This is a genomic window from Cellulomonas chitinilytica (assembly GCF_016862675.1).
GTDB classification, from domain to species: domain Bacteria; phylum Actinomycetota; class Actinomycetes; order Actinomycetales; family Cellulomonadaceae; genus Cellulomonas; species Cellulomonas chitinilytica.
On record NZ_BONK01000002.1, the window covers coordinates 1 to 110,874 of the forward strand.

Genomic DNA, 110,874 nt, shown 5'->3' on the forward strand with positions numbered 1-110,874 from the left:
CGGGCGGCTCGCCGTTGACGGCGAGCCGCCCGCTTCGTCTATCCCCCGCAGCCGTGGCAGACGGTCGCGGCCTGAGCAGGAGAGGTACTCACGCATGGCTGACTACTCGCTTCCGGACCTGCCCTACGACTACGCGGCTCTCGAGCCGCACATCTCGGGGCGGATCATGGAGCTGCACCATGACAAGCACCACGCCGCCTACGTGACGGGCGCCAACACCGCCCTCGAGAAGCTCGCGGCCGCCCGTGAGGCCGACGACTTCGCCGCGGTGAACCTGCACGAGAAGAACCTGGCGTTCAACCTGGGCGGTCACGTCAACCACTCCGTCTTCTGGCAGAACCTCTCCCCCGAGGGCGGCGACCGCCCGACGGGCGAGCTGGCGGCCGCGATCGACGAGTTCTTCGGCTCGTTCGAGGCCTTCCAGAAGCACTTCGCCGCGAACGCGCTCGGCATCCAGGGCTCCGGCTGGTCCATCCTCGCGTGGGACTCGATCGGCTCGAAGCTGGTCGTCGTGCAGCTCTACGACCAGCAGAGCAACATCGCGCTGGGCCTGGTCCCGGTCGTGGTCCTCGACATGTGGGAGCACGCGTTCTACCTCGACTACGTCAACGTCAAGGCGGACTACGTCAAGGCGTGGTGGAACATCGTGAGCTGGACGGACGCCGCCGCGCGGTTCGACCGGGCCCGCACCCAGACGTCGGGTCTCATCGTCCCGTCGCTCTGAGTCGTCACACGACACCGCCGGAGGGCCGTCCGCACGTGCGGGCGGCCCTCCGCGCATTCACCGGAGGTGGTGGCCGTGCCGTCCGCGTACGCCCGCACCGAGCGTGAGCGCCGGTTCCTGTGCGCCGCTCCCCCACCCACCGCCGACGTGGTCCGGCGCCGGCTGATCGTCGACCGCTACCTGGACGGCACGCGGTTGCGGCTGCGCCGGGTCGAGGAGCTCGACGCGTCGGGTCCTCCTGTGCACAAGCTCACGCAGAAGCTGCCGGGTGTGCCCTGGGGCGAGCTGACGACGATCTACGTCTCGGAGCACGAGTTCGCGCTGCTGAGCGAGCTGCCGGCCGCGACGCTCGTGAAGGAGCGGTCGGTCGTTCCTCCACTGGGGTACGACGTGTGTTCCTCGGCGCTCTCGACGGGCTCGTCCTCGCCGAGGCGCTGTTCCCCGACGACGCGTCGGCCGCCGCCTACCGACCGCCCGTGGGCCTGTGCGAGGTCACGGACGACGTCCGATTCTCCGGGTGGGGTGCTCGTCCGCAACGGCCCTCGGGACATCCTGGAGACGGCGCAGGAGGTCTTGCGCGGCCACGGGCTCCACAGCGACCCCAGGGACGACTGAGGGGCTGTCAGACGCGTGTGGCGTCCGACAGCCCCTCAGGGCGATGCGTCAGTGGGCGTGCTGCCCGCGGGAGAACTCGAACACCCAGCCGACGAGGGCGATGACACCGAGCGCGAGACCGATGTACGACAGCCAGAACCCGACGGCCATGCCCGCGAAGACGATGGCGGCGGCGACGCCGATGACCAGCGGCCACCAGCTCCACGGGCTGTAGACGCCCTGGTCGCCGGCGCCCTGCTCGATCTCGCCGAGCTCGTCGTCCTCGGGACGCGGGTCGATGCGACGCGACAGGAGCGCGAAGTACGCGCCGATCATCCCGACGAGACCGCCGACGAGCGGGATACCGATCATCCCGACCGGCTCACCGCCGCTCCACCAGGCGTAGATCAGGCCCACGGGGACGAAGAAGAGCACCCCGTACAGGAAGAGCTTGGTCTCGAGCCTCACCGGTCGTTCTCCTCGTCGGGCTGGTCGGCGGGACGGTCCTCCACGATGGTCGCGGTGGACTGCTCGGGCTCGGCGGTACCGGTGGCGACACGGTCGGCGGCGGCAGTGGTCTCACCGCGCCGGTCGGCCTCCCAGTCGAGGAGCCCGGTGTTCGGCTCGACGTGGTCCATCGCCGCGACCTCCGGGTGGTGCAGGTCGAACGCAGGCCGCTCGGAGCGGATGCGGGGCAGCGACGTGAAATTGTGCCGCGGCGGCGGGCAGCTGGTCGCCCACTCGAGCGAGGCGCCGTAGCCCCACGGGTCGTCGACCGTCACGAGCGGGGCGTTGCGCCACGTCGTGTAGACGTTCCACAGGAACGGCAGCGTGGACGAGGCGAGGATGAACGCGCCCACGGTGGACACCTGGTTCATCCACGTGAAGCCGTCGTCGGGCGAGTAGTCCGCGTACCGACGGGGCATGCCCTTGACGCCCAGCCAGTGCTGGATGAGGAACGTGGTGTGGAACCCGATGAACAGCAGCCAGAAGTGGATCTTGCCGAGCCGCTCGTCGAGCATCCGGCCCGTCATCTTGGGCCACCAGAAGTAGAAGCCCGCGAACATCGCGAACACGACCGTGCCGAACACGACGTAGTGGAAGTGCGCCACCACGAAGTACGAGTCGGACAGGTGGAAGTCGAGCGTCGGGCTGGACAGGATGATGCCCGTCAGACCGCCGAACAGGAACGTGACGAGGAACCCGATCGTCCACAGCATCGGCGTGTCGAACGTGAGCTTGCCGCGCCACATCGTGCCGATCCAGTTGAAGAACTTCACACCGGTCGGGACCGCGATGAGCATCGTCATGAACGAGAAGAACGGCAGCAGCACCGACCCGGTGACGTACATGTGGTGCGCCCACACGGTCACGGACAGGGCGGCGATCGCGATCGTGGCGTAGACGAGGCCCTTGTAGCCGAAGATCGGCTTGCGGCTGAAGACGGGCAGGATCTCGGTCACGATGCCGAAGAACGGCAGCGCGATGATGTAGACCTCGGGGTGCCCGAAGAACCAGAACAGGTGCTGCCAGAGGATGGCGCCGCCGTTGTCCGGGTTGAACACCTGCGCGCCGAGGCGGCGGTCGGCGCCGAGCGCGAACAGCGCAGCGGCCAGCGGCGGGAACGCCATGAGGACCAGCAGCGACGTCACCAGGGTGTTCCAGGTGAAGATCGGCATCCGGAACATCGTCATGCCGGGGGCGCGCATGGTGACGATCGTGGTGATGAAGTTGACCGCACCGAGGATCGTGCCGAAACCGGCGAGCGCGAGCCCGAACACCCACAGGTCGCCGCCGAGACCGGGCGAGTACACGGTGTCGGAGAGCGGGGCGTAGGCGAACCAGCCGAACGACGCGGCACCCTGCGGCGTGAAGAAGCCGGCGCCGGCGATCGTGCCGCCGAAGAAGAAGAACCAGTACGCGACCATGTTGAGCCGCGGGAACGCCACGTCGGGCGCACCGATCTGCAGCGGCATGATCACGTTCGCGAACCCGGCGAACAGCGGCGTCGCGAACAGCAGCAGCATGATCGTGCCGTGCATCGTGAACGCCTGGTTGTACTGCTCACGGGACTGGAACACGTCCATCCCGGGGGCGAACAGCTCGGCGCGGATCAGCAGCGCGAGGATGCCGCCGATCGCGAACCAGACGAACGACGTGATCAGGTAGAGGTACCCGATCGTCTTGTGGTCGGTCGAGGTGATCCACTTGATCACCGTGCGACCCAGCGTCTGGCGCGAGGGCGCCAGGCCGGGGATGTGCTCCGCGACGGCGGCCATCAGTTCTCACCTTCCTGCGGGACCTCGGCCAGGTCCTGCTGGCGGCTGTACTCGAGACCGAGCGCCCCCTCCTGGCCCTTGTCCTTGAGCTCCTGGATGTGCTTGTCGTAGTCGTCACGGCTCACGACGTTGACGTTGAACAGCATCGACGAGTGGTACTCGCCGCAGAGCTCGGCGCACTTGCCCTCGTACAGGCCGATCTCGGTCGGCGTGACCTGGAAGGTGTTCGTCTTGCCCGGGATGATGTCCATCTTGTAGAGGAACGACGGCACCCAGAACGAGTGGATGACGTCCCGCGAGTCCAGCGTGAACTCGACCTTCTCGTCGACCGGGAGCCACAGCGTCACCTGGTCGCGGAGCACGCCGGTGCCGGCGGAGCCGACGTCCTGCGCGTGCTGGCCGGTCTCGTACGCGTCGTCGTCGAGGTAGTTGAAGTCCCAGCTCCACTGCTTGCCGATGACCTGGACGTGGTTCTGCGCCGGCGCGGACGTGTCCTGGATCGCCGTGGTGTCCCGGTTCGTGAAGTAGAACAGGACGCCCACCATGATGATCGGCAGGATCACGTACATGACCTCGAGCGGGACGTGGTAGCGCAGCTGCACGGGCAGCGTGCTGTCGTTCTTCCGCTTCCGGTAGACCGCGACGCACCACAGGATCAGGCCCCACGTGATGAGACCGACGATCAGTGCGGCGATCCAGGACCCGACCCACAGGTTCACGATCCGGGCGGTCTGGTCGGTGACCTCAGCATCAGAGTTGCCGGGCAGCCAGCCGCGCTCGACCTCGGCGGAGCAACCGCTGAGGGCGACCGCGACGACGGCTGCGAGTCCGGCCCACTTCAGGGCCGGACGACGCGTCCGGCGGGGGGTGTCCGGGTGCACAGGGGACCTCTCACTCGCTGTCCCGTCAGCGTGCCCACCTGGTACTGGAGACACCACCCGGGACCTTCGTCCTCGACCTGAGCAGCCTAGCGTGCCGACCACCGCGTTTCGTGCGGACGACACCGGATGGCGACGCGGTGTCAGCACCGTCACACGGCGAGCACATCCGGGAGCGGCGCTCCCGGCTGCGGCAGGGCGGACTACCGTGCGGGGGTGACGCCTCAGCACGACGACCGCCCGGCCCCCGCGGGTGTGACGCACGCCACGCCGCCCGAGGCTGCTGTCCGCACGTTCCTCGACGCCGGCGGCAGGGCGCCGCTGCTCCCGCAGGCTCGCGCCGCGTACGTCGAGGCGCTCGACCAGGGCTGGGCGGACCCCCGGCGGCTGCACACAGAGGGCCGGCGGGCACGCATGCTGCTCGACGGCGCCCGCGAGGCGATCGCGTCCGTCGTCGGCGCTCGCACCGAGGACGTCGACCTGGCGCCGTCGCACACGGCCGCGCTGCACTCCGCGGTCCTCACGGCCGCCGCCGGTCGTCGCCGGACCGGGAGCCAGGTCGTGGTCAGCGCCGTCGAGCGCGCCGCGGTGCTCGCCGCCGCGGACCGGGTCGGGGCGGACGCCCGGCTGACGGTCCCGGTCGACGGGCTCGGCCGGGTCAACCTCGACGCGTTCACCACCGCCGTGGCACGCCCCGGCGTCGCGCTGGCCGCGCTGCAGCACGCGAACGGCGAGGTCGGCACCCTCCAACCGGTGCCCGAGGCGTACGACGCCGCACGACGCGCGGGCGTGCCGCTGCTCGTCGACGCCGGGGCGAGCCTCGGTCACGTCGCCGTGGGACCCGAGTGGGACCTGCTCGCGGGCGACGCGGGCGACTGGGGCGGCCCGGCCGGGATCGGCGTCCTCGTCACCCGGCGTGGCGTCCGCCGCTCCCCTGACCGGCCCGACGACGAGGACCGCTGGTTCCCCGGCGGCGTGAGCGTGCCCGCCGCGCTGTCGGCCGCCGTCGCGTTGCAGGTCGCCGAGGCGAGCCGGCCGACGGACGACGTGCTCCGGCGCACGCTCGTGGACCGGGTCCGGCACCGGGTCGGCGCGGACGTGCCCGACGTCGAGGTGGTGGGCGACCCCGTCGAGCGGCTCCCCCACGTCGTGACGTTCTCCTGCTTGTACGTCGACGGCGAGGCGCTCGTCGGCGGCCTCGACGCGCTCGGGTTCGCCGTCGGGTCGGGCTCGGCGTGCACGTCGAGCGCGCTCGAGCCGAGCCACGTGCTGGCCGCGATGGGCGTGCTCACGCACGGCAACGTGCGGCTCGGCCTCCCCCGGGGCGTCACGGCGCAGGACGTCGACCGCTTCCTCGTGGCGCTGCCGGCAGTCGTCGGGCAGGTGCGGGACGCGTTCGGGGTGGCGGGCCTGTGACGGCGCCGGCGGGCGGGGCGCACGGCGGCCCGGTCGTCGTCGACGCCCGTGGCCTGCGGTGCCCCGCCCCCGTGATCCGCCTGGCGCGGGCCGCGCGCGACTCCCCCGCGGGCACCGAGCTCACGGTCCTCGCGACCGACCCGGCCGCGGTCCACGACGTCCCCGCGTGGGCGCGGATGCGCGGTCACGAGCTCGTCTCCTCGGCCGAGGACGACGGGGTGCACACGATCACGGTCCGGACGCGCTGACCGCGGGACGACGATGGGCCCGGCACCGAGTGACCGGTGCCGGGCCCATCGCGCTCAGGTCAGCTGAACGAGCCGCCGCACGCGCAGGCGCTGCCCGCGTTCGGGTTGTCGATCGTGAAGCCCTGCTTCTCGATCGTGTCCGCGAAGTCGATCGTGGCGCCCTCGAGGTACGGGACGCTCATGCGGTCCACGACGACCTCGACGCCGTCGTAGTCCTTGAGGGCGTCGCCGTCGAGCACGCGCTCGTCGAAGTACAGCTGGTAGATGAGGCCGGAGCAGCCGCCGGGCTGGACGGCGACGCGCAGACGCAGGTCGTCGCGGCCCTCCTGCTCGAGCAGGCTGCGCACCTTGGACGCGGCCACGTCCGTGAGCAGGACGCCGTGCGTCGCGGTCTCGGTGGTCTCGCTCATCGTCACTCCAGTTCGTCTCACGAGGGCTGCCCGACGTGACGTCGGCGCCGGGGCGCCATCCTCACGTCAACCCTGCCCAACAGCGGCGGGCGTGCAGATGTTCCCGGCCAGCGTACGACCACGCGGGCGGGATGCCCGTACCGGCGTCACCGTGACCACGTGCGTGCCACGCGCAGCGCACGCTCGTGGAGCGAGCCGACCGGGTCGGCGAGGGCGGCCTCGACGTCGGCCGGACGCTCGGCGACGGCGTAGGCGGCGGCGATCCCCGCGGCGGACAGCTCGCGCCGACCGACGAGCACCTCGCCCGCGAGCACGATCGTCGGCACCCCGTGGGCGAGCGCGCGCGACGCCACCTCCGCGGCGACCTTCCCGTGCAGCGACTGCCAGTCGAACCGCCCCTCACCAGTCACGACGACGTCGGCGGCGGCGAGGCGGGCGTCCAGCCCGGTGCGGTCCGCGACGAGGGCAGCCCCCGGCACCAGGCGGCCGCCGAGCAGGGAGAGACCGAACCCGAGGCCCCCGGCGGCTCCGGCACCCGCCGCCGACACGAGCCGTGAGGTCGCAGACGTCGGCCTGGACCCCGAGAGCAGGTCGGGCCGCAGCACGTCGGCGAGCGCGCCCGTCGCGGCGTGCGCGAAATCACCCAGGGCACGCTCGAGGTCCTGGGCCTGCTCGGGTGTGGCGCCCTTCTGCGGCGCGAACCCCGCCGACGCCCCCTGCAGGCCGAGCAGCGGGACGTCGACGTCGGTCGCGACGACGAGCTCGACGCCCGACCACCCGGCACGGACGGGCGCCAGGTCCGCGAGGTCCGTCTGCGTGATCCCGGCGAGCGCTCCCCCACCGCCGGCGAGGCGCTCGGGGAGACCGAGGGCCGCGAGCATGCCCGCGCCGGCGTCGTTCGTCGCGGAGCCACCGAGACCGACGACGACCCGCTCGGCGCCGGTCCGCCGCGCGGCGAGCAGGAGGTCGCCGACGCCGCGCGACGTGGTGCGCGTCGGGTCCCGGCGGTCGACCGGCACGAGCGGGAGCCCGACCGCGTGCGCCGACTCCACGTACACCGTGCGACCCGACGGGCCGTCGACCACCAGGAGCGCCGCCGGGACGGGATCGCCCAGCGGGCCCGCGACCGTCAGCGCGACGAGGTCGCCGCCGAGCGTCGCGCGGAGCGTGTCGACGAAGCCGGGACCACCGTCGGCGAGCGGGCACGTGCGCACGTCGTCCTCCGGTGCCGCCTCACGCCACGCCGAGGCGATCGCGTCCGCCGCCTGCGCCGCGGTGAGGCTCGAGCCGAAGCTGTCAGGGGCGATGAGCACGTGCACGCCGTGCATCGTGGCACGTCGCGCGCCGACGACCGCGGGGCGCGCTGCCGGGGCGACCGATCTCGCACCGACGCCGTTGTGCGAGGATCGACCCCGTGAGCCTGACGACTCCCACGCCCCGCACGTTCGCCGAGCCGGCCCCGTCCGCGCTGCTGCTCCTCGGACGGGGCGTCGACCTCGCATCGGAACGTGGCGTGGAGTGCGTCGGCGACCTGCCGGCGGCCAGCGACCCCGACCTCGTCGAGCGGGCACGCGCCGCGCGCGCCGCGCTGGGCGACCGGGCGTTCGTGCTCGGCCACCACTACCAGCGCGACGAGGTCATCCAGTTCGCCGACGTCACGGGCGACTCGTTCAAGCTCGCGCGCGAGGCCGCGGCCCGTCCGGAGGCCGAGTTCGTCCTCTTCTGCGGCGTGCACTTCATGGCCGAGTCGGCGGACATCCTCACGTCGGACGCGCAGCAGGTGATCCTCCCCGACCTCGCCGCGGGCTGCTCGATGGCCGACATGGCCGCGATCGACCAGGTCGAGGACGCGTGGGACGTGCTCGTCGACGCCGGGGTCGCCGAGCAGACCGTGCCCGTGACCTACATGAACTCGACGGCCGCCATCAAGGCGTTCACCGGACGGCACGGCGGGACGGTGTGCACGTCGTCGAACGCGCACGTGGCCCTGCGGTGGGCGTTCGACCAGGTCGGCGGGCTCGACGGCACCGGGAAGGTGCTGTTCATGCCCGACCAGCACCTGGGCCGCAACACCGCCGTGCGTCTGCTCGGACTGCCGCTCGAGGCGTGCGTGGTGTTCGACCCGCGCAAGCCCGGTGGTGGGTTGACCGTGCAGGAACTGCGGGACGCCCGGATGATCCTGTGGCGTGGCCACTGCTCGGTGCACGGCCGGTTCTCGCCGCGCAACGTCTCCGACATCCGCGCGGCGGTCCCGGACGTGACCGTGCTCGTGCACCCGGAGTGCCAGCACGAGGTCGTCAACGCCGCGGACATGGTGGGGTCGACGGAGTACATCATCCAGGCGCTCGACGCGGCTGCGCCCGGCTCGTCGTGGGCGATCGGCACCGAGCTCAACCTGGTGCGGCGCCTCGCGAACGCGCACCCCGACAAGCAGATCCACTACCTGGACTCGACGGTGTGCTTCTGCTCGACGATGAACCGCATCGACCTGCCGCACCTCGTCTGGGCGATGGAGTCGCTCGCCGCCGGACGGGTGGTCAACCGGATCGTCGTCGATGCCGACGACGCGCACTGGGCTCGCGTCGCCCTCGACCAGATGCTCGCGCTGCCGGGGTACTGAGGGGGTACTGGGTGAACACGGGCAGTCACCTGCGGGTCGGCCTGTTCGTCTTCGACGGCGCCGAGGAGCTCGACGTCGTCGGTCCCTACGACGTGCTGGCGTCGTGGGCCCAGCACTCGGCGCTGCACCCGGAGGTCGTGACGTTCTCGACGGACGGGGCGGGCGTGCGCTGCGCCAAGGGCCTGTGCCTGGTCCCGGACCGGAGCGCGGACGAGGTGGGCCCGCTGCACGTGCTCCTGTACCCGGGTGGTCAGGGCACGCGCGCGCTGGCGGCCGACCCGGAGCACCTCGAGTGGGTGCGGCGCATGCGTGCGACCACTCCCCTGCTCGTCTCGGTCTGCACGGGAGCGCTCGTGTACGCGGCCGCCGGCCTGCTGTCGGGCCGTCCCGCGACCACGCACTGGGCGGCGTTCGACGAGCTCGCGACGTTCGACCCGAGCGTGCTCGCGGACACCGAGGCGCGGTTCGTCGACGACGGCGACGTCATCACGTCGGCCGGCGTGTCCGCGGGCATCGACATGGCACTCCATCTCGTGGCGCGGCTCGAGTCGGTCGACATGGCCCGGGGCGTCCGGCGAGGTATCCAGTACGACCCCGCGCCGCCCGTCTGACCGAGTCTCAGGCGGACCTCAGTTACTCGTCAGTAGCATCGACGGGTGATCCGCACCCTCCAGCTCGCGCTCGCCACCTGGCGCCCTCGTCCGGCGATCCCCGGCCAGGGGCTGCTCGACCCGTCCGTCACGCGGCTGCGCGTGCACCTCGGCGACCTCGACCTGTACCGGCACGTCAACAACGGCGTGTACCTGCAGATGATGGACGTCGGCCGCAGCAACCTGCTCGCCGACCTCGGTGCGTACGGCCTGCTCGCGGACCGCGGCTGGTTCCCGGTCGTCGCCGCGTCCACCATCAAGTACCGGCGGTCCCTGACGTTCGGGCAGCGTTTCGACCTCACGTCGCGCGTGCTCGGCTGGGACGCCCGGGTCGTCTACCTCGAGCAGACCTTCACGCTGCGCGGCGAGCACGTCGCCCGCGGCGTCGTGGCGGGACGGTTCCTCGGGCGGGACGGCGAACGCGTCGCGGCGACCGACGTCGTCACGCTCCTGGCAGGCGGCGAGGCGACGAGTCCCGAGCTACCCGAGGACGTCGCCACGTGGGCACGCGCCGTGGACGTCGCCGCCCGCTGACGCCGGCAGGTCACCCCTGCGCGAGCCGCTCCAGCAGCAGCGCCTCGGCCAGCACGACCCGCTCGAGCTCGCCCAGGTCCACCGACTCGTTCGCCCCGTGCGCACGACTGTCGGGGTCCTGCACGCCGGTGACGAGGATCGCGGCGTCCGGGAACACCTCGAGCAGGTCCGCGATGAACGGGATCGAGCCTCCGATGCCGATGTCGACCGGCTCGGTGCCCCACGACCGCGCGAACGCCCAGCGCGCCGCCTGCATGGCCGTCGAGTCGAGCGGCGCCTGGAACGGCTTGCCCTGCTCGCCGTCGGTGACGGTGACCTGCGCGCCGAACGGCGCGTGCTCGACGAGGTGACGGCGGACGGCGTCCATCGCGGCCGCCGGGTCCTGACCTGGTGCGATGCGGACCGACAGCTTCGCCGTCGCACGCGGCGTCAGCGTGTTCGACGCGCTCGCCACGCGGGGCGCGTCGAGCCCGATCACGGAGATCGCGGGCCTGGTCCACAGCCGGGCCGTGAGCGGGCCGGTCCCGGCCAGCTCCACACCGTCCAGGGCGCCGGAGTCGGCGCGGAACGCGTCCTCGTCGTAGTCGACCGACGGGTCGGGTGCGCGCACGAGCCCCGCGACGGCCACGTCGCCGTGCTCGTCGTGCAGGGTGGCGACCAGCCGTGCCAGGAGCGTCGGTGCGTCGAGCAGCGGGCCGCCGAACTGGCCCGAGTGGACGGCATGGTGCAGCGCGGCGACCTCGACGGTGCAGTCCACGAGCCCCCGCAGGGACGTCGTGAGCCCGGGGACACCGACGGCCCAGTTCGCCGAGTCGGCGACCACGATGACGTCCGCCTGGAGCAGGTCGCGGTGCGCGTGCAGGAAGGCCGTGAACGTCGGCGAGCCGATCTCCTCTTCGCCCTCGACGAAGACCGTCACGCCGACGCCCAGCTCGTCACCGAGCACGCGCAGCGCCCCGAGGTGCGCGACGACCCCCGCCTTGTCGTCCGCCGAGCCTCGGCCGTAGAGCCGGCCGTCGCGCTCGGTCGGCTCGAACGGCGGCGAGACCCAGTCGGCGTCGTCGCCCGGCGGCTGGACGTCGTGGTGGGCGTAGAGCAGGACCGTCGGCGCACCCTCCGGGGCGGGCCGGCGCGCGACGACCGCGGGCGCACCGGCCCGGCCGTCGGGGGTCGACGCCGTGAGGATCCGCACGTCGTCGAGGCCGGCGCCGCGCAGCAGTTCGGCGACGGCCGTCGCGCTCGCGTCGACGTGGGCCTGGTCGAACTCGGTGTTCGAGACGCCCGGGATGCGCACCAGCGCCTCCAGGTCGGACCTCAGTGCGGGGAAGGCGTCGGCGGTGCGGGTGCGGAGGGTCTCGACGCGGTCGGCGTCGATCCCGGCAGGCGTCGGAGCGGTCACGGGCTGTCACGCTACTCGACTACCCTGACAGGGTGTTCGGACGCAGCAACGACCCGCAGGACGCGACGCCGGTGACGGCGCAGGCCACCCCGTCTCCCGACGGCAAGGGGCGCCCCACGCCCAAGCGCAAGGAGGCCGAGGCCGCGAACAAGCGTCCCCTCGTCCCCACCGACCGCAAGGCGGCGGGCAAGGCGGGCCGTCAGCAGGCCAAGGAGCAGCGCGACCGCGAGTACCGGGCGATGCAGACGGGCGACGAGCGGTTCATGCCGGCGAAGGACCGCGGGCCGCAGCGACGGTTCGTCCGCGACTGGGTGGACGCGCGGTGGAACCTGGCCGAGCTGATCCTGCCGGCCGCCGCCGTGCTGCTCGTCGTGCAGCTCACGCTGAGCAAGGCCGCGCCGCTGCTCGCCGCGCTGGCGATCCTCGTCCTGTACGTCTTCGTGCTCGCCGCGATCGTCGACGGCTGGCTCATGTGGCGGAGGCTGAAGAAGGCGTTCGCCGCGAAGTTCGGCATCGACGCGCCGCCCAAGGGCACGATGTCGTACGCGCTGATCCGCACGTTCCAGATCCGCCCGTCGCGCATGCCCAAGCCTCAGGTGAAGCACGGCCAGCGGCCCTCCTGAGCCGACATAGGGTTGAGCCCATGGTTGCTTACCGTCACCTGGGCCGATCCGGCCTCAAGATCACCGAAATCACCTACGGCAACTGGCTCACCCACGGCTCGCAGGTCGAGAACGACACCGCCAAGGCGTGCGTGCGCGCGGCGCTCGACGTCGGCATCACGAGCTTCGACACCGCCGACGTGTACGCCAACACCAAGGCGGAGAGCGTCCTCGGCGAGGCACTGAAGGGTGAGCGGCGCCAGTCGCTCGAGATCTTCACGAAGGTCTTCTGGCCCACCGGCCCCGGCGGCGCCAACGACATGGGCTTGTCCCGCAAGCACATCATGGAGTCGATCGACGGCTCTCTTCAGCGGCTCCAGACCGACTACGTGGACCTGTACCAGGCCCACCGGTGGGACCACGCGACGCCGATCGAGGAGACGATGCAGGCGTTCGCCGACATCGTGCACGCCGGCAAGGCCCACTACATCGGCGTGTCCGAGTGGACGGCGGACCAGATCCGTCAGGGGCACGCGCTCGCTCAGGAGCTGCGGATCCCGTTCGTCTCGAACCAGCCCCAGTACTCGGCGCTCTGGCGTGTCATCGAGTCCGACGTCGTCCCCACGTCGGAGGAGCTGGGCCTGTCGCAGATCGTCTGGTCGCCCGTCGCGCAGGGCGTGCTCACGGGCAAGTACCAGCCCGGTCAGCCTGCGCCGGCCGGGTCGCGCGGCACGGACCAGAAGGGCGGCGCCCGAATGATCGGGCGCTTCCTGGAGAACCGGGAGGTGCTCGAGCGCGTCCAGCGGCTCCTCCCCGTCGCCCACGAGCTGGGCCTGACGATGGCGCAGCTGGCCGTCGCCTGGGTCCTGCAGAACACGAACGTCGCGGCCGCGATCATCGGCGCGTCCCGGCCCGAGCAGGTCGCGGAGAACGTCAAGGCGTCGGGCGTCGAGATCCCGGCCGAGCTCATGGCACGGATCGACGAGGTCCTCGGCGACTCTGTCGTGACCGACCCTGCCGAGACGGCGAAGAACTCGCCCTCGCGCTGACCTGTGCGACGACGGGCCCCGGACGGTGCGTCCGGGGCCCGTCGTCGTGCCATCAGCAGGCGGCCGGTTCGGGGTCCGCCCCTGCACCGGTCGCGACCGCAGGGAGCGCGACGTGCTCGACGGGAGCCATGGACGCCGGCGCGAGCGGGAGCGGGACCGTGAGCCGCGACAGGAAGACGTGCACCAGCGGTCCGACCCCGACGGCGTAGGCGACCGTGGCCAGGCCGACGGTCCCGCCGAGCACCCAGCCGGCGGCGACGACGAGCACCTCGATGCTGGTCCTGACGAGGCGCACCGAGCGGCCGGTCCGGGCGACGAGTCCGGTCATGAGCCCGTCCCTCGGTCCGGGCCCGAGCCGCGCACCGACGTACAGGCCGGTGGCGAGCGCGTTGAGCACGATCCCGGTGGCGGCCATGACGATCCGCACGGCGAGCGGCAGCGGGTCGGGCAGGCGGTCGAGGCCCGCGAGGAACGGGTCCACCAGCAGTCCGATCACGAGGACGTTGGCCACCGTCCCGACGCCGGGGCGCTGGCGCAGCGGGATCCAGCAGGCGAGGACGACCACGCTCGTCAGGAGCGTGATCGTGCCGAACGAGAGGCCGGTGTGGCGCGAGATGCCCTGGGTGAGCACGTCCCACGGCATGTTCCCGAGGCCGGCGTGCACGAGGAGGGCCATGGACGCCGCGTAGAGGACGAGTCCGCCGAGCAGCTGGGTGCCGCGACGGACCGGGGCCGTCACGCGTGCACCTGCGTGCTGCGCTCGATCTCCACGGTGGTCCCCTCTGCCCAGTCGTGCCGCGCTGCCGGCGGCAGGCGGTGCCCCCAGCCGTCCCGGGCCACGATCCTCACCAACGCCACCACCAGTCCGATTGTGCCTGCCACTCCGAGAAGGACGAGAGTGGCCCTCATCGTCGCGTCCATACGGAGGATTCTGGTGCGCAGTGGCCTCCCCTTGCATAGCCATTTCTGAGATAGTGGCTTCATGACGGTGACCGACCTGCCCACCGACCGCCGGATGGCGGGCGCACGCCTCGCGACCGTGCTCGGCGCCTGGCAACGATCCGGCCCCGCGTACATCGCGCTCGCCGACTCGCTGCGCGCCGCGATCCTGTCGGGTGCCGTGCCGCTGAGCACCCGCCTGCCGAGCGAGCGCGAGCTCGCCGAGTCGCTCGGCGTGTCGCGGACCACCACCACCGCGACGTACGACCTGCTGCGCGACGAGGGCTACCTCGTCAGCCGCCGCGGCTCCGGCACGGTGACCACGCTGCCGACCGGACCGGGCGCCCGCGCCGAGGCCCGGACCTGGGTGGAGGCCGACGACGACGCCGCCGACCTGTCGATCGCCGCCCCGTCCGCACCCTCCGCCCTGCACGGCGCGTACCTCGCGGCGCTCGACGCCCTTCCGCGCTACCTCGCCGGCACCGGCTACGCGCCGCTCGGCCTGCCCGTGCTGCGCGGCGCGATCGCCGACTGGTACACCGCACGCGGCACACCGACGACCCCGGACCAGGTCCTCGTCACGACGGGCGCCCAGCAGGCGATCCACCTGCTCGTCGCCGCGCACGCGTCGCCGGGCGACCGGGTGGTCGTCGAGCACCCCACGTACCCGCACGCGATCGACGTCGTCCGCCGCGCCGCCGCCCGCCCGGTGCCGGTGCCGAGCGGCGCCGACGGGCTCGACGTCGACCTCCTGGAGTCCACCGTCCGGCAGGTCGCCCCCCGCCTCGTCTACCTGATCCCCGACCACCGGAACCCGACGGGCACCAGCCTCGACACCGAGCAGCGCGAGCGGGTGCGCGCGATCGCCCGGCGGCACCGCACCGTCGTCGTCGGAGACGAGGTCCTCACCGAGCTGACGCTCGACGGCGCCGCCCCCGCACCGTTCGCCGGCGACGGCCGGGCCTCCGGTCTCGTCGTGTCGATCGGGTCGGCGTCGAAGGCCTTCTGGGGAGGTCTGCGCATCGGATGGATCCGCGCCCACCCCGACCTCGTCGCGCGGCTCGCGGCCGTGCGCGGCAACGTCGACATCGCCACGGCCGTCCTCGAGCAGCTGGTCGTCACCGAGCTCCTCGCCCACGCCGGCGACCTCCTGCCGCGACGTCGCGACGTCCTGCGCGAACGACGCGACCTGCTCGTCGGCCTGCTGGGTCAGCGGCTCCCGTCCTGGCGGGTCCCCGTGCCCGCCGGTGGGCTCTCGCTCTGGGTCGACCTCGGCGCACCTGTGTCGAGCGCCCTCGCCGCGGTGTCCGTCCGGCACGGCGTGCGCCTCGTCCCCGGTCCCGCGTTCGGCGTGGACGGCAGCTTCGAACGGCACCTGCGCCTGCCGTTCAGCGAGTCGCCCGAGACCCTCACCCGTGCGGTCACGGGGCTCGCCGACGCGTGGGAGAGCCTGGGCTCGGTGACGTCCACGCCCGGTTACGCGGTGCGCGCGGTCGTGTGAGTGGTTACCGCCAGCTCAGCGCAGCACGAGCGCCGCGGTGGCCTGCTCGCCGTCGTGCACCAGCGCGACGGAGTGCACACCCTGCTGGGCGAGCGACCGCCAGTGCTCCCCCAGCCACTGCTCGGCGTCGAACTGCGTCGTGAACACGGGGCTCACCGGGCGGTCCAACGCATCGCCCGAGGCGTCCTCGAACCGCCACTCCCACTGCGGACGGACGACCATCACACGGCCGCCGAGCTGCGGACGGACGCGCGGCGGGCCGCGTCCGAGGCGAGGGCCCGGGTGATCCGTGACGCCCACGCGGGTCCCCGGTAGACGAACCCGGTGTAGCCCTGGACGAGCGTCGCGCCGACCGCCAGGTACTCCCGGGCGTCGGCCGGGGTCGACACGCCGCCGACGCCGATGATCACGGCATCCGGACCGAGCCGGCTGCGCAGCCGGGCCACGACGTCGAGCCCGCGGGCGAGGACCGGTGGACCCGACAGCCCGCCCGGACCGAGGTCGTGCGCGATCGTCGTGTTCACCGCGACGACGCCGTCGAGCCCGAGCTCGGCGGCGAGCTCCGCGACCGCGTCGACGTCCTCGTCCGAGAGGTCGGGCGCGATCTTCACGAGCAGCGGCACCGGCGGGCGCGCGATCGCGGCGGTCGCCTCGTCGGCCGCGACCCGGGTGGCCTCGAGGATCGGTCGCAGCGCGGCCACCGACTGCAGGTCCCGCAGGCCCGGCGTGTTCGGCGACGAGACGTTGACGACCAGGTAGTCCGCGTACGGGGCCAGCCGTCCCGCGCTCGTCGCGTAGTCGGCCGGTGCCTGCTCGACCGGCGTGACCTTCGTCTTGCCGATGTTCACGCCGACGACCAGCCGGCGGCCTGCCGGGGTCGCACGCAGCCGCTGCAGGCGCTGCGCGACCGCCGCCGAGCCCTCGTTGTTGAAGCCCATCCGGTTGCGCAGCGCACGCTGCTCGACCACACGCCACAGCCGCGGCGGCTCGTTGCCGGGCTGCGGCTGGGCCGTCACGGTCCCGATCTCGACGAACCCGAAGCCGAGCATCGCGAGCCCCGCGACACCGGTCGCGTTCTTGTCGAAGCCGGCGGCGACGCCGAACGGGGCGGGGAACCGGCGACCCCACACCTCGACCGCGCCGCTCGTCGGCGGCGCGAAGACCCGCCGGACGACGTCGCGCAGGACCGGGACGCGCGCGACGCCACGGATCAGAGCGAAGGCCACCTCGTGGGCCTTCTCGGGGTCCATCCGTCGGAACACGAGGTCGAACAGCAGGCGGTACACGCCTTCACCCTAGGTGCTGTGCGGCCTCGGGCGCCTCGCCGTCCGTGCGCGTCCTGCCCGTCGTCCAGAGCCACCACAGGCCGAGGAACGGCAGCACGAGCGGCACGTACCCGTAGCCCCGGCCGAACCCGGACCACACGGTCTGGTCGGGGAACTCGCCGACGTCGACCAGGGACAACGTGCCGACCACGAGCACACCGACGGTCTCGATCCCGACCGTGACCCATGCGAGGCGACGACGGTCCGTGGCCAGCGCGAACGTCGCCACCACGTAGACCACGCCCGAGGCGAGGGACAGGAGGTAGGCGACCGGGGCCTCGTCGAGCTTGGTCGACACCTGGTAGACGCCCCGGGCGGTCGCGGCGAGCGCGAGGATGCCGTAGACGGCGACGAGCAGCCGTCCCGGGCCGGTCCCGGTCGCCCGGTGCGTCGGACGCTGGTCGGTCACACGGTCCCCCAGATCTGGAGCAGTCGGTACTCGAGGAAAGCCACGGTCAGGGCCGCGACGAGAAGGACGACCGAGCTCCACCGCGTGCGCTCGGCGAACGCCCAGGCGGCCGCGAACGGCAGCACGACCGCCTGCGTGACGACGTAGCCCCAGAAGAGCCCGCCGCTGAGGCCCGCGGGCGGGTCGGTCGCCGCGAGCACGGCTGCGACCACGGCCTGCACGACGAGCACGGACTCGACCACGGCACCGCCCCACAGCTGGCGCAGGACCACCGCACGGTCGCGGACCACGAACCACGCGGCCCACCCGGCCAGGACGACGCACAGCAGCACGACGAGCAGCGCGAGGGGCACGATCACGGGACCACACCGTACCGGCGGTGCACGGGTGCACCGGCACCGACGACATACGATCGAGCGGTGACCGTGACGCTGACCTCACAGGACCCTGCCCGCCTCTCCGTCGACGCCGTGGTCGTCGCCGTCGCCCAGAAGGACGGCGCCCCGCGCGTCCTCGGCGGCGCGTGGCTGCCGAAGGACCTGCGCACCTCGATCGAGCGGGACGGCGCTGCCCTGGGTGTGACCGGCGCGGCCGACGAGGTCCGCCGGCTGCCCGGCACCGGTCTGCACGCCGCCGTCCTCGTCCTCACCGGTGTCGGTGCCGCGGAGTCCGTCTCGCCCGAGGTCCTGCGTCGCGCTGCCGGCGCGGCGACCCGCGAGCTGACCGGGACCGCGACCGTCGCGCTCGCTCTGCCCGCCGACGACCAGGACTCGCTCGCCGCCGTCGTCGAGGGCGGCCTGCTCGGCGCCTACGCGTACAACCGCTACCGCACCGACGACGCCGCCCGGGCGGCCGTCCGCGACCTGGAGGTCGTGACGTCGCTCGGCCGCACGCGCGCCGCGAAGGACGCCGTCCAGCGCGCCGAGGTCGTCGCCGCCGCGGTGCACGCCACCCGCGACCTGGTCAACGCCGCCCCCAACGACCTGTTCCCCGCGGCGTTCGCCGACGCTGCCAAGGCCGCCGTGAAGGACGCGGGCGCCAAGGGCGTCAAGGTCACGGTCCTCGACGAGAAGGCGCTGGCGGCCGGCGGCTACGGCGGGCTCGTCGGCGTGGGTCAGGGGTCGGTCCGCGGACCTCGTCTCGTGAAGGTGGCGTACGCGCCGTCCCGGCCCAAGGCGAAGGTCGCGCTCGTCGGCAAGGGGATCACGTTCGACAGCGGTGGCATCTCGATCAAGCCCGCGGCCGGCATGGAGGCGATGAAGTCCGACATGGCGGGAGCCGCCGCCGTGCTGCACACCGTGGTCGCGGCTGCTCGGCTGGAGCTGCCGGTCGCCGTGACCGGGTGGCTCTGCCTCGCCGAGAACATGCCGTCGGGGACCGCCCAGCGGCCGTCGGACGTGCTCACGATCCGCGGCGGGAAGACCGTCGAGGTCCTCAACACCGACGCCGAGGGCCGGCTCGTCATGGCCGACGGCCTCGTCGCCGCGGTCGAGGAGGGCCCCGACGTCGTCATCGACATCGCGACGCTCACGGGTGCCCAGCTGGTCGCGCTCGGCCACCGGGTCTCGGCCGTCATGGGGACCGAGGACGTGCGCGCCGAGGTCGTCGCCGCCGCCGACGCGAGCGGCGAGCAGTTCTGGCCGATGCCGCTGCCCGCCGAGCTCCGGGCGAGCCTCAAGTCGAAGGTCGCCGACATCGCGAACATCGGCGACCGGTTCGGCGGGATGCTGACGGCCGGCGTGTTCCTCCGGGAGTTCGTCGGCGACACGCCGTGGGCGCACCTCGACGTGGCGGGTCCGGCGTTCAACGAGAAGAGCGCGCACGGGTACACGCCCGTCGGCGGCACCGGGGTGGGCGTGCGGACGCTGCTCCAGCTCATCGAGTCCCGCGCAGGGGCCTGACCCCCGCGGTCGACGGCCCGGTCCCGCAGCGGCGGGGGCGGGCCGTCGTCCGTCCGGAGGCGCGTCAGACGACGCCGCGCTTGCGCAGGATCCTCTGCCGAGAGTTGTAGTCCCGCATCCGCTGCGGGTAGCCGACCCGCTGCACGTCGTACACCGGGATGTTCAGCTCCCGGGCGAGCTGCACCGCGGCCTTCTCGTCAGGGACGCGCCGCCGCGTCCACTCCCCGTCCGTGGCCACGAGCATCACCGTCATCGGGGCGGCGGTGGTGCGCGGCTCGACGTACGCCTCGACCCCGACGCGGGTCGCGACGAAGTCCGTGAGGTGCGCGACCGTCGCGTCCTTGGCGGCACGGTCGTCCGGCACGTCGGAGGAGGTGGGACGGGGTCGGCGCGAGAACAGGCCCATGCCGGACGAGGGTAGCCGCCCCGTCTGTCAGAGCCGGCGCGCCCGCCGTGCGGATCTCCGTGGCCGATGCCCCGAGCACCAGTCATGGGACGACTGTTCCGAGAGTCACACGGATCTGCAGGTCGCCGCGGTCGTTCCTGCCCGGTCGGGATGACAAGATGGTCGGCGAGCTCGAGACCACACGCCTGCGTATGAGGAGTTGCACGTGGCCGACACCGGCACCGCTTTCGACATCGTCGTCCTGGGCGCAGGGAGTGGTGGCTACGCCGCCGCCCTCCGTGCCGCACAGCTCGGCAAGACCGTGGCACTCGTCGAGGCCGACAAGGTCGGCGGCACCTGCCTGCACAACGGGTGCATCCCGACCAAGGCGCTGCTGCACGCCGCCGAGCTGGCGGACAACGCGCGCGACGGCGCCCACTTCGGCGTGAAGACCACGCTCGAGGGAATCGACATGGCCGGCGTGAACCAGTACAAGGACACCGTGATCGGAGGCCTGTACAAGGGCCTGCAGGGGCTCATCAAGTCCCGCAAGATCACCGTCATCGAGGGCTACGGCCGTCTCGTCGCGCAGAACACCGTCGAGGTCGACGGCACCCGGTACACGGGTGAGCACATCGTGCTCGCGACCGGCTCGTACGCGCGCTCGCTGCCCGGTCTGGAGATCGGCGGCCGGGTCATCACGTCCGACCAGGCGCTGCAGCTCGACTGGGTGCCGAAGTCCGCGATCATCCTCGGCGGCGGCGTCATCGGCTCCGAGTTCGCGAGCGTGTGGAAGTCGTTCGGCGCGGACGTCACGATCATCGAGGCGCTCCCCCACCTGGTGCCCAACGAGGACGTCGCGCTCTCCAAGGCTTTCGAGCGCGCGTTCCGCAAGCGCGGCATCGCGTTCAACCTCGGCGTCCGGTTCCAGGGCGTGACGCAGGACGACAACGGCGTGCACGTCACGCTCGAGGACGGCAAGACGTTCGACGCCGACGTGCTGCTCGTGGCCGTGGGCCGCGGCCCGCGCACCGGCGGCCTCGGGTACGAGGAGCAGGGCGTCACGCTGGACCGTGGCTTCGTCATCACCGACGAGCGCCTGCACACCGGCGTCGGCAACGTCTACGCCGTCGGCGACATCGTCCCGGGCCTGCAGCTCGCCCACCGCGGCTTCGCGCAGGGCATCTTCGTCGCCGAGCAGATCGCCGGGCTCAACCCCCCGGCGATCGTCGAGTCCGGCATCCCGCGCGTCACCTACTCGCACCCCGAGGTCGCCTCGGTCGGTCTCACCGAGGCCGGCGCGAAGGAGGTCCACGGCGAGGACGCCGTCGAGGTCCTCGAGTACAACCTCGCGGGCAACGGCAAGAGCAAGATCCTCGACACGGCCGGCTTCATCAAGCTCGTGCGCCAGAAGGACGGCCCCGTCGTCGGCGTGCACATGATCGGCGACCGGGTCGGCGAGCTCATCGGCGAGGGCCAGCTCATCGTGAACTGGGAGGCCTACCCGGAGGACGTCGCCTCCCTCGTCCACGCACACCCCACGCAGAACGAGGCGCTCGGCGAGGCCCACCTGGCGCTCGCCGGCAAGCCGCTGCACGCCCACAACTGACCACACGATCGAAGGAGACACGCGGTCATGTCCGACAACGTGCAGCTGCCCGCTCTCGGTGAGTCCGTCACCGAGGGCACCGTCACCCGCTGGCTGAAGAACGTGGGCGACCGCGTCGAGGTCGACGAGCCCCTGCTCGAGATCTCGACCGACAAGGTCGACACCGAGATCCCGTCGCCGTTCGCCGGCGTCGTCGAGCAGATCCTCGTCCAGGAGGACGAGACGGTCGAGGTCGGCGCGACGCTGGCCGTCATCGGCTCCGGCGAGGGTGGCGGCGACGCCTCCGCACAGGCCGAGGCCGCTCCCGCCGCGACCGAGGAGCAGGCTCCGGCCGAGGAGCCCGCCGCCGAGGCGGCGCCCGAGGCGGAGCCGGCCGAGGAGCACGAGGCACCGGCGGCCCAGCAGCCCCCCGGGGGCGGCGGCGAGGGCGACGAGGTGAGGCTCCCCGCGCTCGGCGAGTCCGTCACCGAGGGCACCGTGACGCGCTGGCTCAAGGCTGTCGGCGACAGCGTCGAGGTCGACGAGCCGCTGCTCGAGATCTCGACCGACAAGGTCGACACCGAGATCCCGTCGCCCGTCGCGGGCACCGTCCAGCAGATCCTCGTCCAGGAGGACGAGACGGTCGAGGTCGGCGCCGTCCTGGCCGTCATCGGCTCGGGGGCCGCGTCGTCGGCGCCTGCGGACGCCGCACCCGCGGAAGCCGCACCCGCGCAGCCCGCGGCCGCACCGGCCGAGGCTCCCGCTCCCGCCCCGCAGGCCGAGGCTGCGCCTGCCGCACCCGCGCCGACCCCTGCCCCGGTGCCGGCCACGCCTGCACCGGCGCCCGCACCGGCCGCCGCGCCCGCAGCAGCCGCAGCGCCGGCTCCGGCCGTCTCCGGCAGCTACCTGACCCCGCTCGTGCGCAAGCTCGCCGCGGACAAGGGCGTCGACGTCGCCACGCTCACCGGCACCGGCGTCGGCGGTCGCATCCGCAAGGAGGACGTCCTCGAGGCGGCCGCCAAGGCGGAGGCGGCGAAGGCCGCCGCCGCTGCTCCGGCGGCACCTGCCGCTGCGGCCCCGGCCGCGAAGGCGGCGTCCGTCCCGTCGGTCTCGCCGCTGCGCGGCACGACCGAGAAGGCCAGCCGCCTGCGCCAGATCATCGCCGAGCGCATGGTCGAGGCCCTGCACAGCCAGGCGCAGCTCACCACGGTGGTCGAGGTCGACGTCACCAAGGTCGCTCGCCTGCGGGCGCGCGCCAAGGAGGACTTCAAGGCGCGCGAGGGTGTCAACCTCACGTTCCTGCCGTTCTTCGTGCTCGCCGCGGTCGAGGCCCTCAAGGCCTTCCCGAAGGTCAACGGCGTGCTCGAGGGCAACACGATCACGTACCACGGCCAGGAGAACGTCGGCATCGCGGTCGACACCGAGCGCGGCCTCGTCGTGCCGGTGATCCGTGACGCGGGCGACCTCAACCTCGCCGGGCTGTCGCGCAAGATCGTCGACCTCGCCGGCCGAACCCGGGGCAACAAGGTCGGCCCGGACGAGCTCAGCGGCGCGACGTTCACCGTCACGAACACGGGCTCGGGCGGCGCGATCATCGACACGCCGATCGTCCCGGGTGGGACGTCCGCGATCCTCGGCACCGGCGCGATCGTCAAGCGCCCGGTCGTCATCCAGGACGCCGACGGCGCCGAGGTCATCGCGATCCGGTCGATGTGCTACCTGTCGCTGTCGTACGACCACCGGCTGGTCGACGGCGCCGACGCGTCGCGGTACCTGTCCGCGGTCAAGGCCCGCATCGAGGAGGGCGCGTTCGAGTCCGAGGTCGGCCTCTGACGTTCCCGCACCACCCGTTCTGCCCGACGACGGCCCGGGTCCCCTTCGTGGGGACCCGGGCCGTCGCGCGTCCACGCCGTCGCGCGCCCTAGGGTGACCGCATGCACGTGGTGGTGGCCGGCTCACAGGGGTTCATCGGCGGCGCCCTCGTCCCGCACCTGCGTGCGGCGGGGCACGAGGTCCGGGTGCTGGTGCGCCGCGACCCACGGTCGTCCGACGAGGTCGGCTGGGACCCGGACCGGGGGCAGCTGGAGCCGGCGGTCCTGCGTGCGGCGGACGCGGTGGTCGACCTCGCGGGCGTGAACGCCGGGAGCCGCCCGCTGACCGCGCGTCGCAAACAGCTCGTCCTGTCGTCACGGCTGCGCACCACCGAGCTGCTGTCGACGACCCTCGCACGGCTCGACGACCGGCCGCGGATACTCCTGCAGGCGTCGGGGATCGGGGCGTACGGCGACCGCGGCGACGTCGAGCTCGACGAGCTCGAGCCTCTCGGCACGACGTTCTTCGCCGACGTCGTCCGGCAGTGGGAGGCCGCGACCGCGCCCGCACAGGACGCCGGGTCCCGGGTCGTCCTGTTGCGCACCGGCGTCGTGCTCGGGCCGCACGGCGGTGCGCTCGGGCGCCTGCTCCCGCTGCTGCGGCTCGGCCTGGGTGGCCGGCTGGGCTCGGGGCGACAGTTCTGGCCGTGGATCACGCTGGCCGACGAGGTGCGGGCGATCGGGCATCTCCTCGAGGTCGACGTGCATGGTCCGGTGAACCTCGTGGCGCGCGCGGACCGTAACTCCGACGTGATCGGCGCCCTGGCGCGCGCGATGCACCGGCCGGCCGTCGTCCCGGTGCCGGCGTTCGCGCTCCGTGCGCTGCTCGGCGACTTCTCCTCGGAGGTGCTCGGTTCGATCCGGGCGGTCCCGGCCGCGCTCGACGCCAGCGGCTTCCGGCCGCTCCATCCCGACCTCGGCGCGGCGAGCGCGTGGCTCGTCGACGCGAGCTGACCGCGCGGCGTCGTCAGCCGGGGGCGGCGGTGACGTCCCAGACCCGCCAGCCGTCGTCGGTCCACCGCAGGCCGAGCACGACCGTCCGCTCGGGCGCGGCCGGCACCTCGACCCGGCTCGCCCCGTCGGCCGACACCCGGATGTGTGTGGACATCGAGGTCGTGAGCGCGACCTGCGCGTCGAGGCCCGGTGCAGGCCGGGCACGGAGGTGGGCGTCCGCGACGTGGACCGTGAGGCCCTCGACGTGGCCGCCCGCCAGCGCTGCGACGACCCCGCTGTCGGCCGTGAAGGCGGGCCCGCCGTCGACCTCGACGCGCGTGAGGGCAGCGACCTGCGCGGACGCCACGACGCCGGCACGACGTCTGCTGAGCTCGACGGCGGCTGCCACCGGGTCGGTGCGGTCGAGCACCGGGTCGACGTCGGCGCTCGCACCGGTCGACGGTCCGTCGGCGACGGGCGCGAACCGCACGACGAGCGCGGTCCCGGCCGACGCGACGGCGAGTGCCGCCACGGCCACGAGGCCCGCGCGGACGAGGCGCCGCGGCCGCCGCTGCCGACGCCGCGGAGCGGGCGTGGAGCTGCCGCGATGGGCCGCACGGACCAGGTCCGCCGCCGCACGCGTCCCCGCGTCGGGAAGGCGTACGGCCTCGGGCTCGGCCGTCCGGTAGCACGCGTCGACGACCTGCGCGGCGAGGAGCTCCGGGAGGTGCAGCAGCGCCTCGAACGCGTCGCGGAGCGCCGGGGCGCCGCCGGCGGCCGAGGCGAGGTGCGCGTCGGGTCCGGGCATCTGGCCGAGCACGGTCGCCAGCAGGCGGCGGACGTCGCCGTCGGGCGTTCCGAGGCCGAGGACCGCGGCCCGCAGGTCGACGAGCACCGGGCGCCCGTCCGGACGGACCACGACGGTCGACGCGTCGACCGCGCCGTGCACCAGACCCGCGTCGTGCAGGGCGGCGAGCGCGTCCGCGACGGGGATCGCGACCGTCACGGCCTCCCCGTCGCCCAGCGGAGCCCGAGCGGCGCGGAGCTCGTCGAGCGTCGGGCCCTCGACGGGCTCCACGACGAGGCCGACCCGTCCGGGCGACAGCTCGACGGCATCGAGGAACCGGCACAGGTGGTCGTGGCGGAGGGCGCGCAGCCGGGCGATCCGTGCGCGCATGACGTCGTCCAGGGCGGTGGCGACGACGTGGAGCTCGACGGGCCGGTCGGAGCCGTCGTCCGGCCGGGCGGTGAACCCGGTGCCGTCGCGACCGGCGGGGCCCACCACCCGGTACCCGGCGGCGTCGAGCGCCGTCGCGACGTCTCCGGGCACGAGGAAGCGGTCCATGACCGCCATCGAAGCCGGTCGGGCGAGACGACGTCGCCGCTCGTCCACAGGTCAGAGATGCACGACGGCGCCCGCCGGCGGATCAGAGCCGGACGACCCGGCCCTCCGCGGCGGACGTGCGTGCGCCGTCCAGGACCCGTGCGGTGCGGACGGCGTCGGCGGGGTCGACGGGCGGTGGACCGCCGTCGACGACCCAGCGCACGACCTCCCGGTACACGTCGTGGTGGCCCCCGGTGGGCATCGGCACCGGCTCGCGTTCCGCGCCGCGCACGAGCCAGCCCTCGTGGACCGGCTCTCCGGGTCGGCGCCCCTCCTCGTACGCGTCGTCGAGGGCGGAGAACGGCGTCGGCTCACCCTCGAAGCTCGTCACGAGGTACGCGGCCTGCGACCCGAGCACGCGGGTGCGTGGGCCGGGGGCTCCGGTGAGCGCCCCCGCCTGGAGGTGGCTGATGACGCCCTGTCCGTCGTCGGAGGCGTGCACGAGCGCGAGGAACACGTCGTCCACGGCGGGCGTTGTGCGTGCGGCGAGCTCGGCGTACACGGACGTGACGGGACCGAAGAGCTGCACCGCCGAGTCGACGAGGTGGGCGCCGAGGTCGAGCAGCAGGCCGCCGGCCTCGGGGTCGTTCTCCTTCCAGCGGTCCTGGGGCTGCGGCCGGAACCGTTCCCAGCGCCGCTCGAACCGGTGCACCCGGCCGAGCGCGCCGGTCTCGAGCAGGTGGCGCAGCGCGAGCTGCTCGGTGTCCCACCGGCGGTTCTGGAACACCGTGAGCCGGCCGCCGGCCCGCACGGACGCGTCGACGAGACGTTCCGCGTCGGCCGTGGTGGTCGCGAGCGGCTTGTCGACGATGACGTGCACCCCGGCCTCGAGCGCCGCCAGCACGTGGGCGACGTGCTCGCCGGTGGGGCTGGCGACGACGACGAGGTCCAGCTCGCTCGCGTGCTCGAGCAGCGCCGGGACGTCGGGCACGACGACAGCACCCGGCCAGTCGCTCTCGACCTGTGCGGCCCTGCTGCGCGTGACGACGTGCGTCACGCGCTGCCCCGACTCGCGCAGCAGCCGGGCGTGGATACCGCGCCCTGCTCCCCCGTACCCGACCAGACCGACGCGCAGCGACTCCATGCCGCCCACTCTAGGGAGTGCGTCGGGCGAGCCTGCTGGGCCACCACGTGCGGCGGTCCAGCTCGTGCACGAGGGCCGGCACGAGGAGCGAACGCACGACGAGCGTGTCGAGCAGCACGCCGAACGCCACGATGAACGCGATCTGTGCGAGGAACAGCAACGGTATGACCCCCAGCGCGGCGAACGTGGTCGCCAGCACGACCCCGGCCGAGGTGATGACGCCGCCCGTCACCGCCAGCCCACGGACCACGCCCGCTCGCGTGCCGAGCCGGATCGACTCCTCCCGGACCCGCGTCATCAGGAAGATCGAGTAGTCGACGCCGAGCGCCACGAGGAACACGAAGGCGTACAGCGGCACGACGGGATCGGCGCCGGGGAAGCCGAGCACGTGCGTGAACACGAGCGCGGAGACGCCGAGCGCGGCGGCGAACGACAGCACGTTCGCGACGAGCAGCAGCGCGGCCGCCATGACGGACCGCAGCAGCAGCATGAGGATGACGCCGATCACGAGGAGCACCACGGGCACGATGACCGTGAGGTCGCGCTCGGACGCCCGCTGCGTGTCGAGCGCCTCGGCCGCCGCGCCACCGACGAGCGCGTCGGGTGCGACCTCGTGGACTGCGTCCCGGACGTCGTCGACGGTCCCGACGGCCTCCTGCGAGTCGGACGGCGCGTCCGTCGTCACGTCGAGGCGGATGCGGCCGTCGACGACCTTGGCGGGCGCGTCCGTCGGGGCCCCGGGGGCCCCGTCGGCTCCGGTGAACGGGACGACGGCGGCGACCCCGTCGACCGAGCGCACCACGTCCGTGACCTCGTCGGCGTCGGCCTGGTCGACGACGACGACCACCGGCTGCACCCCGCCCGCGGGGAAGTGCTCGGTGAGGACCTCTTCTCCGGCGACCGCGTCGACGGGCGTGAGGAACACGTCGGCCTGGCTGGTCCCGCGGGCGTCGAGCATCGGCAGCAGCGCGGCGCACCCGCACAGGACGAGCGCCGTGACGACCCAGACGGGTCGGGCGTGCCGGCCGACGAAGGCGGCGAGGCGCCCCCACACGCCGTCGGGCACGGTCGTGGCGGACGCACCGGGCTCGTCCGCCACGGGCTGCGGCGACCGGGGCCAGAAGAAGGCGCGCGACCGGCGACCGGCGACGAGCAGCAGCGCGGGCAGGAACGTGAGGACCGCCAGGAACGCGGAGGTGATGCCGATGGCGGCGACCGGTCCCAGGCTGCGGTTGGAGGACAGGTCGGAGAGCAGCAGGCACAGCACGCCCGCGACGACCGTGCCCGCGCTGGCCGCGATCGGCTCCAGGCACGCCCGCCACGCCCGTCCCATGGCAGCGGCGGGCGACTCGACGTGCCGCAGCTCCTCGCGGTACCGGGCGACGAGGAGGAGCGCGTAGTCGACGGACGCGCCCACCACGAGGATCGACAGGATGCCCTGCGCCTGGCCGTTGAGCGTGAGCGCGTCGTGCAGCGCGAGCTGGTAGACGACGAGCCCGGCGAGGCACAGCGCGAACACGGCGGTGAGGATCACGAGGAACGGCAGGAACGGCGACCGGTAGACGACGACGAGGATGAGCAGCACCGCACCGAGCGCGACGAGCAGCAGCACGCCGTCGATGCCGCCGAACGCGGTGACGAGGTCGGCGACGAACCCGGCGGGGCCGGTGACCCAGGCCTGGAGGCCGGTCGCGCCCGCCCCGGTGGCGGTGGCACCGAGGTCGTCGGCCAGGGAGCCGCGCAGCGTGTCGACGAAGGCGACGGCGGCGCGCTGGTCGTCGCCGACGAGCCCGTTCGCCGTGTCGGCGTCGAGCGAGAACGCGACGAGCAGCGCCTCGCCGTCGTCGGACGGGATCACGGCGGGCTGCCCGACGAGGTACGCCTCCCAGGTCCCCGTCGATCCCGCGGGCAGGGCGGTCCCGGGCACGTCCTGCGCCCATCCCTGCACGGCGGCGACCTGCTCGGGGGTGACTGCCGAGCCGTCCGCGGGCTGCAGCACGACGAGCGCGGGTAGCGTCTGCGTGTCGACGAAGCCCCTGCTCGCGGCGGCGGCACGGGTGGACTCGGCGGACGACGGCAGGAACGCGGCGGCGTCGTTCGTCTGGACCTGCGACAGCTTCCCCTGCGCCATCCCCCCGGCGGAGGCGATGCCGAACCAGACGAGCAGGACGACGGCGACGAGCACGGACCGGACGACGGGTCGATTGCTCAGCATGCTGAGTATCTTGCTGTCGAGCGGTCAGATCAGCAAACGGAGAGGACGGACGGTGGAGCACCCCGAGGTCCCGGCAGCACCGGCGTCGCCCGACCCCACCTCGACCGACCCCGCCCAGTGGCCGGTCGGCCGGCTGCTGTCCGCGGCCGCGCGCCGCGTCGAGCGCGACTGGGACGCCCACCTCGCCGGCTGGGACCTCAGCCACGCGAGCCAGCCCGCGCTCGTCCACCTCGCCCGGTCCCCGCTGTCGCAGCGGGAGCTCGCGGCGCGGTGCGGGGTGACCGAGCAGACGATGAGCAAGGTGGTCGGGCGCCTCGAGCGCACCGGCTACGTCACCCGCGCACCTCATCCGGACGACCGACGCCGCCACGTCCTCAGCATCACCGGGACCGGTCGGCAGGCCCTCGTCGCGGCCTCCGACCGCATGGCCGCCGACGCCCTCGTCACGCGGGGCCTCACCCCGGAGCAGGTCGTGCACCTGCGCGCGCTCCTCGCGGTCGTCGCTCGGCCGGACGTCTCCTCCGGGTTAGCCTGACCCGCATGCGGTTCGACGAGCTCGACCTCGGCACCCGGCACCTGCCCTACGAGCCGACCTGGCAGCTGCAGCGCGAGGTCCACGCGGCCGTCGCCGCCGGCGAGCAGGAGGACACCGTCCTGCTCTGCGAGCACGAGAGCGTGTACACGGCGGGACGTCGGACCGCGAAGTGGGACCGTCCCGTCGACGACACCCCGGTCGTCGACGTCGACCGCGGCGGACGCATCACCTGGCACGGACCCGGTCAGCTCGTCGGCTACCCGATCGTGCGGCTCGCGGCGCCGATCGACGTCGTGCGCTACGTCCGCGCCCTCGAGGAGGCGATCATCCGCACGTGCGCAGACCTCGGCCTTCAGGCCGAGCGCGTCGAGGGCCGCAGCGGCGTCTGGTTCGCGGCCGACGAGCCCGGCGACCCGCGGGCCCGGCGCGCGCGCAAGGTCGCGGCGATCGGCGTGCGGGTGTCCCGGGCCGTCACGATGCACGGGTTCGCGCTCAACTGCGACCCGGACCTGACGGCGTTCGACCGGATCGTGCCGTGCGGGATCGACGACGCCGACGTCACGTCCCTGACGGCCGAGACGGGTCGGCACGTGACGATCGCGGAGGTCACGCCCCTGGTGCGCGGCCACCTCGCCGACGTCCTCGCACCGCTCCTCGCGGCCGGGGACGCCGCGCTCGTCTGACCGGCTCGTGCCCGACCCGGCGCCCGTCAGACGGTCGCCGCCGGCCGCGCGAGCTCCTCCGCCACCGAGACGGCCCACGTCCGTACCTCGTCGAAGTCCCGGAAGTCGCCGACCGGCGCGCTCGTCAGCGCGACCAGCGCGCGCTCGCTCAGGTCGAGTCCCGCACGTTCGAGCCGCCCGACGAAGCACTTCGGGTCCTCCGCGCCCGCGTGCCGCGCGACGACGTCCACGTCGTCCGGCACCGTGGGCGGCATCGGCGGGTCGCCCACGGGCCCCGACCAGAACAGCCACACCGGCATCGACCGCAGGTGGGCACCCTGCCGCTCGACGAGGTCCCGGAGGGCCACCGCCAGCCGGCCGACATAGACCGCCGAGCCGAGCACGACCGCGTCGTAGTCGGCCACGTGCTCGACCTCGTCCGGGTCGATCTCCTCGACCGTGTGCCCCGCGCCGCGCAGCACCGCGGCCACCTCGGCACCGATCTCGCGCGTCGCCCCGTGTCGCGACGCCACCGTCACCAGCACGCGCATCGTCGTCCCCCTCCTTCGTGCTCGATCACCCCACGCTTCTCCCCCGACGGGCACTGCGCACGGGACCGAGGTCCCGGGTCTGTGACGTGCGACTCTCGGACCTCGACGCGGCGGACGCCGGGTTACGCTGACCGACGTGACGATCGCTCCCGAGGGCCGGCGGATGCTCCGCGTCGAGGCACGCAACGCCGAGACGCCGATCGAGAAGAAGCCGGAGTGGATCCGCACGCGCGCGACCATGGGCCCCGAATACTCGGAGCTCAAGGGCCTCGTGAAGCGTGAGGGTCTGCACACCGTGTGCGAAGAGGCCGGCTGCCCCAACATCTTCGAGTGCTGGGAGGACCGCGAGGCGACGTTCCTCATCGGCGGCGACCAGTGCACCCGGCGGTGCGACTTCTGCCAGATCGACACCGGCAAGCCCGCCGACTTCGACGCCGACGAGCCGCGACGCGTCGCCGCCTCCGTCCAGGCGATGGGCCTGAAGTACGCGACGGTCACGGGTGTCGCCCGGGACGACCTGCCCGACGGCGGCGCGTGGCTCTACGCAGAGACGGTCCGCCAGATCCACGACGTGAACCCGGGCACCGGCGTCGAGCTGCTCATCCCCGACTTCAACGCGACCCCCGAGCTGCTCGACGAGGTCTTCTCGTCGCGGCCGGAGGTCCTCGCGCACAACCTCGAGACGGTCCCCCGGATCTTCAAGACGATCCGGCCGGGCTTCCGCTACGACCGCTCGCTGTCCGTGCTCACCCGCGCCCGCGAGCAGGGTCTCGTCACCAAGTCGAACCTCATCCTCGGCATGGGCGAGACGATCGACGAGGCGAAGTCCGCCCTCGCCGACCTCGTCGAGGCCGGCTGCGACCTCGTGACGATCACGCAGTACCTGCGGCCGTCCGTCCGGCACCACCCCGTGTCCCGCTGGGTGCGCCCCGAGGAGTTCGTCGAGCTGTCGGCCGAGGCCGAGCGGCTCGGGTTCCTCGGCGTGATGTCCGGGCCGCTCGTGCGCTCGTCGTACCGTGCCGGCCGCCTGTGGGGCCAGGCGATGCGCCGCCGTGGCCTGCCGATCCCCGACGCGCTCGCGCACCTCGGCGAGCCGACCACGTCCCGCCAGGAGGCGGCCAGCCTCCTGGCGCGCTGACGCGGCCTCCGCACTCGGTAGACTTCCGGCTCATGGCCCGTGACTCGTCCACGTCCGCCGGTGCGCCCGCCGGCAAGGTGAAGAAGACCCGCTGGTACCACCAGGTGTGGCAGGCGTACCAGATGACCCGCCGGAACGACCCGGCGGTCACGTGGATCGTGCTCGCGGCCTTCTTCGGCATCGTCGTGGTGGGCCTCGTCATCGGCCTCCTCGTGGGCCACTGGCTGTACGTGCTGCTGCTCAGCCTCCCGTTCGCCGTCCTGGGTGCGCTGTTCCTCCTGGCCCGCCGGGCCGAGACGGCCGCGTACACGCAGATCGAGGGCCAGCCCGGTGCGTCGCGCGCCGCGCTCGGCACCATCCGGCGCGGCTGGTCGTTCGCCGACGAGCCCGTCGCGGTCGACCCCCGCACGCAGGACCTCGTGTTCCGCGGCGTGGGCCGCCCGGGCGTCGTGCTCATCGGCGAAGGACCCGCGCCGCGCATCGGCCGGCTGCTCGAGCAGGAGCGCAAGCGCACCGCCCGCGTCATCTCCGGCGCCCCCATCACGCTGATCCAGGTCGGCGACGGCGAGGGTCAGGTGTCCCTGCGCAAGCTCCCCCGCGCCGTGCAGAAGCTCAAGCCCCAGCTGACCAAGCAGGAGGTCGCGGAGGTCAACAAGCGGCTCACCGCGCTCGGCGGGGTCCGGCTGCCGGTGCCGAAGGGTGTCGACCCGATGCGCGCCCGCCCCGACCGCAAGGGCATGCGCGGCCGCTGACCCCGCCCCCCTTCACCCGCTACGGTGGCCGACGACACGACACCGACCGGCATGGGGGCACGAGGTGGCGGACGACCGCTGGAACCACAACACGCACTACCACCGGCTCGCGCTGCGCTGGGCGCCGACGGCGCGCTCGGCGCTGGACGTCGGGTGCGGTGAAGGCCACCTGACGCGCGAGCTGCACGCGGCGGGAACGCCTCGGGTCACAGGAGTCGACGCCGACCCCGCCCAGGTGGACCGGGCGCGCGACGAGGCACGCGGGCTGGGCGTCGGGGAGCCCGCGCTGCGGTACGTGGTGGGCGACGTGCTGGACACCCCGTCCGGCGAGCAGTTCGACCTCGTCACCTGCTACGCCACGTTGCACCACCTCGACCTCGAGGCCGGTCTGCGGCGCCTCCGGGAGCTCACCGCGACGGGCGGGCACCTGGTCGTCGTCGGGCTCGCCGGCGTCCGGACGCCGTCCGACGTGGCCCTGAGCGCCGCCGCGGTCCCCGTGGCGGCGGTCGTCGACCGGACCCGCGGGGTCTGGGACCACGGCGCGCCGATGGTCGATCCGGCCCACGGGTACGGCGACGTGCGCCGGGTCGCGCGCGACGTGCTGCCTGGGGTGCGCTGGCGGCGGCACCTCTACTGGCGGTACAGCCTCGTGTGGACGGCGCCCCGCGGGTGAGCCCGGGCGCCGAGGCGTCAGCGGCGCACGATCGCGGTACCGGCGACCCGGTCGTGCAGGCCGCGGCCGTCGCCGTCCCACACCACCGCCGGCACCACCAGGCAGAGCAGCGCGGTGCGCACGAGCGCAGCCAGGAGGTGCGGCGGCACCACGGGGGCGTCGGCGGCGGGCGGCAGCACGACGCGGCGGACGTGGAGGCCGAGGATCCGGTGCCCCAGCGTGTTCCCGACGGTGCCGACGAGCAGCACGTTCTCCAGCGCGAAGACGCCCAGCGTCGCCATCGGCTCGCCACGCGACAGGAAGAAGCCGGACGCGCCCGCCGCCGGGAAGAACGCCGCCGCGATCGCCAGGCACGCGACCCAGTCGATCGCCAGCGCGGCGACGCGCCGCCCCAGCCGGGCGAGGGACCCCGGGCCGTCGGGCGGCAGCCCGAGCCGAGCCCCGCGATGTGTGCGGCCGCTCGACGGCGCCTCGCCCTCGAGCCACGACCCCATCTCGTCCCGTGATGTCACGCCACCAGGGTAGGTCGCCGCCGCGACCCGGACGTCCGCCCAGGAGTTCGCACGATCGTTACACCACCCACGTCCCCGTAACACCACGGAAACAATCGGTACACGGCAGAGAAACCGAGCCGTCCTAGCGTCGCCTGTGCCCGCCCCAGGGCAACCCCAACCGAGGAGCAGCGGATGTTCAGCAAGCCAGAGGAAGTCCTGGCCTTCATCAAGAGTGATGACGTCAAGTTCGTCGACGTGCGGTTCTGTGACCTGCCCGGCGTGATGCAGCACTTCAACGTCCCGGCCTACTCCCTGGACCTGAGCTTCTTCACCGAGGGCCAGATGTTCGACGGGTCCTCGATCCGCGGCTTCCAGGCGATCCACGAGTCGGACATGAAGCTGATCCCGGACATCAGCACCGCGTACGTCGACCCCTTCCGGGTCGAGAAGACGCTCAACATCAACTTCCACATCGTCGACCCGTACACCGACGAGCCCTACAGCCGCGACCCGCGTCAGGTCGCCGCGAAGGCTGAGGCGTACCTGCGGTCGACCGGCATCGCGGACACGGCGTTCTTCGCCCCCGAGGCCGAGTTCTACATCTTCGACGACGTCCGCTTCGAGACGAAGCAGAACGCGTCGTACTACTACATCGACTCCATCGAGGCCGCCTGGAACACCGGCCGCGTCGAGGAGGGTGGCAACCTCGGCCACAAGACGCCCTACAAGGGTGGCTACTTCCCCGTGCCGCCGGTGGACCACTTCGCCGACCTGCGCGACCAGATCTCGCTGCAGCTCGACGCCCTCGGCCTCGAGGTCGAGCGCGCGCACCACGAGGTCGGCACCGCCGGCCAGGCGGAGATCAACTACCGCTTCGACACGCTCGCCAAGTCGGCCGACAAGGTGCAGCTGTTCAAGTACGTCGTGAAGAACGTCGCCCACCAGGCCGGCAAGACCGCGACGTTCATGCCGAAGCCGCTCTTCGGCGACAACGGCTCGGGCATGCACGTGCACCAGTCGCTCTGGAAGAACGGCGAGCCACTGTTCTTCGACGAGAAGGGCTACGGCGGCCTGTCCGACCTGGCGCGCTGGTACATCGGCGGCCTGCTCAAGCACGCCCCGTCGCTGCTCGCCTTCACGAACCCGACAGTGAACTCCTACCACCGCCTGGTCCCGGGCTTCGAGGCCCCCGTCAACCTGGTCTACTCGGCCCGCAACCGCTCCGCGTGCATCCGCATCCCGGTCACCGGTTCGAACCCGAAGGCCAAGCGCATCGAGTTCCGCGTGCCGGACCCGTCGTCGAACCCGTACCTCGCGTTCGCGGCCATGCTCATGGCCGGCCTCGACGGCATCCAGAACCGCATCGAGCCGCCGGAGCCGGTCGACAAGGACCTCTACGAGCTGCCCCCCGAGGAGCACGCCCTCATCCAGCAGGTCCCGGGCTCCCTGTCCGAGGTGCTCGACAACCTCGAGGCCGACCACGACTTCCTCACCGCGGGGAACGTCTTCACGCCGGACCTCATCGCCACGTGGATCGACTACAAGCGCTCCGCCGAGGTCGACCCGATCCGTCTGCGGCCCCACCCGCACGAGTTCGAGCTCTACTTCGACGTCTGATCGTCCCGGCCCCTGGCTGCTCCCAGGGGCCGTGGACCTGCAGTGACGGCAGCCCAGTCCCCTCGTGGGGGCTGGGCTGCTGTCGTGTTGCGGGATCGGTGCGGGTGGGCTGAGCACGACGGCCGACGCAGTCACGACATGTGGGTCGTGCTGACGGCGGGACAGGTTCTGGCCAGGTTCGCCTTGGGTCCTGACGCGAGCTGTCGATGGGGTGCGATGCGTGGCCGCGCTCTCTTCGCGGGTCCACGCGTCTCCTCACCCCGGATCGGGGTGGCACCGTCGATCAAGGAGGGACACCTCATGCCGAGGATCACGCCCACGAAGCGGCCTGTCGTCCACGCCGCCGCTGCTGCGGCGGTCATCGGCCTGACGGCTGGCGTCCTCGCCGGCTGCTCCAGCCCGGACGACAGGACGCCCGAGGCGGAGCCCGCTGCGTCTGCGGCACCGGTCACCGCATCCGCACCTGCTGTGGTCGAAGCTGGTGCACCGGTGACGGCCGACCAGCCGCTGCCCGAGTACACCAAGGCGTACGAGCTCGCCGACGGCACGTCCGTCGCCGTCGTCAAGGACCAGCCGCTGCCGGCGCCCGTCCTCGCCGAGGTCCAGGCGCAGGTCCAGGCGGCAATGTCGACGGCACTCGCCGCAGGCTCGGACGAGTCGATCTGGGCGCAGACCCACGACGCCAGCAAGCAGCTCAGCGGCCGCGTCGGGAGTGCGACCGGCAAGAGGGTGCTGATCGTCTACCCCGCCGTCGGCATGCTGGAAGGCGAGAACGTGGAGAACAACCATCGCGTCTGGATTCCGCGCGACGTCCCCGGCGGCGGCTCGAACACCCAGCAGGGGGCCGTCGACGCCGCGAATGCGTACGTCGCCTCTCAGGCCGACCCCGACGAGTGGGTGGTCATCGTCGCCTCAGAGTGATTCGCTCCGAGCCCCCGACGGGTACGTCGTGCTGTGCAGTTCTGCTCGCAGCCGATGCACACGCCGTGCATCCGGGGTCCACCCTCCACAGCCGCTGGAGCCGGCCACGGCGGCCGCCCCGGTGGCCGTGCCGCACGGTCGAGCGCCCGGCGGGGCCGGTCGGGGGAACTTGGCGCCTCGGAGCACCGGCGGCGGCCGGAACGCGGTGGGTGTGTCCGAGGGGCCCGCTACTGTCACGGCCGTGCCGATGACGTGGACCGCCGAGCAGGTGCTCGCGCTTGCGCCGGATGCCGCGTCGGTCGCCGCGGGCCGCAAGCTCGCCGCACCCGGCCCATGGACCCAGACGGGCGCCAGCGACTCCCCGGCCGCGGTGTGGGGTCTGGCCGCAGGGTCCGGGAAGAACCCGTACGTCACCGTGGTCGACCTCGCAGGTCCGGCGTTCTCGTGCTCGTGCCCGTCGCGCAAGTTCCCGTGCAAGCACGCGCTCGGACTGCTCCTGCTGTGGTCGGCGGGGGCCGTCCCTGGGGCCTCCGAGCCTGCTGAGTTCGCGGCGACGTGGCTGGAGTCTCGCGCGGCCCGGGCGGAGAAGGCGGCGTCCCCGGCGAGGACGACGGACCCGGCCGCCGCAGCGCAGCGTGCCGAGCGGCGTGCGGACCGGGTGGCCGGCGGTGTCGCCGACCTGAGGCGGTGGCTGCGCGACCAGGTGGCCGCGGGGCTGGCCGGGGCCGACCGTGCGGGGTACCGGCCGTACGAGCAGGTCGCTGCACGCCTCGTCGACGCGCAGGCCCCCGGCCTGGCCGACGTCGTCCGCCGGCTGCCGTCGGTCGCCGCCTCCGGGGAGGGCTGGGCCGGACGCCTGCTCGACGAGCTCGCGATGCTGCACGTCCTGCTCGAGGCGCACGAGCGGGTCGACGACCTGACGCCCGAGCTGGCCGCGGTGGTGCGACGTCACGTCGGGTACCCGACGAAGGCGGAGGACGTCCTCGCGACCCCGGCCGTCCGGGACACGTGGGTGGTGCTCGCCCAGTCCGACAGCCTCGAGGGGAGGCTGGCCGTGCGCCGCGTCCACCTGCACGGTCGGGCCACCGCCCGGAACCTTGCCGTGGTGTCCTTCGCTCCCGCGAACCAACCGCTGGACACGTCGCTGCTGGTCGGGTCGGAGCTCGACGCGGACGTGCACACCTACCCCGGCGACCCGCTGCGCGCCCTCGTCGGTACCCGGCACGCCGACCCGGTCCCCGCCACGACGCCTCCCGCCGCCGTGGAGTTGGGCGAGCTCGCGCGGGTGTGGTCGGCTGCGCTCGAGGTGGACCCGTGGGCGTTCGCGGTCCCGGTGGTGACGGGCCCGGTGACGGTGGGGACGGACGGCGGCCGGTGGTGGCTGACCGACGGTGCCGTGACCGTCCCCGTCGCCGCGGGCGCCCAGCCGTGGAGCCTGCTGGTCGCGTCCGGCGGCGACCCGGTCGTCCTGGTGGCCGACCAGACCCCCACGGGTCTGGCCCCGCGGGCCGCCTGGACGAGCGACGGGCTGGTGCGGCTGTGAGCGCCGACCTGACCACGGCCGCCCTGCTGGGCACCGACCGCAACCCCGGCCCCCACCCCGTGGGTGACGAGCTGCTGGCTGCGGCCCTGAGCCGGCTCCCCGCCCGCGAGGATCCTGCGACCGCGCTGCTCGACGTGGCCGCGCTCGCCGCCGTCGCCCGGCGCGCCTCCACGTCCGGCACCGAGGCCGGGACGGTCCGTGCGCCGGCCCCGACGGAGACCCGACAGCTGTGCGCTCCCGCAGCCGCGGCCCGGTTGCGTGGTCTGCTCGCCGCCGGCAAGGAGTCGTGGGACCTGCTCGAGCTGTGGCTGGCCACCGCCGCAGGCAACGGCCTGCGGGTTCCCCCCGGAGTGCTCGTGCCCCTCCTGGACGCGGCTGCGGCGGCCGGCGACCGGGACGGGCTCCGCACCGCCGCGCTGGCGGTCTCAGGCGAGCGTGGCCGGTGGATCACCCCGCAGAACCCCGCCTGGCACGGGCTGGTCGCCGCCCCGCGGCCGGGGGTCGACGCGATCGTCACCGACGACGACCCGACCTGGGTGCACGGGACCGCGGACGAGCGGGCGGCATGGCTGAGTGCCGCCCGGTCCCTGGACCCCGCGGGCGCTCGGTCGCTCGTCGCGGGCGCCTGGGCGAAGGCGAACGCGAACGAGCGTGCCACGTTCGCGCGTGCGCTGGAGGTGGGGGTGACCCCGGACGACGAGGAGCTCCTGGCCTCGGCGCTGAGCGACCGGTCGGTGGCGGTGCGGACGGCAGCCGTCCGGACGCTCGCGCACCTGCCGTCGTCGGCGTTCGTCCGGCACTGCACCGACCGAGCACTCGCGTGCGTGACCGTCTCCCGCACGCTGCTGCGTGAGCACCTGGTGATGGAGCTTCCCGAGCCGGAGAAGGGCGACCCGTTCGCGGCGCCGTACTCCAGCCCGAAGGCGGTGGCGGTGACCCAGATGCTCGGGCTCCCCGCGGGCGTGGGTGCGAAGGCCGACCTGCTGACCAGGCTCGTCGAGGTGGTCCCCCTGTCCGCGTGGACGGCGCACCTCGGCAAGGAGCCGCGCACTCTGGTGCAGCTGGCGATCGCGGCGAACGCCCGCCCGCTCCTGCAGGGGTGGGCGGTCGCGACGGAGCGGGAGCACGACGCGGCCTGGGCGCACGCCCTGCTGGTCCTCGTGGGGGCGAGGTCGATCTCGGCCGACCTGGCACGGATCCTGCCTCCTGAGGCGCAGCTCGACGTCTTCCGCGCGACGGTGAGCGCTGCCCCCGCCGGGTACGAGGGACATCCGGCGGTGGCCGCGTACCTCGCGCAGCTGCCGGCCCCGTGGACGGACGACCTCACCGCGCAGGTCGCCACGTGGGTCGGGGGCCAGCCTTCCGAGAAGTCGTGGACCCCCATCCACACCAGCGAGCAGCTGGGCCTGGCCGCACCCCCGACGGCGCGGTCCGAGTCCGTGATCCGGGCGGCCGCCGCTCGGGCCGCCGAGAACGTCTCTCGGGCCCTGACCCGGGCGGCCGACGCCGTCCACCAACGCCGCACGATCATCGAGGAGCTCACGTGACCGACACCGCCGACCTGCTGCGCCCGCACGCCGAGCAGGCGTTCGCGCACGAGCTCGCCGCCCTGGCCGCGGCCGACGACAGGCCGCGACCGCCGGCGTGGCACCTGTCCCCGTGGGCGGTCGTCACGTACCTGCTCGGTGGGGCGCTGGCCGACGGCACCGTCATCTCGCCGAAGTACGTCGGACCGCGCCGTCTCGTCGAGGTCGCTGTCGCCACCCTCGCGACCGACCGGGCGCTGCTGCTGCTCGGCGTGCCGGGCACGGCCAAGACGTGGGTGTCCGAGCACCTCGCAGCAGCGGTCTGCGGGCGGTCGACCCTCGTCGTGCAGGGCACGTCCGGGACCGGGGAGGACGCCATCCGGTACGGGTGGAACTACGCCCGTCTCCTGGCGGAGGGCCCGACGCAGGCCGCGGTGGTCCCGTCGCCGGTGATGACCGCGATGCGGGAGGCGTCGATCGCCCGCGTCGAGGAGCTGACCCGCATCCCGTCGGACGTGCAGGACGCGCTGATCACGATCCTGTCGGAGAAGTCGCTCCCGGTTCCCGAGCTCGGCACCGAGGTCCAGGCCGCGAAGGGGTTCAACGTCATCGCGACCGCGAACGACCGCGACCGCGGCGTCAACGAGCTGTCGTCCGCGCTGCGGCGCCGGTTCAACACCGTCGTCCTGCCGCTGCCGGCGACGGCCGCGGAGGAGATCGACATCGTGACGCGCCGCGTCGCACAGCTCGGCAAGGCGCTCGAGCTGCCGCCGGTGCCCGCGGCCGCCGAGGAGATCGCTCGGGTCGTGACCGTCTTCCGTGAGCTGCGCTCCGGCCGCACGGAGGACGGGCGCACCGCGGTGAAGTCGCCGTCCGGCACCATGTCGACCGCCGAGGCCATCTCCGTCGTCACGAACGGCCTCGCACTTGCGGCGCACTTCGGCGACGGGGTCCTGCGGTCCTCGGACGTGGCGGCCGGCATCCTCGGCGCCGTCGTGAAGGACCCGTCGTCGGACACCGTCGCGTGGACCGAGTACCTCGAGGCGGTGGTCCGGGAACGGCGCGACTGGGCGGACTTCTACCGTGCGTGCCGTGAGGTCACCGCATGACGGACCTCTCCCCCGTCCCGTCGGCGACAGCCGCGGCGCCGCGGGTCGAGGTCATGGGCGTGCGCCACCACGGCCCCGGATCCGCCCGGGCGGTCGCGCGCGCCCTGGACGAGCTGGAGCCCGACGTGGTGCTCGTCGAGGGTCCGGCGGACTGCGACCACCTGATCGAGTTCCTGACCGGGGCCCGGCTGACCCCGCCGGTCGCGCTGCTGGCCGCGGTGGCCGACGACCCGGGCACGTCCGCGTTCTGGCCGTTCGCGTCCTTCTCGCCGGAGTGGCAGGCCCTGAGGTGGGCCACGGAGCGTGGGGTTCCGGCGCGGTTCATCGACCTGCCTGCGGGCGTCACGCTCGCCGCCCGGCCCGCTGCCGTCGTGCCGGTCGAGGACGAGGACGACGAGCAGGACGACGGGCCGACGTCCCCCGCGGGCGTGCGACACGACCCGATCGCCGCGCTCGCGGCCGCCGGCGGGTACGACGACCCGGAGCGCTGGTGGGAGGACGTCGTCGAGTCCCGCACCGAGCACCCGACCCCGTTCAGCTCCATCACCGCGGCGATGGTCGAGCTGCGCGCCGCCGCCCCTGAGCTGGACGCGCACGAGGCCCGCCGCGAGGCGCACATGCGCCAGCAGGTCCGCGCCGCCCTGAAGGCCGGGCATCAGCGGGTCGCGGTCGTCTGCGGCGCGTGGCACGCCCCCGCCCTCAGCGGCAAGCTCCCGCCGGCGACCGGCGACGCGAAGCTGCTGGCCGGGATGCCCAGGAAGAAGGTCACCCTGACGTGGGTGCCGTGGACCGCGTCGCGGCTCGCGCGGGCGGCGGGGTACGGCGCGGGCATCACGTCCCCGGGCTGGTACGAGCACCTGTTCACCACGCAGGACGACGTCATCGCGTCCTGGCTCGTGCAGGTCGGTGCCGCCCTGCGGGACAAGGACCTCCCGGTGTCCTCGGCGCACGTCATCGAGGCGGTCCGTCTGGCCGACGCCCTCGCGACCGTCCGGGGCCGCCACGTCGCCGGTCTCGCCGAGGTCACCGAGGCGACCCGGGCCGTGCTGTGCGACGGGGACGACAGCCTCGTCCAGCACGTCACCGCGCAGCTCGTCGTGGGCGAGCGCCTCGGGGAGGTCGCCGCGGACGTGCCGACCGTCCCCCTGGACGCCGACCTGCGCGCGACCGCCAAGCGGCTGCGGCTCGCCTTCTCCGCGGCACCCAAGGCGCTCGACCTGGACCTGCGGCGCGACACCGACCTCGTCCGGTCCCGGCTGCTGCACCGCCTGACCCTGCTCGGCATCGGGTGGGGCGATCTCGACGCGGCCCGGTCCCGCAGCACCGGGACGTTCCGTGAGGCGTGGACGCTGCTGTGGCGGCCCGAGCTGTCGGTCGCGGTCGTCGAGGCGGCGCAGTGGGGAACGACCGTGCAGTCCGCTGCGACCGCCCGGTGCATCGAGCGGGCCGCGACCGGCGACCTGAGCGAGCTCACCGCGCTCCTGGAGGTCGCGCTCCTGGCCGACCTGCCCGCGGCCGCCAGCCCCTTGCTCACCCGGGTCGACGAGCAGGCCGCGCACGACGGCGACATCGCCCGTCTGATGGCGGCTCTCCCGCCGCTGGTGCGCGCTCACCGGTACTCCGACGTGCGCGGGACCTCGACGGCCGAGCTCGCCCGCGTCACGGACTCGCTGGTGGTCCGCATCTGCGCCGGGCTCCCTGCCGCGGTCACGGGGATCGACGACGACGCCGCCACCGTCATGCGCGGCCACGTCGACGCCACGCACGCGGCGGTCCGGCTGCGGGCCGACGACGACGGCACGCGCACCTGGCACGCGACGCTGCGCGCCCTCGCGGACCGGCCCGACATCTCCGGTGCGCTCACCGGCCGCGCGACCCGGCTGCTGCTCGATGCCGGAGAGCTCGACGTGGCGGACGTGCGTGCGCGTGTGGGGGTGCACCTGTCGTACGGCACCCCGGCTCGCGCGCAGGCGGCCTGGGTCGACGGATTCCTGGCCGGCGGCGGCCTGCTGCTCGCGCACGACCGCGCGCTGCTGGCGGTCGTGGACGACTGGGTGGCGACCCTGCCCGCCGCCGCTTTCACCGACGTCCTGCCGATGCTGCGGCGCACCTTCGGCGCGATGCCGCCGGCGGAGCGCCGCAACGTCGGCGACGCCGCCAGAGCGCTGACGACGGGCACGATCACCGGTGCGGGAGCCGCGCCGCCCGGGACCGTGCTCGACCCTGATCTGGTCGCCGGTCCGGTGCGGACCGTGGCGCTGCTGCTGGGAGCGAGGCTGTGAGCGAGGACGTGAGCGAGGACGTGGAGGTCCGGACCGAGCGCGTCGACGAGACGACCCGGCTGCGGCGGTGGCGGCTCCTGCTCGGCGACGCGGGTGGCGTCGACGCGTCGCTCGGCAAGGACGAGGCGGCGATGGACGGCGCTCTTGCCGCGCTGTACGACGCCGACGGGCGCGGCGACGGCAACGGCACCGGGTCGTCCGGTCAGCGGTCCGCCGGCCTCGGCGGCTCCGCTCCCCGGGTCGCGAAGTGGCTCGGGGACATCCGCACGTACTTCCCGACCTCGGTCGTCGAAGTCATGCAGCGCGACGCCGTCGACCGGCTCGGGCTCCGGCGGCTGCTGCTCGAACCCGAGCTGCTCGCGTCCGTGCAGCCGGACGTGTCGCTCGTGTCGACGCTCATCTCCCTGAACCGGCAGCTTCCGGAGCAGACCCGCGCCACCGCACGGCAGGTCGTCGCGACGGTGGTCAAGGAGATCGAGAGGCGCATCGCGGCCGCGACGAAGTCGGCGGTCACGGGGGCGCTGCGCCGGGACCGCACCCACCGTCCGAGGCCGGGCGACATCGACTGGGACGCGACGATCCGTGCCAACCTGCGTCACTACCTGCCCGAGTACCGCACGGTGGTCCCGGCGAGGCTCGTGGGCCGTTCCCGCGCGCACCAGGTCGTCGCCCGCGACGTCGTGCTGGCCATCGACCAGTCGGGATCCATGGCCGAGTCCGTCGTGTACGCGTCGGTGTTCGGTGCGGTGCTGGCGTCGATGCGGGCCCTGCGCACGTCGTTGGTGGTGTTCGACACCGCTGTCGTGGACCTGACCGACAAGCTGTCCGACCCGGTGGACGTCCTGTTCGGCACGCAGCTCGGCGGCGGCACGGACATCAACGGGGCCATCGCGTACGCCCAGAGCCTGGTCCGGCGGCCCGCGGACACGCTGTTCGTGCTCATCTCGGACCTGTACGAGGGCGGTGTCCGGGACGAGATGCTGCGGCGGGTCGCGTCCATGCAGGCGTCCGGGGTGCAGGTCGTCGTGCTGCTCGCGCTGTCGGACTCGGGGGCCCCGTCGTACGACCGGGAGAACGCCGCCGCGCTGGCGGCTCTCGGTGTGCCCGCGTTCGCGTGCACGCCCGACCGGTTCCCCGAGCTGCTTGCCGTCGCGCTCGCGAAGGGTGATGTCGCGGGGTGGGCCGCCAAGCTCGGCTGACCTGTGATCGTTCTCAGGCCGCGCGAGGACTGCTGAGGCCGCGTTGCCGCCTGTACACGCACCCTTTCGCCATGCCCGAGCACGGTCTACTGTGAGCGTGCACAGGGTCGGCGCGTCGATCCACCCGCATCCGTTCGGCATCGCCGGAGCATGACGCCTCCGGCCGGGGGCCAGTCCCCCGCGCTCCGCCCTGCCCCACCCCAGGACGACAATCAAGGGAGATTGCCGTGAACGCACGCACACGCATCACCGCCATGGGGATCGCCGCCGCCCTGCTCGCGGCACCGGGCGCGGTCCTCGCCGCCGCCCCGCCGGCCCTGGCCGCGAACAGCCTCACGATGCTCGGCGCGGACGTGTCGAGCCTGCAGCGCAGCCTCGACCTCGGCGTGAAGTACTACGACGCCGGCGGGGCCCAGAAGAACCCGCTCGACATCCTCAAGGGCGCCGGCATGAACTACGTGCGCCTGCGGGTCTGGAACAACCCGGCGTCCGGCTACAACAACGCCACCAAGGTGTACGCGTACGCCAAGGAGGTGAAGTCGCGCGGCATGAAGCTCCTGGTGGACCTGCACTACTCCGACACGTGGGCCGACCCGGGCAAGCAGTACAAGCCCGCGGCGTGGTCGAGCCACACGATCACGCAGCTCCAGAAGGACGTCTACGACTACACGTACTCCGTCTGCACGACCCTCAAGGCGCAGGGGACGACGCCGGACAGCATCCAGATCGGCAACGAGATCAACGTCGGGATGCTGTGGAACGAGGGCAAGGTCGCCAACAACAGCTTCACCAACCTCGGCCTGCTGCTGAAGTCCGGCTACAACGCGGTCAAGGCGTGCAGCCCGTCGACGCAGGTCATCATCCACACGGCGAACTCCGACAGCGTCGACCACCTCGCGTGGTTCTACGACGGCATCACGGCCCAGGGCGTGAAGTGGGACATCACCGGGCTGTCGTACTACTGCTTCTGGCACGGCAACCTGAACGCCCTGTACTCGGCCGTGTCGACCGCCAGGAGCCGCTACGGCAGGCCCGTCGCCGTGGTCGAGACCGCGTACCCGTTCACGACCGCGAACGCGGACTCGCAGGCGAACAGCGGCAGCGGCACCTGTGAGGGGTTCGACAACAGCTGGAACAGCCAGGCGACGATGTTCCAGTACGTCCAGAACACCGTCCGGAACGCGGGCGGCGTCGGCGTCTTCTACTGGGAGCCGACCTGGACCGCCGTGAAGGGCAACGGCTGGGACCCCGCCAACATGAACGGCACGGGCGACGGGTGGGACAACATGGCCGTCTTCGACTGGACCGGCCGCGTCAACCCCGGGATCCGCTGGACCCCCTGACGTCGGCCCACCGGCACCCCCGTCGCGCTGGTGGCGGGGGTGCCGCCCTACTCGTCCATGGTCGAGCCGTCGGTCGGCGGCTCCTCGGTCGCGGTCGGCGCGGGTGCCTCGGCCGCGGCGATGGCCGCCTCGAACGCCGCGACCGTCGCGGCGTCCACGGCGCCGGTCGGCGGGACGCCGAGGTCCGTCTGGAATTGCACGAGCGCGGCGGTCAGCGCGTCGGTCCACTGCCCGTCGACGGGCCCGTCCCAGTAGCCGGCGAGCTTCAGGGTCTGCTGCAGGGCGGCGGTCGAGGTGAGCGTGGCCTCGGTCTGGCTGGCCCCCTGGGCCGCGAGGTCCGCCTGCAGGGCGGCGTCCGTGGCCTTGTCCACGGTGCCCGTGACCGGCAGGCCGTGCGTCGCCTGGAGGTCCTGGACGGCCAGCACCGTCCCGGGCCCGTAGATCCCGTCGACGGGCAGCGTGTAGAAGCCGGCGGCGGCGAGCGACTGCTGCAGGGCGGTCGTGTACGCGCGGGCCGCCTCCTGGGCCGCGATCCGCTGCTCGTCGTCGAGGCACCCCGCCTGCACGACGAGCTGCATCCACGCCATCTCGAGGGCGACGACGGCGGCGTTGAACTGCTGCGACGCCTGAGCGAGCGGGGTGTCGTCGGTGATGCCCTGCTGGGTCGCGGTGAAGTCCGCGTCCGCCTGCGTGACCCGGTTGACGGCGTCCGCGGGGGCGAGCGGCGTCGGCTCGGCGCTCGGCGTCTCCGCGGGCTCGACGGGCTGCCCGGAGGCGGACGCCTCGAGCGCCGCGAGCGCCGCGTGCGCGTCCGCGAGCGCGTTCTCGGCGTCGGCGACGTCCTGCCGGGCTCGTTGCGCGCTCTGGCCCGCGGCGAGCGCGTCCTCACGTGGCTCACGCAGGTCCGCACCGGCGGTCACGACGTCGCCGACGGTCGGCGCCTCGGCGGTGAGGACGTCGCCGTAGCGGTCGAGGGCCTTCACGTAGTCGACGGACCCGGTGCAGAACGCATCGGTCGCCTGCTGCGCCTCGTCCGTGGCCGCCGCGAGATCCTTCTCCTTGGCCGCGACCTGCGCTTGCGCGCGTTCCAGGTCCGTCGTCGCGTCGTCGTCACCGGCGGTGCACCCGCCTGCCACGAGCGCGACCCCCAGGAGCACCGTCGTCGACCGCGCCCACCGACGCGCACGACCGGTCCGGAACGAGCCCACGCCGACCTCCGAAGAAACGCCCTGCACCCCAGGTGTGACCGGTCGGTCCGACCTTGTCCCTGCGCCGGTGCCGCCGCAAGCCGGGACGCGCACGGCCGTCTGTCTGGGTGCGTCCTGTGCGTCCGCCATGAGACCTGCACGCGGCGCCACACAACGTGCACGGGACCCCCTCGGAACCGCGGGTGCACCCGGCCTGCCGCTGCCTACGGTCGCCCCATGAGCGATCACGAGGCCCCGCCGCCGGCATCTTCGAGCAGGTCAGGTGCGATGCCGGCGTTCGCCGCAGGTCCGTCACCGGCGCCCGCGTACGCCGCCCCGGCCCGCCCGGTGACGGTGCCGCGCCCGCCCACGACGGTCGATCGGATGCTGCGCTCGTTTTGGGCCGCCGGGCGTCGCGCCGCCCCGGTGCCCACGCTCGCGGTCTGCGTCGCCGTGGGCGTGGTCGGTGGCGCGGTGCTGGTCGGGCGGCCGCCGGGGATCGGGGCGGCCGTGGTCGGGATGCTGGTGTGCGCCGCGGCCGTGCCGGTCGTGGTGCGCCGGCGACGGTTCGGCGACCTCGCGCTGCTCGTGCTCGGCGCCGCCCTGCTCGCCGTCGTCGCGGTCCGCACCGCCGGCTGGGTCGTGGCGCTCTGCGTGGTCGCCGCCTGCTGGGTCGCGGTCGTGGCGACGGCGTCCGCGAGGACCGCGCCGTCGGCGGTGCTCGCCCCGGTCACCGCCGCCCTCGGCGCCGTCCGGGCGGTGCCCTGGGTGCGCCACGGTGCCGGGGCCGCGCTCGGCGGTCGTCGCCACGAGGCGGTCACGGTCCTGCGCAGCGCGGCGATCACCGTCGGGCTGCTGGTCGTCTTCGGGGCCCTGTTCGCCAGCGCCGACCGCGTGTTCGCGAGCCTCGTCCCGCAGGTGCACGTCGACAGGCTGCCCGGCCAGGTGCTGGTCGGGGCGCTCGTCACGCTCGGGGCCGTGACCGCGGCCCACCTGGCGATCGCTCCTCCCGTCTGGTCCCGCGCACGGCTGCCGCAGGCTCCGGCGGCACGCCGGGTCGAGTGGCTCGTCCCCATCGTCGCGCTGGACGCGCTCGTGGTGACGTTCGTCGCGGTGCAGGCGGTGGCCCTGCTCGGCGACCCCGAGCGTGCCCTGCCGTCGGGCGTCACGTACGCCGAGTACGCCCGGCAGGGGTTCGCGCAGCTCGTCGTCGCGACCGCGCTGACGCTGGTCGTGGTCGGGGTCGCCGCCAGGCGTGCACCCCGCACCGACGCCCGCGACCGGCTGGTCGTGCGGGTGGCGCTCGGGGTGCTCTGCGTCGCGACGCTCGGGGTCGTCGCGTCGGCGCTGCGCCGACTCGACCTGTACGTCGACGTCTTCGGGCTGACCCGGCTCCGGCTGCTCGTCGCCGTCGCGGAGCTCGTGATGGGGGCGGTCCTCGTGCTGGTCCTGGTCGCGGGAGCCCGCGGGTCGGGCCGGTGGTTCCCGCGCGCCGCCGTGTGGGTCGTGGCGAGCGCCGTGCTGGGTCTGGCGATCGCGAACCCGGACGCCGTCATCGTGCGGCACAACCTCGAGACGCAGACGTCGTCGACGATCGACCTGCTGTACCTGCAGGGGCTCTCGGACGACGCGGCCCCGGTGATCGACCGGCTCGAGGAGCCCATGCGGTCCTGCCTGCTGTACCGGCGGGGCGAGCAGGCGGACGACGACCCGCTCAGCTGGGCGTGGGGGCGTCAGCTCGCACGGGACCTCGTCCCCACGGTGCCGACGCCGTCGTGGTGCCCGACGCCGGGCGAGGTCTGGTGACGGGTCCGGCTGCCCGTGTCACGGCACCCCGAGCCGTTCCAGCAGCAGCGCGTGCAGACGGGCGTCGGCGAGCGGACGGAAGTGGCCGGGGGTCTCCAGGACCACGTCGACGCCGCCGTCGAGCGAGCTGCTCGCGGGGATGTGCGGGTCCCAGAAGGAGAACGCCGACGTGATCCGGTGGTTCACGGCCAGCTCGGCGCGCAGCGCGACGATCGTCGCGTCGGTCGGCTTGAACGCGCGCACGGCCGCGGCGGGGAACCACCGGGCGTACACCGACCCGGCGAAGGGCGTGTTGACCGCGACCATCGACGCGACCCGGCCGTCCGGGTCCTCGCGCAGCATCGCGAGCTTGCCGATCAGCCCACCCTTGCTGTGCGCGACGAGGACGACGTCGCGCAGGTCGTGGTCGACGAGGTAGCGACCCAGCAGCGCCGCCTGCTCGGGGATGGGCCGGTGGTTGATCCCGAGCTCGGGCAGCACGTGGATCCGTACCCCGTGGTCGTGCAGCACGGTCGCGAGCGGCAGGAGGAACTGCCACGGCTCGTACACGCCCGGCACGAGGACGACGGGCGGTCCGGCCGGCCGCTCGGGCGACCTCAGGGCGTCCGCGCCGGTCCGGGTCGTCACCCCGGCGGCCTGCCACCGCAGCACGAACGCGTAGTCGCGCGCGAGCCACCACGCGCGCTGCACCAGCCGTCGACGGTCCGGCCCTGCGTCGGCGCGTCGTGGCTGCTCGGCCGGCTCGACGTCCACGCGCCCGTCAGGCGGCCGAAGCCCTGTCGTCGGCCAGCGGTGGCCGGGCGAGGAGCGAGACGAGCAGGAGCACCACGACCGCGACGATCGCGACACCCAGCACGTAGCCGGGGGTCAGCGGAGTGCCGAGCACGAGCGCGAGCGCGGCACCGATCGCCACGACGACCCGCACCAGCACGCGCTGCTCGCCCAGCCACTCGCCGACCGGCCCGGTCGTGACGCCGCGACGCTCCCCCGCGCCGCGCAGCCACGCCGCCGACCGTGCGGACGCCGACCGCAGCGCGACCGCGGAGTCGCTCCGGCCGGACACGAACGCCACAGCCGCCACGACGACGCCGATCACGAACGCCGAACGCAGCGAGATCCTGAGCAGCGACACGACCTGGTCGTAGACGACGACGGCCGCGTCGGGTCGTTGCACTTCGGGTGGCAGCGAGTTCGCGTACACGGACCGGCCGACCGTCAGCACCAGCCCGAGCACGAGCATCGCGCCGGCGAGCGTGAGCCCCGCGACGACCAGCGCCCGCGACCTGTTCTGCGAGAGCATCACGCCGCCGGCGAGCAGCGCGACGACGATCCACGGCAGCCACGTGCCGAGGACGTCGAGCGCCCGGTAGGCGTTCTGGAGCCGGACCAGGTCGGAGCTCTGCGCGAGCGGGAAGGTCGCGTTGATCGTCGGGATGCGGTCGACGATCGTGAACCCCGCGTTCGACAGCGCCGTCTTGACCTGCTCGATGACGGGTGTGAGGTCCACGGTCAGGGTGCCCTGCGAGTCGATGCTCGCGATCGCGTCGGGGTCACCGCGCATCAGGGCCACGATCTGCTCGTGCGCGACCTTGTTCGCCTGCTCCCACGCGGTGGAGAACGCGTCGGACGTGACGACGCGGTCCACACCCTTGCGGATGAAGTTGGTCGCGGCGTCGACGAGCGGGCCCTGCAGCGCGAGGACGGCGGCCGACAGGCGCGGCGGCAGGCCGAGGTCCGCCACGGCACCGGTGGCCGTCTGGGCGAGGTCCTCGAGGTTCACCGCGTCGACGATCGCGGTCGTCAGCCGGTTCGTGACGGCGGACTGGATCTGCGGGTCGTCGGACAGGGGCGCCACGGTCGCGAGGTAGCGGTCGGTGTCCTCCGCGAGCCCCTTGGCCCACACCGCGACGACCGCCACGGGCGCCAGCAGGGCCGCGACGACGACGAGGACGACCGCCGCCGTTGCCCGCCCGGGCCGTCGCCGCCGTGGCGGTTCGGAGCTCACGACCGCCGGTGCGGCGGCGGCGGCGGACCTCAGGCGGGCGTTCTCGGCCTCGAGCGCCTCGAGCCGCGACCGCAGCAGCGCCACGTCGTCGACCGGGAGGGGCTGGGTGTCGCCCGCGCCCGCGATCGGCTGCGTGTCGCCCGGCCCGGGCTCGTCCGGCTCGTCGTTCCCGTTCGGCCTGCTCCGCACCGCCATGACAGCCCTCCCGACATGCCCGACACGCCCGAATCCACCGAGCATGGCAGCGTTGCTGGTCAGCGCGCGACAGATGGCGCGGTACGGTGCGAACGAGCCGACTGGTCCCAGCCCTCCGCAGGGGAGCACATGCCGCGACGCACCGACACCGGGCACTCCGGCACGGCGGTCGACGACGCCCGCCGTCCGCCGCGGTGGCTGCCCCGGGCCCTGGTCATGGGTGTCGTCGCCGTGTTCCTCGCCGCGTTCGCGTGGCGGGCGCTGTCGTTGCTCGGGAACGTCATCACGATCGTCGTCATCTCGTGGTTCATCTCGCTCGCGATGGAGCCGCTGATCCGCTGGCTCGTGGCGCACGGCCTGCGCCGGACCCGGTCGACGGGCATCGTCATGCTCACCTCCGGGATCGTGATCCTCGCGGTGATCGCGCTGTTCGGTGGCCTGTTCGTCGCCCAGGTCGCGGAGCTCGTCGAGTCCCTCCCCACGTACTACGCGCAGTTCGTCACGTGGGTCGACGCGACGTTCGACGTCGCGCTGCCCACGGCCGACGAGGCGACGGACACCCTGGCCGACAACTGGCAGTCGCTCGCACCGGGCCTGATCGGCGCGGGCGCGTCGATCATCGGCGGCCTGTTCACGCTGACGTCGGTGCTGCTCGTCACCTACTACATGGCGAGCGCGGGTCCCCGGTTCCGCGCCGCGGTGCTGCGGCTGTTCGCACCGCGACGGCAGCGGGAGCTGCTGCGGCTGTGGGAGGTCTCCCAGGAGAAGGTCGCCGACTTCATCAACTCGCGGATCGTGCTCGCGGCGCTCTCCAGCGTGTTCACGTTCGTCTTCCTGTCGATCCTGCGGATCCCGTACGCGCTGCCGCTGGCCGTCTTCACCGGCGTCGTGTCGCAGTTCGTGCCCACGATCGGCACCTACATCGCCGGCGCGGTCCCGGTGGCGGTGGCCCTCGCCGTCGACCCCGTCAAGGGACTCCTCGTGCTGGCGTTCATCATCGGCTACCAGCAGGTCGAGAACCTGATCTTCTCCCCCAAGGTGTCCGCCCGGTCGCTCGAGCTGAACCCGGCGATCTCGTTCCTCGCGGTGCTGGCCTTCGGCGCCGTGTTCGGTCCGATCGGCGCGTTCCTCGCGCTCCCGGTCGCGGCCACGATCCAGGCGGTGTCCTCGGTGTACGTCGAGCGGCACGAGCTCGTCGACTCGCCGCTGCTGCAGGAGGACGAGCAGGCGCTGCGGCGCCAGCGTGGCTGGGTGGACCTGGACGAGGAGGAGGCCGACCCGGCGGTCGCCCCGATCGTGGACCGCCCGACGGACGAGCCTCAGCCGTAGAAGACCCGCTCCACGACCGCCCGGGCGCGCCGCGCGGTGCGCAGGTAGTCCTCCTCGAGCTCCCCGGCCGACCCCGCCGGGTACCCCATGACGCGGGCGACGCCGGCGAGCGCCTGCCGGTCGTGCGGCAGGACGTCGGCGTGCGCCCCTTCCGGCCGGCCGGACCAGAGCACGTTCGCGTCCCGGACCCGCGACGCCAGCAGCCACGCGTCGGCGAGCACCCGTGCGTCGTCGGCGTCGAGCAGGCCGGCTCGCTCCGCGGCGCCGAGCGCGTCCAGCGTGCCGGTCGTGCGCAGGTCGGGCACGTCGTGCGCGTGCAGGAGCTGGAGCAGCTGCACGGTCCACTCGACGTCGGAGATCCCGCCGCGACCGAGCTTGAGGTGCCGCGCCGGGTCGACCCCGCGGGGCAGCCGCTCCGACTCGACCCGGGCCTTGATCCGCCGGACCTCGCGCACCGTCGCCGCGTCGATGCCGCCCGCCGGGTACCGCAGCGGCGCGACGAGCTCGACGAACCGGCCCGCGAGCCCGTCGTCGCCCGCGACCGGCCGGGCGCGCAGCAGCGCCTGGCTCTCCCACGGCGACGACCAGCGCGCGTAGTACTCGGCGTACGAGTCGAACGAGCGCACCAGCGGGCCGTTGCGGCCCTCGGGTCGCAGGTCCGCGTCGACCGCGAGCACCGGCTCGGGACCGACCGCCCCGAGCAGCGCACGCACCTCGGTCGCGACGGACAGCGCGAACTCCTGGGCCAGCACCGCGTCGACGCCGGGCAACGGGTCGTGCACGAACAGCACGTCCGCGTCGGACGAGTACCCGACCTCCCGACCGCCGAGACGTCCCATCGCCACGATGAGCATGCGGGTCGGGTCCTCGTCGAGCAGGCGCGCCTGCCGGGCCTCCCACAGCGCGACGCGGAGCGTGCCCGCGAGCACCACGTCGGCCGCGACCGTGAGGCTCTGCGACGCCCCGGTGCCGGTGACGACGTCGAGCACGTCGGCCGCCGCGGTGCGCGCGAGCTCGCGCCGCCGCAGCCCCCGCAGCGCGGTCACGGCCGGCACGCGCTCGTGCGCGCGGGTCAGGACCGCGTCGGCCTCGGCCGACAGGCGGGCGTGCGTGCGGGGTTCGAGCTCGCTGTCCTCCGCGAGCCACGTCACCGACTCCGGGGACCGGGTGAGCGCGTCGGCGACGTACCGCGACGTCGACAGGACCCGTGCGAGCCGTTGTGCGACCGTGCCGGAGTCGCGCAGCAGCTTGAGGTACCAGTGGGTGGTGCCGAGCTCCTCGGACAGCCGCCGGAACGCGAGGAGGCCGCCGTCCGGGTCGGGTCCGTCCGCGAACCACCCGAGCATCACCGGCAGGAGCTGCCGCTGGATCGCCGCCCGCCGGGACACCCCCTCGGTCAGCGCGGCGATGTGCCGCATCGACCCGGCGGGGTCGCGGTAGCCGATCGCGGCGAGCCGGGCGCGCGCCGCGTCCGGAGCGAGGCTGGCCTCCTCGGCGGACAGCTGGGCCGTCGCCGGCAGCAGCGGCCGGTAGAACAGCTCCTCGTGGAGGCGGCGCACGTCGCGACGCACGGTCCGCCACCGGTCGACGAGCCCGTCCGGGCCCTCGGCCCGCATGCCGATCGACCGGGCGAGCCGACGCAGGTCGGCCTCCGCCGTCGGCATCAGGTGGGTCCGGCGCATCCGGTACAGCTGGATCCGGTGCTCGAGGACGCGCAGCAGCCGGTAGCAGACCGCGAGCTGCGCGGCGTGCTCCCGGCCGACGTACCCGCCCGCCGCCAGCGCCGCGAGCGCCGTCAGGGTGCTCGAGCTGCGGATCGAGTCGTCGGCACGGCCGTGCACGAGCTGCAGCAGCTGGACGGTGAACTCGACGTCCCGCAGGCCACCGACGCCGAGCTTGAGCTGCCGGTCCGCCTCCGCTGCGGGCACGTGCTGCTCGACGCGCCGGCGCATCGCCTGCGAGTCCTCGACGAAGTGGTCGCGCTGCACCGCCGCCCACACGAACGGCTGGGTCATCGCGACGTACTCGTCACCGAGCGCGGCGTCCCCGGCGAGCGGCCGTGCCTTGAGCAGCGCCTGGAACTCCCAGGTCTTGGCCCACCGCTCGTAGTACGCCTTGTGGCTCGCGAGGGTCCGGACGAGCGGGCCGTCCTTGCCCTCGGGGCGCAGCGCGGCGTCCACGGGCCACAGGGCGGGCTCGCCCGACGACGTAGAGCACACCCGCGCGAGCCCGGCGGCCAGCCGGGCTCCGACGGCGAGCGCCTCGGACTCGTCGACGCCGTCGACCGGCTCCGCGACGTAGACGACGTCGACGTCGCTGACGTAGTTGAGCTCGCGCCCGCCGCCCTTGCCCATGCCGATCACGGCCAGGCGGACCCCCGCGCCGTGGTCGTCGAGGTCGGCGCGGGCGACGGCGAGCGCCGCCTCGAGGGCGGCACCGGCGAGGTCGGCCAGCGCGGCCGCCACGCCGGGCAGCCGCGACAGCGGGTCGCGGGACGTGAGGTCGGCCGCGGCGACGCGCAGCAACCGGGTGCGGTAGGCGCGCCGCATCGCGTCGGTGCCCTCGCGGCCGCCGTGGGCGGCGACGGGGACCGCGGCCCGGGGATCGGCCCCGACGGCGCGCAGGAGCTCGGCGCGCACGTCTGCGACGGGGACGCCGAGCGCGGGCTCGCTGTCGGCGAGGACGTGCAGGTTGGCGGGGTGGGCGACGAGCGTGTCGCCGAGGGCCACCGAGGCGCCCGCGACGGCGAGCAGCCGGGCGCGTCGCTCGTCGTCCTGCTCGAGGATCTCGCGGAGCAGGGCCTGCTCGGCCGGCGACGAGCGCACCGCGCCGGCGAGCTTCGCGAGGGTCAGCAGCGCCTGGTCCGGGTCGGCGACGTCGGCCAGCGGCGGCGCCAGGACCGCCGCGGCATCGGGCAGCACCTCGAGCAGCGCCGCGTCGGCGAGCATGCGCTCGGCGCGGGCGACGTCCGTGACCCCGGCGCGCGTGAGCCGCCCGGCCAGGCTGCCGCCACGCCCGTCGGCGGTCGCGGTGCTCATCGGGCCCCCTCCGGGCCCACGTCGGCGGCCCGCCTCACAGCACCGGCAGGAACCGCCGCAGCTCGTACGGCGTCACCTGGGCGCGGTACTCGTCCCACTCCTGCCGCTTGTTGCGCAGGAAGTAGTCGAAGACGTGCTCCCCGAGCGTCTCGGCGACGAGCTCCGACTTCTCCATCACCGCGATGGCCGACTCGAGGGACGTGGGCAGCGGCTCGATGCCGAGCGCGCGCCGCTCCGCGTCGGTGAGCTCCCACACGTCGTCCTCGGCGCCCTCGGGCAGCTCGTACCCCTCCTCGATGCCCTTGAGGCCGGCGGCGAGCATGACCGCGAAGGCCAGGTACGGGTTGGTCGCGGAGTCCACCGCGCGGTACTCGATGCGGCTCGAGTTGCCCTTGCCCGGCTTGTACATGGGGACGCGGACGAGCGCGGAGCGGTTGTTGTGGCCCCAGCAGATGTAGCTCGGCGCCTCGGCGCCGCCCCACAGGCGCTTGTACGAGTTCACGAACTGGTTGGTCACGGCCGTGACCTCGGCGGCGTGCCGCAGCAGGCCCGCGATGAACGAGCGGGCCGTCTTGGACAGCTCGAGGTGCCCGCCGGGCTCGTGGAACGCGTTGCGGTCGCCCTCGAACAGCGACAGGTGCGTGTGCATGCCGGACCCGGGCTGGTCGGACAGCGGCTTCGGCATGAAGGACGCGAACACGCCCTGCTCGAGCGCGACCTCCTTGACGACCGTGCGGAACGTCATGATGTTGTCCGCCGTGGTCAGGGCGTCGGCGTAGCGCAGGTCGATCTCGTTCTGGCCCGGGCCGGCCTCGTGGTGGGAGAACTCCACCGAGATGCCCATGGACTCGAGCATCGTGATGGCGGCGCGCCGGAAGTCGTGCGCGGTGCCGCGCGGCACGTGGTCGAAGTAGCCGCCCTGGTCGACCGGGACCAGCGGCACCGACGGGTCGGCGGGTGCCTCGAACAGGTAGAACTCGACCTCGGGGTGCGTGTAGAACGTGAACCCCTGGTCGCTCGCCTTCGACAGCGCCCGCTTGAGCACGTTGCGCGAGTCCGCGAGCGACGGCTCGCCGTCGGGCGTCAGCAGGTCGCAGAACATGCGGGCGGTGCCGTGCCGCTCGCCGCGCCAGGGCAGCACCTGGAACGTCGTGGGGTCCGGCTTGGCGATCATGTCCGCCTCGTAGACGCGGGTCAGGCCCTCGATCGCGCTGCCGTCGAACCCGATGCCCTCGGAGAACGCGGCCTCGAGCTCGGCGGGGGCGACCGCCACCGACTTCAGGATCCCGAGCACGTCGGTGAACCAGAGGCGGATGAAGCGGATGTCCCGCTCCTCGACCGTGCGGAGCACGAACTCCTGCTGCCTGTCCATGCGGCACATCCTGCCCCATCGAGGGGTCCGGACGGCGTCACGTCCGTGGATGCGTCGCGGCAGGTCGTGCGGGCGTTGACTAGGCTCGACGCCATGCCCGCACCACGCATCGCCCTGGCACAGATCGACACGTGCGTGGGGGACGTCGACGCGAACGCCGCCGCCGTGCTGGCGTGGGCGCGGCGGGCCGCCGACGAGGGCGCGGACCTGGTCGTCTTCCCGGAGATGACGGTCACGGGGTACCCGATCGAGGACCTCGCCCTGCGGGCGTCGTTCCGCCGGGGCGCCGAGGCCGCCCTGCAGCGGACCGCCGCCGAGCTGGAGGCCGCCGGGCTCGGCGAGCTCGCCGTCCTCGTCGGGACGGTCGGCGAGCGCACGCTGGCACCGACCGGCGACCAGGACGCCCCGCAGGGCGCACGCCGCCCGACGAACCAGGCCGTGCTGCTGCAGCACGGCCAGGTGCAGGCGCGCTACGACAAGCACCACCTGCCGAACTACGGCGTGTTCGACGAGTTCCGCATCTTCACGCCCGGCGACGACCTGTGCGTCGTCGACGTGCGGGGGCGGCGCGTCGGCGTCGTCGTCTGCGAGGACATCTGGCAGGACGGCGGTCCCGTCTCGCAGATGGACGAGGCCGAGGTCGAGCTGCTCGTGGTCCTCAACGGGTCGCCGTACGAGGAGGGCAAGGGGCACGTCCGCGTCGAGCTCGCGACCCGACGGGCCGGCGAGGTCCGCGCCCCCGTCGCGTACGTGAACCTCGTCGGCGGCCAGGACGACCTGGTGTTCGACGGCGGCTCGTTCGTCGTCGGCGTCGACGGCACCGTGCTGGCGAGCGCACCGCAGTTCGTCGAGCACCTGCTGCTGTGGGACCTGCCCGAGAGGGGCGCGCCACCGCAGCCCGGTGCGCTCGCCGAGCCGCTGAGCGCCGACGAGGAGGTCTACCGCGCGATCGTCCTCGGGCTGGCCGACTACGTGCGCAAGAACGGCTTCCGGTCGGTGCTGCTCGGGCTGTCGGGCGGCATCGACTCGGCGCTGACCGCGACGATCGCGGCGGACGCGGTCGGCGGCCAGAACGTGGTCGGCGTCTCGATGCCGTCGGCGTACTCCTCGGAGCACAGCAAGGACGACGCGGCGGACCTGGCCAAGCGCCTCGGCGCGGACTACCGCGTCCAGCCGATCGGGCCGATCGTCGAGGCGTTCCGCGGCGAGCTCGAGATCGAGGGCGTGACGGAGGAGAACCTGCAGGCTCGCGTCCGCGGCGTGCTGCTCATGGCGCTGTCGAACCGCGAGGGCCACCTCGTCATCGCGCCCGGCAACAAGTCGGAGCTCGCGACCGGCTACGCCACGATCTACGACGCGGGCAGCATCGGCGGGTTCGCGCCGCTCAAGGACGTCGACAAGTCGCGCGTGTGGGCGCTCGCCCGGTGGCGCAACAACGCGGCGCTCGACGGCGTGTTCGGTCCCGACGAGCTGCCGCCCATCCCCGAGTCGTCGATCACCAAGCCGCCCTCGGCGGAGCTGCGGCCCGGCCAGCTGGACCAGGACTCGCTGCCGCCGTACGCCCTGCTCGACGAGGTGCTGGACGCCTACGTCGAGAACGCCGAGGGACGGGCCGAGCTCCTCGCCCGCGGGTTCGACCCCGCCGTCGTGGACAAGGTCCTCGCCCTCGTCGACCGCGCCGAGTGGAAGCGCCGGCAGTACCCGCTCGGACCCAAGGTCACGGCGCTCGCGTTCGGGCGTGACCGCCGGCTGCCCGTCACCACCCGGTGGCGTGAGCCCTGACCTGCCGCTGACCCCGCGATCGCACCCGCACGACACCCAGGAGCACCCTCGATGAGCCAGACCCCCAAGCGCGTGCGCGTGCACCACCTGCGCGAGGCCAAGGAGCGCGGCGAGCGCCTGACCATGCTCACGGCGTACGACGCCGTGACGGCCGCGATCTTCGACGCCGCGGGCGTCGACATGCTGCTGGTCGGCGACTCGATCGGGAACACCATGCACGGGCACACGACGACGCTGCCGGTCACGGTCGACGACATGATCCCGGCGGGCCGGGCCGTCGCCCGCGCCGCGCACCGGGCGTTCGTCGTCGTCGACCTGCCGTTCGGGTCGTACGAGGCGGGCCCGACGCAGGCGCTCGAGACCGCGGTGCGGGTCATGAAGGAGACCGGTGCGGCGGCGGTGAAGTTCGAGGGCGGCAAGCGGGTCGTCCCGCAGATCAAGGCGCTGACGGACGCGGGCATCCCCGTGGTGGGCCACCTCGGGTACACGCCGCAGTCGGAGCACCTGCTCGGCGGGCCGCGCGTGCAGGGCCGGGGCGACCTGGCCGCCGAGCACCTGAGCGAGGACGCCGTCGCGATCGCCGAGGCCGGTGCCGTGGCGGTGGTGCTCGAGATGGTGCCGGCGCCCGTCGCCGAGCAGATCACCGAGATCCTCCACGTGCCGACCATCGGCATCGGCGCGGGTGCGGGCTGCGACGGGCAGGTGCTCGTGTGGGTCGACATGGCAGGCATGACCGACTGGTCGCCGCGGTTCGCGAAGCGGTTCGGCGAGGTCGGCGCGGCCCTCCGGGCGGCGGCCACGGCCTACGTCGACGAGGTGCGCGCCGGCACGTTCCCCGACGCGGACCACCAGTTCGAGAAGTGAGCCCCGGCCGGGTCGCGACCTGGGCGGCGGCCGTCGTCGTGGCAGCGGTCGGCGTGGGGCTCGCCGTGCCGTTGCTTCCCGGTGTGTTCCCGGTCGCGCAGCTCGTCGCGTTCCGGGCGGTGCTCGCCCTGGCAGGTGTCGCCGGTGCGCTCGTGCTGCTGGCGGTGCCGGCGGTGCGTCGCCGGACCGTCCCGCTGGCCGCAGCTCTCGCGCTCGGAGCCGTCGCCCAGGCCACGGTGCTCGTCGCACGGACCGTCCCGACCGCTCCCCCGGCCGCCGTCGCCGCCGCCGGGACGTCGGGCACGACCGGCGACGTCGTCGTCCTGTCGTTCAACACCCTGGACACGGTGCCCGCGGCGACGCTCGCCGACCTCGCGCTGGACGTGCACGCCGACGTCCTCGTCCTGCCCGAGACGTCACGGAGGACCGCCCTCGCCACCGCGGCCCTGCTCGGCGCGGCCGGCGAGCCGATGCAGGTGCACGAGGCCGCCGGGAGCGTCCCGTGGATCTCGGGGACCTCCCTGCTCGTCTCCCCCGAGGTCGGGAGCTACCCGGACGCCACCGACCTGCCGACCCGGCTCGGGGGTGTCGTCGCGGTCCCGGAGGACGGCACCGACCCGACGATCGTCGCGGCCCACCCGCTCGCTCCCGGTCGACGGTCGGCGATGCCGGCGTGGAGGTCGGAGACCGCCGCGGTCGCCGCCCGGTGCGCGTCCACGCCCGGCGCGATCGTCGCCGGCGACCTCAACGCGACCCTCGACCACCCCGGCCTGCAGGACCTCGGCCCGTGCGTCGACGCGGCGCGGGCCGCCGGCGAGGCGTGGCGCGGCACCTGGCCCTCGTCCGCGCCGAGCGTCCTGGCCGCCCCCATCGACCACGTCCTCGTCGACGGGCGGGCGTGGCGGGTCACCGGGTTCGAGGTGCTCGGCCGCACCGGCGGCAGCGACCACCGGCCGGTCGTCGCCCACCTCGCCCGACGCTGACCGCCTCAGCGCTGCCGGTCCTCGTCCTCCCACGCCTTGTTCCGCTCCTTCGCGATCTCGATCGCGCGAGCCGCGTCCTCCCGGGTCGGGTACGGGCCCATGAGCTTCGACGCGACGCTCTGCTTGCCCTCCTCGACCTCGTGGGTCTCGGTGTTGTACCAGTACTCCGTCGCCATGGCGGACTCCCTTCGTCGAGGCCCGCGGGCGTCCGGGTCACCCGGGCGCTCCGCACTGCTTTCCGTAGACTGCCAGGTATGTCGACCGTGCACGCGCCTAGATCCGCCCTGGTCCCGGGCACGGTGAGCCCCCGCCGCCCCGTTCCCTCGACCATCGCCCGCCCGGAGTACGTCGGGCGTCCCGGGCCGGCCCCGTGGCTGGGCAGCAACGTGCTGGACGACGGGACGGTCGAGCTGGTCAGGGTCGCGGCGCGCATCGCCGCGCAGGCCCTCGAGGTCGTCGGCAAGGCCGTCGAGCCGGGCGTCACGACCGACGCGCTCGACGCGCTCGGCCACGAGTTCATGCTCGACCACGGGGCCTACCCGTCGACGCTCGGCTACCGCGGCTTCCCGAAGTCGCTGTGCACCTCCGTCAACGAGGTCATCTGCCACGGGATCCCCGACTCGACCGTGATCGAGGACGGCGACATCGTCAACGTCGACGTCACCGCGTACATCGGCGGGGTGCACGGCGACAACAACGCCACGTTCCTCGCCGGGGACGTCGACGAGGAGTCCCGGCTGCTCGTCGAACGCACCCGGGAGGCCCTCCACCGGGCCATCAAGGCGGTCGCCCCGGGCCGCGAGATCAACGTCATCGGCCGGGTCATCGAGAAGTACGCCGCCCGGTTCGGGTACGGCGTGGTCCGCGACTACACCGGTCACGGTGTCGGTCCCGCGTTCCACACCGGGCTCGTCATCCCGCACTACGACGCGGCACCCGGGTACGACACGCTCATCGAGCCCGGCATGGTCTTCACCATCGAGCCGATGCTCAACCTCGGCACCCCCGACTGGGTCATGTGGGACGACGAGTGGACCGTCCTCACGGCCGACGGCAAGCGCAGCGCGCAGTTCGAGCACACACTGCTGGTCACCGACACCGGAGCGGAGATCCTGACACTGCCATGAGCCACGACAAGAAGAAGCACGCCCTCGCGTTCGGCATCGACATCGGCGGCAGCGGCATCAAGGGCGCACCCGTCGACCTGTCGAAGGGTGAGTTCGCGAGCGACCGCAAGCGCATCCCGACGCCGTCGCCGTCGACCCCCGACGCCGTGTCCGCGACGGTCGCCGAGGTCGTCGAGTCGTTCGACCTCGACAAGGGTGTGCCCATCGGCGTGACGTTCCCCGCGGTGATCCTGCACGGCGTCGCGCAGTCGGCCGCGAACGTCGACAAGTCGTGGATCGGCACGGACGTCGAGAAGGCCGTGCAGAAGGCGACCGGCCGCAAGGTGCTCGCGGTGAACGACGCCGACGCCGCCGGCTACGCCGAGGTCCGCTACGGCGCCGCGAAGGACGTCGACGGCGTCGTGCTCGTCGTCACGCTGGGCACCGGCATCGGGTCGGCCCTGATCGTCGACGGGCATCTCGTGCCGAACACCGAGCTCGGGCACCTCGAGATCGACGGCCATGACGCCGAGTCGCGGGCCGCCGAGTCCGTGCGGGACCGCGAGGGCCTGGACTGGGCCGGCTGGGCCGAGCGTCTGCAGCGGTACTTCACGGTCGTCGAGAACCTGTTCTGGCCGGACCTCATCGTCGTCGGCGGCGGCGTCAGCAAGCACCACAAGGAGTTCCTGCCGCTGCTCGACATCCGCACCCGCATCATCCCCGCCGAGCTGCGCAACGCCGCGGGGATCGTCGGGGCGGCCGCGCTGGCCGCGGAGGCGCACGGCTGACGGTGCCGGGGACGGTGCCGGCCCACCCGCTCGTCGAGGTCGCCGACGGGGTCCACGTCGCGACGAGCGCCGTGTACGCGACGACCTCGACGGTCGTCGTCGGCGGCGACGGCTCGTGCCTCGTCGTCGACCCCGGCGTCACGGCCCGGGAGGTCGCCGACCTGTCCGCCGCGGTGCGTGCGCACGGCTGGCGCCCGGTGGCGGTGTGGTCGACGCACGACCACTGGGACCACGCCCTCGACGGGCACGGGCTGCGTGACCTGCCCCGCTGGGCGGCGTGGGTGCAGCAGCCGGACTGGGTGGGTGCGGCCCGCGCCGCGCGCGACGGCGACGACGAGCTCGCGGCGTACGTGCGCGCCCACCCCGGCCAGCGGGGAGCCGACCTCGTCCACGCGCCCCCGATGCCGCCACCCCTGACCGACGACGCCCCTGCCCCGGGTACCGGCTGGGCGCTCCTCGACTGGGACGGCCGCGAGGTCCGCGTGCTCACGCACGCCGCGCACGCCGCGGGTCACACCGCGCTGCACGTCGCCGACGCGGCGGTGCTCCTGGCCGGCGACCTGCTCTCGGACGTCGAGATCCCGCTCCTCGACGTCGACGCCGCCGACCCGGTCGGCGACTACACCGCGACGCTGGACCGCATCGACGCGCTCGACGACGTGCGCGTCGTCGTGCCGGGGCACGGAGCGGTGGGCGACGGTCCGGAGCTGGCCCGTCGGCTCGCGGCGGACCGTCGCTACCTCGACCGCCTCGTCGAGGTCGGCGCCGGCGCGGACGACCCGCGCCTGACGGCACCGTGGCTGACCCACGCCCACCACCGGCAGGCCGCCGCGACCCGCGCCTGACGTGTGACGATGGGTCGGTGCGCTGGGTGCTGCTCGTCGTCGCCGTGGTCGTCGTCCTCGTGGCGGTCGACCGCGCGGTGGCCCGTGGCTGGTTCGACCGCCGCCGGCCCCGCCCGTACCGGCCCGCGGAGTCCTCCTCGGCGAGCGGCATGCTCGGCGACCTCGTCGAGCTGTTCCAGCCGAACCGCGTCCACCTCACCGCCGAGCAGGAACGCCAGCGCCTCGACATCCAGCACGCGGGCGACGCCGCACCGCCCGTCGACCTGGACGCCGGCACGGCCCGCGTCGACGGGCCACCACCGGTCGCGTGACCTGCGGGGACCCCCTACCGTGCCCTGCATGACGCTCGCGGTCTCGCAGGTGACGATCGACTCACGCGATCCTGAGCGGCTCGCCCGCTGGTGGGCGGACGTCCTCGGGTGGCGGCTCGTCTGGGAGCCGGTGCCCGACGACGAGGAGATCGAGATCGCCCCGGTGGACGGGTCCGCGACCAACTGGCTGTTCGTCCGGGCCCCTGACGAGAAGGCCGTGAAGAACCGCTGGCACCCCGACATCCGGCCGGGCGACGACTCGGACCAGGCGACCGAGCTGGCACGGCTCCTGACGCTCGGGGCGACGCGTGTCGACATCGGGCAGGGCGACGTGCCGTGGCACGTGCTCGCCGACCCCGAGGGCAACGAGTTCTGCCTGCTCCACCGGACCGTGTCGGAGGCGGCGGCCGCGCTGGCGGCCGAGAGCACCGCCCCGCCGGCCTGACGACGACACGCACCACGATCAGGTGCCGAAGGTTCATCCGAGGGGACATCTCGGGTTAGATGGTCCTGCTGGACCGAACGTCTGAAGCGGCGTACCGAGGCAGTGGGCCGGGGGGCCACATGAGCATCGAAGCGAGTGCACGCGCGTGGGCGCACCAGCACGGTCTGCAGAGCTCGAGGCTGGTGACGGGCGCCTACCGATGGATCTCGCTCGTGCGGTACCGCAACGCGTGGGAGGCCGACGTCCCGTTCCGCGGAGCCGTCTTCTCCATCGGCCGGGACCTGAGCCTCTATCCCGCCGTGCGCAACGGGGGCTTCGAGTCCGTCGAGATGGACGCGTTCCTCCCCCGGGTCCCGGACGACGCACTCGTGTGGGACGTCGGGGCCAACGTCGGGATCTACGCGGTCCTGCTGTCACGAGCGGCGCCGAAGGGGCGCGTCGTGGCCTTCGAGCCGGTGCCCGAGTCGCGCGCGCGCCTGTCGGCCAACCTCGAGAAGAACCACGCCGAGAACGTGACCGTCGAGCCGGTCGCCCTGTCCAACCACAGCGGGACGGCGCGGATGACCGTCCACCCGGAGGCGCACGGGTGCGACCAGATCAGCCTGTCCCCCGCGGACGACGGGGTGGAGGTGGAGACGGCCACCGGTGACCGGTTCGCCTCCCGCTACGGCGACCCGGACGTCATCAAGGTCGACATCGAGGGGCACGAGCCCGAGTTCCTCGAGGGGTGCTGGGACATGCTCGAACGGCGCAAGCCGCTGCTGATGCTCGAGGTGAACCCCACCACGTGGAGCACCCCGCAGCGCTACGCGACCTGGGCCGACACGCTCGGGCGGCTGCTCACGCTCTACAGCGAGGCCGACTGGATCGATGCGGTCTCGTCCACCCGCGTCTCGTCCGTCGCCGTGGGCGAGCTCGCACCTCACACGGCCTACACGATGATCCTGCCCGCCGTCGACGGTCGGCCCGGCCCCTCTCAGGGGCTACGCCCGCACGAGTGACTTCGGCGCGTCAGGGTCGAATTCGGACGAACCGGTCAGTAACTTGCGGGGATGACCAGCGCCGCTCTGCCCGTCCTCGGCGATCTCACGCGGGAGGACCTGATCCGGTGGCTCCCGCTGGCGGTCTCCGCCCTGACCCTCCTCGTGGCCCTCTTCGCGTGGCGTCAGTCGGCCAAGGCCGCCCGCCGCATCGCACGTCAGGCCGACGCGACCTACCGGCACGCCGACGCCACCGCCCGGCAGGCGCAGGCGTTCGACGAGCAGGTGTCGATCGCCCGGGAGGCGCTCGCCCTCGCCCGTCAGGAGGCCCAGGACGCCCGCGCCGACGCGGACCGGCTGCGCCTCGAGACCGACCACACGCGACGGATGCTCGAGGAGGCGCGTCTCGACGCCCTGGCCCCGACGATCATCGCGCGCGCCCTGCCGAGCGTCACCGACGCCGTCGGACGACCGACCCTGGAGGTCTGCCAGCTCACCGCAGGCCGGCAGGACCGGTGGCGACCCCTCGTCGGCCAGCTCCAGGTCGGCCGGGACGAGTCGTACGCGTTCCGCACCGCGCTGACGCTGTGGTTCGAGAACGTCTCCGACGCGCCCGCGCAGATCGACATCATCGACTCGGCCGGCGGCGAGCTCGAGCTGCTGCCGGGGCACCCGCTCGTCGTCCCCGCGCACGAGGCCCGCAGCATCGCCTGGGTCCGGATGTGGACGTCACGCGACCTGGACAGCGACCGGCACATCCAGGACCCCTCGTCGTGGCTGTTCGACCTCACGTTCGCGGCGAGCGACCTCGGCCTGCACGTCCGCGACACCTACGCGTTCGACGGCGACCTGCGGTTCTTCGACCGCGACGGCTCATGGCTCGTCGTCATGCCGGAACCGCCGCTGCCGTGGACGTCGGACGTCGCCTCCATGCTGCCGGGCCGCACGTACCAGCGGATGGACGTCTCGGTCTCCTGACCTGGACGAGCCAGCCTGCGACACTTGCCTGCGTGACGAAGGCCGTGGGCGAGCCCGGACGACACGCGAGTGATCGGGTGCGGTTGTCGACCTTCCGCGCGCCCGTCGTCGTCGCGTCGACGTGGATGGGTAAGCGGGTCGCACTCCTCGTGGCCGTGCTGGTCTGCGCTGCGGTCGGCGGTGGCGTCGGGTCGCTCGTCGCGCCCGTGGTCGGCCAGCCGCGAGACGCAGGGTTCTGGGCGGGCGCGACGGTCACGCTCGCGCTCTACCTGGTCGTGACGATCGGGGCATGGATCACTCGCGCTCGGTGGCTCGATCGCGTGGGACGCTTCCTGCGCTGAACGAGCCGGTCGCGGTCGCGGTCCGGCTCGTCTCGCGGCTGATGGTGCGGATGAGTCAGTCGATACGCCGGGTTCTGTCCCCGCGCTGGGTCACCCCGTGCGCGGGTGGCGGCCATCCCTCTACGACGTACGTTGCCGCACGCCTCCAGCGGCCTACCCGGGAGCTCGGGCGGGCAGCCCTCGAACGCTCCCTGTCTGGCCTTGCTCCGGGTGGGGTTTACCGAGCCGCACCGGTCACCCGGCACGCTGGTGGTCTCTTACACCACCGTTTCACCCTTACCTCCTCGGCGGACCGAGGAGGCGGTCTGTTCTCTGTGGCACTGTCCCGCGGGTCACCCCGGGTGGGTGTTACCCACCACCCTGCCCTACGGAGCCCGGACGTTCCTCGGCGGACCCGGAGGTCCGACGCGGCCGCCTGACTGACTCATCCGCGCCGCCCAGCCTAGCCGCTGGTCGCGGCTCAGACGTCCACGCGATACGGGAGCGCCAGCTCGTCGCCGGAGACCCCGCGGATGCCCCAGTTCTCGGCGGGGCTCTCGATGACGACCACCTCGAGGTCGTCGGCGGACAGGCCGAGGGCGGGCGCGACGTCGTCGAACATGGCGGCGATGAGCGCTCGGCGGGCGCGGCGGGTCCGGCCGGTGAAGCAGACGATCTCGACGACGAGGTAGGCGTCGGAGCGCGGCGCGACGAGGTCCTCGGGGTCGAGCAGGACGAACCGGTGGAACCGCTTGTCCGCCGGGAGGCCCCACGCACCGACGAGCGCGGCGTGCACGGCGTCGGACACCTCGGTACGTCGCGGCCCCCACACGTCCCGCCGACCGTAGAGCTTGACCTGCGCCATCGCCGTCCTCCGTGTCCCGATGCGTCCCCGATGCGGCCCACCCGCGCCGCGGAGCCTACAGTCGGGGCGTGCTCGTCCTGCTGCCTCCCTCCGAGGGAAAGACCCCGCCGCGCCCGTCGGGCCCGGTCCTCGATCTCGACTCCCTGTCGGCACACGGCCTGACGCCCGTGCGCGAGAAGGTCCTCGACGCGTTGCGTGAGGTCAGCGGCCGGGACGACGCCGTGCACGTCCTCGGTGTCGGCGCGAGCCTGGCCGACGAGGTCGCGCGCAACACGTCGCTGCGCGACGCACCGACGGCTCCGGCCCGACGGGTGTACACGGGCGTCCTGTACGCGGCGGCAGGTCTCGACCGGTTGACGCCCACGGGCCGTGCGCGGGCGGCGGACAGCGTGCGGATCGTGTCGGGCCTGTGGGGCGCGGTCTCGCCCGAGGACCACATCCCGGCGTACCGGCTCTCGATGGGCACGGACCTGCCGGGCATCGGCCCGTTGGCGTCGGCATGGCGTGGGCCGCTCGGCGTCGAGCTCGACGCACGCGCGGACGGCGAGCTCGTCGTGGACTGCCGCTCCTCCGCGTACCTCGCCGCGTGGCACCCGCCGCGTTCCGCGCAGTGGGTCACGGTCCGGGTCGAGCGTGAGGTCGACGGGGTGCGCTCCGTCGTGTCGCACCACGCGAAGCACACCCGGGGCGTGCTGACCCGTCATCTGCTGACGCGCCGGGGCAAGGCGCCCGTGGATGCCGCGTCGCTCGCCCGCGTCGCGGGCGAGCTGGTGGGTCACGAGCTGCTGGCCGTCGAGCTGGGGCCCGCGGGGCGCGGTGCCCGCACGCTCTCGCTCGTCGTCGCCTGACGCCGCCGATGCGGCGTCCTGTGCCGTGGTGGCTCGTCTCGGTCGTCGTGACCGTGGTGGTCGTCGCGACGGGCGCCCTGCCGGCGGACGACGCGCGGGCGCTCGCGGAACGGACCGTCCCGATCCTCGTCTTCCTCGCCGCGCTCACGGTCGTCGCCGAGATGTGTGCCGGGGCCGGCGTGTTCACCGCGGCCGCGGAGCTCGCCGCGCTGGTCGGCCGGGGACGCCGCGCGGCGCTGTGGCTGCTCGTCGTCCTGCTCGCGACCGTCAGCACCGCGGTGCTGTCGCTCGACACGACGGCGGTGCTGCTGACACCCGTCGTCATCACGCTCGCCCGGCACACCCGGACGCCTCCCCTGCCGTTCGCGCTCGCGGTCCTCGCCCTGTCGAACACGGCGTCGCTGCTGCTCCCTGTCTCGAACCTGACGAACCTGCTGGCCGACCACGTGCTGCGGGCGGCGGACGTCGGGTTCATCGGGCTCATGTGGGCACCCGCGCTGGCGGCCGTGCTGACGACGGTCGCCGTCCTCGCGGTCCGCGACCGGCACGTCCTGTCGGGCACGTACGAGGTCCACCCGGGCCGGCCGGCGCCGGACCGTCCGCTGCTGGTCGTCGCCGCGGTGGTCACGGGCGTCATGGCGGCGGCGTTCGTCGCCGGTCTGCCGGTCGCACCCACCGCGCTCGCGGCCGCCGCGATCCTCATGCTCGCGACCCGGCTGCGACGCCGCCCGTGGCCGGTCCCGCCGAGCCGGCTCGTCCCCTGGCGCACGCTGGTGGTGGTGGCGGGGCTGTTCGCGGTCGTGCAGACCGCGCACGCGCACGGGCTCGGGGCGCTCCTGGCCGACGCCGCAGGTCACGGCCACGGTGCGGCGGACCTGCTGCGTGTCGCGGGCGTCGGTGCGGCGTCGTCGAACGCCGTCAACAACCTGCCCGCGTACCTGGCGCTCGAGCCGGCGACGGGCGGCGACCCGCTGCGGATCGCGGCGCTGCTCATCGGCACCGGCGCCGGACCGCTCGTCACCCCGTGGGGGTCGCTCGCGACCGTGCTGTGGTGGCACCGCTGCCGCCAGGTGATGCTCGACGTCCCCGCCGGGACGATCGTCCGGCAGGGCCTCCTGCTCGCGCCCGTCGTCGTGGTCGCCGCCACGCTGGCCCTGGTCGCCGCGCACTGACAGGTCAGGTGTGCGAGGACCAGCCCTCGCTCGGCGCACCCGCCACCGCGATCTCGTCGCGCCGGTCCGAGAACAGCCGGACGATGCTCACCGAGGCGGGTGCGACGCGCAGCTGGCTCCACGACGACGGCTGGGCACCCATCGTCACGCCCAGCGCGGCGCGGATCGACACCGCGTGGCTCACGACGACCACCGTGCGGTCACCACCCGCGGCTCGCAGCTCGTCGAGGCCGCGGCGCAGCCGCACCCCGACCTCCGCGATGGACTCCCCACCGGGTGGCCGCACGTCCGCCTGGGTGTGCCACGGCTCCAGCTGGCCGGGCCAGCGCTCCTCGATCTCCTCGGCCGTCAGCCCTTGCCACTCGCCGAAGTTCGCCTCCTGGAACACCGCGTCCGTACGCACGGGCAGCGAGAGGCGCTCGCCGATGATCCGGCCGGTCTGCTGCGTGCGCACCATCGGCGAGGCGATGACCTCGCTCGGGTACGGGATGTCGCCCCACACGTCGCGGCCGATCCGGTCGACGAGGTCGGCCGCCGCGTGGGCCTGCCGGACGCCGTGGTCGTTGAGCGGCGGACCGGGTTCGCCCGACCCCGAGTAGCCACGGGACACCGTCATGGTCGTCTCGCCGTGGCGCACCAGCACGACCGTGACGGGCTGCTCCTCGTCGAAGCGCACGCCCGCGCCCGACGGCCGCGGTGCCCGTCCGGGTGCCGCGGCGCCCGTCCGAGCGGCGTCACGCGGCTCCCCCGCCCCGAGCTCCGTCGCGTCGGTCACGATCGCAGTCTTCTGGTCCATCGCGAGGTTCGCCAGCCGGTCGGCGGCGGCGTTCTGCGCGCGCGGCACCCACGTCCAGACGACCGTCGCGGGGTCGACGATCGCGCGGACCTGGTCGGCGAGCCGGCGCATGGCCTCGTGCTTGATGCGCCACGTGCCGCGCATCTGCTCGACGACGAGCTGCGAGTCCATCCGCACCTCGAGGCGCGCGTCCGGGTCGATGGCGAGCGCCGCACGCAGCCCCGCGACGAGCCCGGTGTACTCGGCGACGTTGTTCGTCGTCACGCCGAGGTAGTCGGCGCGCTCGGCCAGCACCGCCCCCGAGTCGCCGTCCAGCACGACCGCGCCGTACCCGGCCGGTCCCGGGTTCCCCCGCGACCCGCCGTCCGCCTCGACGACCAGCCGGCGCGCCATCGTTAGACCTGGGCGGGCTCGGGCAGCCGCACGAGGATCCGTCCGCACTCCTCGCAGCGGACGACCTGGTCCTCGGCCTTGCCGCGGATCGCGTCGAGGTCCAGCGGGTTCAGCTCGAGCCGGCAGCCCTCGCAGCGCCGACCACGCAGCGCCGCCGCACCGACGCCACCGAGCTGCCCGCGCAGCTTCTCGTACAGGGCGACCAGGCCCGCGTCGAGCCCCTGCGCCGCGGTCGCCCGCTCGCCGCGGACCTTGTCCGCCTCGGCGTCGATCTCCCGGAACGCGACGTCCCGGTCGGTCTCGACGACCGTCTTCTGTTCGACGAGCGCCTGGTGCGCCGTCGTCACCCCGGCGAGCGCTCCCTCGTGCGCCTCGAGCCGCTCCATGACCTCGAGCTCGACCTCCTCGAGATCCCCCTGCCGGCGGCCCAGCGCCACGAGCTCGCTCTGCAGCGCCTGCAGGTCCTTCGGCGACCCCTGACCGGAGTCGAGCCGGGCCTGGTCCCGTGCCGCGCGCACCCGCACCTGCTCGACGTCGGCCTCGGCCTTCGTGAGCTCCCGCCGCAGGTCGTCCGCCGCGGTGCGGGACGTGACGAGCGCCGTGTAGAGGTCCGCGACCTGCGCGTCGAGCTCGAGGAGCCGGGCGAGCTCCGGCAGGGAGCGCCGCTTGTGCGCGAGCTGGTCGAGCCGCGTGTCGAGGGCCTGGACGTCGAGCAGGCGGCGCTGGTCCGCTGCGGGGGCTGTGGCCATGGGGGTCCTTCCGGCGACCGCACCGGGTGCGGATCGGGTCTGCGGGTGGTCGGGCGTGGTCAGGACGTGGGGGTCGGCTCCGGGCTCGCGACACGACCCGTCCACGGGTCGGTGCGCAGCGTGCTGACGCGGGTCTCCACCGTAGCCCCCGTGCCGGCCACGTCCGACTCCAGGGTGCGGGCGGCGTGCGCGAGCCAGGGCCACTCCGACGCGAAGTGGGCGACGTCGACGAGGTACGGGTGCGTACGGCCCTCCCGGGCCTCGAACTCGGCGCGCTCGCGCAGCTCGGAGGCCGGATGGTGCCGCAGGTCGGCGGTCACGTACGCGTCGACACCGGCGGCCCGGACCTCGTCGAACAGCGAGTCACCCGAGCCGCCGACCACGGCGACCCGCTGCACCGTGCCGTCGGGGTCGCCGGCGAAGCGCACGCCCTGCGCGGTCGCGGGGACCGCGGCGGCGACGACCTCCGCGAACGCGGCCAGCGTCGTCGGCCGGGCCAGCCGGCCGACCCGGCCGATCCCGGTGCCGCCGGGCCAGGCGGCGAGCTCCAGGACGTCGAACGCGGGCTCCTCGTACGGGTGGGCGGCACGCATCGCGGCGACGACGGCGGCCCGCGAGCGACGAGGGGCGACCATCTCGACCCGCGCCTCGACGACCCGCGTCACCTCACCCGTCCGGCCGACCGCCGGGGCCGCCAGCGGACCGGGCGTGAACGTGCCCTCACCGGTCGACGTCCAGGCGCACCGCGCGTACTGGCCGACCTGTCCGGCTCCGGCCGCCGCGAGGGCGTCGACCAGCCGTTCGGCGTCGGCCACCGGCACGAACACCACGTGCTTGTCGAGCGCCTCGGCGGGTGCCGCCTGCAGCGGCGCGGTGTCGAGCAGCCCGAGGGCCTCCGCCAGCGCGTCGGCGACGCCGCCGGCCGCCGCGTCGGCGTTGGTGTGGGCGGTGAGCAGCGCGACACCGGAGCGCACGAGCCGGTGCAGCAGCGCACCCTTGAACGTCGTCGCCGCCACCGAGTGCACCGGCCGCAGCAGCAGGGGGTGGTGCGTCACGAGCAGGTCCGCGCCCCACTCGACGGCCTCGTCGACGACCGCAGCGACCGGGTCCACCGCGAACAGCACGCGCCGGACCGGCTGGTCCGGGTCGCCCGCGACGAGCCCCACGGCGTCCCACTGCTCCGCTGTGCGGGGCGGGTACCGCCCGTCGAGCAGTCGCACGACGTCGGCCAACCGAGGAGCGCTCACGGCACGCACGCTACCGGCCGGCCGCTCGCCGTCAGGCCAGCACGCCGACCGCGTCGCCCACCGCGACCCGGCCGGGCCGGACCGGCACCATCTGGACCCCGAACCACACCTCGCCGTCCGCCCGGCGGTGCCGCGCGAGCGTCCGCAACGGCTCCCGGCCCTTGACCAACGTGTCCGGGTCGATGGTCGTCATGACGCACCGCCCGCACCGGTCGGCGAACCGGAGCTCCACGTCCCCGACGACGATGCCGGACCAGCCGTCCTCCTCGAACGCCTCCAGGTCGCCGTCGACCACCAGGTTCGGCCGGAACCGCCGCATGTCGAGCGGCTGGTAGGGCCCGGGTGCGGGCTCACCCGCGGCCAGCGCGCTCGCCAGCACCTCGTCGTGGACCTGCGCGGCCAGGGCGTCGAGCGCCCGCAGCGACGCGGTCGTCGTCACGTGCACCGGTCCGGTGTCCGTCAGTGCGAGCGGGTCGGCGCGGGTGCCGCCGTGCTTCTCGCTCATGCCGCGGCGGGCGGGGTCGTCGAGCCACACGAGCCGCACGTCCTGCGCGAGGAGCTCCGAGCACCAGGCCGCCGCCGCGTCGCCGGCGTCCGTCGCGCGGTCGAGCCGGGACAGCGTGGTCACCCGGTCGGGCGGGCCGTCGGGCACCGCGACCCGCACCGGCTCGTGCCCCGGTGCGGACAGCACGAGCGCACCGTCGTCCTGGGGCGTCGCACGCGCCGACAGCATGACGGGGTGCCGCCGGGCCGTGAGGGTGCCGCCGTGGGCGTCGACGACCATCCAGCGGCGGTCGCCGCGCACGCCGGAGCGGTCGAGCTCCACCGCGGACGACGGGATCCCCGCGAACGACTTCACGGGGTGGACGGCGAGCGCACCGACGTGCGGGGCGACAGGACCGGTGGGCACCCGCAGACGGTACCTGGATGGGGCGTGGTGCAGTCGAGACGTCGAACAGCCACGCGCCGGGCGGTCGACAAGGCACGATGTCGCCGTGACTCGACCCGCCGCCGCCCTCGCCGCCGCCTGCGCGCTCGCCGGCGCGCTCGTCACCGGGGCATGCACCGCCGACGCGACCCCGACGCCACCCTCCCCGTCGCAGGCATCGCCGACCGCCGCCCCGGCCGCGACGACGAGCGCGGTCACGGCGCCCGGCACACCCTCGCCGTCCCCGTCGGAGACGGCCGCGTGGCCGACGGCCATCCTGGAGTCGGACGCCATGGCGTCCCTGCACAGCTACACGGTCGTCTGGCTCGCGGTCGCCGACAGCGCCACGGGCGCCACCCTCGAACCCGCCGTCGCGAGAGCGGCCGAGGCCGGGTACGACGCCTCCAAGACGCCGGTGGTCTGCGTCGACCCCGCCCCCGTCGAGCTCGTGGGCGACGGCACGGACGACGTGTGGGGCGTGCCGCTCTACTTCGCGACGCGGGCGGACGCCGACACGTTCGTCACGCTGTGGGCGACCCCCGTCGTCACCGTCGTCGACGACGTCCGCATGGCGTGCGACTGGGACTGACGACACCCGGAGCGCCCCGGACGGTCGACGGGGTCCCGGCCGAAACCGGACATCTCGCACCGTCGGCGTGCCAGGCTGTCGCGATGACGACACGAGTGTCCGCAGCGGCCGTCTCCGCCCTGTGCGGTCTCCTGCTCGCCGGCTGCACCGCGACGGCCGGACCGCAGTCCGCCGACACAGCGCCCGCATCGACCACCTCGGCGGCGAGCACCTCGCCGACGAGCACGCCGACGCCGACGTCGCAGGACGTCGCCGCCGTCGACCTCACGGTGTTCCGCTCGGACAGCACGACCTGCCAGTTCGACGCGCCGGACTCGGCGTTACCAGGGATCGGCTGCCAGATGAACGCGGCGTACACGTACGAGATCCCCGAGGCCTGGCTCGACTACGGCGTCGACTGCGCCGACATCTCGCTCGGGTACGACGCGGCCGAAGGAGAGCTCGGGTGCGCGAGCGACGTGTCGTACGAGGACGCCTACGCGACGGATCCCCTGCCGGCCGGCTCGGTCGTCCGGCACGGCGGGATGACCTGCACGATCCTCGAGGTCGGCATCACCTGCACCAACGCCGTCGGGGGCGTCATGACGATCACGCCCGACCACTACCTCGCGCACGCGGGGTGACGTCGGTGGGCCCGGCCGGTTTCGAACCGGCGACCTCCGCGGTGTAAGCGCGGCGCTCTGACCAGCTGAGCTACAGGCCCCGACGAGCGCGCGGCTCGACGGGCGCACAGCCTACCGGTGCGCCACGGCATCGGCCGCCGCCGGATCAGGCCGCGAGGGCCCCGATCGCGGCGCGGTAGGACGCGATGTCCCGGGCCTGACCTGCAGGGTTCACGACGGTCCAACGCACGACGCCGTCGGCGTCGATCAGGAAGCTGCCCCGGTCCGCCCGGCCCCGCTCCTCGTCGAACACGCCGAACGCCCGCGCGACCTCGCCGTGCGGCCAGAAGTCGGACAGCAGGTCGAACCCGTAGCCCTCGGCCTCGGCCCACGCGCGCAGCGAGAACATCGGGTCGCAGGACACGACGAGGAGGTGCACCCCCGCCTCCTGGAACGCCGCGATGTTGTCCCGCAGGTCGCACAGCTCGCCCGTGCACGTGCCGGAGAAGGCGAACGGCACGAAGACGACGGCGACAGGGCCGCCGCGCAGGCCGCTCAGCGTGACGGGCGTGCCGTGCGTGTCCGGGAGCGAGAAGTCCGGCGCGGCGTCGCCGGCGGCCAGGCTCACTTGCCTCGTCCGCGCGTGCCGAGCCGGGTCGCCGACCAGTCGGCCGCGATCGAGAACGTGCTCATCGCGTGCAGCCCCGACGTCGTCGCGGCCTCCTCGATGTCGCTGTGCGACACGTGCCCGGCGCGGCCCGCCTTCGGGGTGAGCACCCAGATGGGGCCGTTGTCGTCGAGGACGGTCATCGCGTCGACGAGGAAGTCGGTGAGGTCGCCGTCGTCGTCGCGGAACCAGATCACGGCACCGTCGGTGACGTCGTCGTAGTCCTCGTCGACGAGATCGGTGCCGGTGGCCGCCTCGATCCCGGAGCGCAGGTCCCCGTCGACGTCGTCGTCGTAGCCGAACTCCTGGATCACCTGTCCTGCGGTGAATCCCAGACGACCTGCCGCCTGCGTGGCGGCGTCGTCCGTGCTGGATGACACGTCCCGACCGATCCCTTCCTCCGGGTCGACCCTCGACGGGCGACCTGCTGATGTCCGCACACCGTAGCCCACCGCACACCGACGGGCCCTGGCAAGACACCTCGACGGCGTGCCCCCGGCCGGCAGCCTCCCGCGGCACCCGCTCGGGCCCGGATGTCACGGACGTCACGTGTGTTGTCCGGTACCGAGTGTGACTTTCGGGCCGGAACAGTCCGAGAATGGGGCGACTACCCGCACCTGCCGGCGCAGCACTCCTGCGCCGGTCGGGTCGGGCCCGAGAGATGCGCGCCGATGCCGACCGGCCTCGCGCACGCGGACGAGAGGCAAGGAGCTCTGGTGGCTTCGATCGACGAGACGGGACCGCTCATCGGCGGCCTGCTGAGCCAGGTACCGGACATCGACCCCGCCGAGACGGGTGAGTGGCTGGAGTCGCTCGACGGGCTGATCGACGACAAGGGCGGCCCGCGAGCGCGGTACGTGATGCTGAGCCTGCTGCGGCACGCCCGGCAGCGGAACGTCGCCATCCCGGTGTCGCTCAACACGCCGTACGTGAACACCATCGCGGTGCACGACGAGCCGTACTTCCCCGGCGACGAGGTCATGGAGCGCCGCTACCGCTCCTGGATCCGCTGGAACGCCGCCGTGATGGTGACGCGCGCGCAGCGGCCGGGCGTCGCGGTCGGCGGGCACATCTCGTCGTACGCGTCGGTCGCGACGCTGACCGAGGTGGGCCTCAACCACTTCTTCCGCGGCAAGGACCACCCCGGCGGCGGCGACCAGGTGTACTTCCAGGGCCACGCCTCCCCGGGCGTCTACGCCCGCGGGCTCCTCGAGGGCCGCCTGTCGGAGCACCAGCTCGACGGGTTCCGCCAGGAGCTGTCGCACGCGGGTGGCGGCCTGCCCTCGTACCCGCACCCGCGCCTCGCGCCGGACCTGTGGGAGTTCCCGACGGTGTCGATGGGCCTCGGCCCGGCGTCCGCGATCTACCAGGCGTGGACCAACAAGTACCTGCACAACCGCGGGATCAAGGACACGAGCCAGCAGGACGTGTGGGCGTTCCTCGGCGACGGCGAGATGGACGAGCCCGAGTCGCGCGGCATGCTGCAGCACGCCGCCCAGCAGGGCCTGGACAACCTCACGTTCGTCGTGAACTGCAACCTGCAGCGTCTCGACGGGCCGGTCCGCGGCAACGGCAAGATCATCCAGGAGCTCGAGGCGCAGTTCCGCGGCGCCGGCTGGAACGTCATCAAGGTCATCTGGGGCCGCGAGTGGGACGTCCTGCTCAACGCCGACAAGGACCGCGCGCTCGTCAACCTCATGAACACGACGCCCGACGGCGACTTCCAGACGTACCGGGCCGAGAACGGCGCGTTCATCCGGGAGCACTTCTTCGGCCGTGACCCGCGCACCAAGCAGCTCGTGCAGAACATGAGCGACGACGAGATCTGGGCGCTCAAGCGCGGTGGGCACGACTACCGGAAGATCTACGCGGCCTACAAGTCGGCGCGTGAGCACACGGGTCAGCCGACCGTCATCCTGGCGCACACCATCAAGGGCTACGGCCTGGGGTCCGGCTTCGCCGGGCGCAACGCCACGCACCAGATGAAGAAGCTCAAGGCCGACGACCTCAAGACGCTGCGCGACTCGCTGCGGATCCCGATCACGGACGAGCAGATCGACGAGAACCCGTACCTGCCGCCGTACTACAACCCGGGTCCGGACGACGAGGCGATCCAGTACATGCTGGAGCGTCGCCGCCAGCTCGGCGGGTTCGTGCCCGAGCGTCGCTCGACGCACAAGGCGCTGGCGCTGCCCGAGGAGAAGATCTACGAGGGGCTGGCGAAGGGGTCGGGGCACCAGGAGGTCGCCACGACGATGGCCCTGGTCCGGCTGTTCAAGGACCTGGTCAAGGACAAGGAGTTCGGCAAGCGCCTCGTCCCGATCATCCCGGACGAGGCCCGCACCTTCGGCCTCGACTCGATCTTCCCGAGCGCCAAGATCTTCAACACGAACGGCCAGAACTACATGGCCGTCGACCGCGAGCTCATGCTCTCCTACAAGGAGTCCGAGTCCGGTCAGATCATGCACACGGGCATCAACGAGGCCGGGTCGGCCTCGGCCTTCCAGGCCGTCGGGACGTCGTACGCGACGCACGGCGAGCCGCTCGTGCCGTTCTACTTCTACTACTCGATGTTCGGGTTCCAGCGGACGGGCGACCAGTTCTGGGCGGCCGGCGACCAGATGGCCCGCGGCTTCCTCATCGGCGCCACCGCCGGGCGGACCACGCTGACGGGCGAGGGCCTGCAGCACGCCGACGGCCACTCGCCGCTCCTCGCGGGCACCATGTCGCACGTCGTGCACTACGACCCCGCGTACGGGTACGAGATCCGGCACATCGTGCGCGACGGCATCGAGCGCATGTACGGCGAGGGCGACGGCCGCGACAAGGACGTCATCTACTACATCACCGTCTACAACGAGCCGATGCGGCAGCCCGCGGAGCCCGAGGACGTGGACGTGGACGGCATCCTCAAGGGCATCTACCTGCTCTCGCCCGCCGAGGGCGACGGTCCCCGTGCGCAGATCCTCGCGTCGGGTGTCGCCGTGCCGTGGGCGCTCGAGGCGCAGAAGCTGCTCGCCGAGGACTGGGGCGTGCGCGCCGCGGTGTGGTCGGTGACGAGCTGGAACGAGCTGCGCCGCGACGGCCTGGCCGCCGACCAGCAGGCGTACCTGCACCCCGGCGAGGAGCCGCGCGAGGCGTACCTCACGCAGAAGCTGGCCGGCGCGGAGGGGCCGTTCGTCGCGACGACGGACTACGACCACCTGGTCGCCGACCAGGTGCGTGCGTGGATCCCGGGCACGTACGCGACGCTCGGTGCGGACGGGTTCGGGTTCTCCGACACCCGTGCGGCCGCGCGTCGTCACTTCAAGATCGACGGTCCGTCGACGGCGGTGCGCGTGCTGCAGCAGCTCGCGCGCACGGGCGCCGTGGCCGCCGACGCACCCGCCCAGGCGATCGAGCGGTACCGCCTGCACGACGTGACGGCCGGCACGTCCGGCAACACGGGTGGCGACTCCTGACCCTCGCGTGACGACGAAGGGCCCGCGGCAGGCACGCCGCGGGCCCTTCCTCCGTCCGGGGTCAGGTGCCGGGGATCGTCTGCTCCGCCTCGGCGACGAGGTGCGCCAGCTCGGTGCGCAGACCGGCCACGGCGGCCTGGTCCGGGTACAGGTCGAGCGCCATGATGTGCTGCTTCGCGTCGAGCGGACGCCCGGCCTCGATCGCGGCGAGCACGAGCTGACGGGCGACCTCGGGGTCGTGGTCGCGGGGGTGCCAGTGACCTACGCCGAGGCCGAGCGCGTCGACGGGGAGGCCGGCGCCGCGCAGCAGCGTGAGCGCGTCGACGAGGGCCTTGCCCGACGGGTCGCGCTCGACGGCCGTCGTGAGGCGCCGCAGCGTGCCCTCGTGGTCGTCGCGCACGGACAGCCGCGCGATCTCGATGAGCGGGTACCAGGCGCGCGGGTTGCCGGCGAGCTCCTCGCCGAGCGCCCAGACGGCCAGGTCGGCCGCGCGCTCCCGCTCGTCCGGCGTGGGCTCGGCCGCCAGTGGGTCGTCCGTCGAGCCCGAGGACTCGGCGGCGCGGCGGCGGACGATCTCGGCGAGGGCACGGAACGCCCGCTCGTTGTTGGGGTCGTCGCTGAGCATCGACCGCAGGGCGTCCTCGTGCAGGGTGTCCCCGCGCCGCGCAGCCTTCGTCGGACGGCGGGCGCCGACGCGCGACGCCGAGGACGGTCGACGTATGAGCTGGCGCAGTCGAGGCAGCAGAGCCATGTCGAGACCTTATCCGCCAAGGGACGAAACGCACCCTGACTCCGGTCGTGAGAACGGACACTCGCGTGCGCACGTTTGTCGACTTCCCACAAGCAGCCTCCTATGCTCACCCCATGCCGACGACCCCGCCCGAGGCCGACAGCGCCGCCGCCGCGCCGGTGACCGCCGCACCGGCCACCGAACCCGCACCCGCGCGCACGTCGTCGTCCGCGCGGCTGCGCACCGCGCCGATGGACTCCCGCACCGGTGCCGAGACGCAGCGCCGGGTCCGCGAGGGCGCAGGCCTCCTCGCGGGTGCCGCGATGCGGCGTCTCGACGAGGACCTCGAGTGGTACCGCGCACTGCCCGCGGAGGACAGGTCGTGGGTCGGGCTCGTCGCGCAGGCCGGCATCACGGCGTTCGTCACGTGGTTCGCCGACCCGACGCGCCCGCCGCACGGCGTGAGCGACATCTTCGCGGCCGCCCCGACCGAGCTGACCCGGTCCATCTCGCTGCAGCACACGCTCCAGCTGGTCCGGGTCGTCGTCGACGTCGTCGAGACGCACAGCGACCGGCTCGCCGCGCCGGGCGACGAGCGCGAGCTCCGCGAGGCGGTGCTGCGGTACTCCCGCGAGGTCGCGTTCTCGGCCGCCGAGGTCTACGCCCGGGCCGCCGAGGTCCGCGGCGCCTGGGACGCGCGGCTCGAGGCCCTGGTCGTCGACGCGCTGGTCCGCGGCGACGTGGACGACTCGCTGCGCTCCCGGGTCGCGGCCATCGGGTGGGGCGGCCGGGGCTCGACGCTCGTCATGGTCGGCACCACCGCGGCACCTCTCGACGAGGTCCGCGCCGCCGACCTGCGCCGCGCCACCCGCCGCGCGGCCGACGACGCGCTCGTCGGCATCCAGGGCGACCGGCTCGTCATCTTCCTCGGCGGCGAGGGCGACCTGCGTGCGGCCGCCCAGTCCCTGCTGCACCGGTTCGGCCCGGGACCGGTCGTCATCGGCCCCGAGGTCCAGGGCATCACGGACAGCGCACGCTCGGCCCGGGCGGCCCTGTCGGGGCTGCTCGCCGCCGCCGCGTGGGAGCAGGCGCCGCGACCCGTCCAGGCCGACGAGCTGCTGCCCGAGCGGGTGCTCGTCGGCGACCCGACCGCACGGCGGGTGCTGGTCACGCAGGCGTACGCCCCGCTCGCCGCGAGCCAGGGCGCGCTGCTCGAGACGCTCTCCGCCTACCTCGGTACCGGCCGGTCGCTCGAGGCGGCCGCACGCACGCTGTACGTGCACCCGAACACGGTCCGCTACCGCCTGCGCCGGGTCGCCGACGTCACCGGCTGGGACCCGCTGGACGCCCGCGAGTCGTACGTGCTGCAGACCGCCCTGGCCCTCGGCCGGCTCGAGGCCGCGGGCGCGCACGACGCCGACACCCTCTGACTCTTTGTAGGACACGCACAAGGGTGCCGCCGAAGGTTGGTGCCCGCCGTAGGCCCGGACCGCGCGACGGCCGGGGGAAGGTGGTCGAGTGCTCGTCGTCGTCTGCCCGGGTCAGGGCGCACAGTCCCCCGGCATGCTCAGCCCGTGGCTCGAGCTGCCGACCGTCGCCGCCTCGATCGCCCGGGCGTCGCAGACCACCGGTCTCGACCTCGTCGCGCACGGCACCACGTCCGACGCGGACACGATCCGGGACACCGCGGTCGCCCAGCCGCTGCTCGTCGCGTCGGCGCTCGCGTCGCTGCGCGCGGTGCTGGACCTCGACGCCGACGCGCCCCTCGCGACGGCCGCTGCGGCGACGGTCGACCTCACGGCCGGGCACTCCGTCGGCGAGCTCGCCGCGGCCGTGGTCGCCGGGGTGCTGACGGACGAGGAGGCGCTGCGCCTGGTCGCCGTCCGCGGCGCCGCGATGGCCCGTGCCGCCGCCGTGACGCCCACCGGGATGAGCGCGGTGCTCGGGGGCGACCCGGCCGAGGTGCTCGCCGCGCTCGACGCCCACGGCCTGGTCCCCGCCAACGTGAACGGCGCCGGTCAGGTCGTGGCGGCCGGCACGCTCGACGCCCTCGCCGCGTTCGCCGCCGCTCCCCCGGCGCGCGCCCGCGTCGTCGCCCTCCAGGTCGCCGGCGCGTTCCACACCACGCACATGGCCCCCGCGGTCGACGAGCTCCGGGCGGCCGCGGCGACGATCGCCCCGGGCGAGCCGCTCGTGCCGCTGCTCACCAACGCCGACGGCACCGTCGCGCCGTCCGGTGCACGCGCGCTCGAGCTGATCGTCGCGCAGGTGGCGAACCCGGTCCGCTGGGACCAGTGCCAGGAGACGATGGTCGCCCTCGGGGTCACCGGGCTGCTCGAGCTGGCCCCCGGAGGCGTGCTCACGGGCCTGGCCCGGCGTACGCTGCCCGGGGTCGAGACGGTCGCCGTCAAGACCCCCGCCGACCTGGACGCGGCGCGTGACCTGCTCAGCCGGCACGGCAGTCCTCGCGGAACTGAGCCCTCCCCTGCGACCACCCAGGAGCAGTCGTCGTGACCCGACCCACCCTCACGCAGGCCACCGGGCCTGCGCACACCCGTATCCTCGGCATCGGCGGGGCGCGCGGCGAGAACACCGTGCCGAACGACGACCTGGTCGGCCCGATCGACTCCTCCGACGAGTGGATCCGCCAGCGCACCGGGATCGTCACCCGCCGCCGCGCCGGGGCGGGCACCGACGTGCTCGACCTCGCGGAGAAGGCGGCCCTCGCCGCGCTCGCGCACGCCGGGCTCACGGGCGCCGACATCGACGCCGTGATCCTGTCGACGGTCACCTACTTCCACCAGACGCCTGCCGGGGCCGCGATCATCGCGGACCGGATCGGCGCGACGCCCGCCGCCGCGTTCGACATCTCGGCCGCGTGCGCCGGGTACTGCTACGGCATCGGCCAGGCGGACGCGCTGGTCCGCGCCGGCACGGCCCGCAACGTGCTGGTCATCGGCGCGGAGAAGATGAGCGAGTTCGTCGACCCGACGGACCGGTCCATCTCGTTCCTGCTCGGCGACGGTGCGGGCGCCGTCGTGGTCGGCCCGTCCGACACTCCCGGCATCGGCCCGACGGTCTGGGGCTCCGACGGCAGCCAGGCGCAGGCGATCCGGCAGACGCACTCGTGGCTCGCCACGCGTGACGAGGGCGCCGGCTGGCCGACGCTGCGCCAGGAGGGCCAGTCCGTGTTCAAGTGGGCCGTGTGGCAGATGGCCCCCGTCGCGCAGAAGGCGCTGGACGCCGCCGGCGTCACCGCGGACGACATCGACGCGTTCATCCCGCACCAGGCGAACATGCGGATCATCGACCAGATGATCAAGCAGCTCAAGCTGCCCGAGAGCGTCGTCGTCGGGCGTGACATCGCGGACACCGGCAACACGTCGGCCGCCTCGATCCCGCTCGCCACCGAGCGCCTGCTCCGCGAGGGCCAGGTGTCCAGCGGCGCGCTCGCGCTGCAGATCGGGTTCGGCGCCGGGCTCGTCTACGCCGCCCAGGTGGTCGTCCTGCCCTGACCGGGCCCCTGTACCGTTCGTCCGACCCCATTTGCAGCACCCGACACACGAGGAGAAACCCCATGGCGTACAGCGAGCAGGAGATCCTGGCCGGTCTGGCCGAGATCGTCAGCGAGGAGACGGGCCTGCCCACCGACTCCGTCCTGCCCGAGAAGTCGTTCACGGACGACCTGGACATCGACTCGCTGTCGATGATGACGATCGTCACGCTCGCCGAGGAGAAGTTCGACGTGCGGATCCCCGACGACGAGGTCAAGAACCTCGCGACCGTCGGCGACGCCGTCTCCTTCATCGCGGGCGCACAGGCCTGAGCCTGCCCACCTTGTAGGTCGGTCCCGGCGGAGCCCCCGCCCGCCGGGACCCGACCGACCTACCGTCGACCTGGAGCACCGATGACCCACGTACCCGACGTCGTCGTGACCGGCCTGGGCGCCACCACGCCTCTGGGCGGTGACGTCCCCAGCACCTGGGCCGCCGCACTGAACGGCGAGTCCGGCGCACGGCCCTTCGACAACGACTGGGTCGAGCGCCACGGCCTCCCGGTCTCGTTCGCGGCGACCCTCAAGGTCGACCCCTCCGAGGTCCTCACCCGGCCCGAGATGAAGCGCATGGACCCGTCCGCGCAGTACGCGGTCGTCGCGGCGCGCGAGGCGTGGGCCGACGCCGGCTCCCCCGAGGTGGACGGCGACCGGCTGGGTTCCGTCGTGTCCTCCGGGATCGGCGGCATCCAGACGATCCTCGACGCGTGGGAGGGTCTGCTCGCGAAGCCGGGGAGCGCCCGCCGCGTCCTGCCCATGACCGTGCCCATGCTCATGCCGAACTCGCCCACCGCGTACGTGTCGCTCGAGTTCGGCGCCCGCGCCGGCGCCCACGCGCTCGTGTCGGCCTGCGCGTCCGGCGCGGAGGCCATCGGCTACGCCGCCGAGATCATCCGCTCGGGACGCGCGGACGTCGTCATCGCCGGCGGCACGGAGGCGGTCATCCACCCGATGCCCATCGCCGCGTTCGCTGCCTCCCGCACGCTCTCGCTGCGCAACGACGACCCGGAGCGCGCCTCGCGGCCCTACGACGTCGACCGCGACGGGTTCGTGATCGGCGAGGGCGCGGGCGTCGTCGTCCTGGAGAGCGCCGAGCACGCCGCCGCCCGCGGGGCCCGCGTCTACGCGCGCATCGCCGGTGTCGGCCTGTCCGCCGACGGGTACCACATCACGTCCCCCGAGCCGTCGGGCGACGGGCAGATCCGCGCCATGAAGCAGGCCCTCGAGGAGTCGGGCGTCTCGCAGGCCGACGTCGTGCACGTCAACGCGCACGCGACCTCGACCGTCGTCGGCGACCTCATCGAGGCACGGTCGATCCGGGGGCTGCTCGGCGACGAGGCCGACCACGTGGCCCTGTCGGCCACGAAGTCGATGACGGGTCACCTGCTCGGCGGCGCCGGTGCGCTGGAGACGATCTTCACGGTCCTGGCCCTGCACGACCGGCAGGCCCCGCCGACGATCAACGTCGACAACCCCGACCCCGAGCTGGTGCTCGACCTCGTCCGGGACAAGCCGCGGGCGCTGCGCGACGGCGACATCGCGGCGGTCAACAACTCGTTCGGGTTCGGCGGGCACAACGTGGCCCTGGTGGTCACCTCCGCCTGATCCTGCGACCGGCGGCCCGGTACCGCGCGTCCTCACGACGCGGGTGCCGGGCCGTCGTCAGTACCCGGTGAACGCGTCCGTGCGGACCCGTCGGACCCCGTGCCGGCGCAGCGTGCGCCGCGCGTGCACGACCATGCGGGGCGGCCCCGAGACGTAGGCGAGCCGTCGCGTGGCGTCGGGCACCTGCCGCAGGGCGTCGTCCGTGAGGAGCGGGCCGGCGACGTAGCGCCACCCGTCGGGCATCGACGCCGGCCGGTCGGGGGCCACGACGACGACCTCGACACCGGCGGCCTGCACGACCTCGACGTACGGCGGCTCGTCCCCGGGGCTCAGCAGCAGCACGAGGACGACGTCACGGTGCTCCCCCGACCGCGCCAGCGCACCGAGCTGGCTCACGAACGGCGTGATGCCGATGCCGCCGGCCACCAGCAGCAACGGCACGTCCGCGCGGCGGGGCAGCAGGAAGTCGCCGCCGACGGCGGTCGCCCGCACGACGTCACCGGGTGGCAGCGCGACGAGCGTCCGCTTGAACGAGCTCGGCGCGGGCGTGAGCCGGAACGCGACGGCCAGGCCGTCGGAGGGACCGTGCGCGAGGCTCGGCGGCGTCGCGACCGAGAAGACGCGGCGCGAACCCCGACCGTCGGGCCCGTCGTGCGGCAGGTGCAGCTCGATCCACTGGCCGGGCCGGAACCGAAGCGCCCGCTCGCTCGAGAAGGCGACCTCGCGGACCGCGTCGGTGACCTGCCGGTGCCCGACGACCCGCAGCCGCACGGCCCGCCGCTGCCCCACGGTGAACGCGAGGACGTTGCCGAGCACGAGCGCGAGCTCGGGGGTGCTCCAGACCGGGCCGACGGTGAACGGGGTGACGGTGAGCACCCCGACGAGCGCGGCCTCGGTGAGCTGCTGCCAGCGTCGGGGCGGCAGGGTGAGCGGCTCGGTCACCATGAAGGCCGCCGCGAACAGCATCGGGTACGACGCGACGCTGCTCCACAGGGCGTCCGCCGGCGCGGTCCCGCCGGCGACCTGCCGCAGCACGACCACCGTGACGGCGGCGCCCAGGTAGGTCCCGGCCAGCAGCGCGCGCCGGGTCCGCAGGACCACGACGAGACCGGCGAGGGCGACGACAGGCAGCAGTGCGGGCGTCGCCACCCACCACAGTGCCGGCAGGACGCCGAGCGGTCCGGACAGGAGCCCGACGACGAACGCACCGGCGGCGGCGGGGTTGACGACGTGCCGGGCACGCACGGCGACGACGAACTTCGACGCCGCGGCGACGGCGGCCGCCCCGGCGAGCGCGCCCAGCGACGCGGTGTCGAGGCCGGGCCGGAACAGCAGCACGAGGATGAGGCCGGTGATGACGGACGACTCGGTGTGCACCCGCACGCGCCAGACCGAGCCGCAGACCCTGCTCACGACGACCACGACGCCGACCGACACCACGACCGACACGAGGAGCGCGACCAGGTCGACGTGCATGACGTCGCTCGCCCCGAGCACTCCGGCCACGGCGACGACGGCGCCGAGCGCGAGGGACACCGTCCGGTACATCGTGACGCGGCCCAGCCACGCGTCGATCCGGGTCATGCGAACACCTCCCCCGGCAGCCCCAGCGAGTACCGGACGGTCCCGTCGGCGTGCACGCGCACGTAGGTGAGGTCGAAGGCCGCCTCGAGCCGGTCGGGGTCGGCGAAGAACAGGGCGGTGGCGAGGCCGTCGGCCACCATCGCCGAGCTCGCGACGGCCCAGGTTGCGACGACGTCCCGGGTCGGCCACCCGGTGCGGGCGTCGAGCACGTGGTGCCAGCCGTCGCCCCACCGGCGCAGGTCGACGCCCGAGCCGCACAACGCCGCGTCCCGCAGCTCGACGACGCCGATGACTCGGGACGGGTCGCCGGGCTGACGCAGCCCGACCCGCGCGGGCCGGTCGCCGGCGTGCAGGAGGTCGCCACCGGCGTCGATGAGGAACCCGTCGACGCCGCACGCCCGCAGCTCCGCGCCGACGAGGTCGACGAGCTGCCCCTTGCCCGCGGCGCCGACGTCGAGAAGCACGGGCTCCAGGACGTGCAGCAGGTCCCCGTCGAGGTGCAGCACGTCGCTCGGCGCGGGCAGCGGCGGGCCGGACGGTCGCAACGACAGGTCGGCGTCGTAGCCGAGCCGCTCGAGGCTGCGGCCGACGAGCGGCGACACCGCTCCCGCGGTCCGTTCGTTCAGCCGGTCGTAGAGGTCGAGCAGCGCCGGACCTTCCGGCGGCAGCCGGTACGTCCCGGCCTCGCGCGAGATCCGGGCGACGAGCGAGTCGTCACGGAACCGGGACCACGTCTCGTCGTAGCCGGCGATGCGGTCGTGGACGCGGGCGAGCGTGGTGGCGTCGAGCGGCCCGTCGGCACTGATCGTCCACCGGGTGCCGATCGCGTCGAACCAGGTGCTATCCGCGGGCATCCGCGGCGATCTCGTCGAGGGCCGCGGTGAAGCCCTCGGTGGTGAGCGAGGCCCCCGACACCGCGTCGAGCTCCACGTCGTCGATCGACCTGCCGACGACCTCGTCCGAGACGCCGGAGGCGAACGCCGTCTGCCACGTCTTCGACGTCGGGTTGGTGGCCTGGGGCGTGACGTCCACGGCGCTCACGACGCCGCCGTCGAGCGTGACGGAGACGTCGATCGTCTCCTTGCCAGCCGGCGACTCGTAGTTGCCGGTGGCCTGGTACGTGCCGTCGGCGTAGCCGCTGTCGTTCGCCTGGTCGGCGGTGCCGGCGTCGGCCTGGGCCGTGCACGCGGTGAGCGCCGTCGCGAGCGAGAGGCCGGACAGGAGCGCGAGCGACGCCCTGCGTGAGCTGGTCATGGTGAAGTCCTTCTGTCCCCGGGGCGACCGCCCGGTCCGTGTGGGCCAGACGGTAGGTATCACACCTTGGCGGGGGCTGGGCGTGGGCTGTCCACGTCCGAATCGCTTCAGGGACCTGCGACGACGGCCCGGGTGAGCCCGATCAGCCGACCCGGTGCAGCCACCGCACGGGCGCACCGGCGCCCGCGTACCGGAACGGCTCCAGCTCGTCGTCCCATGCCTGACCGAGCGCCAGGTCGAGCTCGGCGCGCAGGCGTGCCGGGTCGGCGGCGTGCTCGAGGGCCGCACGGATCCGGTCCTCGGGGATGACGACGTTGCCGTGCACGTCGGTCGCGGCGTGGAAGATCCCGAGCTCCGGCGTGTGGCTCCATCGGGAGCCGTCGACGCCGTGGCTGGCCTCCTCGGTGATCTCGTACCGCAGGTGCGCCCAGCCGCGCAGCGCGGACGCGAGTCGTGCCCCGGTGCCCTGAGCCCCCTGCCAGGAGTACTCGGCGCGGTAGAACCCCGGACCGGCCGGCTGCGGGGTCCAGTCGAAGATCACGCGTGCGGACAGCACGTTGCCTGCCGCCCACTCGATGTGGGGGCACAGCGCGCGCGGTGCAGAGTGCACGAAAAGAACACCGCGGGTGATCGCACCTGCCATGTCGTCCTCCTGAACGGCTCGAGGTTCGCCTTCCCCAACGACCTCGCACCCGTTCCCGGGAGTGACTCACGGACTCGCGGCGTGCAGTGGCACGCAGTCGTCGACCGCGTGCTGTGGACACTATGGCGGACGTCGCGCCGCTGCGCCAGCGACACGACGTCCGAGATCAGAGCTGTTCGCGGATCGCGCGCATCGCCTTCTTGCGGACGGAGCGCTCGAGCCGGTCGAGGTAGAGCAGGCCGTCGAGGTGGTCGACCTCGTGCTGCAGGCAGCGGGCCATGAGCTCGGTGCCCTCGACGACGACCTCCTTGCCGTCCAGGTCGGTGCCCACGACGCGGGCGTACCAGGCGCGGTGCGTCGGGTACCAGAGGCCGGGGACCGACAGGCAGCCCTCGTCGCCGTCCTGGTACTCGTCCTCGGACATCTCGACGATGACGGGGTTGAGGACGTAGCCGACCTCGTCGTCGATGTTCCACGAGAACGCGCGCAGGCTCACACCGATCTGGTTCGCGGCGAGCCCGGCGCGGCCGTCGTGGTCCACGGTCTCGAGGAGGTCCTCGACGAGCGCGCGGACGCGGTCGTCGATCGTCGTGATCGGGTCGCACGGCGTGCGCAGGACGGGGTCTCCGACGGTCCGGATCTCTCGCATGGCCATGGGCCGATCCTTTCACGGACCGCACCCCCGCCGGGGCGCGTCCGTCGCGCGCGGGCTGGTGTGACGACCGAGACATCCGGATTGCCTGGGCAGCCGGGCGCCGCCGTCCTAGTCTTTGTACTGACCGGTCAGTTCAAGGAGGCTTCGCTGTGACCGACCTCGCCCCACCCCCCGCCGTCGACGCGCGCGACCTGTCGCTGCACGGCCGGCGCGGCGTCGTCTACGGCCCCGTCGACATGACCGTCGACCACGGCAGCCTCACGGTGCTGCACGGACCGCAGGGCGGCGGACGCACGAGCCTGCTGCTCACGCTCGCCGGCCGCATGGTTCCCGACCGCGACTCCCGGCTCACCGTGCTCGGGCACACGCTCCCGGCAGAGCGCCGTCCGGTGCAGGCCGTCGCCGCGCTCGCCGGGTTCTCCGGGATCGACGAGCTCGACGAGTCACTCACCGTCGGAGCGCTGCTCCGCGAGCGGCTCGGCTGGCTCAGCCCCTGGTACCGGCGCACGCCGGCGGTGACCGCGTCCGTCGCGAGCTCCTGGCTCGGTCGCGTCTTCGGGGACCGCGCGGTGCCCGACCCCGCGACGCTCGTCTGGGACCTCGACGAGGTCGACCTCCTCCTCGTGAGGATCGGGCTCGCCCTCGTCCAGCAGCCCGAGCTGCTCGTCGTCGACGACGTCGACCAGGTGCACGACGACGAGCGACGCCAGCTCGTCTGGTCCCGCCTCGAGGCGCTCGCCGCAGACGGGCTCACCGTCGTCGCGTCGTGCGCGTCCGCCGACGAGGTCGACCGCATGCGCTGGCAGCGCCCGCCGACCGTCGTCGCGCTCGCGACCGGCCCTCACCTCGACTGACACCTCCAGCCACCAAGGACACCCCCGTGCTCTCCCTCACCTCAGGCAACGAGCTGCGCCGGTTCGGGCGCGGCACCATGCCCCGCCTCGCCGTCGTCGCGATGATCGTCGTCCCGCTCCTGTACGGCGTGCTGTACCTCTGGGCGTTCTGGAACCCCACGGGACACCTCGACCGGTTGCCCGTCGCCCTGGTGAACAGCGACACCGGTGCGCAGCGCGACGGCACCGCCGTGCACGCGGGCGACGACCTGGTCGACTCCCTGACCTCGTCGAACGACCTCGACTGGGTCGTCACCGACGCCGCCGACGCCACGGACGGGGTGCACGACGGGCGGTACTACTTCGCCGTGACCGTGCCCGCCGACTTCTCCACCGACCTCGTCTCCGCGGGCGGCGACGCCCCGACGTCCGCACAGATCGACGTCACGTACGACGACGCCAACTCGTTCCTCGTCAGCTCGCTCGGACGCTCCGCGATGGAGCGCATCCGTGCCGCCGTGTCCGCGACCGCCGGCGAGCAGGCCGTCGACGCCGTCCTCATCGGCCTCGGGCAGGCGCACGACGGGCTCGCCGACGCGTCCGACGGGGCGCTGCAGCTGCGGGACGCCGCCGAGCAGGTCGGAGGCGGAGCGCAGTCCGTGGCCGACGGCGCAGGCACGCTCGCGTCCGGCGCGCACGACGCCGCCGACGGCGCCGCCCGCCTGACCTCGGGCGCCGGCACGCTCGCGACGGGTGCCGACCGGACCGCCGACGGCGCCGCCCAGGTCGCCGACGGGACCGCGCAGGTCGCCGACGGCGTGCACACCGCGGTCGGCCAGGTCGACGCGCTCGCCGCCGCCCTGCCCGCCACGACGGGCACGCTCGCCGACGTCGGCGCCTACCTCGGCGCGCAGGCGCAGGCCGGCGACCCGGCCGCCGCCGCGCTCCTCGGCCGGCTCCAGCAGGCGTCGTCGGCACTGCCGGACGCCGCGACGCTCTCCGCCGCCCGCAGCAGCCTCGGCGCGCTCGACGACGGCGCCCGCGCCGCCGCCGACGGAGCCGCGCAGGTCGCGGACGGGACCGCCCAGGTCGCCGCGGGCTCCACGACCCTCGCCTCAGGAGCGTCCTCGCTCGCCGACGGCACCGCGAAGGTCGCGGACGGAGCCAGCGCGCTCGCGGACGGCGCGACGACGCTCGCCGACGGCACCGACCAGCTCAGCTCCGGGACGGGCACCCTCGCCGACTCCCTGGCCCAGGGCGCCGCCCAGGTCCCCGACGACACCGACGCCCAGCGCGCCGCCCGCGCCTCGACGCTCGCCACACCCGTCACGCTCTCCACGGACGACGTCGCGCGGGCCGAGGGCTTCGGCGAGGGGATCGCCCCGTTCTTCCTGCCGCTCGCGCTGTTCCTCGGCGGCGTCGTGACCTGGATGATCCTGCGCCCCGTGCCGCCGCGGGCGCTCGCGACCCCGCTGCCCGGGTGGCGGACCGCCCTCGCCGGCTACCTCCCGGCGGCCCTCGTCGGCGTGGTGCAGGTCGCCGCGCTGCTCGGTGTCATGCGGCTCGTCGGGCTCGATCCGACGCACCCCGTCGGCGCGCTCGCGTTCCTGCTGCTCGTGGTGGCGGCGTTCCTCGCGCTCCAGCAGACGATCCTGTCGCTCCTCGGCACGGCAGCCGGCCGGGTCGCGACCCTCGCGCTCCTCGTGCTGCAGCTCGCCTCGGCCGGCGGCACGTACCCCGTGGAGACGTCGCCCGCGTTCTTCCGGGCGATCCACCCGCTGCTCCCCCTGAGCTACGGCGTCGACGGCCTGCGCTCGCTGATCACCGGCACGCCCGACGCACGCCTGTGGACGGCGGTCGCCTACCTCGTCACGCTGCTGGTCGGCTCCCTCGCGGTGACGTCGTGGCGGGCCGGCCGGATGCGGACGTGGACGCTGAGCCGGCTCCACCCGGCGCTCTCGATCTGATCCGTCTGATCCGGCCATCTGATCCGGCCATCTGGGAGGCTGACGGGCATGCGGTCGACGGACACCCGGGAGCACATCGTCGAGGCGGCGCTCGCGCTCGTCGCCGAGCGGGGGTTCAGCGCGACCTCCGTCGACGAGATCGCCGCCGCCGCGCACGTGGCGAAGGGCAGCGTGTTCTACAACTTCGGGTCCAAGACCGGCCTCTTCGAGGCGATCATCTCGGAGGGGGTCAGCCGACTGACCGTCGCGCTGCGTGCGGCGGCGGACGGGCTGCACGGCCGCGCGGCGCTCGAGGCGCTGGTGGCCGAGCTCCTGCGTCAGGTGCAGCAGCACCCCGACTTCGCGAAGGTCATGGTCGCCGAGGCGTTCCGCACGGGGCGGTCGTGGCAGGACTCGATCCGGCAGCTGCGCGACGAGTCGATCGGCACGTTCGCGGCGGTCGTCGCCGAGGCGTGGCCCGACCGGGACCCGTCGATCACCGCGGCCACCGTGTTCGGGGGGACGCTCCTCGCCGGGCTCGAGTGGCTGGCGTTCCAGCCCGAGCGCTCGCCCGACGACGTGTGCCGCGCGGTCCTCGACGCGGTGCACTGACCGCGGTCGTGCCGGGTCCCGCGTTCGCTCGCGGACACGCCCCGAACAGCACGACGCCGGTGGTGACTGGTCGTCACCACCGGCGTCGTCGCGCCCTGGATCGACCAGGGCTCAGAGCTGTGAAGAGGTCACTCGCCCGCGCGCTGCGTGGGGACGCCCGTGAGGAGCTGCCGAACCTCGGACTCGTGGAACCGACGGTGGCCGCCGAGGGTGCGGACGGCGGACAGCTTGCCGGCCTGCGCCCAGCGCGTCACGGTCTTGGGGTCCACGCGGAACAGCACAGCCACCTCACCGGGCGTGAGCAGAGCACCCTGCGAGAGGGGGGCGTCCGTGGTGGGGGTGGACAGAGCCATGTCGTTCTCCTTGTCGTTCGGTAGCTCGGCTGGCCCTGTAGGCCCCGTGGCTTTGCGTCCCCGCCTTGCAGCGGGTTTGCCGTTTGTCGCTGACAACAAGGAACTATGCCCGAAACTGGACACCTGTGCAACAACGTCCAGCACCTGTTTCGTCGGCAAACGGGTGATTTCAGATCGGACGCATCCGGACGCTCCGGATGCGCCACGGGCCTTGCTGGACGCGCGTCCAAGTGTCGTCGCAGGTCAGCGCGTCGTCAGACCTTGCCGAACCGGGCACGGACGAACGAGTACACCCCGAACGCCATCAGCCCGACCGCGACGAGAGCCAGCAGGAGATCACCCGCAGGCTGCTGCTGGAGCGTCCGCAGCGCCGTGTCGATCCCGCCTGCTTCCTGCGGGTTGGCGTGCCAGGCCGCCACGACGAACAGCACCCCGACGACGGCCAGGGCGACCCCCTTCGCGACGTACCCGACCATCCCCGACCACCGGACCGCCGTCCCCACGCGCCCGCCCGGCAGGGCGCGCAGGTCCCGCAGGAACTTCTGCCGCAGCCCCTTGACCACGTGGTAGACGCCGACCACGACCACCGCCGCACCCACCACGCCCACGAGCAGCCGCCCACCCGGCGCCTGCATCAGACGGGCGGTCGTGTCCGTCGTCTGCTGGTCGCTCGAGCTGCCGCCGCCCGTCGCGAACGCGTACGACGTCACGGCGAGCGCCAGGTAGACGACCGCCTTGGCCGCCGCCTTGGCCCGCTCACCCCTCGACCGCTCCCCCGGCCCGGACGACGCACCCGGCCGGCCACGCAGCGCGATCGCCGCCTGCCACGCACCCAGCGCGACGAACGCCACGACCGCGAACCACAGCACCACCGCACCGAAGGGTGTCTGCGCCACCGTCTGCAGCGCACCGGACTGGTCCGCCTCCTTCGACTCGTCGCCCAGCGCGAGCCGCAGCGCCAGCAGGCCGATGAGACCGTGCAGCACACCGCTCACCACGTACCCGCACCGGGCCGCCAGCTCCCACGAACGCTCCGCCTGCGCGGTGCCCGACTGCGTCGCCATGGCCGTCTCCCGTCCTCGTTCGGTCCGCGCCGATGGTGGCAGGACCGGGACGTGTCGGCGACCGGTGGCACCCGGTGCCGTAGCCTGAGCGGCGTCCTCGGGGGCAGTAGCTCAGCCGGTCAGAGCAGCGGACTCATAATCCGTGGGTCGTGGGTTCAAGCCCCACCTGCCCCACCCCGCGCAACGCCGACGTCGTCGACACGCCGTCGCCCGCTCCGGCCGCCGTGCGGCACGCCGTCGTCGGCCCTAGCGTCACCGGTGCGAGCACACCGCCCCGACCGGAGGCCCCGATGTCCGTCACCGACGAGTACCTCGAGAACAACCGCCGCTACGCCGCCGGGTTCACCGGCCCGCTCCCCCTGCCCCCGTCCAAGCACGTCGCCGTCGTCGCCTGCATGGACGCCCGCCTCGACGTCCACGGGCTGCTGGGGCTCGCGCCCGGTGAGGCGCACGTCATCCGCAACGCCGGCGGCGCCGTCACCGACGACGTCATCCGCTCCCTCGCCATCAGCCAGCGCCTCCTCGGCACCCGCGAGGTCGTGCTGGTCCACCACACCGACTGCGGGATGCTCACGTTCACGGACGACGCGTTCAAGCAGTCGATCCAGGACGAGACCGGCATCCGGCCGCCGTGGGCCGCGGAGGCGTTCTCCGACCTCGCCGTCGACGTGCGGCAGTCGATCGCCCGGATCACCGCCAGCCCGTTCGTCCCGCACACCGACGCCGTGCGCGGCTTCGTGTTCGACGTCGCGACGGGGCTGCTCGACGAGGTCGTCTGACGACGGCACCGACCCACCTCCCCAGGTGCGCCGGGCGACCCTCGCGCGCCGGTACCGTGATGCGGTGCCACTGTTCTCCCGACGGCGACGCCTCCCCGCCGCCGAACGCGCCCGCCTCGACCTGCTGCCCGGCGACTCCGTCCTCGCGTCGACCGAGCTCGTCGACGGCCAGTGGGTCGTCGCGTCCCGACGCGCCCTGCACGTCCTCGGCGCCGCCGAGGTCGCCCGGTCGCCGTGGTGCGACGTCGACGGCGGCACGCTCGACCCCACGACGCGCACCCTGACGGTCCGGTGGGTGTGGGGATCGACCAGCCGGCTCGTGTTCCCCGAGGAGCCCGGCGCGCGCACCTTCAGCCAGGCGTTCCGCGAGCGGGTCCAGCAGTCCGTCGTGCACGTGGTCACCGCGGTCGTCCCCGACGGCCGCCGGGTCAAGGTCGCGCTGCGGCGCGACGAGGACGGTGAGCTCTTCACCCAGGTGATCCCGGACGGCGCCGTCGACCTCACCGACCCTGCCGTGACGACCGCCGTCGACGCTGCTGAGGCCGAGATCCGGGACGCCGTGGGGCTCCCCCGCTGACACCGTGCGGGCCCCCAGGGGTGTCCGAGGCACCCCCGAACGGCTGCTAGAGTTTCTTCCCGCACGATCCCTCGTAGCTCAATTGGCAGAGCATCCGACTGTTAATCGGACGGTTACTGGTTCGAGTCCAGTCGAGGGAGCCAGCAGTCACCGCAGGTCAAGGCCCCCTCTCGAGGGGGCCTTCGTGCTGTCGGGCCAGATGCGTGCCCGATCCGGCGGCCACGTCGTTCGCTCATGCCTGAGGGTGTCCGCGGCTCGTGCGAGCATGCGGACGTGACTCAGACGGCCCCGACCACCTGGCAGCCCGGGTCGCTGCGTGCAGCCGCCGGTGGCCTGGCCGCCCTGACGCTCGCCACCTTCGTGGCCCTCACCACCGAGCTGGTGCCGGTCGGTCTGCTGCCGCAGATGAGCGACGACCTCGGCGTGACCGAGTCGATCGCAGGCCTCCTCGTCACCGTGTACGCGTTCATGGTCGCTGCCCTGGCGATCCCCCTGACGCTCGGCACCCGGCGGCTGCCGCGCAAGGGGCTTCTGCTCGTCACTCTCGCCGCGTACACGGCCAGCAACCTGCTCGTCGGGATCGCACCCGGGTTCGGGGTCGTCGCCGCCGGACGGGCGCTCGGCGGTGTCGCGCACGCGCTGTTCTTCTCGCTGAGCATCGGGTACGGGTCCCGGCTGGTCGCACCGCGGTTCACGGGTCGCGCGCTCGCCCTCGTCACGGCCGGGGCGTCGGCCGGGCTCGTGCTCGGCGTGCCGCTGTCCACCACGCTCGGAGTCGCCGTCGGGTGGCGCAACGGATTCCTCGTCCTCGCGGCGGCGTGCGGGGTCGCCACCGTCCTCGTCGCGACCCTGCTGCCCGGGGTGTCGGCCGACGACGCACCGCACGCCGACGGCACCCGGACGGCCCGTCGTGCCCGGCTCGGGATCGTGTCGGTGTCCAACACGCTCACGTACCTCGGCCAGTACGTCGTCTACACGTACGTCTCGGTGATCCTGCTGGCCAGCGGTCTGCGCGAGACCGCCGTCGGGCCCGTGCTGCTCGGCCTGGGAGCGGTCGGTCTGCTCGGCACGGCGTACGCCGCGACGTCGTTGGACCGGCACCCTCGCCGGGGCACCGTCGTGGTCCACGCGGGCATGGCCCTCGGGCTGCTCGCGGTCGGCCTGACGTTCCCGACGACGGCCGGCGTGCTGGCCGGGGCCGCGCTCTGGTGCGGGTCGTTCGGCGCGATGGCGTCGGTGTTCCAGACGGCCGCGATCCGCACCCGCGGCGGTTCGCCCGACGTCATCGGCGCGCTGGTCAACTCGACCGCGAACATCGGCATCGGCGGCGGCGCCGCGCTCGGCGCCCTCGTGCTCGTCGGCCCCGGGCTCGAGGCGCTGCCGTTCGTCGGCGCCGGGCTGGTGGTCGCGAGCCTCGTCGTGATCCTCGTGGCCCGCACCGCGTTCCCGGCGAAGCCCTGACCCGGGCTTAGCCCGGGACGAGGGCCTCGGCGGTCTCGAGCCGCCCGTTCACGATCCGGACCGTCCGGTCGACCGAGCCCAGCGTGGACGCGTCGTGCGAGACGATCACCGCCGCAGCGCCGCGCTCGCGGGCGAGCCGGGTGACCAGCTCGACGACCTGCGTGCCGCGCTCGTGGTCGAGGGCGGACGTCGGCTCGTCGACGAGCAGCACGTCCGGGGACCCGACGAGCGCACGGGCGATCGCGACCCGCTGACGCTGGCCGCCGGACAGCTGCGCCGGGTGCCGGTGCGCCAGGTCGGCCAGGCCGACCTCCCCGAGCAGGGCCGTCGCCTCGTCGCGGACGGTGGCGGGCCGCCGGCCGCGCAGGTGCGCGTGCAGCTCGAGCTGCTCCAGGGCCGTGAGCGACGCCAGCAGCTGCGGCGCCTGGAACACGATCCCCACCTGCTCGAGCCGGGTCCGGGTCGCCGCCCGGAGCGGGGTGTGCGGTCCGAACGCCACGTCCTCGCCGATGCGGACGTCGCCGGACGTCGGCCGGGTCAGGCCGCCCGCCACCGCGAGCAGGCTGGACTTGCCCGACCCCGAGGGGCCGAGCAGTGCCGTGGTCGTCCCGGCCGGGACGGTCAGGCTGACGTCGTCGACGGCGGTGAGGGTCTCGTCGCCGTCGGGGTAGACGAGGGTGATCCGGTCGAGATGCAGGTCCATCGGAGGGCTCCTTGAGGGTGGGGGTCAGCGCGCGGCGAGCGCTGCGTGGGGGTCGATGCGGGTGATCCGGACGATCGCGAGCGCGGCGCCGACGAACCCGGTCGCGACGAGCGCGACGGCGGGGACGAGGGTGGTGGCGACGCCGACCACGGCCGGCACCGCTCCGCCCAGGAGGGCCGCGGCGACGACGGCGACCGCGGTCCCCGCCCCGACTCCCAGGACCAGCACGACGACGGCCTGCCCCATCGCGTCGCGCAGCAGGTAGCGGGTCGACGCGCCGAGCGCCTTGAGGACCGCGACGTCCCCGGCACGGCTGATCGTCCACACGGTGAAGAACGCCCCGACGACGAGCGCCGAGATCGCCAGGAGGAACACCTGGATCGTCGTCAGCGACCCGTTCTCGGCCGAGAAGGAGCCGATCGCGCTGCGTGCCTGGGCGGTCGTGACGGTCACCGTGCCGAGGGCCGCGTCGGTGGCGGCGACGGTGGCGTCCGGCTCGTCGAGCGTGAGCGCCACGACCGTGGCGGTCGGGCCGTCGCCGCGCGGTGCGGCGACCGCCTGCCAGTCGCCCAGCGTGGTCCAGACGACGGGCGTGTGCGCGAACGAGACCTCCTCGTCCACGACGGCGCCGACCCGGAGCTCGGCACCGGCGACGTCGACCCGGTCGCCCACGTCGGCCGCCAGCGCTGCCGCGGCGTCCGCGGACAGGGCGACCGTGCCCGTCGCGAGATCACGTGCCGGCCCGGGGAGCAGGACGGACCCGGGCTCGACGCCCAGTGCGGTGACCGGCGCCGTCGTGGTCGACGACTCCGCCCGGGTCGTCATGACGCCGAGCGGGTCGGCGCTCGTCACGCCCGGTGCGTCGGCCCAGGCCTGCCACTGGTCGGGCGTCACGGTGGAGGCGGTGAAGTCCGGGGCGTCGTCCGGGGCGGGCATCGCGAACGCCAGGTGGTCGGCGGGCAGGTCGGTCACGGCCGACGTCGACTCGCGCGACAGCCCGGCGGTCAGCGAGGCGAGGAACGTGACGAGGAACGTGATCATCGCGATCACGACGAGCATCAGGGTGAAGCGCCCGCGAGCGTGGCGCAGGTCGCGCAGGGCGACGAACATCGGTGACCTCCAGGTCGGTGAGCGGAGCTGTCTCCACCCTCGCCGCGTGGGGGGACGAGCCCATCAGGCCGCGGGCGGGACGTCCGGAGCCGGGGGGTGGCTTCCGATCTCCACCCTTCGGCTGATCCGCGTCGGCGACCGGTGGCTACGGTGGCGTGGTGCCTGCTCATCCCGCGCTCCCCGTGACCCGTGGGCTGCTGATCGGGCTGGACGTGCTGGTGGCGGCCCTCCTGACGACCGCGGTCCTCCAGCCGGACGAGTCCGTCGCGCCGTGGGTGGCACTCGTCGCGGGCACGGCGTTCGCCCTGCTGTACGCCTGGGGGCGCCTCACGGTCCGGGTCGACCGGGAGCCGCTCACGTCGCCGCGCGGAGCGTGGTGGCCCGCCGGTGGGTGGGTCGCCGGTCTCCTCCTGCTCTGGGCCGCGCTGCTCGCCTCGAGCACGGCGGCGCTGTGGATCGCCTTCCCGCTGATGCTGCTCGAGATGCACGTCCTGGGGCCTCACCGGGGCGTGGTCGCGGTCGTCGTGACCACGCTGCTCGCGGTCGGCGCCGGGGTCGTGGAACGGTCCGGGGCCGACGGCTCCATCGGCTACGTCCTCGGGCCCGTCGTGGGCGCCTGCGTCGCGGTCGCGGTGATGCTCGGGCTGGAGGCCCTGGCGCGCGAGTCCGAGCAACGACGACGGACCGTCGACGAGCTCACCACGGTGAGCGAGCACCTCGCCGCGGCCGAGCGTGACGCGGCGGTCGCCGGTGAGCGCGAACGGCTCGCCCGGGAGATCCACGACACCCTCGCGCAGGGCCTGTCCGCGATCGAGCTGCTGCTGCGCTCGGCGGACCTCAGCATCGGCACCGACGACGAGCAGGCGCACCGGTTCGTCGACCAGGCGCGCCGGACCGCCCGGGAGAACCTCGGCGAGGCCCGCCGGTTCGTGCACGCGCTGGCACCGGCCGACCTCGACGGCGCGACGCTCGTCGCGGCCCTGCGACGGGTGGCCGACCGTGCGCAGGACACCGCGGACGGGCTGCAGGTGAGGGTGGAGGTCTCGGGCGACGGACGCCGGCTGCCGGTCGCGCTCGAGGCCGCGCTGGTGCGGGTCGCGCAGTCGGCGCTGGCCAACGTCGTGCAGCACTCCGCGGCGACGCACGCCGCCGTCACGCTCACGTTCGAGGACGACGAGGTGGTGCTCGACGTCGTCGACGACGGGTGCGGCTTCGTCCCCGGCCCGCAGCCCGACCAGGCCGGGGGCTTCGGCCTGGCGGCGATGGGCTCGCGCATCCGGGAGATCGGCGGCACCCTCGCCGTCGAGAGCGCACCCGGCGAGGGGACGGCCGTCGCCGTGCGGCTGCCCGTCCCCAGCCCTGCTCAGCCGCTCGGCGACGAGCTCCAGGAGACCCCGTGATCGAGGTCGTGCTCACCGACGACCACCCCGTGGTCCGTGCCGGGCTGCGCGCCGTCATCGAGCACGAGCCCGACATGCGGGTCGTCGCCGAGCTCGGCACCGCGGAGGACCTCGTCGCACGGGTCCGCCGCGGCGAGCCCGCGGACGTCCTGCTCGTCGACCTGCAGTTCGGTCCCGGCCGCCTCGGCGGCGCCGACGCGACCCGCCAGATCGTCGCCGCGGGCGGGCCGCCGGTGCTCGTCCTCACCACGTACGGCTCGGACACCGACATCCTGTCCGCGATCGAGGCCGGCGCGAGCGGCTACCTCCTCAAGGACGCCCCGACCGACGAGCTCACGGCCGCGATCCGCGCAGCCGCGTCGGGCGCCGTCGCCCTCGGGCCGGCGGTCCAGGCACGCCTCCTCGACAGGATGCGCCGCCCCGCGGTCTCGCTCACGCTGCGTGAGCTCGAGGTGCTCAACCTCGTCGCCCTCGGTCGGTCGAACGACGAGATCGCCCGCGAGCTGTTCCTCTCGAAGGCCACCGTGAAGTCCCACCTCGCCCACACGTACGACAAGCTCGGCGTGCAGTCACGGACCGAGGCGGTCGCGACCGCACGTCAGCGCGGGATCCTGCCGGCGTAGCTCCCGCCGGACGCCGCGATGCTCAGCGCCGGCCGGATCGGTGCACGCGCACCGAGCACAGGGTTGGCAGTGGAGCAGGCAGAGAGCAGACTCGAGACAACTCGGCGCTGGGACGGCCATGGCTAGGTTCGACGTGCAGGCCTCATTCCTGATCAACCAGGGTCACCCGGACGCGGAACCCGGCCCTGAGGCGTTGGTTGCGCTGTCGGTGATCGACGAGGCGGGAAGCCCGGTGGAGCTCGACATCGCGCTGGACGACGAGGGCCGCGGCCAGGTGACGGCGTTCATCATCTTGAACGTCAACTCGACCGAGACGGTGCCCCTTCGGATAGCGGCGTCCTATCCGACCGCTCAGCCCGGGTTCTACGTGATCGCCGTCCGCCCGCGCACCGACCTAGGACCCGTGGGGTTCGAGGACTATCACCCCGCCACGTTGGGGATCGCGGTCACCACCGAGGACGGCCGGGGACAGACGCTTGCCGTCAACAGCCTCGCAGCACACGTCCAGCCGCAGAACTCGTAGCACCAGCCCGGTCGACGAGCTCGGTCGTCACGGTCGCGAGCATCGGGCAGGTCGCTACCGTTGACCGCATGCTCGGGTCTGCCGGGCGCATCGTGATCTCGGGCGCCAGCGTCGCGGGCCCGACGGCCGCCTACTGGCTCCGCCGGTACGGCTTCGACGTGACGGTCGTCGAGCGGATGCCGCTGGCACAGGTCCGGACCAGCGGCCACGCCGTGGACCTGTTCGGGCCGGCGATGGAGGTGGCCGCATGGACCGGAGTCCTGCCCGCGGTGATCGACGCCCGCACCCGGACCGACGTCGTCTCCTTCCATCGTCGTGGCAGGCGCGAGGTCGACGTCCAGATGGGCCACCTCGTCGCCGGGATCTCGGGCCAGCACGTCGAGATCATGCGCGGCGAGCTCGCCACCCTCCTGCACGAGGCGACGCGCGACGACGTGCACTACGTGTTCGAGGACTCGATCCGAGCGATCCACGAGGAGCCGGACGGACTCGACGTGACGTTCGAGCACATGCCTGCCGCCCGGTTCGACCTCGTGATCGGCGCGGACGGGCTGCACTCGGTCGTCCGTCGCCTCGTGTTCGGGCCCGAGGAGCAGTTCCGTCGATTCCTCGGGGGCTATCTCGCCTTCGCGGCGATCCCCAACTACCTCGACCTGCAGGGCCGCATGGTGGTCGGGAACGCACCCGGCCGGGTCGCGGCGGTCTACCCCGTCCACGGGACGACGTGGGCCAGAGCAGGCTTCCTGTTCCGCCGCGACGACGAGCTCCGGCTCGACCATCGCGACGTCGCAGGGCAGAAGCAGGTGCTGCACCAGATCTACGCCGGTGACGGCTGGGAGGTCCCGCGGTTGCTCGCGGAGACGGACGCCGCCGAGGACTTCTACTTCGACTCGATCAGCCAGATCGCGATGGAGCGCTGGACGACGGACCGGGTCGCGCTCGTCGGCGACGCCGGCTACTCCCCCGGTCCGGCCGTCGGTGGCGGCACGAGCGTCGCCATGGTCGGCGCCTTCGTCCTCGCGCAGGAGCTGGCGCGCGCGCACCCTGACCACGCGGCCGGCCTGCGCGCCTACGAGGACGGCATGCGCGAGCTCGCCGTGAGGTCCCGGGCCATCGGGCCGGCGATCATGTCCACCCTGATCCCCCGGACCCGCACCCAGGTCCGGCTCCTGCCTCAGCTCATCCGTCTGGTCACCCGGATGCCACCGCCTGTGCAGCGGCGCCTCTTCCAGCTGCAGGCGACGCCCGCCCGAGCACTCGACTCCATCCACCTCACCCGCCCGGCGACGGGGTAGCGACGGCCGCGGGAGGCACCGCCGTGGCGGCGACCGCTACGCCTGGCCGGGTGGTCGAAGTCCGAGCTCGGTCCGGACGGCGCTGACGAGGACGGCCAGGTGCCGCTGCAGCGCCGCGTGGTTCTCGGTCTGCCGGGCCGTCATGTCCGCGAGGCTCAGCTGGTCGATGCCGGCGAGGGCAGCGGCCGCGCCGTTGCCGACCTCCTGCGCGAGCGTGACCAGCGACTCCGGGGCGTACAGGAAGGCCGCCGACTCCGCGCTCGTCAGGGTGGCACCGTGCGCGTTGAACGCGTCCCGCGCGCCGGTCCGGTCCGCGCTGGTGTCACCTGCGGCGAACCGTCGGAAGGCCTGGAACACGTCGTCGGCGACGAGGATGTGGCGAGTCGTCTCGTCGATCAGCCGCAGCAGCACCGCCACCTTCTCGTTGCGTGTCGCGACCGCGAGCGCCTCGTCCACCACGTTCTTGTGCCTGAGGATCTCGGTGCTCGTGATCGTCCGCGCGTTCTTGTTCGACGCCCACACCACACCGGCGAGCGCGACGAGCGCCACGACCAGCGACCCGAAGAACGGCAGCCACGTCGCCGTCCACTCCGTCGATCCTCGCGCCGCGAGCTCCATGCTCGGAGACTAGGACCTTCGGGACGCGGTCGGCCCCTGCGACAGAGCCGCCGACCCCGGCGCAGCCGACGTCCGCAGCGACGGCTCAGCGCCGAGCGCGCCGGCCGCGCACGGCTCGCGTGATCGCGATCGTCGCGCACGCCGCACCGGCGACGAGCACGCACGCCGGAAGGACGACGATCATCGACACGATCAGCAGGCCGTCCGCCGGGTTCGGCACGCACCCGAACCCGATCCCGTCGCACTGGCCGGGCGGGTTGTGATGGGGCAGCACCAGCCACCCGACGGCGACGAGCACCATCGGCAGGACGATGGTCAGCCCGAGCACCCACAGGTACGGCTTCGCGCTCGGCGCGCGGTCGGCCTCAGGGAGCTCCGGGTGCATGGAGGGATGGTAGGGCGGTGACGTCGGCCGACCTGGGCGGTTCACCCGGACGGCCGCGCCGACGGCAGGGCCGCGTGCGGGCACCGACCGGTCGGTCAGTGCCCGTGCCCGGAGGCGCGCGGTACGGGCACCCGCGAGACGGTGAACGGCCCGGGCGCCTCCCCCGCCGCCCGCTCGCCGAACTGGCTGTTCACGACGAGCAGCGACCGTCCGCTCAGCGCTGCCGTGGTGGGGTCGTCGAACGTGGCGTCGGTGGTGCGGGCGACCACCGTCCCGCGCAGCAGCGACCGGTCCAGCGAGATCGTCACGACGTACCCCACGTCGCCCTGCCGTTCGACCGCGTACAGCGTGCGCCCGTCGAGGACCAGGCCGTCACCGGCGACCGTCTGCCCGCCGAGGTCCACCGCCGACACGGACCGGTCGGCGAGCCGGACGCGGAACAGCGTCGCGGTGTTCGACTGCGCCAGCACGGCGTACCGGCCGTCACGCGACACGACGATGCCGTTGACGTTGAAGCCGGTCGTGTACTGCAGCGCGGTCCCCGTGAAGTCGACGAGGACCGGCAGCGTCTCGACGCCGTCGGTGCGGCGCTCGCGGGCGTCGATCCGGTACAGGTACGGGCGCAGCGAGTCGGTGACGTACACGTCGCCGCGCGGTCCGATCGCGATGTCGTTGAGGAAGGTCGGCGCGCCCGTCGGCGCGACCTGCCACGAGCCGACGAGCTCACGGGTGCGCACGTCGTAGGCGAGCACGAGCCCGGTGCCGCCGCCGGCGACGAACAGCGTCCGGCCGTCCACCTTCATCCCCACGGCGGACGTGCGACCGTCCGCTCCGCCGGGCAGGAAGGGCGTCGCCGTGGGCGAGCGGAGGTCGCCGCGGTAGACCGTGCCGTCGGTCGTGCTGCCGACGTAGAACGTGTCCCCGTGGGCGGCGATCCCCTCGGGGAAGACGTCCGCCGCTGCCTGGCCGGCGGGGTCGAGGACGTAGCTCGTCGGCAGGGTGGGCTTGTCGTGCGCGGTGGCGACGGGTGCGGTCGCGCCGAGCAGGAGGAGGGCGGTCGCGGCGACGAGGGCCGCGCGGACGGGTCGGTGGGCACGCATCGTGGGCCTCCGGGGTCGGGGAACCGTCGTCCCGACACTACGGCGGCCGCCCGACGCCGCGACCCGACGGGCGGTGCGGCCCGCACCACGGACCCGCCGACCGCTCCTACGGTGGAGGCATGCCACGCACCATCGCCACGAACACCACCGTCGAGCTCACCGGCCTCCTGGACTTCGTCCGGGACCGGCACAGCTTCGTCCTCGTCACGACACGCAACGACGGCCGGCCGCAGGTCTCCCCTGTCACCGGCGGCGTCGACCCGTCCGGCCGCCTCGTGGTCTCGACGTACCCGGGCCGCGCCAAGACGATCAACGCCGAGCGCGACCCGCGGGTCACCGTGTGCGTGCTGTCCGACGACTTCGGCGGCGCCTGGGTCCAGGTCGACGGGACCGCCGAGGTGCTGCACATGCCCGACGCCGAGGACGCGCTCGTCGACTACTACCGGTGCATCGCCGGCGAGCACCCCGACTGGGACGAGTACCGGGCCGCCATGCGCGTGCAGGGCAAGTCGCTGATCCGCATCACGCCGACCCGGTGGGGTCCGGTCGCGACCGGTGGCTTCCCTGCCGACGTCGCCGCGCGCCTGGACGGCTGAGCCCGGCGTCGGGCCTCGGGCGTCGTCAGCGTGAGCCGTAGAGCATGATCGCGCGCTCGGACCCGTCCTCGGCGAACACGCACCCCACGGCGGTGCCCGACTCGTTCACGGCGTTCAGCACGCTCGTGTCGCCGTCGCCCTCGCGCGCCAGCGGGCGCACGTCACCCTGTGGGTCACGGACGAAGCCCTGCTGGTAGCCGTCGGCCAGCTGGAGGTTCCCGACGACCCGGCCCCGGCTGTTGACGTCCGCCGCCTGCCCGAACACGGTGCCGTCGCCGTCGATCGGCTCGGCGGTGCCTGCCGGCGACCACCGCACGGCCCGCATCGGCCCGTTCCCGGTCTTCGTGTAGCTGTAGCCGACGACCTCGCCGCGGTCGTTGATCGCGGCCGCCAGGCTGTGGCCGCCGCCGTCGCCCAGGGCGCCCAGCACGACGAGCGTGCCGTCGGCCTCCCACAGCGCGGCGCGCTGCGGTCCCGTGGCCGCGCGGACGTAGCCGACGACCTGCCCGGTCTCGTTGACGCCCGTGGCGCCCGCGCTGCCGCCGAGGTCGGGCAGGACGCGCACGGTCCCGCCGCTCCACACGAACGCGCGGGTCCGGCCGCCGTACCGGCCGGACGTGCCGACGACGTCGCCGTGCCCGTTGAGGCCCGTCGCGTAGGAGTACGTGTCCGCCGGGTCCGCGACGCCGATCCGGACGAGGCGGCGGCCGTCCCAGAGGGCGGCGACGTCGTCGTCGGTCCCGGCGACCTGGCCGTGGTCGTTGATCCGCGCCGCGGTGTCGAGGCCGCCCGGCAGCGCGGACGTGCGCCCCTGCCGGTACAGGTGCGTGGTCGTCACGACGACGCCGAGCCCGTTCACGTCCTGCGCGCACTCGTCGACGCCGAGGTCGAGGACCGTGCCGGTGTCGGACCGCGCCTGGCTCGGTGCGGCGACGCCGACCAGACCTGCGACGAGCCCGACGGCGACGGCGACGGTGCGGATGTGCGTACCCATGTGTGCCCCCTGGACGACGGGGCAGGTGGCGCAACCCTGCGCTGCGCCCGGACTCCCGCCGTCGAACAGAGATGGTGACTTCTGGGCGATCCGGACACCAACTTTCGGCGGAGATTTCGCCCATTCGTCGCGAGGCGGACGTCGGCGCACGACACCCGCGGCGGGCCGGGGAGCCGGCGCGCCCCGCAGTCGTCGACCAGTGGCGCGCGCGGAGGGGTCAGTACGCCGGCGCGGCCTTCCGGCGGCGCGGGACGACGTGCAGGACGGCGACGATCACGGCGCCGACGACGAGACCGACGAGCGCCGAGCCGAGGGTGTCGACGAGCCACGCGAGCAACCCCCCGACGCCCGGGACGCCGTGCACCGCCTCCTCGAGGTGGTGCAGCAGCTCGAACGGCGCGTGCCAGCCGAGCTCGTCGACGCCGGAGAGCAGGATGTGCCCGCCGACCCACAGCATCGCGACGATCCCGACCGACGACAGGACCGACAGGATCTTCGGCATCGCCCGCACGAGCACCCGCCCGGTGGCGGCGACGGCGGCGTTGCTCCGGCCGGCGAGGTGCAGCCCGATGTCGTCGAGCTTCACGATGAGGCCGACGACGCCGTACACGAGCGCGGTGATGGCGAGCGCGACGACGGCCAGGATGATCGCGCGGGAGACGAACGGCTCGTCGGCGACCTCGTTCAGCGCGATGACCATGATCTCGGCGGACAGGATGAAGTCGGTGCGGATCGCGCCGCCGACCATCGACTTCTCCGTGTCGGCGCCCTGCGTGGCGACGGGCGTGCTGGTGTGCTCCTGCGCGTGCCCGCTGACGAGCTCCCAGATCTTCTCCGCGCCCTCGTACGACAGGTACGCGCCGCCGACCATGAGGATCGGGGTGAGCAGCCACGGGACGAACTGGCTGAGCAGCAGGGCCGCCGGGAGGATGAACAGCAGCTTGTTGCGCAGCGAGCCGACGGCGATCCGCCGGATGATCGGCAGCTCGCGGTCGGGCGTGAACCCGTGCACGTAGCGGGGCGTCACGGCGGTGTCGTCGATGACGACTCCCGCCGCCTTGGCGCTCGCCCGCCCGGCGGCCGCGCTCACGTCGTCGACCGACGCCGCGGCGAGCTTGGCCAGTGCGGCGATGTCGTCCAGAAGCGCGGCGAGACCGCCTGCCATCAGTTCTCCCTCACGTCACGCGCGGGTTCGCGCTCGGGTGATCCTGGCACAGGCGCCGCGACGCGCGGTGGGGTGGCCGACCCGTGGTGCGGGCCTACGCTCGCCGGATGATCCGGCTGCGCGACGTCACCTACCTCGTCCACGACCACGACGAGGCGCTGGCCTTCTTCGTGGACGCCCTCGGCTTCGCCGTCCGGCAGGACGAGACGTTCGACGGCGGGTGGCGTCGCGTCGTCGTCGGACCGCAGGACGGGGGCACGGGGCTCGTGCTGGCACTGGGCGCGCCGGGTGCGCCGGTCGGCCGGCAGGTGGGCGCGGACGTCGCGTTCTTCCTGGAGACCGACGACTTCGCGGCGCAGCACGAGCGGATGCTCCGGCACGGCATCCGGTTCCGCGAAGAGCCCCGGCGGGAGCCATACGGGACGGTCGCCGTCTTCGAGGACCTGTACGGCGGGGCGTGGGACCTCATCGAGCCGCCGGTCGGCTGAGGCCCGCTGCGACCTGCGGCGACAGCCCGACGCCTCGGCGCCGGGCGCGACCACCCGGCGGTGCGGGCACCCGCACCGCCCGGCCGTGGGCCCGGCTACTCGGGCTGGTACTTGAACGAGAGCTGGATCCTGGTCCGGTACAGCAGGGTGCCGTCCTCCCCGACCACGACGTCCTGCTTGGTCACCTCGGCGACCCGAAGGTCGTGCAGCGATCCGGACGCCGTGCCGATCGCCTCGGCGGCCGCCTCCTCCCACGACGAGGCGCTGGTGCCGATGACGTCGATCACCCGGTACACGCTCATGCTGACCTCTCATCGCTTCATCGCTCGATGCCGACCGACCCATCGTCGTCGCGCTCGCCCGAACCAGCGAGCGGAGGCCGGGCCGGCGGTGCGACCACGGCTGGGACAGGACTGGTACCGCTCCCGGTGCGCTCCGCTACGGTGAGCCCGAGGCCGCCCCCGGCTCCCCCGCACCGCCACGTCGAGCACCGCCACGTCGAAAGAGGTCCACCGCCCATGGAGGCTCCGCGGCACCAGCCGACGCTCGACGAGGTCGCGCTCCGCGCCGGCGTCTCCCGGTCGGCGGCGTCCCGGGCGGTGAACGGCGCACCGAACGTGAGCCGGGCCAAGCGCGAGGCGGTCGCCCGGGCCGTGCGCGACCTCGGCTACGTGCCGCACGCGACGGCGCGGGCGCTCGCGACGAACCACGCGGGTGCGGTCGTCCTGGCCGTCGCGAACGACGACCCGGCGCTGTTCGCGGACCCGTTCTACGCGCAGGTGATCATCGGCGTCGCGGCCGAGCTGGACGCCGCGGACCTCGACCTGAACCTCGTCCTGGCGGCGGCCGGTCCGGGCCGGCAGCGGCTCAAGCAGGTGCTGCGGGCCCGCCGCGCCGACGGGGTCCTGGTGATGGCGCCGCGCGGGGCGGACTGGCTGGCGGGCCTCTCCGAGGTCACCGACCTGCCGGTGGTGTTCGGCGGTCGTCCGCTGGGCGCGGCGCCGGACTGGTACGTGGACGCCGACAACCGGGGCGGCGGCCGGATCGCCGCCGAGCACCTGCTCGCCCTGGGGCGCCGCCGGATCGCGATGATCGCCGGGCCGTCCGACCTGCACGCAGCCGTCGAGCGCGCGCGCGGCGTCGCCGACGCGCTGGCCGTCGCGGGCCTGTCGGCCGAGAGGGTCGCGCACGGCGACTTCAGCCCCGACAGCGGGGCGGCGGCCATGGCGTCGCTGCTGGCGGCCCACCCCGACCTGGACGGGGTCGTGGCCGCGTCGGACAACATGGCGGCCGGAGCGCTGCGGGCGCTGCGGGCCGCGGGTCGGTCGGTGCCGGACGACGTGGCCGTCGTCGGGTTCGACGACCTCGCCGTCGCCCAGCACACGGACCCGCCGCTGTCGACCGTCCACCAGCCGATCCAGGCGCTCGGCCAGGAGATGGCGAAGATGCTCCTGCGGCTCGTCGACGGCGAGCGGCCGAGCCCGCTGATCCTGCCGGTGCGTCTCGTGGTGCGGGGTTCGGCACCGTCCGCGGACTGACCGGTTCGTCCGTCCTTGACTGTTCTCGTCCCCCGGGTCCACCATGACCGGGCGAAACTGGTAGCGCTTCCAGTTTCTCGTCCGTTCACCAGCCGATGCCGTCTGGGCTCGGCCCGACCCCGGGAGACTCCCCCATGGCCCCACCCTTCCGCAGACGTCGGAGCGTCGTCGCCCTGATCGCCTGCACCCTCGCGCTGAGCACGCTCGGCGCCACCTCGGCGCAGGCCGCCAATGACGTGCTCGACGGGTCCACCCGGCTGTACGTGGACCCGCAGAGCTCCACCGTCGAGGCCGCCCGGTCGCTCAAGGGCCAGGCCAAGCAGGACGCCCTGCTGCTCAGCAGGATCCCCAGCGCGACCTGGTTCACGAACGGCACCCCCGCGCAGGTTCGCAAGGACGTCTCGAGCCTGGTGAGGCGCGCCGGCAAGAAGGTCCCCGTGCTCGTCGCCTACAACGTGCCGTTCCGCGACTGCGCCCTGTACTCCGCGGGCGGCGCCGCGAACGTCGCGGCCTACAAGGCATGGATCGACGCGTTCGCCGCCGGCATCGGCGACCGGGAGGCCGTCGTGGTCCTCGAGCCCGACGGCCTCGGCGTCATCCCCTGGTACACGACCCTCGACGGGGTGGCCGAGAAGTGCCAGCCGGCCGAGCTCGACCCCGCGACCGCCGTCGCGCAGCGGTTCGAGGTGCTGAACTACGCGGTCGACGCCCTGAAGTCCAAGCCGCGCACGGTCGTCTACCTCGACGGCACGGGACCGTACTGGCTGCCCGCGAGCGAGTCCGCGGACCGGCTGATCAAGGCCGGCGTGCAGCGCGCCGACGGGTTCTTCCTCAACGTCTCGAACTACGAGTACACCGAGAACTCCGTGCAGTACGGCACCTGGGTGTCGCGCTGCATCGCGTACGTGACGCAGGTGACGCCCGGCGACTTCGCGAGCTGCGGCCACCAGTACTGGAGCGGCGGTCCGGCGAACGACTGGAACGGCGTGCTGCTGAGCAACACGGGCATCTGGAGCGACACGGCACCGGACGCCGTGCACAACACGAAGGGCATCAACTCCCGCTACGACCTCATCCTCGGGGACGTGCCGGCGACGACCCACTTCGTGGTCGACACGAGCCGCAACGGGCAGGGTCCGTGGGCCGCACCGGCCGGCGTGTACTCCGACGCCGAGACCTGGTGCAACCCGCCCGGCCGCGGGCTCGGCGTCCGGCCCACGACGAGGACCGGCGCCGACCTCGCCGACGCCTACCTGTGGATCAAGGTGCCGGGCGAGTCCGACGGCGAGTGCTTCCGCGGCACCGGCGGTCCGACCGACCCGGCACGCGGCATGGTCGACCCGGCCGCCGGGCACTGGTTCGTCGAGCAGGCGCACGAGCTCGTCTCGCTCGCGCAGCCTGCCGTGCGGCACGGGCAGCACGGGCGGCACTGACCGGGCCCGCCCCGACGGGTGCCCGGCCGCAGCGATGCGGCCGGGCATCCCTCTTTCGTGGAGGTCACACGGACGTGGGACATGACGTAGGACGTGTTGACTCGTGTCAATCGGACCAATACGGTGTCACCCGGCGAAAGCGACCTGATCAGCCGATTCGCCCGACTCGACACGGCGTCCCCCACCCGCGCTCACCGACGAGCGCCGACCGAGAGCTCCCCGCCCTCCACCCGCCGCGCCGACGACGACCGCACCTGGTAGCCGCTGCTGCGCGCCCGCAGCACCGGCCGCCCGCGCGCGCCCGTCGACGGCCGGCGCTCCTCGTTCATGCAGCCCACCCGGAAAGTGGTGCACCTCCATGACGCACATCCGCTCCTCCGCACACCGTCGCCGGCTCCCCCGGATCGCCCTCGTCGCGACCGCCGTCCTGGCCGCCGCGCTCGCCGGCGCCGGCGACGCCACCGCCGCCGCCCCGCCCACCCCGTCCGGCTGGACGCAGCAGTTCGTCGACGACTTCAACGGGGCCGCGAACACCGGGCTCAACACCGCCAACTGGCTCTACGACATCGGCACCGGGTACCCGGGCGGCGCGGCCAACTGGGGCACCGGCGAGGTCGAGACGATGACGAACAGCACCCAGAACGTGTACCAGGACGGTGCCGGGAACCTCGTCATCAAGCCGATCCGCAGCGCCTCCGGCCAGTGGACGAGCGGCCGGGTCGAGACGCAGCGGACCGACTTCGCGGCACCCGCGGGCGGCAAGCTGCGGTTCGAGGCACGGCTGCAGCAGCCGAACGTCAGCGGCGCCGCCGCCGCCGGGTACTGGCCCGCGTTCTGGGCGCTCGGCGCCGCGGCACGTGGGACCGGCGCCACCGGGTGGCCGAGCATCGGTGAGATCGACGTGATGGAGGACATCAACGGACGCAGCTCTGAGTTCGCCGCGCTGCACTGCGGCACCAACCCCGGCGGACCGTGCAACGAGACGACCGGCATCACCAGCGGCGAACGCGCCTGCTCCGGGTGCCAGACCGGGTTCCACACGTACGCGGTGGAGCAGGACCGCAGCGTCTCGCCCGAGCAGCTGCGGTTCTACCTCGACGGCACCAACTTCTTCACCGTCAACGCCAACCAGGTCGACGCCACCACCTGGAACAACGCCACGCACCACGGCTTCTTCATGATCCTCAACGTGGCGATCGGCGGCGGCTTCCCCGCGGCGTTCGGCGGCGGCCCCACGAGCGCCACCCAGTCGGGCGTGCCGATGGTCGTCGACTACGTCGCGGCGTACACGGCCGCCGGCTCCGGTGGCGGCGGTGGCGG

General features: G+C 73.6%; 113 protein-coding genes, 3 tRNA genes, 1 other RNA gene and 1 riboswitch (1 of these 118 only partly in view). Of the genes, 67 read left to right on the plus strand and 50 right to left on the minus strand.

The genetic code is table 11. The features are described 5' to 3' along the window. The first annotated feature begins 94 nt into the window (after positions 1-94). Positions 95-724, plus strand: coding sequence for a superoxide dismutase (locus Cch01nite_RS02515; RefSeq protein ID WP_203748160.1), 630 nt, complete (start codon positions 95-97; stop codon positions 722-724). Between the two features lie 75 nt (positions 725-799). Next, the gene (locus tag Cch01nite_RS02520) at positions 800-1,339 is read left to right on the plus strand and encodes a hypothetical protein (RefSeq protein WP_203748163.1); all 540 of its coding nucleotides are present in this window, start codon (positions 800-802) and stop codon (positions 1,337-1,339) included. Positions 1,340-1,387: 48 nt separating this feature from the next. On the opposite strand, the gene Cch01nite_RS02525 is transcribed toward Cch01nite_RS02520, so the two are convergent. From Cch01nite_RS02525 to ctaC, 3 genes are read right to left on the minus strand one after another with little or no spacing between them, the layout of a single operon-like run. Continuing rightward, the gene (locus Cch01nite_RS02525; RefSeq protein WP_203748166.1) at positions 1,388-1,786 is read right to left on the minus strand and encodes a cytochrome c oxidase subunit 4; all 399 of its coding nucleotides are present in this window, start codon (positions 1,784-1,786) and stop codon (positions 1,388-1,390) included. Next, positions 1,783-3,597, minus strand: a complete 1,815-nt coding sequence (ctaD, locus tag Cch01nite_RS02530) for an aa3-type cytochrome oxidase subunit I (RefSeq protein ID WP_203748169.1) — start codon at positions 3,595-3,597, stop codon at positions 1,783-1,785. The genes Cch01nite_RS02525 and ctaD overlap by 4 nt, the downstream gene beginning before the upstream one ends. Beyond that, on the minus strand, positions 3,597-4,478 hold the full coding sequence (ctaC, locus tag Cch01nite_RS02535; protein ID WP_203748171.1) for an aa3-type cytochrome oxidase subunit II: 882 nt from the start codon (positions 4,476-4,478) through the stop codon (positions 3,597-3,599). The genes ctaD and ctaC overlap by 1 nt, the downstream gene beginning before the upstream one ends. Positions 4,479-4,730: 252 nt before the next feature. Here ctaC and Cch01nite_RS02540 point away from each other — a divergent pair, with 252 nt between their 5' ends. Then, positions 4,731-5,891 (plus strand): cysteine desulfurase family protein, encoded by a 1,161-nt coding sequence (locus Cch01nite_RS02540; RefSeq protein ID WP_239069883.1) that lies wholly within the window; start codon positions 4,731-4,733, stop codon positions 5,889-5,891. After that, positions 5,888-6,139, plus strand: coding sequence for a sulfurtransferase TusA family protein (locus Cch01nite_RS02545; protein WP_203748178.1), 252 nt, complete (start codon positions 5,888-5,890; stop codon positions 6,137-6,139). The genes Cch01nite_RS02540 and Cch01nite_RS02545 overlap by 4 nt, the downstream gene beginning before the upstream one ends. 59 nt (positions 6,140-6,198) lie before the next feature. Here the strand turns inward: Cch01nite_RS02545 and erpA are convergent, their stop codons facing one another. Together erpA and Cch01nite_RS02555 are read right to left on the minus strand one after the other, a co-directional pair. Next, positions 6,199-6,549: an iron-sulfur cluster insertion protein ErpA gene (gene erpA, locus Cch01nite_RS02550; protein ID WP_203748181.1), complete on the minus strand. Its 351-nt coding sequence runs from the start codon at positions 6,547-6,549 to the stop codon at positions 6,199-6,201. Between the two features lie 146 nt (positions 6,550-6,695). After that, positions 6,696-7,877 (minus strand): glycerate kinase family protein, encoded by a 1,182-nt coding sequence (locus Cch01nite_RS02555; RefSeq protein ID WP_203748184.1) that lies wholly within the window; start codon positions 7,875-7,877, stop codon positions 6,696-6,698. A 92-nt stretch (positions 7,878-7,969) separates the two neighbouring features. Between Cch01nite_RS02555 and nadA the strand changes: the two genes are divergently transcribed. Genes nadA through Cch01nite_RS02570 form a run of 3 tightly spaced genes read left to right on the plus strand, consistent with a single transcriptional unit; the run spans position 7,970 to position 10,353 of the window. Beyond that, complete coding sequence (gene nadA / locus Cch01nite_RS02560; RefSeq protein ID WP_373309764.1) at positions 7,970-9,169, plus strand: quinolinate synthase NadA; 1,200 nt, start codon at positions 7,970-7,972, stop codon at positions 9,167-9,169. Positions 9,170-9,180: 11 nt separating this feature from the next. Then, positions 9,181-9,780 carry a DJ-1/PfpI family protein gene (locus Cch01nite_RS02565; RefSeq protein WP_203748191.1) on the plus strand — a complete coding sequence of 200 codons (600 nt, stop codon included), beginning with the start codon at positions 9,181-9,183 and terminating at the stop codon, positions 9,778-9,780. A 45-nt stretch (positions 9,781-9,825) separates the two neighbouring features. Then, positions 9,826-10,353: an acyl-CoA thioesterase gene (locus Cch01nite_RS02570; protein WP_203748194.1), complete on the plus strand. Its 528-nt coding sequence runs from the start codon at positions 9,826-9,828 to the stop codon at positions 10,351-10,353. A gap of 10 nt (positions 10,354-10,363) precedes the next feature. Here Cch01nite_RS02570 and Cch01nite_RS02575 read toward each other — a convergent pair whose 3' ends face one another. Continuing rightward, complete coding sequence (locus Cch01nite_RS02575; RefSeq protein ID WP_239069785.1) at positions 10,364-11,752, minus strand: dipeptidase; 1,389 nt, start codon at positions 11,750-11,752, stop codon at positions 10,364-10,366. A gap of 32 nt (positions 11,753-11,784) precedes the next feature. On the opposite strand from Cch01nite_RS02575, the gene Cch01nite_RS02580 reads away from it, so the two are divergent. Together Cch01nite_RS02580 and Cch01nite_RS02585 are read left to right on the plus strand one after the other, a co-directional pair. Beyond that, the gene (locus Cch01nite_RS02580; protein WP_203748197.1) at positions 11,785-12,375 is read left to right on the plus strand and encodes a DUF3043 domain-containing protein; all 591 of its coding nucleotides are present in this window, start codon (positions 11,785-11,787) and stop codon (positions 12,373-12,375) included. A 20-nt stretch (positions 12,376-12,395) separates the two neighbouring features. After that, complete coding sequence (locus Cch01nite_RS02585) at positions 12,396-13,403, plus strand: aldo/keto reductase family protein (RefSeq protein ID WP_203748200.1); 1,008 nt, start codon at positions 12,396-12,398, stop codon at positions 13,401-13,403. Positions 13,404-13,455: 52 nt separating this feature from the next. Here the strand turns inward: Cch01nite_RS02585 and yczE are convergent, their stop codons facing one another. Next, entirely contained in the window at positions 13,456-14,142 is a 687-nt protein-coding gene (gene yczE, locus Cch01nite_RS02590) for a membrane protein YczE (protein WP_203748203.1), read from the minus strand. After that, positions 14,139-14,264: a hypothetical protein gene (locus Cch01nite_RS22890; protein ID WP_275407160.1), complete on the minus strand. Its 126-nt coding sequence runs from the start codon at positions 14,262-14,264 to the stop codon at positions 14,139-14,141. The genes yczE and Cch01nite_RS22890 overlap by 4 nt, the downstream gene beginning before the upstream one ends. A gap of 121 nt (positions 14,265-14,385) precedes the next feature. Here Cch01nite_RS22890 and yczR point away from each other — a divergent pair, with 121 nt between their 5' ends. Then, positions 14,386-15,843 carry a MocR-like transcription factor YczR gene (gene yczR / locus Cch01nite_RS02595; RefSeq protein WP_203748206.1) on the plus strand — a complete coding sequence of 486 codons (1,458 nt, stop codon included), beginning with the start codon at positions 14,386-14,388 and terminating at the stop codon, positions 15,841-15,843. A gap of 15 nt (positions 15,844-15,858) precedes the next feature. Here the strand turns inward: yczR and Cch01nite_RS02600 are convergent, their stop codons facing one another. From Cch01nite_RS02600 to Cch01nite_RS02615, 4 genes are all read right to left on the minus strand, one after another. Beyond that, complete coding sequence (locus Cch01nite_RS02600) at positions 15,859-15,999, minus strand: hypothetical protein (RefSeq protein WP_308439190.1); 141 nt, start codon at positions 15,997-15,999, stop codon at positions 15,859-15,861. Between the two features lie 65 nt (positions 16,000-16,064). Then, positions 16,065-17,129 (minus strand): quinone-dependent dihydroorotate dehydrogenase, encoded by a 1,065-nt coding sequence (locus Cch01nite_RS02605; RefSeq protein WP_203748212.1) that lies wholly within the window; start codon positions 17,127-17,129, stop codon positions 16,065-16,067. 4 nt (positions 17,130-17,133) lie between these two features. After that, on the minus strand, positions 17,134-17,577 hold the full coding sequence (locus Cch01nite_RS02610) for a hypothetical protein (RefSeq protein ID WP_203748215.1): 444 nt from the start codon (positions 17,575-17,577) through the stop codon (positions 17,134-17,136). Beyond that, complete coding sequence (locus tag Cch01nite_RS02615) at positions 17,574-17,936, minus strand: hypothetical protein (RefSeq protein ID WP_203748218.1); 363 nt, start codon at positions 17,934-17,936, stop codon at positions 17,574-17,576. Before Cch01nite_RS02615 ends, Cch01nite_RS02610 begins: the two co-directional genes overlap by 4 nt. Positions 17,937-17,996: 60 nt before the next feature. Here Cch01nite_RS02615 and Cch01nite_RS02620 point away from each other — a divergent pair, with 60 nt between their 5' ends. Next, positions 17,997-19,478 carry a leucyl aminopeptidase gene (locus Cch01nite_RS02620; protein ID WP_203748221.1) on the plus strand — a complete coding sequence of 494 codons (1,482 nt, stop codon included), beginning with the start codon at positions 17,997-17,999 and terminating at the stop codon, positions 19,476-19,478. A 64-nt stretch (positions 19,479-19,542) separates the two neighbouring features. Here Cch01nite_RS02620 and Cch01nite_RS02625 read toward each other — a convergent pair whose 3' ends face one another. Continuing rightward, the gene (locus Cch01nite_RS02625; protein ID WP_203748224.1) at positions 19,543-19,884 is read right to left on the minus strand and encodes an oxidoreductase; all 342 of its coding nucleotides are present in this window, start codon (positions 19,882-19,884) and stop codon (positions 19,543-19,545) included. A 205-nt stretch (positions 19,885-20,089) separates the two neighbouring features. Between Cch01nite_RS02625 and lpdA the strand changes: the two genes are divergently transcribed. The 3 genes from lpdA (at position 20,090) to Cch01nite_RS02640 (ending at position 24,276) form a co-directional block, all read left to right on the plus strand. Next, on the plus strand, positions 20,090-21,472 hold the full coding sequence (gene lpdA, locus Cch01nite_RS02630) for a dihydrolipoyl dehydrogenase (protein ID WP_203748227.1): 1,383 nt from the start codon (positions 20,090-20,092) through the stop codon (positions 21,470-21,472). A gap of 27 nt (positions 21,473-21,499) precedes the next feature. After that, the gene (sucB, locus tag Cch01nite_RS02635; protein ID WP_203748230.1) at positions 21,500-23,284 is read left to right on the plus strand and encodes a 2-oxoglutarate dehydrogenase, E2 component, dihydrolipoamide succinyltransferase; all 1,785 of its coding nucleotides are present in this window, start codon (positions 21,500-21,502) and stop codon (positions 23,282-23,284) included. Positions 23,285-23,385: 101 nt separating this feature from the next. After that, positions 23,386-24,276, plus strand: coding sequence for a TIGR01777 family oxidoreductase (locus Cch01nite_RS02640; protein ID WP_203748232.1), 891 nt, complete (start codon positions 23,386-23,388; stop codon positions 24,274-24,276). Between the two features lie 13 nt (positions 24,277-24,289). Here Cch01nite_RS02640 and Cch01nite_RS02645 read toward each other — a convergent pair whose 3' ends face one another. The 3 genes from Cch01nite_RS02645 to Cch01nite_RS02655 form a co-directional block, all read right to left on the minus strand. Then, positions 24,290-25,600 (minus strand): hypothetical protein, encoded by a 1,311-nt coding sequence (locus tag Cch01nite_RS02645; RefSeq protein WP_203748235.1) that lies wholly within the window; start codon positions 25,598-25,600, stop codon positions 24,290-24,292. A gap of 82 nt (positions 25,601-25,682) precedes the next feature. Next, positions 25,683-26,723, minus strand: coding sequence for a Gfo/Idh/MocA family protein (locus Cch01nite_RS02650; RefSeq protein WP_203748239.1), 1,041 nt, complete (start codon positions 26,721-26,723; stop codon positions 25,683-25,685). A 10-nt stretch (positions 26,724-26,733) separates the two neighbouring features. After that, positions 26,734-28,938 (minus strand): MMPL family transporter, encoded by a 2,205-nt coding sequence (locus Cch01nite_RS02655; protein WP_203748242.1) that lies wholly within the window; start codon positions 28,936-28,938, stop codon positions 26,734-26,736. Between the two features lie 52 nt (positions 28,939-28,990). Here Cch01nite_RS02655 and Cch01nite_RS02660 point away from each other — a divergent pair, with 52 nt between their 5' ends. Next, positions 28,991-29,473: a MarR family winged helix-turn-helix transcriptional regulator gene (locus Cch01nite_RS02660; RefSeq protein ID WP_239069793.1), complete on the plus strand. Its 483-nt coding sequence runs from the start codon at positions 28,991-28,993 to the stop codon at positions 29,471-29,473. Between the two features lie 5 nt (positions 29,474-29,478). Further along, a complete protein-coding gene (gene lipB, locus Cch01nite_RS02665; protein ID WP_203748248.1) occupies positions 29,479-30,156 on the plus strand; it encodes a lipoyl(octanoyl) transferase LipB in 678 nt (225 codons plus the stop codon). Positions 30,157-30,182: 26 nt separating this feature from the next. Here the strand turns inward: lipB and Cch01nite_RS02670 are convergent, their stop codons facing one another. Continuing rightward, positions 30,183-30,686, minus strand: coding sequence for a flavodoxin domain-containing protein (locus Cch01nite_RS02670; RefSeq protein ID WP_203748250.1), 504 nt, complete (start codon positions 30,684-30,686; stop codon positions 30,183-30,185). 136 nt (positions 30,687-30,822) lie between these two features. Here Cch01nite_RS02670 and lipA point away from each other — a divergent pair, with 136 nt between their 5' ends. From lipA to Cch01nite_RS02685, 3 genes are all read left to right on the plus strand, one after another. Continuing rightward, positions 30,823-31,824, plus strand: a complete 1,002-nt coding sequence (lipA, locus tag Cch01nite_RS02675; RefSeq protein ID WP_203748252.1) for a lipoyl synthase — start codon at positions 30,823-30,825, stop codon at positions 31,822-31,824. A 32-nt stretch (positions 31,825-31,856) separates the two neighbouring features. Continuing rightward, entirely contained in the window at positions 31,857-32,576 is a 720-nt protein-coding gene (locus Cch01nite_RS02680) for a DUF4191 domain-containing protein (protein ID WP_203748254.1), read from the plus strand. Positions 32,577-32,640: 64 nt separating this feature from the next. Beyond that, the gene (locus Cch01nite_RS02685) at positions 32,641-33,249 is read left to right on the plus strand and encodes a class I SAM-dependent methyltransferase (protein WP_203748256.1); all 609 of its coding nucleotides are present in this window, start codon (positions 32,641-32,643) and stop codon (positions 33,247-33,249) included. Between the two features lie 17 nt (positions 33,250-33,266). Here the strand turns inward: Cch01nite_RS02685 and Cch01nite_RS02690 are convergent, their stop codons facing one another. Beyond that, complete coding sequence (locus Cch01nite_RS02690; protein ID WP_203748258.1) at positions 33,267-33,761, minus strand: RDD family protein; 495 nt, start codon at positions 33,759-33,761, stop codon at positions 33,267-33,269. Between the two features lie 174 nt (positions 33,762-33,935). Between Cch01nite_RS02690 and glnA the strand changes: the two genes are divergently transcribed. The 8 genes from glnA to Cch01nite_RS02730 all read left to right on the plus strand — a co-directional run bounded on the left by glnA (position 33,936) and on the right by Cch01nite_RS02730 (position 45,283). Continuing rightward, positions 33,936-35,360, plus strand: a complete 1,425-nt coding sequence (gene glnA, locus Cch01nite_RS02695) for a type I glutamate--ammonia ligase (RefSeq protein WP_203748260.1) — start codon at positions 33,936-33,938, stop codon at positions 35,358-35,360. A gap of 489 nt (positions 35,361-35,849) precedes the next feature. After that, on the plus strand, positions 35,850-36,281 hold the full coding sequence (locus Cch01nite_RS02700; protein WP_203748261.1) for a hypothetical protein: 432 nt from the start codon (positions 35,850-35,852) through the stop codon (positions 36,279-36,281). Between the two features lie 247 nt (positions 36,282-36,528). Then, positions 36,529-37,824, plus strand: a complete 1,296-nt coding sequence (locus tag Cch01nite_RS02705) for an SWIM zinc finger family protein (RefSeq protein WP_203748264.1) — start codon at positions 36,529-36,531, stop codon at positions 37,822-37,824. Further along, positions 37,821-39,371, plus strand: a complete 1,551-nt coding sequence (locus Cch01nite_RS02710; protein ID WP_203748267.1) for a DUF5691 domain-containing protein — start codon at positions 37,821-37,823, stop codon at positions 39,369-39,371. Before Cch01nite_RS02705 ends, Cch01nite_RS02710 begins: the two co-directional genes overlap by 4 nt. Beyond that, positions 39,368-40,459, plus strand: coding sequence for an ATP-binding protein (locus Cch01nite_RS02715; protein ID WP_203748270.1), 1,092 nt, complete (start codon positions 39,368-39,370; stop codon positions 40,457-40,459). Before Cch01nite_RS02710 ends, Cch01nite_RS02715 begins: the two co-directional genes overlap by 4 nt. Next, positions 40,456-42,741 carry a DUF5682 family protein gene (locus Cch01nite_RS02720; protein ID WP_203748273.1) on the plus strand — a complete coding sequence of 762 codons (2,286 nt, stop codon included), beginning with the start codon at positions 40,456-40,458 and terminating at the stop codon, positions 42,739-42,741. The genes Cch01nite_RS02715 and Cch01nite_RS02720 overlap by 4 nt, the downstream gene beginning before the upstream one ends. Then, positions 42,738-43,940, plus strand: a complete 1,203-nt coding sequence (locus Cch01nite_RS02725) for a VWA domain-containing protein (protein ID WP_203748276.1) — start codon at positions 42,738-42,740, stop codon at positions 43,938-43,940. The genes Cch01nite_RS02720 and Cch01nite_RS02725 overlap by 4 nt, the downstream gene beginning before the upstream one ends. 227 nt (positions 43,941-44,167) lie before the next feature. Further along, positions 44,168-45,283, plus strand: a complete 1,116-nt coding sequence (locus Cch01nite_RS02730; protein ID WP_203748278.1) for a glycoside hydrolase family 53 protein — start codon at positions 44,168-44,170, stop codon at positions 45,281-45,283. Between the two features lie 47 nt (positions 45,284-45,330). Here Cch01nite_RS02730 and Cch01nite_RS02735 read toward each other — a convergent pair whose 3' ends face one another. Then, positions 45,331-46,491, minus strand: a complete 1,161-nt coding sequence (locus Cch01nite_RS02735; RefSeq protein ID WP_239069795.1) for a peptidoglycan-binding domain-containing protein — start codon at positions 46,489-46,491, stop codon at positions 45,331-45,333. 363 nt (positions 46,492-46,854) lie between these two features. On the opposite strand from Cch01nite_RS02735, the gene Cch01nite_RS02740 reads away from it, so the two are divergent. After that, positions 46,855-48,276: a DUF4153 domain-containing protein gene (locus tag Cch01nite_RS02740; RefSeq protein WP_203748282.1), complete on the plus strand. Its 1,422-nt coding sequence runs from the start codon at positions 46,855-46,857 to the stop codon at positions 48,274-48,276. An 18-nt stretch (positions 48,277-48,294) separates the two neighbouring features. On the opposite strand, the gene Cch01nite_RS02745 is transcribed toward Cch01nite_RS02740, so the two are convergent. Then, positions 48,295-49,029, minus strand: a complete 735-nt coding sequence (locus Cch01nite_RS02745) for an esterase/lipase family protein (RefSeq protein WP_203748284.1) — start codon at positions 49,027-49,029, stop codon at positions 48,295-48,297. A 7-nt stretch (positions 49,030-49,036) separates the two neighbouring features. Then, entirely contained in the window at positions 49,037-50,476 is a 1,440-nt protein-coding gene (locus Cch01nite_RS02750; RefSeq protein WP_239069796.1) for a hypothetical protein, read from the minus strand. Positions 50,477-50,605: 129 nt separating this feature from the next. On the opposite strand from Cch01nite_RS02750, the gene Cch01nite_RS02755 reads away from it, so the two are divergent. Continuing rightward, entirely contained in the window at positions 50,606-51,805 is a 1,200-nt protein-coding gene (locus tag Cch01nite_RS02755) for an AI-2E family transporter (RefSeq protein WP_203748286.1), read from the plus strand. Here the strand turns inward: Cch01nite_RS02755 and Cch01nite_RS02760 are convergent. Together Cch01nite_RS02760 and Cch01nite_RS02765 are read right to left on the minus strand one after the other, a co-directional pair. Then, positions 51,796-54,843 carry a bifunctional [glutamine synthetase] adenylyltransferase/[glutamine synthetase]-adenylyl-L-tyrosine phosphorylase gene (locus Cch01nite_RS02760; protein ID WP_203748288.1) on the minus strand — a complete coding sequence of 1,016 codons (3,048 nt, stop codon included), beginning with the start codon at positions 54,841-54,843 and terminating at the stop codon, positions 51,796-51,798. The genes Cch01nite_RS02755 and Cch01nite_RS02760 overlap by 10 nt on opposite strands. Positions 54,844-54,877: 34 nt before the next feature. Beyond that, the gene (locus tag Cch01nite_RS02765; protein ID WP_203748291.1) at positions 54,878-56,215 is read right to left on the minus strand and encodes a glutamine synthetase family protein; all 1,338 of its coding nucleotides are present in this window, start codon (positions 56,213-56,215) and stop codon (positions 54,878-54,880) included. Between the two features lie 93 nt (positions 56,216-56,308). Between Cch01nite_RS02765 and Cch01nite_RS02770 the strand changes: the two genes are divergently transcribed. Genes Cch01nite_RS02770 through Cch01nite_RS02780 form a run of 3 tightly spaced genes read left to right on the plus strand, consistent with a single transcriptional unit; the run spans position 56,309 to position 59,844 of the window. Further along, positions 56,309-57,997 carry an NAD+ synthase gene (locus Cch01nite_RS02770; protein WP_203748294.1) on the plus strand — a complete coding sequence of 563 codons (1,689 nt, stop codon included), beginning with the start codon at positions 56,309-56,311 and terminating at the stop codon, positions 57,995-57,997. 51 nt (positions 57,998-58,048) lie between these two features. Continuing rightward, positions 58,049-58,861 carry a 3-methyl-2-oxobutanoate hydroxymethyltransferase gene (panB, locus tag Cch01nite_RS02775; RefSeq protein WP_203748297.1) on the plus strand — a complete coding sequence of 271 codons (813 nt, stop codon included), beginning with the start codon at positions 58,049-58,051 and terminating at the stop codon, positions 58,859-58,861. Beyond that, positions 58,858-59,844 carry an endonuclease/exonuclease/phosphatase family protein gene (locus Cch01nite_RS02780; protein WP_203748300.1) on the plus strand — a complete coding sequence of 329 codons (987 nt, stop codon included), beginning with the start codon at positions 58,858-58,860 and terminating at the stop codon, positions 59,842-59,844. The genes panB and Cch01nite_RS02780 overlap by 4 nt, the downstream gene beginning before the upstream one ends. A 5-nt stretch (positions 59,845-59,849) precedes the next feature. On the opposite strand, the gene Cch01nite_RS02785 is transcribed toward Cch01nite_RS02780, so the two are convergent. Continuing rightward, complete coding sequence (locus tag Cch01nite_RS02785; protein ID WP_203748303.1) at positions 59,850-60,020, minus strand: SPOR domain-containing protein; 171 nt, start codon at positions 60,018-60,020, stop codon at positions 59,850-59,852. A 78-nt stretch (positions 60,021-60,098) separates the two neighbouring features. Here Cch01nite_RS02785 and map point away from each other — a divergent pair, with 78 nt between their 5' ends. From map to Cch01nite_RS02825, 8 genes are all read left to right on the plus strand, one after another. Beyond that, on the plus strand, positions 60,099-60,971 hold the full coding sequence (map, locus tag Cch01nite_RS02790) for a type I methionyl aminopeptidase (RefSeq protein ID WP_203748306.1): 873 nt from the start codon (positions 60,099-60,101) through the stop codon (positions 60,969-60,971). After that, on the plus strand, positions 60,968-61,738 hold the full coding sequence (gene ppgK, locus Cch01nite_RS02795) for a polyphosphate--glucose phosphotransferase (protein WP_203748309.1): 771 nt from the start codon (positions 60,968-60,970) through the stop codon (positions 61,736-61,738). Before map ends, ppgK begins: the two co-directional genes overlap by 4 nt. Positions 61,739-61,752: 14 nt before the next feature. Further along, complete coding sequence (locus Cch01nite_RS02800; RefSeq protein ID WP_203748312.1) at positions 61,753-62,583, plus strand: MBL fold metallo-hydrolase; 831 nt, start codon at positions 61,753-61,755, stop codon at positions 62,581-62,583. A 17-nt stretch (positions 62,584-62,600) separates the two neighbouring features. Further along, positions 62,601-62,894: a DUF6191 domain-containing protein gene (locus tag Cch01nite_RS02805; RefSeq protein ID WP_203748314.1), complete on the plus strand. Its 294-nt coding sequence runs from the start codon at positions 62,601-62,603 to the stop codon at positions 62,892-62,894. Positions 62,895-62,922: 28 nt separating this feature from the next. After that, the gene (locus Cch01nite_RS02810) at positions 62,923-63,339 is read left to right on the plus strand and encodes a VOC family protein (RefSeq protein WP_203748317.1); all 417 of its coding nucleotides are present in this window, start codon (positions 62,923-62,925) and stop codon (positions 63,337-63,339) included. Between the two features lie 119 nt (positions 63,340-63,458). Further along, entirely contained in the window at positions 63,459-64,340 is an 882-nt protein-coding gene (locus Cch01nite_RS22895; RefSeq protein WP_203748320.1) for an FkbM family methyltransferase, read from the plus strand. Between the two features lie 51 nt (positions 64,341-64,391). Then, complete coding sequence (locus Cch01nite_RS02820; protein WP_203748322.1) at positions 64,392-65,297, plus strand: hypothetical protein; 906 nt, start codon at positions 64,392-64,394, stop codon at positions 65,295-65,297. Positions 65,298-65,374: 77 nt separating this feature from the next. Further along, a complete protein-coding gene (locus Cch01nite_RS02825; protein ID WP_203748324.1) occupies positions 65,375-65,638 on the plus strand; it encodes a hypothetical protein in 264 nt (87 codons plus the stop codon). 47 nt (positions 65,639-65,685) lie between these two features. On the opposite strand, the gene rnpB is transcribed toward Cch01nite_RS02825, so the two are convergent. Beyond that, an RNA gene (rnpB, locus tag Cch01nite_RS02830) (RNase P RNA component class A) lies at positions 65,686-66,065 on the minus strand. Positions 66,066-66,098: 33 nt separating this feature from the next. Beyond that, the gene (locus Cch01nite_RS02835) at positions 66,099-66,482 is read right to left on the minus strand and encodes a tautomerase family protein (RefSeq protein WP_203748326.1); all 384 of its coding nucleotides are present in this window, start codon (positions 66,480-66,482) and stop codon (positions 66,099-66,101) included. 68 nt (positions 66,483-66,550) lie between these two features. On the opposite strand from Cch01nite_RS02835, the gene Cch01nite_RS02840 reads away from it, so the two are divergent. Then, positions 66,551-67,330, plus strand: coding sequence for a YaaA family protein (locus Cch01nite_RS02840; protein ID WP_203748328.1), 780 nt, complete (start codon positions 66,551-66,553; stop codon positions 67,328-67,330). 8 nt (positions 67,331-67,338) lie between these two features. Further along, a complete protein-coding gene (locus Cch01nite_RS02845; RefSeq protein ID WP_203748330.1) occupies positions 67,339-68,502 on the plus strand; it encodes an SLC13 family permease in 1,164 nt (387 codons plus the stop codon). Between the two features lie 4 nt (positions 68,503-68,506). Here the strand turns inward: Cch01nite_RS02845 and Cch01nite_RS02850 are convergent, their stop codons facing one another. Genes Cch01nite_RS02850 through Cch01nite_RS02865 form a run of 4 tightly spaced genes read right to left on the minus strand, consistent with a single transcriptional unit; the run spans position 68,507 to position 72,597 of the window. After that, positions 68,507-69,691: a bifunctional RNase H/acid phosphatase gene (locus tag Cch01nite_RS02850; protein ID WP_203748332.1), complete on the minus strand. Its 1,185-nt coding sequence runs from the start codon at positions 69,689-69,691 to the stop codon at positions 68,507-68,509. 2 nt (positions 69,692-69,693) lie between these two features. Then, positions 69,694-70,440 (minus strand): zinc ribbon domain-containing protein, encoded by a 747-nt coding sequence (locus tag Cch01nite_RS02855; RefSeq protein WP_203748335.1) that lies wholly within the window; start codon positions 70,438-70,440, stop codon positions 69,694-69,696. A gap of 59 nt (positions 70,441-70,499) precedes the next feature. After that, positions 70,500-71,687 (minus strand): Nif3-like dinuclear metal center hexameric protein, encoded by a 1,188-nt coding sequence (locus Cch01nite_RS02860; protein WP_203748338.1) that lies wholly within the window; start codon positions 71,685-71,687, stop codon positions 70,500-70,502. 31 nt (positions 71,688-71,718) lie between these two features. After that, positions 71,719-72,597 (minus strand): MOSC domain-containing protein, encoded by an 879-nt coding sequence (locus Cch01nite_RS02865; protein WP_239069797.1) that lies wholly within the window; start codon positions 72,595-72,597, stop codon positions 71,719-71,721. 85 nt (positions 72,598-72,682) lie between these two features. On the opposite strand from Cch01nite_RS02865, the gene Cch01nite_RS22655 reads away from it, so the two are divergent. Next, positions 72,683-73,204, plus strand: coding sequence for a hypothetical protein (locus tag Cch01nite_RS22655; protein ID WP_239069798.1), 522 nt, complete (start codon positions 72,683-72,685; stop codon positions 73,202-73,204). Positions 73,205-73,287: 83 nt separating this feature from the next. Next, positions 73,288-73,827: a hypothetical protein gene (locus tag Cch01nite_RS02875; protein WP_203748344.1), complete on the plus strand. Its 540-nt coding sequence runs from the start codon at positions 73,288-73,290 to the stop codon at positions 73,825-73,827. A 6-nt stretch (positions 73,828-73,833) separates the two neighbouring features. Here Cch01nite_RS02875 and Cch01nite_RS02880 read toward each other — a convergent pair. The 3 genes from Cch01nite_RS02880 to Cch01nite_RS02890 form a co-directional block, all read right to left on the minus strand. Next, positions 73,834-73,907, minus strand: a tRNA-Val gene (locus Cch01nite_RS02880). A 65-nt stretch (positions 73,908-73,972) separates the two neighbouring features. After that, the gene (locus Cch01nite_RS02885) at positions 73,973-74,434 is read right to left on the minus strand and encodes a peroxiredoxin (RefSeq protein WP_203748347.1); all 462 of its coding nucleotides are present in this window, start codon (positions 74,432-74,434) and stop codon (positions 73,973-73,975) included. Further along, positions 74,431-74,853, minus strand: coding sequence for a DUF3052 domain-containing protein (locus tag Cch01nite_RS02890; protein ID WP_203748350.1), 423 nt, complete (start codon positions 74,851-74,853; stop codon positions 74,431-74,433). Before Cch01nite_RS02890 ends, Cch01nite_RS02885 begins: the two co-directional genes overlap by 4 nt. 336 nt (positions 74,854-75,189) lie before the next feature. Here Cch01nite_RS02890 and aceE point away from each other — a divergent pair, with 336 nt between their 5' ends. Further along, entirely contained in the window at positions 75,190-77,934 is a 2,745-nt protein-coding gene (aceE, locus tag Cch01nite_RS02895; RefSeq protein WP_203748353.1) for a pyruvate dehydrogenase (acetyl-transferring), homodimeric type, read from the plus strand. Positions 77,935-77,995: 61 nt separating this feature from the next. Here aceE and Cch01nite_RS02900 read toward each other — a convergent pair whose 3' ends face one another. Further along, a complete protein-coding gene (locus tag Cch01nite_RS02900) occupies positions 77,996-78,685 on the minus strand; it encodes a hypothetical protein (RefSeq protein ID WP_239069800.1) in 690 nt (229 codons plus the stop codon). Between the two features lie 230 nt (positions 78,686-78,915). On the opposite strand from Cch01nite_RS02900, the gene Cch01nite_RS02905 reads away from it, so the two are divergent. The 5 genes from Cch01nite_RS02905 (at position 78,916) to Cch01nite_RS02925 (ending at position 83,822) form a co-directional block, all read left to right on the plus strand. Then, complete coding sequence (locus tag Cch01nite_RS02905; RefSeq protein WP_239069886.1) at positions 78,916-80,094, plus strand: PucR family transcriptional regulator; 1,179 nt, start codon at positions 78,916-78,918, stop codon at positions 80,092-80,094. Positions 80,095-80,182: 88 nt separating this feature from the next. After that, a complete protein-coding gene (locus Cch01nite_RS02910; protein ID WP_203748360.1) occupies positions 80,183-81,178 on the plus strand; it encodes an ACP S-malonyltransferase in 996 nt (331 codons plus the stop codon). Then, positions 81,175-82,179, plus strand: a complete 1,005-nt coding sequence (locus tag Cch01nite_RS02915; RefSeq protein WP_203748363.1) for a beta-ketoacyl-ACP synthase III — start codon at positions 81,175-81,177, stop codon at positions 82,177-82,179. Before Cch01nite_RS02910 ends, Cch01nite_RS02915 begins: the two co-directional genes overlap by 4 nt. A 62-nt stretch (positions 82,180-82,241) precedes the next feature. After that, positions 82,242-82,490 carry an acyl carrier protein gene (locus Cch01nite_RS02920; protein WP_191786067.1) on the plus strand — a complete coding sequence of 83 codons (249 nt, stop codon included), beginning with the start codon at positions 82,242-82,244 and terminating at the stop codon, positions 82,488-82,490. 81 nt (positions 82,491-82,571) lie between these two features. Then, positions 82,572-83,822, plus strand: a complete 1,251-nt coding sequence (locus tag Cch01nite_RS02925; RefSeq protein WP_203748366.1) for a beta-ketoacyl-[acyl-carrier-protein] synthase family protein — start codon at positions 82,572-82,574, stop codon at positions 83,820-83,822. A 57-nt stretch (positions 83,823-83,879) separates the two neighbouring features. On the opposite strand, the gene Cch01nite_RS02930 is transcribed toward Cch01nite_RS02925, so the two are convergent. The 5 genes from Cch01nite_RS02930 to def all read right to left on the minus strand — a co-directional run bounded on the left by Cch01nite_RS02930 (position 83,880) and on the right by def (position 87,958). Next, positions 83,880-85,406 carry an FAD-dependent oxidoreductase gene (locus Cch01nite_RS02930; RefSeq protein WP_203748369.1) on the minus strand — a complete coding sequence of 509 codons (1,527 nt, stop codon included), beginning with the start codon at positions 85,404-85,406 and terminating at the stop codon, positions 83,880-83,882. Next, positions 85,403-86,260 (minus strand): FAD:protein FMN transferase, encoded by an 858-nt coding sequence (locus Cch01nite_RS02935; RefSeq protein ID WP_203748371.1) that lies wholly within the window; start codon positions 86,258-86,260, stop codon positions 85,403-85,405. The genes Cch01nite_RS02930 and Cch01nite_RS02935 overlap by 4 nt, the downstream gene beginning before the upstream one ends. Then, positions 86,247-86,660: an FMN-binding protein gene (locus tag Cch01nite_RS02940; RefSeq protein WP_203748373.1), complete on the minus strand. Its 414-nt coding sequence runs from the start codon at positions 86,658-86,660 to the stop codon at positions 86,247-86,249. Before Cch01nite_RS02940 ends, Cch01nite_RS02935 begins: the two co-directional genes overlap by 14 nt. Before the next feature lie 142 nt (positions 86,661-86,802). Then, positions 86,803-87,303 (minus strand): DUF3145 domain-containing protein, encoded by a 501-nt coding sequence (locus tag Cch01nite_RS02945; RefSeq protein WP_203748375.1) that lies wholly within the window; start codon positions 87,301-87,303, stop codon positions 86,803-86,805. Between the two features lie 166 nt (positions 87,304-87,469). Continuing rightward, positions 87,470-87,958: a peptide deformylase gene (def, locus tag Cch01nite_RS02950; protein WP_203748377.1), complete on the minus strand. Its 489-nt coding sequence runs from the start codon at positions 87,956-87,958 to the stop codon at positions 87,470-87,472. A 149-nt stretch (positions 87,959-88,107) separates the two neighbouring features. On the opposite strand from def, the gene Cch01nite_RS02955 reads away from it, so the two are divergent. From Cch01nite_RS02955 to Cch01nite_RS02965, 3 genes are read left to right on the plus strand one after another with little or no spacing between them, the layout of a single operon-like run. Beyond that, positions 88,108-88,812 (plus strand): ATP-binding cassette domain-containing protein, encoded by a 705-nt coding sequence (locus Cch01nite_RS02955; protein WP_203748379.1) that lies wholly within the window; start codon positions 88,108-88,110, stop codon positions 88,810-88,812. A gap of 26 nt (positions 88,813-88,838) precedes the next feature. Next, entirely contained in the window at positions 88,839-90,758 is a 1,920-nt protein-coding gene (locus Cch01nite_RS02960) for a YhgE/Pip domain-containing protein (RefSeq protein ID WP_203748381.1), read from the plus strand. 48 nt (positions 90,759-90,806) lie between these two features. Beyond that, a complete protein-coding gene (locus tag Cch01nite_RS02965) occupies positions 90,807-91,349 on the plus strand; it encodes a TetR/AcrR family transcriptional regulator (RefSeq protein ID WP_203748383.1) in 543 nt (180 codons plus the stop codon). Between the two features lie 128 nt (positions 91,350-91,477). On the opposite strand, the gene Cch01nite_RS02970 is transcribed toward Cch01nite_RS02965, so the two are convergent. Next, on the minus strand, positions 91,478-91,702 hold the full coding sequence (locus Cch01nite_RS02970; RefSeq protein ID WP_203748386.1) for a BldC family transcriptional regulator: 225 nt from the start codon (positions 91,700-91,702) through the stop codon (positions 91,478-91,480). Positions 91,703-91,718: 16 nt separating this feature from the next. Then, a riboswitch (cyclic di-GMP riboswitch) is annotated at positions 91,719-91,793 on the minus strand. Between the two features lie 163 nt (positions 91,794-91,956). Further along, complete coding sequence (locus Cch01nite_RS02975) at positions 91,957-92,766, minus strand: DUF1206 domain-containing protein (protein WP_203748389.1); 810 nt, start codon at positions 92,764-92,766, stop codon at positions 91,957-91,959. A gap of 100 nt (positions 92,767-92,866) precedes the next feature. Here Cch01nite_RS02975 and Cch01nite_RS02980 point away from each other — a divergent pair. The 5 genes from Cch01nite_RS02980 to Cch01nite_RS03000 all read left to right on the plus strand — a co-directional run bounded on the left by Cch01nite_RS02980 (position 92,867) and on the right by Cch01nite_RS03000 (position 95,583). Further along, positions 92,867-92,940, plus strand: a tRNA-Ile gene (locus tag Cch01nite_RS02980). Between the two features lie 116 nt (positions 92,941-93,056). Continuing rightward, positions 93,057-93,545, plus strand: coding sequence for a beta-class carbonic anhydrase (locus Cch01nite_RS02985; protein WP_203748392.1), 489 nt, complete (start codon positions 93,057-93,059; stop codon positions 93,543-93,545). A 64-nt stretch (positions 93,546-93,609) separates the two neighbouring features. Then, positions 93,610-94,122, plus strand: coding sequence for a hypothetical protein (locus Cch01nite_RS02990; protein ID WP_203748395.1), 513 nt, complete (start codon positions 93,610-93,612; stop codon positions 94,120-94,122). A gap of 67 nt (positions 94,123-94,189) precedes the next feature. Continuing rightward, positions 94,190-94,265 (plus strand) — tRNA-Asn (locus Cch01nite_RS02995). A 130-nt stretch (positions 94,266-94,395) separates the two neighbouring features. Beyond that, complete coding sequence (locus tag Cch01nite_RS03000; RefSeq protein ID WP_239069802.1) at positions 94,396-95,583, plus strand: MFS transporter; 1,188 nt, start codon at positions 94,396-94,398, stop codon at positions 95,581-95,583. 7 nt (positions 95,584-95,590) lie between these two features. On the opposite strand, the gene Cch01nite_RS03005 is transcribed toward Cch01nite_RS03000, so the two are convergent. Both Cch01nite_RS03005 and Cch01nite_RS03010 read right to left on the minus strand, forming a co-directional pair. Then, the gene (locus Cch01nite_RS03005; RefSeq protein ID WP_203748399.1) at positions 95,591-96,286 is read right to left on the minus strand and encodes an ABC transporter ATP-binding protein; all 696 of its coding nucleotides are present in this window, start codon (positions 96,284-96,286) and stop codon (positions 95,591-95,593) included. Positions 96,287-96,310: 24 nt separating this feature from the next. Then, on the minus strand, positions 96,311-97,396 hold the full coding sequence (locus Cch01nite_RS03010; protein ID WP_203748401.1) for an ABC transporter permease: 1,086 nt from the start codon (positions 97,394-97,396) through the stop codon (positions 96,311-96,313). A gap of 158 nt (positions 97,397-97,554) precedes the next feature. Here Cch01nite_RS03010 and Cch01nite_RS03015 point away from each other — a divergent pair, with 158 nt between their 5' ends. From Cch01nite_RS03015 to Cch01nite_RS03030, 4 genes are all read left to right on the plus strand, one after another. Further along, the gene (locus Cch01nite_RS03015) at positions 97,555-98,796 is read left to right on the plus strand and encodes a sensor histidine kinase (RefSeq protein ID WP_239069808.1); all 1,242 of its coding nucleotides are present in this window, start codon (positions 97,555-97,557) and stop codon (positions 98,794-98,796) included. Continuing rightward, complete coding sequence (locus tag Cch01nite_RS03020) at positions 98,793-99,419, plus strand: response regulator transcription factor (RefSeq protein WP_203748402.1); 627 nt, start codon at positions 98,793-98,795, stop codon at positions 99,417-99,419. The genes Cch01nite_RS03015 and Cch01nite_RS03020 overlap by 4 nt, the downstream gene beginning before the upstream one ends. Before the next feature lie 118 nt (positions 99,420-99,537). Then, complete coding sequence (locus tag Cch01nite_RS03025; RefSeq protein WP_203748404.1) at positions 99,538-99,942, plus strand: hypothetical protein; 405 nt, start codon at positions 99,538-99,540, stop codon at positions 99,940-99,942. A 68-nt stretch (positions 99,943-100,010) separates the two neighbouring features. Further along, the gene (locus Cch01nite_RS03030; protein ID WP_203748406.1) at positions 100,011-101,237 is read left to right on the plus strand and encodes an FAD-dependent monooxygenase; all 1,227 of its coding nucleotides are present in this window, start codon (positions 100,011-100,013) and stop codon (positions 101,235-101,237) included. Positions 101,238-101,273: 36 nt separating this feature from the next. Here Cch01nite_RS03030 and Cch01nite_RS03035 read toward each other — a convergent pair whose 3' ends face one another. The 3 genes from Cch01nite_RS03035 to Cch01nite_RS03045 form a co-directional block, all read right to left on the minus strand. Continuing rightward, positions 101,274-101,855 carry a hypothetical protein gene (locus tag Cch01nite_RS03035; RefSeq protein ID WP_203748409.1) on the minus strand — a complete coding sequence of 194 codons (582 nt, stop codon included), beginning with the start codon at positions 101,853-101,855 and terminating at the stop codon, positions 101,274-101,276. Positions 101,856-101,940: 85 nt separating this feature from the next. Then, positions 101,941-102,240: a hypothetical protein gene (locus tag Cch01nite_RS03040; protein ID WP_203748412.1), complete on the minus strand. Its 300-nt coding sequence runs from the start codon at positions 102,238-102,240 to the stop codon at positions 101,941-101,943. A gap of 95 nt (positions 102,241-102,335) precedes the next feature. Next, positions 102,336-103,340, minus strand: coding sequence for an SMP-30/gluconolactonase/LRE family protein (locus Cch01nite_RS03045; protein ID WP_203748415.1), 1,005 nt, complete (start codon positions 103,338-103,340; stop codon positions 102,336-102,338). A gap of 119 nt (positions 103,341-103,459) precedes the next feature. On the opposite strand from Cch01nite_RS03045, the gene Cch01nite_RS03050 reads away from it, so the two are divergent. After that, complete coding sequence (locus tag Cch01nite_RS03050) at positions 103,460-103,936, plus strand: PPOX class F420-dependent oxidoreductase (protein WP_203748418.1); 477 nt, start codon at positions 103,460-103,462, stop codon at positions 103,934-103,936. Between the two features lie 25 nt (positions 103,937-103,961). Here the strand turns inward: Cch01nite_RS03050 and Cch01nite_RS03055 are convergent, their stop codons facing one another. Beyond that, on the minus strand, positions 103,962-104,930 hold the full coding sequence (locus tag Cch01nite_RS03055) for a hypothetical protein (protein WP_203748421.1): 969 nt from the start codon (positions 104,928-104,930) through the stop codon (positions 103,962-103,964). A gap of 217 nt (positions 104,931-105,147) precedes the next feature. Continuing rightward, positions 105,148-106,095: a DUF808 domain-containing protein gene (locus Cch01nite_RS03060; RefSeq protein WP_203748424.1), complete on the minus strand. Its 948-nt coding sequence runs from the start codon at positions 106,093-106,095 to the stop codon at positions 105,148-105,150. A 107-nt stretch (positions 106,096-106,202) separates the two neighbouring features. On the opposite strand from Cch01nite_RS03060, the gene Cch01nite_RS03065 reads away from it, so the two are divergent. Further along, entirely contained in the window at positions 106,203-106,583 is a 381-nt protein-coding gene (locus tag Cch01nite_RS03065) for a VOC family protein (protein WP_203748427.1), read from the plus strand. Positions 106,584-106,678: 95 nt separating this feature from the next. Here the strand turns inward: Cch01nite_RS03065 and Cch01nite_RS03070 are convergent, their stop codons facing one another. Continuing rightward, positions 106,679-106,885, minus strand: coding sequence for a dodecin family protein (locus Cch01nite_RS03070; RefSeq protein WP_203748430.1), 207 nt, complete (start codon positions 106,883-106,885; stop codon positions 106,679-106,681). A 216-nt stretch (positions 106,886-107,101) separates the two neighbouring features. On the opposite strand from Cch01nite_RS03070, the gene Cch01nite_RS03075 reads away from it, so the two are divergent. Both Cch01nite_RS03075 and Cch01nite_RS03080 read left to right on the plus strand, forming a co-directional pair. Further along, the gene (locus tag Cch01nite_RS03075) at positions 107,102-108,121 is read left to right on the plus strand and encodes a LacI family DNA-binding transcriptional regulator (RefSeq protein ID WP_203748433.1); all 1,020 of its coding nucleotides are present in this window, start codon (positions 107,102-107,104) and stop codon (positions 108,119-108,121) included. Between the two features lie 134 nt (positions 108,122-108,255). Then, positions 108,256-109,554, plus strand: a complete 1,299-nt coding sequence (locus tag Cch01nite_RS03080; protein ID WP_203748435.1) for a glycoside hydrolase family 6 protein — start codon at positions 108,256-108,258, stop codon at positions 109,552-109,554. Between the two features lie 191 nt (positions 109,555-109,745). Here Cch01nite_RS03080 and Cch01nite_RS03085 read toward each other — a convergent pair whose 3' ends face one another. After that, entirely contained in the window at positions 109,746-109,883 is a 138-nt protein-coding gene (locus tag Cch01nite_RS03085; protein ID WP_203748437.1) for a hypothetical protein, read from the minus strand. 29 nt (positions 109,884-109,912) lie between these two features. Between Cch01nite_RS03085 and Cch01nite_RS03090 the strand changes: the two genes are divergently transcribed. Further along, positions 109,913-110,874: the 5' portion of a ricin-type beta-trefoil lectin domain protein gene (locus Cch01nite_RS03090; RefSeq protein ID WP_203748439.1), read on the plus strand. 403 nt of this gene lie beyond the right edge of the window; the window shows 962 of its 1,365 coding nt (coding positions 1-962); it begins with the start codon at positions 109,913-109,915; its stop codon lies off the right edge, out of view.

Coding starts and splice junctions, on each gene's coding strand:
- Cch01nite_RS02810 (WP_203748317.1), top strand. CDS start 62,923: ATGACGCTCGCGGTCTCGCAGGTGACGATCGACTCACGCGATCCTGAG.
- Cch01nite_RS03005 (WP_203748399.1), bottom strand. CDS start 96,286: ATGGACCTGCATCTCGACCGGATCACCCTCGTCTACCCCGACGGCGAC.
- Cch01nite_RS03080 (WP_203748435.1), top strand. CDS start 108,256: ATGGCCCCACCCTTCCGCAGACGTCGGAGCGTCGTCGCCCTGATCGCC.
- Cch01nite_RS03070 (WP_203748430.1), bottom strand. CDS start 106,885: ATGAGCGTGTACCGGGTGATCGACGTCATCGGCACCAGCGCCTCGTCG.
- Cch01nite_RS02680 (WP_203748254.1), top strand. CDS start 31,857: ATGGCCCGTGACTCGTCCACGTCCGCCGGTGCGCCCGCCGGCAAGGTG.
- Cch01nite_RS02755 (WP_203748286.1), top strand. CDS start 50,606: ATGCCGCGACGCACCGACACCGGGCACTCCGGCACGGCGGTCGACGAC.
- Cch01nite_RS03025 (WP_203748404.1), top strand. CDS start 99,538: ATGGCTAGGTTCGACGTGCAGGCCTCATTCCTGATCAACCAGGGTCAC.
- Cch01nite_RS02640 (WP_203748232.1), top strand. CDS start 23,386: ATGCACGTGGTGGTGGCCGGCTCACAGGGGTTCATCGGCGGCGCCCTC.
- def (WP_203748377.1), bottom strand. CDS start 87,958: ATGGCCATGCGAGAGATCCGGACCGTCGGAGACCCCGTCCTGCGCACG.
- Cch01nite_RS02925 (WP_203748366.1), top strand. CDS start 82,572: ATGACCCACGTACCCGACGTCGTCGTGACCGGCCTGGGCGCCACCACG.
- Cch01nite_RS02645 (WP_203748235.1), bottom strand. CDS start 25,600: ATGGACCGCTTCCTCGTGCCCGGAGACGTCGCGACGGCGCTCGACGCC.
- yczR (WP_203748206.1), top strand. CDS start 14,386: ATGACGGTGACCGACCTGCCCACCGACCGCCGGATGGCGGGCGCACGC.
- Cch01nite_RS02945 (WP_203748375.1), bottom strand. CDS start 87,303: ATGGCAGGTGCGATCACCCGCGGTGTTCTTTTCGTGCACTCTGCACCG.
- Cch01nite_RS02965 (WP_203748383.1), top strand. CDS start 90,807: ATGCGGTCGACGGACACCCGGGAGCACATCGTCGAGGCGGCGCTCGCG.
- Cch01nite_RS02670 (WP_203748250.1), bottom strand. CDS start 30,686: ATGCGCGTGCTGGTGACGGTGGCGTCGCGACACGGGGCGACGCGCGAG.
- panB (WP_203748297.1), top strand. CDS start 58,049: ATGAGCCAGACCCCCAAGCGCGTGCGCGTGCACCACCTGCGCGAGGCC.
- Cch01nite_RS22895 (WP_203748320.1), top strand. CDS start 63,459: ATGAGCATCGAAGCGAGTGCACGCGCGTGGGCGCACCAGCACGGTCTG.
- Cch01nite_RS03030 (WP_203748406.1), top strand. CDS start 100,011: ATGCTCGGGTCTGCCGGGCGCATCGTGATCTCGGGCGCCAGCGTCGCG.
- Cch01nite_RS02760 (WP_203748288.1), bottom strand. CDS start 54,843: ATGAGCACCGCGACCGCCGACGGGCGTGGCGGCAGCCTGGCCGGGCGG.
- Cch01nite_RS02820 (WP_203748322.1), top strand. CDS start 64,392: ATGACCAGCGCCGCTCTGCCCGTCCTCGGCGATCTCACGCGGGAGGAC.
- sucB (WP_203748230.1), top strand. CDS start 21,500: ATGTCCGACAACGTGCAGCTGCCCGCTCTCGGTGAGTCCGTCACCGAG.
- Cch01nite_RS02655 (WP_203748242.1), bottom strand. CDS start 28,938: ATGCTGAGCAATCGACCCGTCGTCCGGTCCGTGCTCGTCGCCGTCGTC.
- Cch01nite_RS03040 (WP_203748412.1), bottom strand. CDS start 102,240: ATGCACCCGGAGCTCCCTGAGGCCGACCGCGCGCCGAGCGCGAAGCCG.
- Cch01nite_RS02975 (WP_203748389.1), bottom strand. CDS start 92,766: ATGGCGACGCAGTCGGGCACCGCGCAGGCGGAGCGTTCGTGGGAGCTG.
- glnA (WP_203748260.1), top strand. CDS start 33,936: ATGTTCAGCAAGCCAGAGGAAGTCCTGGCCTTCATCAAGAGTGATGAC.
- Cch01nite_RS02555 (WP_203748184.1), bottom strand. CDS start 7,877: ATGCACGGCGTGCACGTGCTCATCGCCCCTGACAGCTTCGGCTCGAGC.
- lipB (WP_203748248.1), top strand. CDS start 29,479: ATGCGGTTCGACGAGCTCGACCTCGGCACCCGGCACCTGCCCTACGAG.
- Cch01nite_RS02785 (WP_203748303.1), bottom strand. CDS start 60,020: ATGGCGACGGAGTACTGGTACAACACCGAGACCCACGAGGTCGAGGAG.
- Cch01nite_RS02740 (WP_203748282.1), top strand. CDS start 46,855: ATGCTGCGCTCGTTTTGGGCCGCCGGGCGTCGCGCCGCCCCGGTGCCC.
- Cch01nite_RS02970 (WP_203748386.1), bottom strand. CDS start 91,702: ATGGCTCTGTCCACCCCCACCACGGACGCCCCCCTCTCGCAGGGTGCT.
- Cch01nite_RS02705 (WP_203748264.1), top strand. CDS start 36,529: ATGACGTGGACCGCCGAGCAGGTGCTCGCGCTTGCGCCGGATGCCGCG.
- Cch01nite_RS02900 (WP_239069800.1), bottom strand. CDS start 78,685: ATGGCTCTGCTGCCTCGACTGCGCCAGCTCATACGTCGACCGTCCTCG.
- Cch01nite_RS03045 (WP_203748415.1), bottom strand. CDS start 103,340: ATGCGTGCCCACCGACCCGTCCGCGCGGCCCTCGTCGCCGCGACCGCC.
- Cch01nite_RS03010 (WP_203748401.1), bottom strand. CDS start 97,396: ATGTTCGTCGCCCTGCGCGACCTGCGCCACGCTCGCGGGCGCTTCACC.
- Cch01nite_RS02720 (WP_203748273.1), top strand. CDS start 40,456: ATGACGGACCTCTCCCCCGTCCCGTCGGCGACAGCCGCGGCGCCGCGG.
- Cch01nite_RS02515 (WP_203748160.1), top strand. CDS start 95: ATGGCTGACTACTCGCTTCCGGACCTGCCCTACGACTACGCGGCTCTC.
- Cch01nite_RS02905 (WP_239069886.1), top strand. CDS start 78,916: ATGGACTCCCGCACCGGTGCCGAGACGCAGCGCCGGGTCCGCGAGGGC.
- Cch01nite_RS02935 (WP_203748371.1), bottom strand. CDS start 86,260: ATGCCCGCGGATAGCACCTGGTTCGACGCGATCGGCACCCGGTGGACG.
- Cch01nite_RS03085 (WP_203748437.1), bottom strand. CDS start 109,883: ATGAACGAGGAGCGCCGGCCGTCGACGGGCGCGCGCGGGCGGCCGGTG.
- Cch01nite_RS02835 (WP_203748326.1), bottom strand. CDS start 66,482: ATGGCGCAGGTCAAGCTCTACGGTCGGCGGGACGTGTGGGGGCCGCGA.
- Cch01nite_RS02930 (WP_203748369.1), bottom strand. CDS start 85,406: ATGACCCGGATCGACGCGTGGCTGGGCCGCGTCACGATGTACCGGACG.
- Cch01nite_RS03035 (WP_203748409.1), bottom strand. CDS start 101,855: ATGGAGCTCGCGGCGCGAGGATCGACGGAGTGGACGGCGACGTGGCTG.
- ctaD (WP_203748169.1), bottom strand. CDS start 3,597: ATGGCCGCCGTCGCGGAGCACATCCCCGGCCTGGCGCCCTCGCGCCAG.
- Cch01nite_RS02765 (WP_203748291.1), bottom strand. CDS start 56,215: ATGGACAGGCAGCAGGAGTTCGTGCTCCGCACGGTCGAGGAGCGGGAC.
- Cch01nite_RS03055 (WP_203748421.1), bottom strand. CDS start 104,930: ATGGGTACGCACATCCGCACCGTCGCCGTCGCCGTCGGGCTCGTCGCA.
- map (WP_203748306.1), top strand. CDS start 60,099: ATGTCGACCGTGCACGCGCCTAGATCCGCCCTGGTCCCGGGCACGGTG.
- erpA (WP_203748181.1), bottom strand. CDS start 6,549: ATGAGCGAGACCACCGAGACCGCGACGCACGGCGTCCTGCTCACGGAC.
- Cch01nite_RS03060 (WP_203748424.1), bottom strand. CDS start 106,095: ATGGCAGGCGGTCTCGCCGCGCTTCTGGACGACATCGCCGCACTGGCC.
- Cch01nite_RS03065 (WP_203748427.1), top strand. CDS start 106,203: ATGATCCGGCTGCGCGACGTCACCTACCTCGTCCACGACCACGACGAG.
- ppgK (WP_203748309.1), top strand. CDS start 60,968: ATGAGCCACGACAAGAAGAAGCACGCCCTCGCGTTCGGCATCGACATC.
- Cch01nite_RS02585 (WP_203748200.1), top strand. CDS start 12,396: ATGGTTGCTTACCGTCACCTGGGCCGATCCGGCCTCAAGATCACCGAA.
- Cch01nite_RS03050 (WP_203748418.1), top strand. CDS start 103,460: ATGCCACGCACCATCGCCACGAACACCACCGTCGAGCTCACCGGCCTC.
- Cch01nite_RS02855 (WP_203748335.1), bottom strand. CDS start 70,440: ATGGCCACAGCCCCCGCAGCGGACCAGCGCCGCCTGCTCGACGTCCAG.
- Cch01nite_RS02940 (WP_203748373.1), bottom strand. CDS start 86,660: ATGACCAGCTCACGCAGGGCGTCGCTCGCGCTCCTGTCCGGCCTCTCG.
- Cch01nite_RS02750 (WP_239069796.1), bottom strand. CDS start 50,476: ATGGCGGTGCGGAGCAGGCCGAACGGGAACGACGAGCCGGACGAGCCC.
- Cch01nite_RS02625 (WP_203748224.1), bottom strand. CDS start 19,884: ATGGGCCTGTTCTCGCGCCGACCCCGTCCCACCTCCTCCGACGTGCCG.
- Cch01nite_RS02650 (WP_203748239.1), bottom strand. CDS start 26,723: ATGGAGTCGCTGCGCGTCGGTCTGGTCGGGTACGGGGGAGCAGGGCGC.
- Cch01nite_RS02920 (WP_191786067.1), top strand. CDS start 82,242: ATGGCGTACAGCGAGCAGGAGATCCTGGCCGGTCTGGCCGAGATCGTC.
- Cch01nite_RS02770 (WP_203748294.1), top strand. CDS start 56,309: ATGCCCGCACCACGCATCGCCCTGGCACAGATCGACACGTGCGTGGGG.
- Cch01nite_RS02850 (WP_203748332.1), bottom strand. CDS start 69,691: ATGGCGCGCCGGCTGGTCGTCGAGGCGGACGGCGGGTCGCGGGGGAAC.
- Cch01nite_RS02985 (WP_203748392.1), top strand. CDS start 93,057: ATGTCCGTCACCGACGAGTACCTCGAGAACAACCGCCGCTACGCCGCC.
- Cch01nite_RS02845 (WP_203748330.1), top strand. CDS start 67,339: ATGCGGCGTCCTGTGCCGTGGTGGCTCGTCTCGGTCGTCGTGACCGTG.
- Cch01nite_RS02875 (WP_203748344.1), top strand. CDS start 73,288: ATGACGACACGAGTGTCCGCAGCGGCCGTCTCCGCCCTGTGCGGTCTC.
- Cch01nite_RS03075 (WP_203748433.1), top strand. CDS start 107,102: ATGGAGGCTCCGCGGCACCAGCCGACGCTCGACGAGGTCGCGCTCCGC.